This window comes from Klebsiella grimontii, from assembly GCF_900200035.1.
GTDB classification, from domain to species: domain Bacteria; phylum Pseudomonadota; class Gammaproteobacteria; order Enterobacterales; family Enterobacteriaceae; genus Klebsiella; species Klebsiella grimontii.
This window is the reverse complement of record NZ_FZTC01000015.1, coordinates 626908-742250: the sequence shown is the minus strand read 5'-3', so window position 1 is coordinate 742250 and position 115343 is coordinate 626908. Positions and strand designations below refer to the sequence as shown.

Here is a 115343-nt window from a genome sequence, read left to right as displayed (position 1 = left end):
CCGCTTCAATCCACGACAGGTCATATCCCCCGGCGCCAATTGGTATATGCACTAATATGTTCTGCGTACTAAAAAAATCCATCTTATCCCCAGAGCGTTCTGTAACGCAGTAATGATCTATCCCCGAAGTGTAGCCGCAAAATCGAGCATTCTGTTTAGCGGAACCAGCGCCCCGGTCCGCAGCTGCTCATCAACATGAATTTCATGTTCAGCGCCCCCCTTCTCCAGCGCTTCAGCAATCGCCTGCAGGCCGTTCATCGCCATCCATGGACAGTGCGCGCAGCTCCGGCAGGTTGCCCCTTCGCCTGCCGTGGGCGCTTCCAGCAGCTCTTTTTCCGGTACCGCCTGCTGCATTTTGTAGAAAATACCGCGATCGGTGGCGACGATGAGCTGCGTGTGCGGCAGCGTTTTAGCGGCATTGATCAACTGGCTGGTTGACCCCACCGCGTCAGCCATATCAACAATCGCCTGCGGTGATTCCGGGTGAACCAGCACCGCGGCCTGGGGATAAAGCGCCTTCATTCTTGCCAGCGCTTGAGTTTTGAATTCATCATGAACTATACAGGCGCCCTGCCAGCACAGCACGTCGGCGCCGGTCTGTTTTTGCACATAGCTGCCTAAATGGCGGTCCGGCGCCCAGATGATTTTTTCACCCAAGCTATCAAGATGCTCAATGAGTTCCACGGCGATGCTCGACGTCACAACCCAATCGGCGCGCGCCTTGACCGCCGCTGAAGTATTGGCGTAGACCACGACCGTACGATCCGGATGAGCGTCGCAGAAAGTGCTAAACGCCTCGATCGGACAGCCCAGATCGAGCGAACACTCCGCATGCAGCGTGGGCATCAGGATGGTTTTTTCCGGACTGAGGATTTTTGCCGTTTCTCCCATAAAGCGCACGCCGGCAACCAGCAGCGTTGAGGCGGAATGTCGGGCGCCGAAGCGCGCCATCTCCAGGGAATCTGAGATACAGCCGCCGGTCTCTTCGGCCAGTTGCTGGATTTCGGGGTCGGTGTAGTAATGAGCCACCATCACCGCATCGCGCTCGCGCAGCAGGCGTTTAATTTTTTCACGATAAAAGTGCTTCTCATCGCGGTTTAACGGCATTGGCTTCGGAGGAAAAGGGTAAATCGCCGCTTCCGGGTCAAACATTACGCTCATCTTGCAGTCTCGTTTCGCTGGCTTAACTTTCAGACCGTGATAATGCCTGCAGAGAGGTATTAGTCGGCCATAGTGTTTTATATGCTAAACAAGATAGCCGATTGTGCGGAAAATGTCGTGAGGAATTTTGCCCCTCAGGGAGCAGGAGCATTTCCCGGAGGCGATGCTGCGCATCTGTCCGGGCTACCGGCCCGTGCACGGGTGCGCACAACGATAAGATGGAATAGCGCAGTATGGGATAGTTGTAATATTTAAGCGAAGGCTGGATAGCAAAAAAGCGCCGCCAGCGCCATTTTTACATTGGTGGGTCGTGCAGGATGACTCGCTTCGCTCGCCCTTCGGGCCGTCGCCGCAGGCGGCTCCGTTGTCTCTCTTCGTTCGACTCAAACCTGCGGCAGGTTCGAATCTTGGATATCGCAGATAGCAAAAAAGCGCCTTTAGGGCGCTTTTTTACATTGGTGGGTCGTGCAGGATTCGAACCTGCGACCAATTGATTAAAAGTCAACTGCTCTACCAACTGAGCTAACGACCCCTTGCGGGTTTACTGCTAACTGGAACGATTCAGGATGGTGGGTCGTGCAGGATTCGAACCTGCGACCAATTGATTAAAAGTCAACTGCTCTACCAACTGAGCTAACGACCCGCTCGGGTACTTCCTGAATATTCTTCACTCGTCACCAATTTATAATTGGTGGGTCGTGCAGGATGACTCGCTTTCGCTCGCCCTACGGGCCGTTGCTGGCGCAACGTTATCCTTCACGCTTAACATCTGAGTTCGATGTTAAATTGGTGGGTCGTGCAGGATTCGAACCTGCGACCAATTGATTAAAAGTCAACTGCTCTACCAACTGAGCTAACGACCCGAGTGGTGGGTGATGACGGGATCGAACCGCCGACCCCCTCCTTGTAAGGGAGGTGCTCTCCCAGCTGAGCTAATCACCCGATACAGCGCTGGATACATCTTTTAGTGGTGGGTCGTGCAGGATTCGAACCTGCGACCAATTGATTAAAAGTCAACTGCTCTACCAACTGAGCTAACGACCCACTATTTTTGCCGCTTTGGGCTTATTCGATATCCCTTGGCAACGGCGGCATATATTACTGATTTAAGAATTCAGCGCAACAACAATTTAGATAAAGATTGCTTAACTGCTTAGGATTCATGCGACAAGACCAGAAATGATGCGATTTCTGGTCATGCCATAATCATCCGAGTGCGTTAAGGCGTTTTTGCGCTTGTTTGGCCCCATCGGTGCCAGGAAATTTACTGACCACCTGCTGGTAAACCGCCTTCGCTTTTGCGGTATCGCCTTTGTCCTGCATGATAACGCCGACTTTAAACATCGCATCGGGCGCCTTCGGGGATTTAGGGTAGTTTTTCACCACGGAAGCGAAATAGTACGCCGCATCGTCTTTTTTACCCTTGTTGTAATTCAGCTGACCGAGCCAGTAGTTGGCGTTCGGCTGGTAGGTTGAATCAGGATACTTTTTGACGAAGTTCTGGAAAGCCGCCATGGCGTCGTCCTGGCGGGAAGGATCCTTCACCAGCGCAATAGCCGCGTTGTAATCGGTGTTGGCATCGCCGGTTGACGCCGGAGCGCCTGACGAAGCCGCCGGCGCGCTAGCCGCAGCCCCCTGATCGCCCGCTGAGGTCTGGGTTTGCGCACCCGTTGCGCCGCCGCCGCTGCTCAGACCATCGATCTGCAGCAGGATCTGCTTCTGGCGCTCAACAACCTGATTCAGCTGATACTGGCTTTCCTGAATTTGACCGCGCAGGGAATCAATATCGGACTGATTATCGGAGAGTTGCTGCTGGAGTTGGGTTAAAAGCTGGCTGTGCGCATTGGAAATACGCTCGAGTTGAGTGACGCGGTCTTCGACCGAGCCTGAGCCGACACTACTGATTGGCGCCTGAGCAAAAGCGGCCCAGGGGGCCGCTATGCCAACCAGTAACGACAGACTCAACAGATGATGTCTGAAGTTACTGCTCATGCAATTCTCTTAGTAAACCAGTACGGCGCGACGGTTTTTGGCGTAAGCCGCTTCGTCGTGGCCCAGTACTGCAGGTTTTTCTTTACCGTAAGAAACGATGGAGATCTGGTCAGCAGAAACACCTTTGCCCTGCAGATACATCTTAACGGCGTTAGCACGACGCTCACCCAGAGCGATGTTGTATTCCGGCGTACCACGCTCATCCGCATGACCTTCTACGGTCACTTTGTAAGACGGGTTGCTACGCAGGAAGTTTGCGTGCGCGTCCAGCATTGCAGCGAAGTCAGAACGGATATCGTATTTGTCCAGATCGAAGTAAACGATATTGTTCTGCTGCAGCTGTTGCATCTGCAGACGAGCCTGCTCTTCGGAAGACATGTTGCCGCCGTTAGCGTTACCGTCCATACCAGTGCCGGCACCCAGCATGCCTTCACCGCTCTGGTCGTTGCTGGCGTTCTTGTTAGAAGAACATGCCGCGATTGCCATAACCGGCAGAGCGATCAACAGCCCTTTCAGCACTTTGTTCAGTTGCATTTCTTTGATTCCTTTAATAATCAATTATTTATTATCACAGATACGGCGACCAGGCAGGTGATTTTACCTGTCCATCAGTTGCCGGAAGACGCGCTTTGAAACGCCCATCTGTAGAAACCAGATTCAGCACGGATCCCATCCCCTGAGAAGAGCTGTAGATTACCATAGTGCCGTTAGGTGCCAGACTTGGCGTTTCATCTAAAAACGTTGATGACAGAACCTGTACACCACCCGCTTCCAGATCTTGTTTGGCAATGTGCTGCTGACCGCCGGCCGAGCTTACCATTACCATAGTTTTACCATCAGCGCTCACGTCAGCGTCCTGGTTTTGTGAACCTTCCCAGGTAATACGCTGCGGCGTACCGCCGTTAATATTGACTTTATACACCTGCGGACGACCCGCCTGGTCGGAGGTAAAGGCCAGGTTCTGGCTATCCGGGAACCAGCTTGGTTCGGTGTTGTTGCTACGACCGTTGGTCACCTGACGAATCTGACCAGAGCCCAGATCCATCACGTACAGGTTCAGGCTACCGGTTTTCGACAGGGCGAAGGCCAGTTTGCTGCCGTCCGGCGAGAATGCCGGCGCGCCGTTGTGCTGCGGGAACGAAGCAATCTGACGAACGGAGCCGTTAGCCAGCGTCTGCACAACCAGCGCAGAACGACCGCTTTCGAAGGTTACATAGGCCAGCTTCGCGCCGTCCGGAGACCAGGCCGGAGACATCAGCGGCTGGGTGGAGCGGTGAACGAGGAACTGGTTGTAGCCATCGTAGTCGGATACGCGCAGTTCGTACGGGAACTGGCCGCCGTTGGTCTGCACCACATAGGCGATACGGGTACGGAAGGCGCCCTTGATGCCGGTCAGCTTCTCAAATACAGCGTCGCTGGCAGCATGCGCGGCATAGCGCAGATACTGTTTTGTGACTTTAAATGAGTTCTGCGCCAGCACGGTACCCGGCGCGCCGCCGGTATCAACCAACTGGTAGGCCACGTTGTAGGAGCCGTCAGGGTTTTGCGTAACCTGACCCACTACGACGGCGTCAACGCCCAGCGCAGACCATGCCGCTGGCTGCACTTCCTGAGCGCTGCCCGGCTGCTGAGGCAGACGCGAGCGATCGAGCGGATTAAACTTGCCGCTGTTGCGCAGGTCAGCCGCCACGATACCGCCCACATCTTCCGGCGCAGCACCCTGCCCCGCCCACTGGAACGGCACAACGCCGATTGGGCGTGCCGAGTCGACCCCTTGGGTAATCTCGATGCGTACTTCTGCGTGCAGCACTGCCGCCCACAGCATTAAAAAACCAAATGCTACTCGTAATGCCTGCTTCATCATATCTCCCTTATCCAGGCGGAAAGCCCACGATAATTTAGCAGAATGTTAACAAACTCAAATACACAAAACTACCAAAACCCTGGGACTACCGAAGTTTGTTTTCCCCGCATAAACGGGGAAAACGATTACTGAGGTTTGAAGTCCAGTGGCGCATTTTTGAATGTTTCATAAACAGCCTGCGACGGCGGTTTAGGGAACTTCGTCATCCGGCTCGTTGCCGCCAGCATTTGCTGACAGAACGCCGGATCGCCGCCTTCCGATTTCACACTTAACAGCGTTCCATCCTGAGCCAGATTCACACGTAAAGTACAGGTTTTACCCTTATAGGTATCCCAGTCATAGAGATGACCTTTAATCGCAGCCTGAACCTGTGAAATATAGCTGTTAATCTCAGCCTGGGATGCCCCACCCTGCCCCTGCTTACTTCCTTTAGCAGGAGATGAGCCCCCAGCGCTACCGCTGGTATTACCTTTCGGCGCATTCTTACCGGAGCTCAGGTCGCCGAGAAGATCGTCAACGCCGTTGGCCTCTTTGGCCGCAGCGGCTTTCTTCGCGGCGGCGGCCTTAGCGGCGGCGGCTTTCGCCGCTTTGTCCGCGGCGGCCTTCTCTGCTGCTGCGGCTTTAGCTGCCGCGGCTTTCTCGGCGGCGGCTTTTTCCGCAGCGGCGGCTTTGTCGGCTGCCGCTTTCTCGGCAGCGGCTTTCTGCGCGGCGGCTTTTTCTGCCGCTTTTTCGGCGGCCGCTTTTTCTGCAGCGGCCTGTTTCGCCGCTTCCTGCTGCGCTTTTTTCTCTGCCTGCTGCTGCGCTTTCTTCTCAGCTTCCTGCTGAGCTTTCTTCGCCGCATCGGCTTCGGCTTTCTTCTGCGCGTCCGCAGCCGCTTTCGCGGCTTCCGCTTCTGCCTGTTTCTTCGCATCCGCCGCCGCTTTCGCCGCGGCCGCTTCGGCGGCTTTCGCCTGAGCATCGGCCTTCGCTTTCGCGTCAGCGGCGGCTTTGGCGGCAGCTTCCTGCGCCTCTTTCGCCTGTGCGTCCGCTTTGGCTTTGGCCGCTGCGGCGGCTTTCGCCGCGGCTTCTTCCGCCTGTTTCTGCTGCTCTTTCGCCTCTTTAGCCGCTTCCTGCGCCTGCAGACGATCCTGTTCCAGCTGTTTCAGCCGTTCCTGCTCGGCGGCCTGTTTTTCACGTAGCTCTTCCGCCTGCTGCTGAGCCTGCTTTTCACGCTGCTCGGCAGCGCGACGGGCGCTGGCCTGCTGCTGCTGTTGGCGGTCATAATTCTTCACAACCGCCCCCGGATCGACCATTACCGCATCGATAGAGGACCCCCCGCCGCCGCCGGCAGAAGCATCCAGATGCTCGTCAAACGAACTCCAGATCAGCAGCGCTATCAATACGATGTGCAGCGCGACTGATACTATGATCGCTCGTTTAAGCTTGTCGTTTTGTTCGGTTGCCTTTGACACTATCGGTTCCCAAAAACTGTTCGCCTGTTCCCGTTATACGACGTCCGCCGCGGGACGCTGTTGTCCCAAAGCCGACATGCTGACGGGCGTGCATATTGCGAGCGATTAGATCGGCTTGGTCATCAAGCCAACCGATTTAACCCCTGCGCTATGCAACAGGTTAAGCGCTTTAATAATCTCATCGTATGGCACCTCTTTAGCGCCGCCGATCAGGAACACCGTTTTCTCATTCGCCTCAAGTCGACGCCTGGCTTCCGCAATAACCTGTTCCGGCGGCAGCTGCGATAGCGTTTCCGGGCCAACTTTCACGCTGTACTGCCCGACGCCGGAAACTTCAACGATCACCGGCGGCTCATCATTGCTTTTCACCGCCTGCGATTCCGTTGCGTCCGGTAGGTCGACCTCTACGCTCTGCGTAATGATCGGCGCTGTCGCCATAAAGATCAGCAGCAGCACCAACAGGACATCCAGCAGCGGAACGATGTTGATCTCGGACTTCAGTTCGCGACGCCCGCGTCCACGTGCTCTGGCCATGGCTTACCCCTTATTGCTTTCGCTGCTGGTAAACGCCTGACGGTGCAGAATAGCGGTGAACTCTTCCATAAAGTTGTCGTAGTTCAGCTCAAGTTTGTTCACGCGCTGGTTCAGACGGTTATAGGCCATAACCGCTGGGATAGCGGCAAATAGGCCGATAGCCGTCGCGATGAGCGCTTCTGCGATACCCGGCGCCACCATTTGCAGCGTCGCTTGTTTTACCGCGCCCAGCGCGATAAAGGCGTGCATGATCCCCCAAACGGTGCCGAACAGACCGATATACGGACTGATAGAGCCGACCGTACCGAGGAACGGGATGTGGGTCTCCAGGGATTCCAGCTCGCGGTTCATCGAAATACGCATCGCGCGCGATGCCCCTTCGACAATCGCTTCCGGCGCGTGGCTGTTCGCACGATGCAGACGGGCAAACTCTTTGAAACCGCTGTAGAAAATTTGTTCCGAACCGGTCAGATTATCGCGACGGCCCTGGCTTTCCTGATACAGGCGAGAAAGCTCGATACCGGACCAGAATTTATCTTCAAACGCTTCGGCTTCACGTGACGCCGAGTTGAGGATACGCGTTCTCTGAATAATGATGGCCCAGGAGGCGATAGAAAAACAAACTAAAATCAACATGATAAGTTTAACCAGAAGGCTCGCCTTCAGGAACAAATCAAGGATATTCATCTCAGTCACTGCTTAAACTCCGCGACAATAGACTTGGGAAGCGCACGAGGCTTCATTAAGAGTGGATCAACGCACACGATAAGAACCTCAGCTTCATTCAAAACGACGTTCTCGGCGTTGACGATTCGCTGCGTGAAAACCAGAGTAGCACCGCGCATTGCGGTTATCTCCGTCTGGATTTCGAGCATGTCGTCGAGTCTGGCGGGCGCAAAATACTCGAGAGTCATTTTGCGAACCACAAAGGCAACTCGTTCAGCCAGCAAAACCTGTTGGCTGAAGTGATGATGGCGCAGCATCTCTGTGCGTGCTCTTTCATAGAAAGCGACGTAGCTGGCGTGGTAAACCACACCACCGGCGTCGGTGTCTTCGTAATAGACCCGAACCGGCCATCGAAACAGCGTTGTATTCACTTTACATCCCGGTAATGCAACAAAAGGTTAGTGCTTTCAAACTTCGCTACTATACGCGCGGGAATCGTGGTTTGGAATGGGGGAAAGTAAACGAGGAGTAAATTTTTATGGGCTTATGCAAGCCCATATGGTTAACAGAGATTTCTTATTCAAAAGAAGAAAAAGAACAGGCCTAAAACGAGCACAATATCAGCGATAAGCGGACAAAAAATTCCCTGCCAGTGAATGGCGCGCGGACGGAAGCCCACGCCGTGGATAACGCCGGTACAAACCGCCCACATCAGCAGGAAACCGTGCCAGATTTCCAGCTCGCTGGTTTTGGCCGCAAAGCGCGACGGATCCCAGAAGATGCAGCCCGCCAAAGCCAGCGCCATCAATAAGGAAAGCGCCCTTAACGGGCGCTTGTCCATTATCGCATACAGAGTAGCGATAATACTCATCAGTGTTCTTCTTTACCTGCTTTGGTCGCTTCCACGTGCTCGAGCGCCAGCGCGGTAATCACCCCAAAGGCACAAGCAAGAAGCGTTCCCAAAATCCATGCGAAATACCACATATATAGCTCCTTACCTTAGTACAGCGAATGGGTGTTCTTTTCGATGTCTTCGCGCGTAATGCGACCGAACATTTTCCAGTAACACCAGGTGGTGTAGGCCAGAATAATCGGTACGAAGACAATCGCTACGTAAGTCATCACGTTCAGCGTCAGCTGGCTGGAGGTCGCGTCCCACATGGTCAGGCTCGCGTTCATCGCCGTGCTTGACGGCATAATGAATGGGAACATGGCGATACCGGCAGTCAGAATGATGCACGCCAGCGTCAACGAGGAGAACAGAAACGCCCACGCGCCTTTGTCCGCTTTGGTCGAGATGACGGTCAGCAGCGGCAGCGCCACGCCCAGGGCAGGAATCGCCCACAGCGCCGGCATGTTATTAAAGTTCACCATCCACGCACCGGCCTCACGAGCCACTTCTTTGGTCAGCGGGTTAGACGGACCGGTATGATCCATCACCGATTTCACCACATAACCGTCGATGCCGTAGTAGACCCAAACGCCCGCCAGTGCGAAGCCGATCAGCGTCACCAGCGCCGCCACCGTAGAAACGGAGCGGGTGCGCAGGTGCAGTTCACCCACGGTACGCATCTGCAGGTAGGTCGCGCCCTGCGTCAGGATCATCGCCACACTGACAATACCGGTCAGCAGGCCAAACGGATTCAGCAGCTGGAAGAAGTTGCCGGTGTAGTACAGGCGCAGATATTCATCAACGTGGAACGGAACGCCCTGCAGCAGGTTACCGAACGCCACGCCAATCACCAGCGGCGGCACGAAGCTGCCGACGAAGATGCCCCAGTCCCACATGTTGCGCCAGCGGTTGTCCTCAATCTTCGAGCGGTAGTCGAAACCTACCGGGCGGAAGAATAACGACGCCAGCACCAGGATCATTGCCACATAGAAGCCGGAAAACGCGGCGGCATAGACCATCGGCCAGGCGGCAAACAGCGCGCCGCCGGCGGTGATCAGCCACACCTGGTTTCCATCCCAGTGCGGGGCGATGGCGTTGATCATAATTCGACGCTCGGTGTCGTTACGACCGAGGAAACGGGTGAGCATCCCCACCCCCATGTCGAAGCCATCGGCGACAGCAAAACCAATGAGCAGAATGCCAATCAGCAGCCACCAGATAAAACGCAATACTTCATAATCGATCATTTGACGACTCCTGTCTTAGCGTGCCGACTGAATAGCCGCAGAGGACTGTTCAAAGTGATAGCGACCGGTTTTCAGGCTGCTTGGTCCTTTACGGGCAAACTTGAACATGAGGAACAGTTCAGCCACCAGGAACAGCGTGTACAGGCCACAGATCAGCACCATTGAGAAGATCAGGTCGCCTGCGGTCAGCGACGAGTTCGCGACAGCCGTTGGCAGCACCTCACCGATAGCCCACGGCTGGCGACCATATTCGGCGACAAACCAGCCGGATTCAACGGCAATCCACGGCAGCGGCAGACCATAAAACGCAGCGCGCAGCAGCCATTTTTTCTCACCAATGCGGTTGCGAATCACGCTCCAGAAGGAAGCGCCGATAATCAACAGCATCAGCACGCCGCACGCCACCATGATACGGAAGGCGAAGTACAGCGGCGCAACGGCAGGAATAGAGTCCTTGGTCGCCAGCGCAATCTGCTCTTCCGTCGCGTCAGAAACGTTGTCGGTATAGCGTTTTAGCAGCAGACCGTAGCCAAGATCCTTCTTCACGTCGTTAAACCGATCGCGAACGGCCTGGTCGGTTGAACCGGCACGCAATTGCTCCAGCAGCGCGTACGCTTTCATCCCGTTACGAATACGCTCTTCGTGCTGAACCATCAGGTCTTTCAGGCCGGTAACCTGTTTATCCACGGAGCGAGTCGCAATAATGCCCAACGCGAAAGGGATTTGAATCGCGAAGCGGTTCTCCTGCGCCTTCTGGTCAGGAATACCAAACAGGGTAAAGGCCGCCGGAGCAGGCTGAGTTTCCCATTCCGCTTCGATAGCCGCCAATTTGGTTTTCTGCACGTCGCCCATTTCGTAGCCGGATTCATCACCGAGAACAATAACGGAGAGAATCGCCGCCATACCGAAGCTGGCTGCGATAGCGAAGGAGCGCTTGGCGAAAGCAAAGTCGCGGCCTTTGAGCATATACCAGGAGCTGATGGCAAGAATGAACATCGCGCCGGTCACGTAGCCTGACGCCACGGTGTGAACGAACTTAACCTGAGCGACCGGGTTCAGAACCAGCTCGGAGAAGCTGACCATCTCCATACGCATGGTTTCAAAGTTGAAGTCCGACGCAATCGGGTTCTGCATCCAGCCGTTAGCGACAAGGATCCATAGAGCCGACAGGTTGGAGCCCAGCGCCACCAGCCAGGTAACGGCCATGTGCTGAACTTTGCCCAGACGATCCCAACCGAAGAAGAACAGACCTACAAAGGTAGATTCGAGGAAGAAGGCCATCAAACCTTCAATGGCCAGCGGCGCACCGAAGATATCGCCCACGTAGTGAGAGTAGTAAGACCAGTTAGTCCCGAACTGGAACTCCATGGTCAGACCGGTTGCCACACCCAGCGCAAAGTTGATACCAAACAACTTGCCCCAGAACTTGGTCATATCTTTATAAATCTGTTTGCCGGAAAGGACGTAGACCGTTTCCATGATGGCCAGCAGGAACGCCATACCTAGCGTCAGTGGCACAAACAGGAAGTGGTACATCGCGGTCAAGGCAAACTGTAAGCGCGACAGTTCGACTATATCTAACATCATGACTCCTTGCTCATCGCATGAAGACTCCGAGAGTGAACCCCGTTAGAAAGGGTCACACGCATGCCCCAATACAAATTTATTTGCTTCTTCTCACTACGCCCGTTTTCTCTTTCAAGAATGCGGAGGTACTGAAAAGTTACAAACATGTTAACAAAACACCCAAATTGATCCCGTGATTATATTACGCTGCAAAACCCTTACAATAAATAGGTTTTTATTGTGATAAATTTGCAGTTTTCGACAGCGATCAATTTTTAGCGAAAATACCAGATTTCGGTCAATTTGATCCGCGACAATTTAACTCCATTTCGCGGTCTTTTCCAAGTTTTAAACATTGATTTAAATCAATTTTCATTTTAAATGTTAATTATGTATATCGTGTACCTCACAGGTAAACACCAAGTTAACAATATGTTTTTCAAGAGTATCATCAGTTACTGAAAATGATAGTCCATTTATTTCGTCGCTGAGGGGAATTTAATGAGCTGAACGCTGATCGCGTAAATGTGGTTATCAGTCGATAATGCCGCGTAGCTCACAGATTTTTTTTATCAAGTTAACGCCATAAATTTTTTTCTTATTAGATTTATCATTGCATTTACTTAAAATTAACACAATTGCGTAACTATCTCATTATCAAGTAAACGCAGCGCCTTTTTTTTCTTTTGGTGATGCAAAGCGTCCTTCTCTTTCGCGGTATCATCTACATCGCGCTTTTATCCTCGCCACGTGACGCTTGCCGGCCCTCCCCCTTTCATCAACAAAAATGAAATATAAATTGCACAAATCACCATTTTATATCTTTAATCTAACAAATTGCCCGCGCCACATATAAAAATCAGCACATAAATTCCGTTACTACGCTCACAGAAAAATTTAAAGAAGTGTATTCATCGCTTATTAGCGAAGGCAAAATCAAGACGAAATATAAAATAAGACCTTGCTCACAAACATCGCATTATATTTATTACCAGGATTCAAGCAGAAATAAATCCAGACAATAAATAAAAATATAACATCATGATATAAAAGAAGTTTTTCACGCAAAATCAAAAACGAGAGTTTTTTGAAAGATATTCTGAAAATAGATCAATTGCTTCCCCTCTGCGAACCACAGACACTCCAGCCCTATTAACAGGCGGCCATCATCAACGCTGCAAATATTAGAAAGTCGTTTTTATTTTTTACCATTAGCCTTACAGAGGATTACCCATGAAGAAATCAACACTTGTTATTGGCGTCATTGGTGCTGACTGCCATGCAGTAGGCAACAAAGTCCTGGACCGCGTTTTTACTGCCCATGATTTTCGCGTAATCAATCTGGGCGTGATGGTCAGTCAGGATGAATATATTGATGCCGCCATCGAAACCGGCGCGGATGCCATCGTCGTGTCGTCTATTTACGGCCACGGCGACATCGACTGCCTGGGGCTGCGCGAACGCTGCATCGAGCGCGGTATTGGCGACATCCTCCTTTACGTTGGCGGCAACCTGGTGGTTGGTAAACATGATTTTGCCGACGTCGAGGCCAAATTCAAAGAGATGGGTTTCAATCGCGTCTTTGCCCCAAGCCACGATCTGGAAGACGTCTGCCAGCTGATGGCGAACGATATCAACCAGCGCCACGGCGTTGAACAGCAGTGTCTGGAAGAGGCTATCTGATGCAAACCGTCTCTGTCGATATCGGCTCGACGTGGACCAAAGCGGCCCTCTTCGCACAGGAGGGGGATGAGCTGACGCTGGTAAACCACGTTCTGACCCCGACCACTACCCATCACCTGGCGGAAGGCTTTTTTGCCAGCCTGAACCAGGTGCTCAACGTTGCCGATGCGCGCCCGCTGCTGAACCGCGGTGACGTGACGCTGAAATACTCTTCATCGGCAAAAGGCGGCCTTGCCGTCGCGGCGATGGGGCTGGTGCCGTCTATTACCCTGGAATCAGCGAAAGTCACTGCCCACTCGGCGGGGGCCAAAATCGCCCAATACTACGCCTACAAGCTCAACCGTCACGATATCCAGGAACTGGAAGCCACGCCGCCGGATATCCTGCTGTTTACCGGCGGCACCGACGGCGGCGAGGAGAGCTACGGCCTGGCCAACGCCCACGCGCTGGCGGAGTCAAAGCTTGACTGCGCCATTATCTATGCCGGAAACCGCGATATTCAGGACGAGGTTCAGGCCATCCTCGGCCACAAAGAGTTGACCACGGTAGACAATATTCTGCCCGACCTCGATCACCCGAACCCGTACGCTGCCCGCAAGGCGATTTGCGATGTCTTCTTATCCCGTATCGTCAAAGGCAAAGGGCTGGACGTTATCGTCGCTGAAACCGGCGAAGAACCGATGCCGACGCCGTGGACCGTCTACGAGCTGGTGAAAACCATCAGCCATTACGACAGCGCATGGAAAGAGTTCATGCTGATTGACATGGGCGGGGCCACCACCGACGTCTACTCCGCCTGCGCCAACACGCTCTCCCCGGATACCGTTCTGCACGGGGTGCCGGAACCGTTTGTGAAACGGACGGTGGAAGGCGATCTCGGCATGCGCGTTTCGGCGGTCGTGGTCGGTGAAAGTACCCGGGAGCTGGTGAATGCGGTGTTTGCCCACCAGCCGCAGCGTCAGGAGGCCTTTTACCGCTACCTGCGCCATCTGGTCGCGCAGCCGGATTATCTGCCGGTTAACGAGGAAGAAAAATATTTCGACACCGTGCTGGCCGGGCTGTGCGTTGGCTACGCCAGCGAACGCCACGCGGGCACCAAAAAACAGGTGTGCACCTGCGTGGGCAACGTCGATTTACAGATGGGCCGCGATCTGACCACGGTGCGCAAAGTCGTGGGTTCCGGCGGATGGCTCTCCCGCGCCAGCCGCTTCGACATCCAGAGCTGGCTGAAATACCGCGAACTGGATGACGACGGCCGACGCATTCTCTTACCGACCCGGTTTGACTATTACCGCGATGCAAAAGGCCTGCTTCCGCTGCTGGCAAACGTTGCCAGGCTCTACCCCGAGCTCGCCGCTCGCACCAGCATTCACTGTTTAACCCTATAAATGAAGGCAGCTACGAATGGAACTTCGAAATAAAAAATTAACCCATGACGAATTCATGACCGAGCGGCATCAGGTATTGCAGACCTGGCATACCGGCAAGGACGTTGAGCACTTCGAAGATGGCGTGAAGTACCAGCAAACCATTCCTGAGAAAAAACGCTTTTCTCACGCTCTGCTGAAGGCCGACCAGGAAGGTAAAACCCTGAGCCAGCCGCGCGCGGGCGTGGCGCTGATGGATGAACACATCGCGCTGCTCAAAACCCTGCAGGAAGAGTGCGATCTGCTGCCGAGCACCATCGATGCCTATACCCGCCTCAACCGCTACGAAGAAGCGGCGGTCGGGATCCAGAAATCCATCGAGGCGGGGACCTCCAAACTGAACGGCCTGCCGGTGGTTAACCACGGCGTCGCCGAATGCCGGCGGATGACCGAAGCGCTGGAAAAACCGGTCCAGGTACGCCACGGTACGCCGGACGCGCGCCTGCTGGCGGAAATCTCCATGGCCAGCGGCTTTACCAGCTACGAAGGCGGCGGTATCTCCTACAACATTCCCTACGCCAAGCGCGTCACTCTGGAGAAGTCGATTCGCGACTGGCAGTACTGCGACCGCCTGATGGGCCTGTATGAAGAGCACGGTATCCGTATTAACCGCGAACCGTTCGGCCCGCTGACCGGAACCCTGATCCCGCCGTTTATGTCCCACGCGGTGGCGATTATCGAAGGCCTGCTGGCGCTGGAACAGGGCGTCAAGTCGATCACCGTCGGCTACGGCCAGGTCGGCAGCCTGACCCAGGACATCGCAGCCATTCGATCTCTTCGCGAGCTCTCCCACGAGTACTTCGGCAATTACGGTTTCGACGATTATGAGCTGAGTACCGTCTTCCACCAGTGGATGGGCGGCTTTCCGGAAGATGAATCGAAAGCGTTCGCCATTATCTCCTGGGGCGCGGCGGTAGCCGGGATGTCCGGCGCCACTAAAGTAATCACCAAGAGCCCGCACGAAGCGTTCGGTATTCCCACCGCGGCAGCCAACGCGCAGGGGCTGAAGGCCTCCCGCCAGATGCTCAATATGGTCAGCGATCAGAAGTTCCCGCCGTGCGCCGCCGTTGATCAAGAAGTGGAACTGATTAAAAGCGAAGTCCGCGCAGTACTGAAGAAAGTGTTCGAGCTGGGCAACGGCGATATCGCCCGCGGTACGGTGCTGGCCTTCGAGGCGGGCGTTCTGGACGTGCCTTTCGCTCCGGCTTCCTGCAACGCCGGCAAAATTCTGCCGGTTCGCGACAATTCCGGCGCTATCCGCGTGCTTGAAGCCGGCGCGGTACCGCTGCCGAAAGACATCCTCGCCCTGCACCACGATTACGTCGCCGAACGCGCGCAATTTGAAGGACGCAAACCCTCATTCCAGATGGTTGTTGATGACATTAACGCGGTATCCCACAGTAAATTAATAGGAAGACCATAATGAAAATTAAACAGGCCCTTTTCACCGCTGGCTACTCTTCATTCTATTTTGACGATCAGCAGGCGATTAAAAACGGCGCGGGTCATGATGGATTCATTTATACCGGTGCTCCGGTAACGCCAGGCTTCACCTCGGTACGCCAGGCGGGTGAATGCGTGTCCGTCCAGCTGATTCTGGAAAACGGCGCGGTGGCGGTCGGCGACTGTGCCGCCGTACAGTACTCGGGCGCGGGCGGCCGCGACCCGCTGTTCCTCGCGGAAAATTTTATCCCGTTCCTCAACGATCATATTAAACCGCTGCTGGAAGGCCGCGATGTCGATACCTTCCTGCCGAACGCCCGCTTCTTCGACAAGCTGCGCATCGACGGCCATCTGCTGCATACTGCCGTCCGCTATGGTCTTTCCCAGGCGCTGCTCGATGCGACCGCGCTGGCCAGCGGTCGCCTGAAGGCGGAGGTGGTTTGCGACGAATGGCAGCTGCCCTGCATCCCGGAAGCGATTCCGTTATTTGGTCAGAGCGGCGACGATCGCTACATCGCCGTGGACAAAATGATCCTCAAGGGCGTTGACGTCCTGCCGCATGCGCTGATCAACAACGTCGAAGAGAAGCTGGGCCTGAAAGGCGAAAAGCTGCGTGAGTACGTGCGCTGGCTGTCCGATCGCATCCTGAGCCTGCGCGCCAGCCCCCGCTATCGCCCGACGCTGCATATCGACGTATACGGCACCATCGGCCTGATTTTCGATATGGACCCGGTTCGCTGCGCCGACTATATCGCCAGCCTGGAGAAAGAGGCGCAGGGTCTACCGCTGTATATAGAAGGCCCGGTGGATGCGGGTAACAAACCGGACCAGATCCGCATGCTGACCGCCATTACCAAAGAGCTGACCCGCCTCGGTTCCGGCGTAAAAATTGTCGCCGACGAGTGGTGCAACACCTACCAGGACATCGTTGACTTTACCGATGCCGGCAGCTGCCACATGGTGCAGATCAAAACCCCGGATCTCGGCGGCATTCATAACATCGTGGACGCGGTGCTGTACTGCAACAAACACGCGATGGAAGCCTATCAGGGCGGTACCTGTAACGAAACCGAGATCAGCGCCCGCACCTGCGTTCACGTCGCGCTGGCCGCGCGTCCGATGCGCATGCTGATCAAGCCAGGTATGGGCTTCGACGAAGGTCTCAACATCGTGTTTAACGAAATGAACCGCACCATCGCGCTGTTGCAGGCTAAGGATTAAGAGATGGCTCGTACCTTTAAGATCTTATCGCCCACGGCTATCCTCGGCTATGGCTTCCCGGAAGAGAGCTTTCGTAAAGCCATGGAAGAGTCGCCGGATCTGATTGCCGTTGACGCCGGTTCATCCGATCCTGGCCCCCACTACCTGGGGGCGGGCAAACCCTTTACCGACCGGGCCGGGGTGAAACGCGATCTGCGCTATATGATCGTGGCCGGCGTGAAAAACAATATCCCGGTGGTGATCGGCACCGCCGGAGGATCCGGCGCCGCGCCGCATCTGGAGTGGTGTCGGCAGATAATCCATGAGATTGCGCAGGAAGAACATCTGTCATTCTCCCTGGCGTTGATTCCGTCTGATGTCGATAAAGCGATCGTTCATCAGGCGCTGGATAACGGCAAAATCACTGCCCTGGATTTTGTGCCGGAGCTGACTCATGAGGCCATTGAAGAGAGCACCTATATCGTCGCCCAGATGGGGATCGAACCCTTCCAGCGGGCGCTGAAGGCCGGCGCCCAGGTAGTGCTGGGCGGGCGGGCGTACGATCCGGCCTGCTTCGCGGCGCTGCCGATCATGCAGGGCTTTGATGAAGGTCTGGCCCTGCACTGCGGCAAAATTCTCGAGTGCGCGGCCATAGCCGCCACGCCGGGCTCCGGATCCGATTGCGCTATGGGGATTATCGACGACAACGGCTTTACGCTGAAAGCGTTCAATCCAAAGCGTAAGTTTACCGAAACGTCTGCGGCGGCGCATACGCTGTACGAGAAGTCCGATCCGTATTTCCTGCCCGGTCCGGGCGGCGTGCTGAACCTGAAAGGATGCACCTTCACAGCCGTCAACGAGGGCGAAGTGTACGTCAGCGGTTCTCGTCATGAAACGACGCCGTACGCGCTGAAGCTGGAAGGCGCACGCCAGGTCGGCTTCCGCTGCCTGACCATTGCCGGAACGCGCGATCCGATCATGATTGCCGGGATCGACACGATTCTCGAAGAGGTACAGGCCAGCGTTAAGCGCAACCTCTCGCTCGCTGACGACAGCATCCGCATGACCTTCCATCTGTATGGAAAAAACGGCGTGATGGGCAATCACGAGCCGATGAAAACCGCCGGGCATGAACTGGGCATTTTGCTCGATGTCGTTGCGCCGACCCAGGATATCGCCAATAGCGTCTGCTCGTTGGTGCGCTCTACCCTGCTGCACTACGGCTATGAAAACCGCATTGCGACCGCGGGTAACCTCGCCTTCCCGTTCTCGCCTTCCGATATTCAGAGCGGCCCGGTATACGAGTTCTCAATTTATCACCTGATTGAAGCCAGCGACGCGCTGCGCTTTGACTTCCATATCGAACAGGTGACGCCAGAAGGAGTTCAGGCATGAAACAATCCCTATGCTCACTGGCGCAGGTGATCCGTTCCAAAAACGCCGGACCGTACGAACTGGTTTTAGATATTTTATTTAAAACCCGGGAGGATTATCAGCGGGTAAAACGTTCTGAACTATTAACTCCGCAGCTCATTGCCGGTTTATATAACGTGAAGCCTGATTTTATTCATCGTATTGTCTGGTTCGATCCGGCCAACGCGGTAAAAATCGTCATGCCACGGACTATTATTTCCGGCAACGTCGGAGACAATGATGTTTATGGCGCTCAGCAGCATGCGCCGTTATTAAGTATTGAGTTCGACCTGTAATTTCTAAAATACAACAACATCCATTGGGGTACAGGATTTCGCTGTATCACTGTATTCCAGACAATTTATGCGGTTGGTCACCACAGGCGTACGTCTGCGCTGCTACCTGGCGCGGGCGTACGCCGCCCTACACCACTTCACCGACTAACCCTGTTCCGATGGAGTAAATATGAAAAAAATAAGTTTAACCAAAATGATCATATTAGGCCTGATACTCGGCATGATTGCCGGGGTGATCATTAATAATATGGCATCAGCAGATACAGCAAAATCCTATGCGCAGGATATCTCCATCTTTACCACTATATTTTTACGCATGGTAAAAATGATTATCGCCCCGCTGGTAATATCAACGCTGGTGGTCGGTATCGCCAAAATGGGCGATGCGAAAACGCTCGGGCGCATATTCTCTAAAACCTTTTTCCTGTTTATTTGCGCCTCGCTGCTGTCGATTGCGCTGGGTCTGGTGATCGTCAATCTGTTCCAGCCAGGCGCGGGCATCAACTTCGTCCCCCACGATGCCGGAGCCGTGGCCGCCGTTCAGTCCGAACCCTTCACCCTGAAAGTGTTTATCTCGCACGCGGTGCCAACCAGCATCGTTGATGCGATGGCGCGCAACGAAATTCTGCAAATCGTGGTGTTCTCCATTTTCCTCGGCTGCAGCCTGGCGGCGATCGGCGAAAAAGCCGAGCCCATCGTGAAGGTGCTTGATTCACTGGTGCACGTGATGCTGAAGCTAACGGGATACGTCATGCTGTTCGCGCCGTTGACCGTTTTCGCCGCCATCTCCGGGCTGATTGCCGAACGCGGTCTGGGTGTGATGGTCAGCGCCGGGATCTTTATGGGCGAGTTCTACCTGACGCTGGGCATGCTGTGGGCGATCCTGATTGGCCTGTCGACGGTGATTGTCGGCCCGTGCATCAGCCGTCTGACCAAAGCGATCTTCGAGCCCGCGCTGCTGGCTTTCACCACATCCAGCTCAGAAGCCGCCTTCCCAGGCACCCTCGATAAGCTGGAAAAATTTGGCGTCTCTTCCAAAATCGCCAGCTTCGTCCTCCCCATCGGTTACTCCTTTAACCTGGTGGGCTCCATGGCCTACTGCTCGTTCGCCACGGTGTTTATCGCCCAGGCCTGCAACGTCCATCTTAGCATGGGCGAGCAGATCACCATGCTGCTGATCCTGATGCTGACCTCGAAAGGAATGGCGGGCGTGCCGCGCGCGTCAATGGTGGTTATCGCCGCGACGCTGAACCAGTTCAACATTCCGGAAGCGGGCCTGATTTTGCTGATGGGCGTCGATCCGTTCCTCGATATGGGACGCTCCGCCACCAACGTGATGAGTAACGCCATGGGCGCCGCCATCGTTGGCCGCTGGGAAGGCGAGCATTACGGTGAAGGCTGCCGCGGCACCGCCCCGGTCAAAAAACCGGAGCAGGATCGCCCTGCCAGCGAAACGTCCGAAGTGGCGATGTCCTGACAGCAACATGGCTATGAGCCCCAGGCCGGATACGTCCGGCCCGGTTCCCTCCAATCATCCCAACAGGACACACCATGAACGTAAAATTTCTCGGCGCCTGCATCTTAACCGCCAGCTTACTGTTTGGCGCCGCCGCGCAGGCGCAAAGCGAGCCGGACTACGCCGGCATTATCGAGCAGGCGCATCAGAAATATAAGAGCAACCACGATGGTAAAGTCGCCGACTATATCCCTGCTCTGGCGAGCTATAGCCCGAATAATTTCGCCATTACGCTCGCCACGGTCGAAGGCAAAATTTACCAGACCGGCGACGTGAAAAAAGCCTTTCCGATGGAATCCCTGAGCAAAGTCTTCACCCTGGCGCTGGCGATGGAACAGCGCGGGCCGCAGGAGGTGCTGGATAAACTTGGCGCCAATGCCACCGGCCTGCCCTTTAACTCCGGCTTAGCCGTGGAGCTCACGCAAGGCGCGCCGGAGAACCCGTTGGTTAACGCCGGCGCCATGAGTACCGTGAGCCTGATTGCGGCGAAAGACAAAACCGAACGCTGGAACAACATTCTCAACAACCTTAACGCCTGGGCCGATAGCTCGCTGCGCGTTAATGAGCCGGTATTTCAATCCGAAATGGAGACCAACCAGCATAACCAGGCGCTGGCGATGCTGATGAAGTCATACCACAGCTTTTATGGCGACCCTCAGGAAGCCGTCGAAATCTATACCCGCCAGTGTTCGGTGGATGTCACCGTCGAGCAGCTCGCCAAAATGGGGGCCGTACTCGCCAATAAGGGCAAATCGCCGTTCAACGGCAAGCAGTTGCTTAATGAACGCTACGTCCCGCAGGTGCTGGCGGAAATGGCGATTGCCGGACTGTACGACGGCAGCGGCAAATGGCTCTACACCGTCGGTATCCCGGCGAAATCGGGGGTCGCCGGCGGAATGGTCGCCGTCGTTCCCGGGCAATACGCTATCGCCGTCTACTCTCCTCCGCTGGATGCAGCTGGTAACAGCGTCCGCGCCCAGCAGACCATCGAGTATGTCGCGCATGCGACGCAGGCCAATCTCTTTATAGCGAAATAGTGAGAAGTAAAATGTCGAAACCCTTTGTCTGGCAGGAACTTTTTGTTCAGAGTAACGATAATACCGAATATGAATTACTAACAAATCAACATGTTAAAGTGACAGAGTTAGATGGGGAAGAGGTTATCAAGGTTGCGCCGGAAGCGTTAACATTGCTGGCTCAGCAGGCATTTTATGAGGCTTCATTTTTCCTGCGCGCCGGGCATTTAAAGCAGATCGCCAGCATCCTGCACGACCCGCAGGCCAGCAGCAACGATAAATACGTTGCGCTACAGCTGCTGCGCAACGCCGAAGTCTCAGCAAAAGGCGTGCTGCCAAACTGCCAGGATACCGGGACCGCCACCATCGTCGCGAGCAAAGGCCAGAACGTCTGGACCGGCGGCAACGACGCTGAGGCCCTGAGCCAGGGCATCTACACCACCTTTCAGGAAAACAATTTACGCTATTCGCAAAATGCCCCCCTTGATATGTACACTGAGGTCAACACGCAGACTAACCTGCCCGCGCAGATCGACATCAGCGCCGCGCCGGGGAGCGAATACCGCTTCCTTTTCGTCAATAAAGGCGGCGGTTCGGCGAACAAAGCCGCGCTATTTCAGGAAACAAAATCTATCCTGCAGCCGGAAAAACTCACCGCCTTTCTGACTGAAAAGATGAAAGCGCTGGGCACCGCCGCCTGTCCGCCGTACCACATCGCCTTCGTTGTGGGCGGTCTCTCGGCCGATCAGGCGTTGAAGGTTGCCAAACTGGCTTCGACAAAATATTACGACAACCTGCCGACCAGCGGAAACGAACTGGGGCAGGCGTTTCGCGATACGTCGCTGGAAGCGGCGCTGCTCAAAGCCAGCCGCGAGTTCGGCATTGGCGCGCAGTTTGGCGGCAAATACTTCGCCCATGATATTCGCGTGATTCGCCTGCCGCGGCACGGTGGCTCCTGCCCGATCGCAATGGCCCTTTCCTGCTCCGCCGACCGGAACATCAAAGCCAAAATCAACAAACACGGCATCTGGCTGGAGAAGCTGGAGCATAATCCGGGCAAGTTTATCCCTGATTCTCAGCGTATCGAAAACGGGGCTCAAAGCGTTCAGCTCGATCTGAACCGGCCGCTGCGCGAAATTCTCCGCGAGATGTCAACGCTGCCCGTGGGCACCCGACTGTCGCTGAGCGGTCCGATCGTCGTCGCCCGCGACATCGCCCATGCCAAACTCAAAGAGCGCCTCGATAACGGCGAACCGATGCCGGAGTACATGCGCAATCATATCGTTTACTACGCAGGCCCGGCGAAAACGCCGAATAATCTGGCCTGCGGCTCACTCGGCCCTACCACTGGCGGACGCATGGATGGGTACGTCGATGCTTTCCAGGCGGCAGGCGGTAGTCTCATCATGCTTTCCAAAGGCAACCGCAGCCAGCAGGTAACCGACGCCTGCCATAAACACGGCGGCTTTAATCTCGGCAGTATTGGCGGCGCGGCGGCCCTGCTGGCGCAGCAGTATGTGAAAAGTTTACGCTGCCTTGAGTATCCGGAGCTGGGGATGGAAGCGGTGTGGATGATGGAAGTCGATAACCTGCCGGCGTTTGTGCTGGTCGACGATAAAGGCAATAACTTCTTCAGCCAGTTCGAGCATCAGCATCGCTGCGCAACCTGCCCGGCGGGGCATTAAGGAGGGTTTATGCACGCGCGTGGAAATCCCGACCGCCACCGTCAGCGCCAGCAAAAGCTGAAAACGCAGGTTGATACCCGCGTGGCGGCGGCTACAGAGCAAAGAGGTATTCTGATCGTCTTTACCGGCAACGGTAAAGGCAAATCCACTGCCGCCTTTGGCACCGCAACGCGCGCCGTCGGGCATGGTAAAACCGTCGGCGTCGCGCAGTACATCAAAGGCCAGTGGGATAACGGTGAATACAATACTCTGCAACCGCTCGGCGTTGAGTTTCACATCATGGGTACCGGTTTTACCTGGGAAACGCAAAACCGGGAGGCGGATATTGAGGCGGCGTCGGCCGTATGGCATGAGAGCAAGCGGATGCTGGCCGACCCGGGCTACGATCTGGTGGTGCTGGATGAACTCACCTATATGCTGGCGTATCGCTATCTGGATACTCAGGAAGTGATTGCCGCTATTGTCAATCGTCCGCCCGGGCAGAACGTGATTGTCACCGGCCGCGGCTGCCACGCCCGATTGCTTGAGCTTGCCGATACGGTCAGTGAGCTGCGCCCGGTGAAGCATGCCTTTGACAAGGGCATTCAGGCGCAGGTAGGAATTGACTGGTAGCTTTATCCGGCTCGCGCTGCGCTTAGCCGGGCTACGGGTTCACAGCGTTCTGCGGGACAGTAGCCCGGACAGGCGCGCCAGCGCCGCCTCCGGGGAAAGTGCCCGGCCTGATACCTCGGCGCGGTTTCTTCCCGGTGGCGCTGCGCTGACCGGGCTACGGGTTCACTGCGTTCTGCGAAACGCCATCAGGCAGCCGACACCACCGATTTTTGCAGCAGCCACTCGCGGAATACCTGTAGATGCCGGGATTCCGCTTTATCCTCCTGCCACGTCATAATAAAGCGGTTTCCGGTACGAATCGGCACATCGCAGGGGATCACCATCTCGCCGCTATCCAGGTCATGTTGAATAGCAAAACGCGGCAGCAACGCAACGCCCAGGTTCGAACGCACCGCCGCAATCAGCATCGAGAGCAGGTCAAAACGCGGACCAATGTTGATCTGCGGGCTGGTGATATTCGACAGCGCAAACCACTCCTGCCAGCCGTGAATTCGCGTGCTTTGATGCAGCAGCGGAAACTCGCTCAGCAGCTCCTCCACCGCCAGCTTCTGCCCGGGTTCGGGCAGCAGCCCGCAGCCGCACACCGGCAGAATTTCCTCTTCGAACAGATACTCAACCTCCGCCCACGGCGAGCAAAAATCCTCGCGCATAATGGCGGCATCGTACTCGCGGCTAAGAAAATCGCCAATATTCGCCAGCGAATGAATATTAACGATAATGCCCGCATGTAATTTATTAAACTCGCGCAGATTGGGGATCAGCCAGTGGGTGCTAAAGGTAGGGTTGACGGCCAGCTCAAGAACCTGCACCGTCGGTTGCCATGTCATAATCGAATTGGTATCACGCTCCAGTTTGTTAAGCGTTTCCTTAACGATAGTCAAATAATGCTTGCCAGCCTCATTTAAAAAAATCCTTTTTTTAGCATGGTTAAATAATGACGTATGGAGGAAATCCTCCAGCGCCGTGACTTGTCGGAACACGGCGCTTTGTGTTAAAGCCAACTCTTCCGCAGCTCGCGTATAACTTTCGTGGCGAGCCACAACCTCAAAGGTCACCAGTAATTCAGTTTTGGGTATTTTTCCTCTCATAACGTCTTCCATTTACGCCGTGCAAAAATTGTTTAATAGATAAAAAAAGCGCGCAAGGACATCCGGTTAGCCCCGTGTGTTATATTTTATTTTACCCTCAGATGTCATTGATCTATTCCATGATTAACGCATACTATAATCGATCAAATAATAACCAATGATACCCAGGCGCTACAATAAACACAATTTAAACAATGTGATTGCCATGCAAATAACGGCAAGAAGTTGTCAATATTTTTTCATATTAACTTGTTTATTTGCGAAGTCAGTCGATGGGCGGTGAAATTTAATTATACGCTGATGAACATAAATGGAAAATTTTCCGCGATCGGTCACACATAATGGACGCTCCAGGAAAAATCTGTATTAAGGTTAAACGGCGGCTAATCGGCCTGCGGAGAAGCCGCCGAGAGACGCCGATCGCGGAACAGTTGCGGGCTGGTGCGGTGAGCCGCGCGAAACACCCGGCAAAAATAGCTGGTTTGCGCGAACTGAAGCTTACGCGCTACGCTATCTATCGAATACCTCGGATCGGCGAGCAGTTCCCCGGCCCGCTGCATTTTTCGCTGATTAACCCAAACTTTAAAATTCACTCCCTGGCGTTTTTTAAAAAACCGGCTAAAATAATTCGCACTCAGACAGACGTGGGCGGCAACAGACTCCAGAGACAACTCGCCATATAAATTCTCATCAATATAGCGTAGCGCCGATATTAATTTTATTTCATGCGGAGATTTTTGCGAATAATAAAACCCCCTTTTCTCCAGCGATGTTTTCGAGCCCTCTTCTTTTTCCTCTGCAGCCGCAGAAATATTATTAATGATAAAATTAAGTAATCTTATTGCCGCCGCCCGATGATGATTATCGGTCGATTTATGATGGTCGCATATAATATAGCCGAATAACTTATCGCCCTGAATCAGCGGTAAGACCAGGAAATTGCCGCTACCATAGCAATCAGGCAATCGATTGTCTTTCACATCAATCACCGTTGCCACCAGCCCTGTTGCCCGAGAAAAAACCTCTGCCAGCGCCCTGAAATAATCCAATACTGCATCTTTGCTCTTTTGCGCCACGTTATTCTCCACAACTTTTGCAAACGCTTAATATGCAAAATAGTGCGGATAAAAAGGATGATGCCGGACGCAAAAAATAATCTCATTTGCGCAGGTGAAAATGATTAAATTGCATGAACGTGCGGCCGGAAGCCGAGTGATACCGGATAGCTCATCGCCAGGCAAAAAAAAAGGCCATCATCAGATGGCCAACCATGTCGAAATTGGACCAGCCCTTAACCATGCAGAAAGTCAGGGCTGTTTTTTTACTTATTACTTAATCACGGTTTTCAGCGCTTCGCCGATATCGGCCAGGCTGCGAACGGTTTTCACGCCTGCTGCTTCCAGCGCCGCGAATTTCTCGTCCGCAGTGCCTTTGCCGCCCGCGATGATGGCGCCCGCGTGACCCATACGTTTGCCTTTCGGCGCGGTCACGCCGGCAATGTAGCCGACAACCGGTTTGGTCACGTGATCTTTGATGTAAGCAGCCGCTTCTTCTTCCGCGCTACCGCCGATCTCGCCGATCATGACGATCGCTTCGGTCTGCGGGTCTTCCTGGAACAGCTTCAGGATATCGATGAAGTTAGATCCCGGGATCGGGTCGCCGCCGATGCCCACGCAGGTGGACTGGCCGAAGCCGTAGTCGGTGGTCTGCTTAACCGCTTCATAGGTCAGGGTACCGGAGCGGGAAACGATGCCCACTTTGCCCGGCTGGTGAATGTGGCCCGGCATGATGCCGATTTTGCATTCGCCTGGGGTGATCACGCCCGGGCAGTTCGGCCCGATCATACGCACGCCCGCTTCGTCCAGCTTCACCTTCACGGTCAGCATATCCAGCGTCGGGATACCTTCGGTGATGGTGATAATCAGTTTAATGCCCGCATCGATAGCTTCCAGGATGGAGTCTTTGCAGAACGGCGCCGGAACGTAGATAACGGATGCGGTTGCACCGGTCGCTTCTACCGCTTCGCGCACGGTGTTGAACACCGGCAGGCCCAGATGGGTGGTGCCGCCTTTGCCCGGCGTTACGCCGCCAACCATTTGCGTACCGTAAGCAATGGCTTGTTCAGAGTGGAATGTACCCTGGCTACCGGTGAAGCCCTGGCAGATAACCTTGGTATCTTTATTAATTAAAACGGACATTATTTCCCCTCCACTGCGGCAACAACCTGCTGAGCTGCATCCGTCAGACTTTTCGCTGCAATAATATTCAGGCCGCTGTCAGCCAGTTTCTTCGCGCCCAGTTCGGCGTTGTTACCTTCCAGACGAACCACTACCGGGACGTTAACGCCCACTTCGGCTACCGCGCCGATGATGCCGTCGGCAATCAGGTCGCAGCGTACGATACCGCCGAAGATGTTAACCAGAACCGCTTTAACGTTGTCATCAGAGAGGATAATTTTGAACGCTTCGGTGACGCGCTCTTTGGTTGCGCCGCCGCCAACGTCAAGGAAGTTAGCCGGTTCGCCGCCGTGCAGCTTAACGATGTCCATGGTACCCATCGCCAGGCCCGCGCCGTTCACCATGCAACCGATGTTGCCGTCCAGCGCGACGTAGTTCAGTTCCCACTGCGCCGCCTGAGCTTCACGCGGATCTTCCTGAGACTGGTCGCGCATTTCGCGCAGATCCGGCTGGCGGAACAGCGCGTTGCCGTCAGCGCCCAGTTTACCGTCGAGGCAGATCAGGTCGCCCTGCCTGGTGATCACCAGCGGGTTGATTTCGATCAGCGCCAGGTCGCGCTCAAGGAAAATGGTCGCCAGACCCATAAAGATTTTGGTGAACTGCTGAACCTGTTTTCCTTCCAGACCCAGTTTGAACGCCAGCTCACGGCCCTGGTAAGGCATCGGACCCGCCAGCGGATCGATGGCGATTTTGTGGATCAGGTGCGGGGTCTCTTCCGCCACTTTTTCGATTTCCACGCCGCCTTCGGTAGAGGCCATGAAGACCACACGACGGGAGCTACGGTCAACGACCGCGCCGAGGTACAGCTCTTTATCGATATCGGTCGCCGCTTCCACCAGGATCTGGTTAACCGGCTGGCCGTTTGCATCTGTCTGGTAGGTCACCAGGCGTTTGCCCAGCCAGTGTTCAGCAAATGCGCGAATGTCTTCTTTGCTCTTAACTACTTTCACACCGCCCGCTTTGCCGCGGCCACCAGCGTGAACCTGACATTTCACTACCCACGGACCCGCGCCGATTTTTGAAGCGGCTTCTTCTGCTTCACGCGGAGTAGTACAGGCATAACCCACCGGCGCCGGTAAGCCATAGCGGGCAAAGAGTTGTTTTGCCTGATATTCATGTAAGTTCATGTGTTCAGTCCATCCTTCAGGGAATAATTATAAACCTGTAGGCCTGATAACGGCGCTAGCGCATGTTAGCCGGCCTACGGTAGGTAATACTCTTGCTGACTACACGTCCAGCAGCAGACGAGTCGGGTCTTCCAGCAGCTCTTTAATCGCAACCAGGTAGCCTACCGATTCACGTCCGTCTATCAGACGATGGTCGTAGGAGAGCGCCAGGTACATCATCGGCAGAATTTCGACCTTACCATTCACTGCCATCGGACGATCTTTAATGGCATGCATACCCAGAATCGCGCTCTGCGGCGGGTTGATGATCGGCGTGGACATCAGAGAACCGAATACGCCGCCGTTGGTAATGGTGAAGTTACCGCCGGTCAGGTCGTCTACGGTGAGCTTGCCGTCGCGGCCTTTTACTGCCAGCTCTTTAATTTTCTTCTCGATATCCGCCATGCCCAGCAGGTCGACATCGCGCAGAACCGGGGTAACCAGGCCGCGCGGCGTGGAGACCGCCATGCTGACGTCGAAATAGTTGTGGTATACCACGTCATCGCCATCGATAGAGGCGTTAACTTCCGGATAGCGTTTCAGCGCTTCAACCACCGCCTTCACGTAGAAGGACATGAAGCCCAGACGGATACCGTGACGTTTTTCAAACGCGTCACCATACTGCTTACGCAGATCCATAATCGGCTTCATGTTGACTTCGTTGAAGGTGGTCAGCATGGCGGTAGAGTTTTTCGCTTCCAGCAGACGCTCGGCAACGCGTTTGCGCAGACGAGTCATCGGCACGCGTTTTTCAGAGCGGTGGCCCAGCTGCGGAGCCGGAGCAGCTGCAGCGGGCGCAGCCGCCGGGGCTGGAGCTTTAGCCGGAGCGTTCGCCAGATGTTTCTCTACGTCTTCGCGGGTCAGGCGGCCGCCAACGCCGGTGCCTTTAATGGCCGCCGCGTCGAGGCTATGTTCCGCGAGCAGACGGCGAATCGCCGGGCTCAGCGCATCGTTGTTTTGTTCTTCCAGAGAAGCCTGCTGGCGCTGGGCCGGCGTCGACTCTTTGGCATCGGCTTTCGCGCCGGACTCTTTGCCCGCGCTGTTGCCTTCACGCAGGCGGCCGAGGATCTGACGAGAGAGCACGGTAGCGCCCTCGTCTTCAATGACCGCGTCCAGAATGCCATCCGCTGAAGCCGGTACTTCCAGTACCACTTTGTCAGTTTCGATTTCTACCAGCACTTCGTCACGAACAACCGCATCGCCCGGTTTTTTATGCCAGGTGGCAACCGTTGCGTCAGCTACGGACTCAGGCAGGTCGGGAACCAGAATATCTACGCTACTCATTATGTATCCTTTAATTAATCGACGTTCAGCGCGTCATTGACCAGATCTTGTTGCTGTTTCTGGTGAACGGACAGGTATCCTACCGCCGGAGAGGCGGAGGCCGGGCGGCCTGCATAACGCAGAGAGGCCCCAAACGGAATCACTTCACGGAAGTGATGCTGGCTGCAGTACCACGCGCCCTGGTTGAGCGGTTCTTCCTGGCACCAGACAAAATCATGCACGTGCGCATAGGGTTTCAGCGCTTCCTGTACCGCCTGGTGCGGGAACGGGTAGAGCTGCTCTATGCGAACGATAGCGACATCTTTTTGCTCTTTCTTGCGGCGCTGTTCCAGCAGGTCGTAGTAAACCTTACCAGAGCACAGCACAACACGCTTCACGGCTTTCGGGTCGAGATCGTCAATTTCACCGATTGCCGGCTGGAAGGTGCCGTTCGCCAGTTCGTCCATGCTCGACACCGCCAGCGGGTGACGCAGCAGCGATTTCGGCGACATCACGATCAGCGGGCGACGCATACCGCGCAGCGCCTGACGACGCAGCATATGGTAAACCTGCGCCGGCGTGGACGGTACGCAAACCTGCATGTTCTGCTCGGCGCAGAGCTGCAGATAGCGTTCCAGACGCGCGGAGGAGTGCTCCGGTCCCTGGCCTTCGTAGCCGTGCGGCAGCAGCATCACCAGACCGCACATACGGCCCCACTTCTGCTCGCCGGAGCTGATGAACTGGTCGATAACCACCTGCGCGCCGTTAGCGAAGTCGCCGAACTGCGCTTCCCAGATGGTCAGGGTGCGCGGCTCCGCGGTAGCGTAGCCATATTCAAACGCCAGTACCGCTTCTTCCGACAGTACGGAGTCCCAGACTTTGAAATGGCCCTGGCCGTTGTGGACGTGCTGCAGCGGCGTATAGGTTGAACCATTTTTCTGGTTGTGGATCACCGCGTGGCGGTGGAAGAAGGTCCCGCGCCCGGAGTCTTCGCCGGACAGACGCACCGAAATGCCTTCATCGACCAGCGTAGCGTAGGCGAGGTTTTCCGCGCCGCCCCAGTCGAACAGCTTCTCACCGGCGGCCATTGCCTGACGGTCGCCGTAGATTTTTGCGACGCGCGACTGCATCTCAACGGCTTCCGGCACCGTACTGATGCGTTTCGCCAGCTCCTGCAGACGCTTAGGTTCAACTTTATCCGGGTAGCTCTCATCCCACTCGTGGTTGAGGTACGGGGACCAGGTAAAGGAGTGCATGTTCATCGGACGCCACTCCTGCACCACGCATTCGCCGGCATCCAGCGCGTCGCGGTAGAGGTTCACCTGCTCGGTAGCGTCTTCCAGCGTCGCGACCTTATCGGCTTCCAGCTTGTCAGCGTAGATTTTGCGCGGGGTCGGATGCTTTTTGATTTTCTGGTACATCAGCGGCTGGGTCGCGCTCGGCTCGTCGGCTTCGTTGTGGCCATGACGGCGGTAGCACACCAGGTCGATGAAGACATCGCGTTTGAAGGTATTACGGAAATCCAGCGCCAGGCGGGTCACGAAAGCCACGGCTTCCGGGTCATCGGCATTAACGTGGAAAATCGGCGACTGCACCATCTTACCGATGTCGGTGCAGTACGGGGTAGAACGCGCATCCAGCGGGTTGGAGGTGGTGAAGCCAACCTGGTTGTTGATAACGATGCGTACGGTACCGCCCACTTCGTAACCGCGCGCTTTGGACATGTTCAGGGTTTCCTGAACCACGCCCTGGCCGGTAACCGCGGCGTCGCCGTGAATAGTGATCGGCAGAACTTTGTTGCTGCTCGGTTCGTCGAGACGATCGAGACGCGCGCGTACGGAGCCGATAACCACCGGGCTGACGATTTCCAGGTGCGACGGGTTAAACGCCAGCGCCAGGTGCACCAGACCGCCTTCGGTTTCCATATCGGACGAGAAGCCCATGTGGTACTTCACGTCACCGGTACCAAGGTGCTCTTTATGTTTACCGGCGAATTCGTCGAACAGGTCCTGCGGTTTTTTACCCAGCACGTTGACCAGTACGTTCAGACGACCGCGGTGCGCCATGCCCAGCACCACTTCGCGGGTGCCGCTCTTACCCGCGTGGCGGATAATCTCTTTGAGCATCGGGATCAGCGCATCGCCGCCTTCCAGCGAGAAGCGTTTAGCGCCCGGGAATTTTGCGCCGAGGTAGCGCTCCAGGCCTTCCGCCGCGGTCAGCTCGCTGAGGAAGCGCTTTTTCTCTTCGGCGCTAAAGCTCGCTTTGCCCGCTACCGACTCAATACGCTGCTGGATCCAGCGTTTTTCTTCGGTAGAGGTAATGTGCATATATTCCGCGCCGATGGAGCCGCAATAGGTCTGCTTCAGGGCGGAGATCAGATCGCCCAGCTTCATCGTGTCTTTACCGATGGCAAAAGAGCCTACGTTATAGATCTCCTGGAAATCGGCCTCGGTCAGATCGTGGTAAGCCGGATCGAGATCCGCCACTCTCTCTTGCTGCCACAGGCCCAGCGGATCGAGATTCGCATGCTGGTGACCACGGAAGCGGTATGCGTTGATGAGCTGCAGGACTTTAACCTGCTTCACATTGGTGTCAGGGTCGGAAATCGAAGAAGTGTAACGCGAGGCATCCTTCGCCAGGCGGCGGAAATAATCACGCGTTTTGGAATGAAATTGATCCGGTTTGACTCCGGTGCCAGGTAACTGCTGGAACATAGAACGCCAGTTGGCGTCAACAGAGTCAGGATCGGTTAAGAAGTCTTCATAGAGCTGTTCTATCCAGCTCTGGTTCGAACCAGAGAGGTAAGAAGAGTCCAGCCAGGCTTTCATTGCGCCGTTCTGCATCGTGATCCCTTAAGCATTTATATGCTTATTTCGCCGTAGAAACTACCACGCACAGAAGTTGTACGTGCCGGGGTTCACTTTTTGCGGAGGAGTTGTGGTTTCGTCCGCTAAGGAACCTTTAAAAACTGTCTAATAATCTTCTTTGTTCAGGCTGCGACTGTGTTGCGACCCTCACTCACTCCGGTCACATCGTTCACTATGCTCCCGGAGATTCGTTCTGCTCGCGCCTTGTCTCGCGCTGAACATCTCGATTATTACTATTAATGTGGCAGTTTTTAGAGGTTTCCTGCTATATCCCCCGGCGGCGCGAACGCTTGCCGGGGCAACTGCTTCGGGTAGCCCGGATAAGCGATAGCGCCATCCGGGACAGACCGGGTTGCTTACGCACTGCGCTGCAGCAGCATCGACTTAATATGGCCGATGGCGCGCGTCGGGTTCAGCCCCTTAGGACACACACTGACGCAGTTCATAATGCTATGACAGCGGAATACGCTGAAAGCATCGCTCAGCCCTTCGAGGCGCTCGCTGGTTTCGGTATCGCGGCTGTCGATCAGGAAGCGATACGCGGCCAGCAGGCCAGCCGGGCCGATAAACTTGTCCGGGTTCCACCAGAACGACGGGCAAGAGGTTGAACAACATGCGCAGAGAATACACTCGTACAGACCATCGAGTTTCTCACGCTGCTCTGGCGACTGCAGATGCTCGCGAGCAGGAGGATTTTGCCCATTATTCAACAAGTAAGGCTTAATCTTCTCATATTGTGCATAGAATTGCCCCATGTCTACCACCAAATCACGGATAACCGGTAATCCTGGCAGCGGACGGATAACAATTTTCTTGCCCGGCTGATTCAGCGCCGAGATCGGCGTGATGCACGCCAGACCATTTTTCCCGTTCATGTTCAGACCGTCGGAGCCACATACCCCTTCACGGCAGGAGCGGCGGAACGACAGCGACGGATCTTTCTCTTTCAGCTGGATTAACGCATCCAGCAGCATCATGTCACGACCTTCTTCCGCTTCGAGGGTGTAGTCCTGCATGCGCGGAGCATCGTCTACGTCCGGGTTATAACGATAAACTGAAAACTCGAGTTTCATATTCCTGTCTCCGCATTAATAAGTACGAATCTTCGGCGGGAATGCCGGACGCAGCTTCGGTTCCATATTGACGCTACGACGCGTCATGGATTCCGACTCTGGCAGATACAGGGAATGGCACAGCCAGTTTTCATCATCACGATCCGGGAAGTCGAAGCGGCTATGTGCACCGCGGCTTTCGGTACGGTAGTTCGCAGACATTGCGGTGGCGTAAGCGGTTTCCATCAGGTTATCCAGCTCCAGACACTCAACGCGCTGAGTGTTGAACTCGCTGGAAGTATCATCCAGGCGGGCGTTTTTCAGACGCTCGCGGATCGCTTTCAGCTGCTCAAGGCCCTTCGCCATTGCGTCCCCTTCGCGGAATACCGAGAAGTTATGCTGCATACACTCTTGCAGCGCTTTGCGGATTTCGACCGGGTCTTCACCATTGCGGTTGCCGTTCCAGCGGTTCAGACGTTCCAGCGAAGCATCGATCTCGTCATCCGTCGCATCGCGCAGTACGCCCTGTTCGGCGATAGACTCCTGCAGATGCAGGCCCACCGCGCGGCCAAAGACCACCAGGTCAAGCAGCGAGTTGCCGCCCAGACGGTTCGCGCCGTGTACCGATACGCAGGCGATTTCGCCTACCGCGAACAGCCCCGGAATCACCACGTCTTCGCCCTGCTCGTTAACGGTCAGCGCCTGGCCGCTCACTTTGGTCGGAATACCGCCCATCATATAGTGGCAGGTTGGGATAACCGGAATCGGCTCTTTCACCGGGTCGACGTGAGCAAAGGTACGAGAGAGTTCCAGAATACCCGGCAGACGGGATTCGAGAACCTCTTTACCGAGATGGTCAAGCTTCAGCTTGGCGTGCGGGCCCCAAGGACCGTCACAGCCGCGACCTTCACGGATTTCGATCATGATGGAACGCGCCACCACGTCACGACCCGCCAGGTCTTTCGCGTTCGGCGCATAACGCTCCATAAAGCGCTCGCCGTGTTTATTCAGCAGATAGCCGCCTTCACCGCGGCAGCCTTCGGTCACCAGAACGCCCGCACCGGCGATACCGGTCGGGTGGAACTGCCACATTTCCATATCCTGCACCGGAACGCCGGCGCGGATCGCCATACCCACGCCGTCGCCGGTATTGATATGAGCGTTGGTGGTGGACTGGTAAATACGGCCTGCGCCGCCGGTCGCCAGCACGGTGGCGCGAGCTTTAAAGTAAACCACTTCACCCGTTTCGATGCACAGGGCGGTACAGCCGACCACCGCGCCATCGGCGTTTTTCACCAGATCCAGCGCGTACCACTCGGAGAAAATAGTGGTGTGGTTTTTCAGGTTCTGCTGATAGAGGGTGTGCAGCAGGGCGTGACCGGTACGGTCAGCCGCCGCAGCGGTACGTGCCGCCTGCTCGCCGCCGAAGTTTTTCGACTGGCCGCCGAACGGACGCTGATAAATAGTGCCATTTTCGAGACGCGAGAACGGCAGACCCATATGGTCCAGCTCCAGAATCGCTTCCGGGCCGGTTTTACACATATATTCGATGGCGTCCTGATCGCCAATGTAGTCCGACCCCTTGACGGTGTCGTACATATGCCATTCCCAGTTATCTTCATGGGTATTACCGAGCGCGACGGTGATGCCGCCCTGCGCGGAAACGGTATGGGAACGGGTCGGGAAGACTTTGGAGAGCAGCGCACAGGTCTGGCCGCTTTGGGAAATCTGCAGCGCCGCGCGCATACCTGCGCCGCCGGCACCGATCACAACTGCATCAAATTCTCTGACTGGCAATTTCATTACACACCCCACACCACAACAAATCCATAAAGAACGTAAGCCACCAGCGCAACAACGATCAGCAGTTGCAGAATTAAGCGCACGGCCAGTGGTTTAACGTAGTCCGTTAACACCTGCCACATCCCAATCCAGGCGTGGATCAGAATGGAAACGAGAGCCAGCAGGGTGAAGACTTTAGTGAACGCGGAGGAGAAAAAGCCCGTCCAGACTTCCCATGAAATTTCACCGGTGGTGGCAAAAAAGCCCACCATATAGATGATGTAGAGGGTCAGAACGATAGCGGTAGCACGGACCAGAATAAAGTCATGTACGCCGTTGCGTCCTAGTGCTGAGGCGTTGCTTACCATACGAGGACTCCTGCGAGAAGTGAAAGCACGACAGTAATAACAAAAGAAATTTTGGCGGAGCGTGTCCCTACTTCGAGGGTTTCTTCAAGGTAGCCAAAATCCATCAGCAGGTGGCGAATACCGACCACCGCGTGATACGCCAGCGCGGTCAGGATGCCCCACATGATGAACTTCACAAAGAAGCTATCCATAATGGATGCCGCAGTGAGAAAACCTTCGGGAGAGGAAAGGCTGGTGCCCAGCAGCCAAAGCAGAATCCCGACCGCCACGAAGGTGATCACTCCGGATACGCGATGGAGAATGGACGCTATCGCCGTGATTGGGAACCGGATCGTTTGCAGATCCAGATTGACAGGTCTTTGTTTTTTCACATTTCTTACCATGAATAACGCCCACATGCTGTTCTTATTGTTTCCTTCCTCCGGTCTGCTTGCGGGTCAGACAGCGTCCTTATCTATAACTAAAAGTCATGTTAAAACGCCTTTTCAGGAGTTAAAGCGTGACAAAATAACGCTGGGTGGCTCGGGATTGCAGGGTGTTCCGGAGACCTGGCGGCAGTATAGGCCGTTCACAAAATCATTACAATTAACCTACATATAGTTTGTCGGGTTTTCTCCCGAACAGTGATCAATGTCACGATAACAACATATTTTTAATTTTTAATCATCTGATTTGACAAATATTAAACATTATTGTTACAACCATTACCAGATAAATGCAATAATACGCAAAAGTTATGGGGTCACTCTTTTACCTGAGAATAAGTTATGCAACAGTGAGAGAGTATTGACCGATGTAATCAGGACAGTTATTAGTGGTATATAGTTTTAAAATATTCGGGCTGCTAAAACGCTGATTTGCTGTTGTTTCATCGTAGGCTGAAGTCGTACCATCAAGCGCCCTTGCTCTGTACCCTGCCCCTTTCGCGACGCAGAGCGATGTGCAACATAACAAACTGGTAACGTCATCTGCTACGGGCCGAATGCAAATCCACCACCCGGCAGTCTTAAGCAATAAAGGCGCTAAGGAGACCATAAATGTCTGATGCTAAAGCAAAAATCACCCTGGGTGGTGATACTGCTATCGAACTGGATGTGCTAAAGGGCACTCTCGGTCAGGATGTTATTGATATTCGTAGTCTTGGTTCAAAAGGCGTATTTACTTTTGACCCTGGTTTCACCTCAACCGCATCCTGCGAATCTAAAATCACCTTTATAGACGGTGATGAAGGTATCCTGCTGCACCGCGGTTTTCCGATCGATCAGTTAGCAACCGACTCCAACTATCTGGAAGTATGCTACATCCTGCTGAACGGTGAGAAGCCGACCCAGGCCCAGTACGACGAATTCAAAACTATCGTTACTCGCCACACTATGATTCACGAACAGATTACCCGTCTGTTCCACGCGTTCCGCCGCGATTCACATCCGATGGCCGTTATGTGCGGTATCACCGGTGCGCTGGCCGCCTTCTATCACGATTCGCTGGATGTGAATAACCCACGCCACCGCGATATCGCCGCATTCCGCCTGCTCTCCAAGATGCCGACTATGGCGGCAATGTGTTACAAATATTCTATCGGCCAGCCTTTCGTTTATCCGCGCAACGACCTCTCCTACGCGGGTAACTTCCTGAATATGATGTTCTCCACGCCGTGTGAAAAATATGAAGTGAACCCGATTCTGGAACGCGCCATGGACCGTATCCTGATCCTGCACGCCGACCATGAACAAAACGCTTCGACTTCCACCGTGCGTACCGCCGGCTCTTCCGGCGCCAACCCGTTTGCCTGCATCGCTGCGGGTATTGCCTCCCTGTGGGGACCGGCGCACGGCGGCGCCAACGAAGCGGCGCTGAAGATGCTCGAAGAGATCAGCTCCGTTGAGCACATTCCGGAATTCGTCCGTCGCGCGAAAGACAAAAACGACTCTTTCCGCCTGATGGGCTTTGGCCACCGGGTGTACAAAAACTACGACCCGCGCGCCACCGTTATGCGTGAAACCTGCCATGAAGTGCTGAAAGAGCTGGGCACCAAAGACGATCTGCTGGAAGTGGCCATGGAGCTTGAGCACATCGCGCTCAACGACCCGTACTTCATCGAGAAGAAACTTTACCCGAACGTCGATTTCTACTCCGGTATCATCCTCAAAGCGATGGGCATCCCATCCTCCATGTTTACCGTTATCTTTGCGATGGCGCGTACCGTGGGCTGGATTGCGCACTGGAACGAAATGCACAGCGACGGCATGAAAATCGCCCGTCCACGTCAGCTGTATACCGGCTATGAAAAGCGCGATTTCAAAAACGATATCGCCCGCTAAGTCGGCTATCGCTACGACAAAAAACGCGCCTTCTGGCGCGTTTTTTTATTGCTGGCATCCCGGGCACCAGTAAAACGGCCGCGACGACAGCATGGTCCTCTCGATAATCCCGCCGCAGCGCTCGCAGGCCTCCCCTTCGCGATGAAAAACCTTAAAGCGAAACAGCGCGCCGTGGTGCTTATTCTCATCGGCCAGACCGCGGGTGTTGTAGGACAATCGCGGGATCTCCAGCAGCGCATGCGCCAGCGCATCGAGCTGTTTTTCATCCAGTTCTGAGGCTTTATGCCGCCCGGTCAGCCCCACCTGCCAGAGGATCTCCACGCGCAGATAGTTGCCTAATCCGGCAAGAAACGCCTGATCCAGCAGCAGACCGGAGAACTGGCGGTTGCGAAATTTCGCCGACAGCAGCCGCGCTTTAACCTGTTCAACGCTAAGGCGCATATCGAGCACATCCGGCCCGACCCGCAGCAAAAACGGATGGCGGGCGAGCTGCTCGGGCGTCAGCATTTCAATATCGGAGGCGCTGTAGAGCAAAATCGCCCTGCGCGCGGTCTGCAGCCGGACGCGCAGAACGCGCGTCGTTTCAGGCTGCTCTCCCGCGTCCACCACTCGCCAGACGCCGTACAGCTGATTGTGGCTATACAGCGTTAGCCCGCCGGAGAAGTGGGTCAGCAGCGCCTTGCCGCGAGTTTCAATGTGCGTCACTCGCTGGCCGACCAGCTGAGATTGGTATTGTTGTAACTGCGGGAAGGCGAACCACGCCCCGGTCAGGGGTTCGCCTTTAATCGCCGCTTCCAGGCTATCCGCCGCGCGGCGAATTTCCGGACCTTCCGGCATAATCTTATCCTTGTGTTAATGCGTTGCGCCGCCGCCGACTTTCACGTCCCCGTCCTGCTGCAGGGCAACGGCGATAGCCGTTTCCAGCGCCGCACGCACCGTGTCTACCGCCATACTCGCTTCGCCGGGGTGAGCCGCGGCCTGCTCCGGCAAATACGGTATATGGATAAACCCGCCCTTCGCGCCGCTGCGATGACGCAGGCTATGCAGCAGGCCATACATCACGTGATTACAGACAAACGTCCCCGCCGTCTGCGACACCGACGCCGGAATGCCTTTGCTCCGCAGGGCGGTCACGATCGCTTTGATCGGCAGCGTGCTGAAGTACGCCGCCGGGCCTCCGGCTACGATCGGCACGTCGATCGGCTGCAGGCCTTTATTGTCCGGGATCCGCGCATCATCGACGTTGATCGCCACCCGTTCAACGGTGATGTCGACGCGACCGCCCGCCTGGCCAATCGCCAGCGTTAAGACAGGTTTCAGCTCATCCAGCGCGGCGTTCAGCGCCGTCAGGGCGTCGCCAAAGACGCACGGCAGCTGCCGCGCCACCACCGGCTGCCCGGCGATGATAGCGCCGTCCAGCCGCTTTACCACTTCCCACGAAGGGTTAACCGCTTCGCCGCCAAACGGTTCAAAACCGGTAATCAGTACGCCAGCCATGATCCCTCCTTACAGGAACATCAGGAAATAGAGCAAAAATACGTTCACGATAAGCAGCATAACGCCGGTCGGCACCTGGGCTTTGATCACCGCGTTTTTATCCGGCAACTCCAGCAGCGCGGCCGGGACGATATTGAAGTTCGCCGCCATTGGGGTCATCAGGGTCCCGCAGTAGCCGGAGAACATGCCAATTGCCGCCATCACCGCCGGGTTACCGCCGTGCTGCAGCACCAGAATCGGGATCCCGACGCCCGCCGTCACGATGGGAAACGCGGCGAAAGCGTTGCCCATCACCATCGTCAGCAGCGCCATACCCAAGGTATAGACGGCCACGGCGATAAACCGGCTGTCTACCGCCAGATAGTGCTGCGTCAGCCAGGAGATGCTATTGCCGACGCCCGCGGCGGTAAACAGCAGCCCGAGCACCGCGAGGATCTGCGGCAAAATAAACGCCCAGCCCACGGAATCCAGCAGGCGACGAGCTTCCTGCAACGGCTGCGCCGCCGTTTCATGGGTCATGCGGATAGCCATCACCAGGCCGAGCAGCGTACCTGCGGTCATTGAAAACAGCGTGATCAGCGTGGCGTGATTGCCCGGACCAAAGATAGCGATCTGCAGCGAGGGGAGATTATTAAACAGCAGCACGCCGATCACCGTCACCACCGGTATCGCCAGCGCCGGGAAAAACAGCCGGTTGCCAAGACGCGCGGCGCTGGCGGTACGTTCTTCCTGCGAGCGCTGATGATAGCGACCGAGGCGCACGCCGCCAAAACCGGCGATCAGCGCCAGTACCACCACCACCACGCCAACGCCGATATTGACGGTGCGCTTGTCGCCGACCAGCTCATAGGTCCAGTCGCCAAACAGAAACACCAGGCCGTACAGCCCCCAGAACAGGCCGGTTGTCAGCCTGCGCGGGTTGGCCTTATCGCGCCATGACATCACCGCTACCACCAGCAGAACGACGCCCGCCAGCCAGTAAAGCCAGGTTTGCTGAAAATTCATGCGGCACCGCCTTTCGCCTGGCCGGCGTTAACCTTGTCCAGCTCGCGCTGGAGATGGCGGTCGAGGCGCCACAGGCGGGCAGAGTGGATCAGGAAAGCGCAGACCGCCGTGGGGATCCCCCACAGGGCGATGTGCAGCGGCTCGGTCTGAATGCCGCCCGACTCCAGCATAAAGTTATGCATAAAGATAATCGCGCCGAAGGCGACGAAAATATCTTCCCCGAAGAACAGGCCGACGTTATCGGTCGCCGCCGACATCGCGCGCAGGCGATAGCGGACCTCGCCAGGCAAGGCGCCAAAGTTTTTCTCCGCCGCCCCTTCCGCCATCGGCGCCAGCAGCGGGCGCACCATCTGCGGATGTCCGCCCAGGCTGGTGAGGCCCATCGCCGCGGTCACTTCACGCACGAACAGATAGACGATAAGCAGACGACCGGCGGTGGCGCTGCGGATCTTCGCGATCCACATCTGCGCGCGCTCTTTCAGCCCGTGCCGCTCCAGCAGGCCAATCACCGCCAGCGGCAGCAGCAGAATAAACGGCAGGTTGCGAGTATTGAGAAACCCTTCACCCAGCTTTTCCAGAATGGTCGCGATCGGCATATGCGCCGTCAGACCGGTGATGATCCCGGAGACAATAACCACCAGCACCGGGTTAAAACGCAGAACAAATCCGACCACGATCGCCGCAATGCCGATCAGTGGCCAGAGAGATAATGACTCTCCCATAGTAACATCCTGTATGTTGTTGTGAGTTGTTGTCTAATTTTAAGAAATTGATTTTATTGTTTTTATTCTTGCACTTCCGCACTGACCTGTATATTGCGCCCGGCAAATGCCGCGCGCAAGCGGCGCGCAAAATCCAGCGCGTGCTCGCCGTCACCGTGCAGGCAGACGGTTTCCGCCACCACGTGCGCCCATTCGCCGGTGATACTGCGCACCCGGCTGTGCTGCACCATTTCCAGGGTTTGCGCCAGCGACTGTTCTTCGCTTTCGATCAGCGCGCCGGGCTGGGTACGCGGCACCAGGCTGCCGTCCGCCAGATAGCCGCGGTCGGCGAAGACCTCCTGGCGAGTGGTCAGCTGATAACGCTGCCCGGCGCGAATCAGCTCGCTGCCCGCCAGGCCCACCAGCACCAGACCCGCGTCAACGTCATATACCGCTTTGGCGATAGCGTCAGCTAGCTGCGGATCTTTTGCCGCCTGGTTATAGAGCATACCGTGCGGCTTGACGTGCCGCAGCTCGCCGCCCTGAGCGCGCACCAGCGCCGCCAGCGCGCCAACCTGATACAGCGTTTGCGCATAAACCGTTTCCGGCGGCAGCTGCATCGCCGTACGGCCAAAACTTTCCCGGTCGGGAAAGCTGGGATGCGCGCCCACAGCGACGTCATATTTCAGCGCTTCGCGGACGCACTGCAGCATCATTAGCGCATCGCCCGCATGGAAACCGCAGGCGATATTGGCGGAAGAGACCAGCTGCAGCAGCGCGCTATCGTTGGCGCAGCCTTCGCCGAGATCGGCGTTTAAATCAATCTTCATCGTTAAGTCTCCATGCCAGTTGTTCAAAGTAACGTTGCCTGTCGGCGCGCGCTTTCAGCGCTTCCTCCAGGGAGCAGGGAACAAAGTGGATCGGTTGTCCCAGCGGGATCTGCGCCAGCTGGTACATGTCGGCTTCGATAATGGTCGCAATCCGCGGATAGCCGCCGGTGGTCTGCGCGTCGTTCATCAGTACGATGGGCTGGCCGTTATGCGGAACCTGCACCACCCCAGGCAGCAGGCCGTGGGACAGCATCTCGCGATCGGTCATTCGCTTCAGCGGTTGCCCCTGCAGGCGGTAGCCCATGCGATTGCTCTGCGGGCTAAGCCGCCACGGCGAACGCCAGAAGGCGTCCTGCGACACGCTATCGAACTCCTGGTACTCCGGCCCGGGCAGCGCGCGGATGCGGTTGCCGATGGGCAGCTGCTTCACGCCGCGCGGTCCGCGGAACTGCTTATCCGATTTCCCCAGCTTCAGCCGGTCGCCGTCCTGCAAGCGTCGCCCTTCAAGGCCGCCAATTCCCACTTTCAGGTCAGTGCTGCGCGAACCCAGCACCTTCGGCACCGCAATTCCCCCCGCCACCGCCAGATAGCTGCGCACGCCGTGCTGGGGATTCTTGAGCACCAGATGCTGCCCGGCCTTGACCGCCGTTCGCCAGCCCACCCATACCGGCTCGCCATCGAGCTTCGCCTCGCAGGCGGCGCCGGTCAGCGCAAACCAGCCGCTACGCTCAAACTGAATATCCACCTGGCCCAGGGTTATCTCCAGCGCCGCGGCGTTGGCGCCGTTACCCACCAGCAGATTGGCGGTGACCAGCGCCGGCTTATCCATCGCGCCGCAGCGGCTGATGCCCAGCTGACGCAGCCCTTCACGCCCGCCGTCCTGCACCGAGGTATACATTCCGGCGCGGATAATTTTTAACATACGCCCTCCTTTTGCGGCACGAAACGCACTCTGTCGCCGGAACGCAGCAGCACCGGTTCCTTGCGCTTCGGATCAAATAGCGCCAGCGGCGTACGCCCCAGCAGCTGCCACCCCCCCGGCGTCGCCAGCGGATAGATCCCGGTTTGCGCGCCGCCAATACCGACGGACCCGGCGGGCACCAGCAGGCGCGGCTCCGCCCGTCGCGGCATCGCCAGCTTTTCTGGCAGGCCGCCGAAATACGGGAAACCCGGCTGAAAGCCGAGGAACCACACCACGTACTCCACCGACGAATGCAGCTCAACCACCTGCTTCTCGCTCAGGCCGCTGTGGCGGGCAATTTCCCCCAGATCCGGTCCGTATTCGCCGCCGTAAACCACCGGAACCGACACCTGCCGCGATTCCGGTTCGAGCGTATCGCACTCCTCCCACCAGAGCTGCAGGCGCTCAATCGCATCCCACGCCGTCTGCTGCGGATTACGCAATATCACGGTAATGTTGTTCATACCCGGGATGGCTTCCACCACCTCGGTATGGCCAACCAGCCGCTGGGCTAACCGCCAGATCCGCTTCTGGCTTTCGAGCGTTACCGGCGGCTCAAGCTCCAGTACCACTGCCGTTTCACCTAACAAATAACAACGCGCTCGCTGCACTTTTGCCTCCGTTCATCAAGCCGGGTTGGGGATATCAATAAACGTGACGTCCAGTTCGGTATTTTCCGTTAGCCATTCGCTTAACGCGCGAATTCCGCCGCGCTCGGTGGCATGGTGCCCGGCGGCGTAAAAATGCAGCCCCTGCTCGCGCGCCGAGTGGATGGTTTGCTCTGAAACCTCACCGGTAATAAACGCGTCGACGCCAAAGCGGGCGGCGCTGTCGATAAAGCTCTGGCCGCCGCCGGTGCACCACGCCACGCGAGCGACTTTGTCCGGCCCGGTGTCGCCGCACCACAGCGGTTTGCGTCCCAGCCGCGCTTCAATCCACGAAGCCAGTTCCAGACCCGATACCGCCATCGACAGTTCGCCCCACGGCACCAGCGGCTCGATTTCGCCCATCACGTTGATGCCGAGCAGCGACGCCAGCTGGGCGTTATTGCCCAGTTCCGGGTGGGCATCAAGCGGCAGGTGCCAGCCGTAGAGGTTAATGTCGTTAGCCAACAGCGTTTTGAGGCGGTTGCGCTTCATGCCGCGAATCACCGGCGATTCACCTTTCCAGAAGTAGCCGTGATGGACGATCACCGCATCGGCCTCCAGGCGCACGGCTTCATCCAGCAGCGCCTGGCTGGCGGTTACGCCGGTGACGATTTTTTGTATCGTCTCGCGCCCTTCCACCTGAAGCCCATTGGGGGCGTAATCACTGATGGCCGCGCTATTCAGCTTTTCATTAATCAGTTGTTCCAGTTCACTATTTTTCATTGCCGCTCCACCAGGTCATCATTCTATGCAGAGGGATAACATAACGGTATCCGCCCGGTCAGTCGATAGTTCTGCCGCTTCGCCGTCCATTTTGACTTTTCGCGAAATCCCGCAATTTGTCTACTCCCTCCTGCGCGCATTCGTGTATATTTATGCACTATTACAGCATATTAAATAACCAGAAAGCCTATAACGCCATGAATATCGCTAGTTAATAGCTATTCATGCAGAAAGATCGACTTTCTTTTTTATGGCAGGACGAAGCATTACATGAACACACAATCCTCACAGCCGCGGGCGATTTATTACGTCGTCGCGCTGCAAATCTGGGAATACTTCAGCTTTTACGGCATGCGCGCGCTGCTGATTCTTTATCTCACCAATCAGCTCAAGTATGACGATAATCACGCTTATGCGCTGTTCAGCGCCTACTGTTCTTTAGTTTACGTCACGCCGATTCTCGGCGGCTTCCTGGCCGATAAGCTGCTGGGCAACCGCATGGCGGTGATGCTCGGCGCGCTGTTGATGGCCATCGGCCATCTGGTGCTCGGCGCCAGCGAAATCGCCCCCACCTTCCTCTATCTGTCGCTGGCGATTATTGTCTGCGGCTACGGGCTGTTTAAATCCAACGTCAGCTGCCTGCTCGGCGAACTGTATGAACCCACCGACCCGCGCCGCGACGGCGGTTTTTCGCTGATGTACGCGGCGGGCAACGTCGGGTCTATCATTGCGCCAATCGCCTGCGGCTACGTGCAGGAGGAGTACAGCTGGGCGATGGGCTTTGCGCTGGCGGCGGTAGGCATGATCGCCGGGCTGGTCATTTTCCTCAGCGGCAACCGCCATTTCCGCCATACCCGGGGCGTCAATCGCGAAGCGCTGCGGGCGCGGAGCTTTGTTTTACCAAACTGGGGCTGGCTGCTGGTGCTGCTGATCGCCGCTCCGCTGCTAATCACCGTGCTGTTTTGGCAGGAGTGGTCGGTCTATGCGCTGATTGTGGCGACGGTTATCGGCCTGGCGGTACTGACGCGGATCTACCTGCGCGCGGAGACCGCCGGGCAGCGTAAAGATCTGCGGCTGATTATGGTGCTCACCTGCTTCAGCCTGCTGTTCTGGGCCTTTGCGCAGCAGGGCGGCAGTTCCATCAGCCTGTATATCGACCGTTTCGTTAACCGCCATTTTATGGGCTATGAAATACCGACCGCGATGTTCCAGTCGGTCAACGCCTTTGCGGTGATGCTCTGCGGAGTGGTGCTGGCGTGGCTGGTGAAAGAGAATATCAACGGCAACCGTACCGTGCGCATCTGGGGCAAGTTTGCGTTGGGCCTCGGCCTGATGAGCGCCGGGTTCTGCATCCTGACCCTCAGCGCCCGCTGGTCAGCCGCCTATGGCCACTCCTCGATGCCGCTAATGGTATTGGGTCTGGCGGTGATGGGCTTTGCCGAGCTGTTTATCGACCCGGTTGCGATGTCGCAAATCACCCGTATTCAGATCCCCGGCGTGACCGGCGTGCTGACCGGCATTTATATGCTGCTCTCCGGCGCAATCGCCAACTATCTGGCGGGGGTGATTGCCGACCAGACCTCGCAGGGGTCGTTCGACGCCGCCGGGGCCATCAACTACTCGATTAACGCCTACATTGAGGTGTTCAGCCAGATAACCTGGGGCGCGCTGGCCTGCGTCGGCCTGGTGCTGGCGATCTGGCTGTATCACTCCGTTAAGATCAGGGCTCGTCGCCTGGCGATGGAGTCTTAAGTTCTCTGGCGGCTTCCCAGGCCGCCAGCGTCTCCAGCCGCGCCTGCTTGTGGTCAACAATCGGGCGCGGATAATCCAGCTTTACGCCCTGCTTTTCCGCCCACAGCCACGGTTGATGCACCGCTTTCTCTGGCACTCCGGCCAGCTCCGGCAGCCAGTGACGAATAAACCGCCCCGCTTTATCGAAGCGTTCTCCCTGGGTCGTCGGGTTAAAAATACGAAAATAGGGCGCGGCATCGGTACCCGTGGAGGCCGCCCACTGCCAGCCGCCATTATTCGCCGCCAGATCGCCATCAATAAGCTGTTCGATAAAGTAGCGTTCGCCCAGCCGCCAGTCGATGCGCAGATCTTTAACCAGAAAGCTGGCGACAATCATCCGCAGGCGGTTATGCATCCAGCCGGTCGCATTGAGCTGACGCATGGCGGCATCGACAATCGGGAAACCGGTTTGCCCGCGCTGCCAGGCCTGCAGCGCGGATTTATCATCCAGCCACGCCACGTTATCGGTCCAGCCGATAAAAGGGCGACCTTTACACAAGTTTGGGTAGTAAACCATCAGATGACGGTAAAACTCGCGCCAGATAAGCTCGTTGAGCCATACTGCCCCGGCTTCGCCATCCAGCGCCCGCGGCTGCTCAACCAGCAAACGGTGCAGGCACTGGCGCGGCGAGAGCGCGCCCACCGCCAGGCACGGCGACAGCCGGCTGGTTCCTTCGACGGCGGGAAGATCGCGCTGCTGTTCATAATCGGCGGCTTTTTGCTGGCAGAAACCGCGGAGCCGGGCGATAGCGCTTTTTTCATCCGCGGCGAACAGCTCGCTATCAAAGGGCGTCTGCGGATAGTCTATTTCCACATTAGAGGCGGCAGCGATGGGGCCACTCGCGCGGACTTTCGGCGCGGCGACGCACTCGGGCAGCGCTTCCTGTAAACGGCGAAGAAAGGCATTTTTAAACGGCGTAAACACCTTATACATTTCGCGATTGCCGGTCAGCACGCTGCCCGGCGGCAGCAGGACGCTGTCATCAAAACCCTGACAAGTCACTCCGGCCAGGGTATTTTCCACCGCGGCATCGCGCTGGCGTTCGTTAATTTCGTACTGATAGTTGTAAAACAGATGTGTGACCTGCTGCTGCCCGCAGAAGCTGGCGAGCCGTTTTACGCTGGCGGCAAAATCTTCCGCCTGTTCAACGTGCAGCGGGATCCCCTTTTCCGCCAGCGCCGCTTGCAGGCTGTGAAGATGGCTAACGATAAATGCCGCCTGGCGCGCCGCCATCCCGTGCTGGCGCCATTGCCCTGGCGTGGCGATAAACACCCCCAGCACCCTGGCATGGGGGTCGCGGCAGGCGGCAGCGAGCGCCAGATTATCGTGCATGCGCAAATCCGCGCGAAACCAGACCAGATGGGTGGCCATAACATTCCTTTCATCATTAAAATGGATACATACGACGTCTAAAACAGCTATCCCCCGGGCTTAGCCTGCGGGAAGTTAATAAGTGTAAGCCACTCCAGGCAAAAAAAAACCGCCGGATAAACCGGCGGCGTGATTGATAACAAAATTCTTAGGCGCAGCGCCTGCGCTTCAGCAGGCTTAGCCGTTCGGCCATCTGCAAAGGTTAATAAAAATCTGCGGAGGCCTTTTCCGCCTGCGCCATCCATACCGGCTGTTCGCTGGTTTTTGCCCACACGCGGTGCAGCCAGCTGTAAAAACGCGCGCGGTCTTTCCAGAACAGCATTACCGGCAGCGCCAGCACGCCAGCCGTCACGGCGAAAGCGCGACGCGCAAAGATGATATGAGCAGGATAAGTTTTGTACAACGCCATAATTTCTCTCCCCTTTGTCAGGCCGGCAAGCAAGGCCGGAAAAGTTACAATGTTTCTCTGCTTAAAATAGTACCGCTTTGGCTGTAATTTTACTACTCATCCGACCACTAAAAAGCGCCTATTTAGCTTTTATTTACATTCATCCGGTAACTTAGTTACAAAAAAGTTAAATTAATACTAATCATTAGTTAAATTGTGGGCTTGGTGATTTTTATATTTTTTTTACACCCCCGTCGCTGATTTTTGCGAAATCTTTGCGCCCGACTGCCTATTCTCCTCGTAAATCGAAAAGACACCCGGAGGTGGATTGTGACTGCAGGCGTAATCGCTGGCGTAGCGCTGGTGTTCCTGTTGCTGGTTTATCTGGTTTATGCCCTGATACACGCGGAGGCATTCTGATGGCCGCTCAAGGATTTTTGCTCATTGCGAGCTTTATTCTGCTACTGATGATCCTGGCGCGTCCGCTGGGCGCGGCGCTGGCGACCATGATCAATGATGCCCCGCTACCGGGCCTGGCCGGTATCGAACGCGGTTTATGGCGGGCGGCGGGCATTCGTTCGCAGGAGATGAACTGGTATCAATATTTATTCGCTATCCTGCTGTTTAACGCGCTGGGTCTGGTGGCGCTGTTCGCGCTGCTGACGTTCCAGGGCTCGCTGCCGCTTAACCCGCAGCATCAGCCCGGCCTGTCGTGGGACCTGGCGCTGAATACGGCGGTGAGCTTTGTCAGCAACACCAACTGGCAGGCCTATGCCGGTGAAACCACCATGAGTAGTCTTAGCCAGATGGCCGGGCTGGCGGTGCAAAACTTCCTCTCCGCCGCCACCGGCATCGCGGTGATCTTTGCCCTCACCCGCGCCTATGCCCGACAGAAAGTCAGCACCCTGGGCAACGCCTGGGTCGACCTGACCCGCATCACCCTCTGGCTGCTGCTGCCGATTTCTCTGCTCATCGCGCTGTTCTTTATTCAGCAGGGCGTACCGCAGAGCTTTTCCCCCAATCAGGGATTTACCTCGCTTGAAGGGGTACGCCAGATGCTGCCGATGGGGCCGGTGGCCTCGCAGGAAGCGATAAAAATGCTGGGGACCAACGGCGGCGGCTTCTTTAACGCCAACTCGGCGCATCCGTTTGAAAACCCCACCGCGCTGACCAACCTGGTGCAGATGCTGGCTATCTTTCTCATCCCGGCGGCGCTGTGCTTCGCCTTCGGCGAGGTGGTGGGCGACCGCCGTCAGGGACGCGCGATTCTGTGGGCGATGACGCTGATCTTCATCGTCTGCGTGGCGGTAGTGATGTGGGCGGAGACCCGCGGCAACCCGCATCTGCTGAGCCTTGGCGCCGATAGTAGCCTGAATATGGAAGGCAAAGAGAGCCGGTTCGGCATTCTCGCCAGCAGCCTGTTCGCCGTGGTCACCACCGCCGCGTCATGCGGCGCGGTCAACGCCATGCATGACTCCTTTACCGCGCTGGGCGGGATGGTGCCGATGTGGCTGATGCAGATAGGCGAAGTGGTCTTCGGCGGCGTGGGCTCTGGCCTGTACGGCATGCTGCTGTTCGTCATGCTGGCGGTCTTCATTGCCGGGCTGATGATTGGCCGCACACCGGAATACCTCGGCAAAAAGATCGACGTGCGCGAAATGAAAATGATCGCGCTGGCGATCCTCGTGACCCCAACGCTGGTGCTGCTCGGTACGGCGCTGGCAATGATGACCGAGGCCGGGCGCGCGGGCATGTTCAACCCCGGACCGCACGGCTTCAGCGAAGTGCTGTACGCCGTCACCTCCGCGGCCAACAACAACGGCAGCGCCTTTGGCGGCCTGAGCGCGGCGACGCCGTTCTGGAACCTGCTGCTGGCGTTCTGCATGCTGGTTGGCCGCTTCGCGGTGATTATCCCGGTGCTGGCCATTGCCGGTTCGCTGGTGACCAAGAAAATTCAGCCCGCCGGCAGCGGCACGCTCGCCACCCACGACGCGCTGTTTATCGGCCTGCTGATCGGCACCGTACTGCTGGTGGGCGCCCTGACCTTTATTCCCGCGCTGGCGCTCGGCCCGCTGGCGGAACACTTTTCCTTACTTTAAGCGATTGCGGAGCAACCTGTTATGAGTCGCAAATCATTAGCCCTGCTGGAGCCGACGCTGGTGCGCCAGGCGCTGCTGGACGCCGTGAAAAAACTGAGCCCTGCCGTACAGTGGCGTAACCCAGTGATGTTTATCGTCTGGATCGGCAGCCTGCTGACCACCCTGCTCGCTATCGCCATGGCCAGCGGGCATATCGCCGGCAGCGCCGGTTTTACCGCCGCCATTAGTCTCTGGCTGTGGTTCACCGTCCTGTTCGCCAATTTCGCCGAAGCGATGGCCGAAGGCCGCAGTAAAGCGCAGGCCAACAGCTTGAAGGGGGTCAAAAAGACCGCCTTTGCCCGTAAGCTGCGCGCGCCGCAGCACGATGCGCAAATTGACCACGTACCCGCTGAAGATCTGCGTAAAGGCGACGTGGTGCTGGTCGAAGCGGGGGATATTATTCCCTGCGACGGCGAGGTTATCGAAGGCGGCGCATCCGTGGATGAAAGCGCCATTACCGGCGAATCCGCGCCGGTTATCCGCGAATCCGGGGGCGACTTCGCCTCGGTGACCGGCGGGACGCGTATTCTCTCCGACTGGCTGGTGATCCGCTGCAGCGTCAACCCGGGCGAAACCTTCCTTGACCGGATGATCGCCATGGTTGAAGGCGCCCAGCGCCGCAAGACGCCGAACGAAATCGCCCTGACGATCCTGCTTATCGCCCTGACCCTGGTGTTCCTGCTGGCCACCGCCACCATCTGGCCCTTCTCCGCCTGGAGCGGTAACGCGGTCAGCGTGACGGTGCTGGTGGCGCTGCTGGTGTGCCTGATCCCGACCACTATCGGCGGCCTGCTGTCGGCTATCGGCGTCGCCGGGATGAGCCGCATGCTCGGCGCGAACGTGATTGCCACCAGCGGACGCGCGGTTGAAGCGGCGGGCGATGTCGACGTTCTACTGCTGGATAAAACCGGCACCATTACCCTCGGCAACCGCCAGGCTTCAGCGTTCCTGCCCGCGCAGGGCGTGGAAGAGAAAACCCTTGCCGATGCCGCCCAGCTCTCTTCGCTGGCCGACGAAACGCCGGAAGGCCGCAGCATCGTGGTGCTGGCAAAGCAGCGCTTTAATCTGCGCGAGCGCGATCTGCAATCGCTGCACGCCACCTTCGTGCCCTTTACCGCCCAGACCCGGATGAGCGGGATTAACATCGACCAGCGGATGATCCGTAAAGGTTCCGTGGATGCCATTCGCCGCCACGTTGAGGCTAACGGCGGCCACTTCCCGGCCGATGTCGATAAACAGGTTGAAGACGTGGCGCGTCTTGGCGCCACGCCGCTGGTGGTCGCCGAAGGCGAGCGGGTGCTGGGGATTATTTCGCTGAAAGATATCGTCAAAGGCGGCATCAAAGAGCGTTTTGCCCAGCTGCGTAAAATGGGGATTAAAACGGTGATGATCACCGGCGATAACCGCCTGACCGCCGCCGCTATCGCCGCGGAAGCGGGCGTGGACGACTTTCTCGCCGAAGCGACGCCGGAAGCCAAGCTGGCGTTAATCCGCCAGTATCAGTCGGAAGGACGGCTGGTGGCGATGACCGGCGACGGTACCAACGACGCCCCGGCGCTGGCGCAGGCCGACGTCGCGGTGGCGATGAACTCCGGTACCCAGGCGGCGAAAGAGGCGGGTAACATGGTGGACCTCGACTCCAACCCCACCAAACTGATCGAGGTCGTGCACATCGGTAAACAGATGCTGATGACCCGCGGTTCATTAACCACCTTCAGTATCGCCAATGACGTGGCGAAGTACTTTGCCATCATTCCGGCCGCCTTTGCCGCGGTCTATCCGCCGCTGGCGATGCTTAACGTGATGCATCTGCACTCGCCCTCTTCGGCGATCCTGAGCGCGGTGATTTTTAATGCGCTGATTATCATCTTCCTGATCCCGCTGGCGCTGAAGGGGGTGAGCTATAAGCCGCTGACGGCCTCGGCGATGCTGCGCCGCAACCTGTGGGTCTATGGCCTGGGCGGACTGCTGGTGCCGTTTATCGGTATCAAAGCGATCGACCTGTTACTGACCCTGACCGGGCTGATGTGAGGAAAAAACCATGTCATTGATTCGTCCTGCTGTTGTGCTGTTTATTCTGTTAACGCTGCTCACCGGCGGCGTCTATCCGCTATTAACCACCGCGCTAGGACAGTGGTGGTTCCCGCAGCAGGCCAACGGCTCGCTGCTGAGGATTGACGGCGAAGTGCGCGGTTCCAGCCTTATCGGGCAGAACTTTACCGCGCCGGGCTATTTCCAGGGTCGCCCATCCGCCACGGCGGAGATGCCGGATAATCCGCTGGCATCCGGCGGCAGCAACCTCGCGGCCAGCAATCCGGCGCTGGATAAAGCCATCAGCGAACGAGTGCAGACCCTGCGCGTCGCCAACCCGGACGCCACGTCCAGGGTTCCGGTGGAGCTGGTCACCGCTTCGGCGAGCGGACTGGATTACAGCCTGACCCCGGCCGCCGCCCTGTGGCAGGCGCCGCGCGTCGCCAAAGCCCGGCAGCTGAGCGTGGAGCAGGTCACGCAACTGGTCAACGAGGCAACGCAAAAACCGTTGCTCAGCTTTCTCGGCCAACCTGTGGTAAATATACTGCAGCTGAATATGTCGCTGGATGCCCTGAAGGATAAGTGAAATGAGTGACGAGCCGCTGCGTCCGGACCCCGATCGCCTGCTGCAACACACCGCCGCCCCGCATCGCGGTAAGTTAAAGGTTTTTTTCGGCGCCTGCGCGGGGGTGGGGAAAACCTGGGCGATGCTGGCGGAAGCGCAGCGGCTGCGCGCCCAGGGGCTGGATATTCTGATTGGCGTGGCGGAAACCCACGGGCGTAAAGAGACGGCGGCGATGCTTGAGGGGCTCTGCACCCTGCCCCAGCGCCGCCTCTCCCACCGCGGGCGCTACGTTAAAGAGTTTGACCTTGACGGCGCCCTGGCCCGCCGCCCGGCGCTGATCCTCGTCGATGAGCTGGCGCACAGCAACGCGCCCGGCTCCCGTCATCCTAAACGCTGGCAGGACGTCGAAGAGCTGTTGGAAGCCGGTATCGACGTGTTTACCACCGTTAACGTCCAGCACCTCGAGAGCCTGAACGACGTCGTCAGCGGCATCACCGGCGTGCAGGTCCGTGAAACCGTCCCCGATCCGTTCTTCGACGCCGCCGACGATGTGGTACTGGTCGACCTGCCTCCCGACGATCTCCGCCAGCGGCTCAATGAAGGGAAAGTCTATATCGGCGGCCAGGCCGAGCGGGCTATTGAGAACTTCTTTCGCAAGGGCAACCTGATCGCCCTGCGCGAGCTGGCGCTGCGCCGTACCGCCGATCGGGTCGATGAGCAAATGCGCGCCTGGCGCGATCGTCAGGGACAGGAAAAAGTCTGGCACACCCGCGACGCCATTTTGCTCTGCATCGGCCACAACACCGGCAGCGAAAAGCTGGTTCGCGCCGCCGCCCGCCTCGCGGCCAGGCTGGGGAGCGTCTGGCATGCGGTGTATGTGGAAACCCCCTCTCTGCATCGCCTGCCGGAAGCGAAACGGCGGGCGATCCTCGCCGCGCTCAGGCTGGCTCAGGAACTGGGGGCGGAAACCGCGACCCTCGCCGATCCTTCTGAAGAGCGGGCCGTTCTGCACTACGCCCGCGAGCATAACCTCGGCAAGATAGTGATTGGCCGCCAGCAAAAAAGGCGCTGGTGGGACCGCAGCGGCTTCGCCGATCGGCTGGCCCGCCACGCGCCGGACCTCGATCTGGTCGTGATCGCGCTGGATGAAAAAGCCGCCCCCCTGCCCGCTCGCGCCAGCGATGGCCGGACCGCAATGGAAAAATGGCGTTTGCAGCTCCAGGGATGCGTCGTCGCCATCGCCCTGTGCGCGGTGATAACCGTCGTCGCCATGCAGTGGCTGATGGCTTTTGAAGCCGCCAACCTGGTGATGCTGTATCTGCTGGGCGTGGTAATTATCGCCCTGTTGTATGGACGCTGGCCGTCGGTGCTGGCGACGGTGATTAACGTGGTCAGCTTTGACCTGTTTTTTGTCGCGCCGCGCGGTACGCTGGCGGTTTCCGATGTGCAGTATCTGCTGACCTTTAGCGTGATGCTCACCGTCGGGCTGCTTATCGGCAACCTCACCGCCGGCGTACGCTATCAGGCGCGGGTGGCGCGCTATCGCGAACAGCGCACCCGGCATCTGTACGAAATGTCAAAAGCGCTGGCGGTGGGCCGCAGCCGTGAGGACGTCGCCGCCACCAGCGAGCGCTTTATCGCCTCGACGTTTCAGGCGCGCAGCCAGCTGCTGCTGCCCGATGAAACGAACCGGCTCTCTCCGCTGACTCCGCAAACGGCGGCCATCACCTGGGATGACGCCATTGCCCGCTGGAGCTTCGATAAAGGGCAGCCCGCCGGGGCGGGTACCGATACGCTACCCGGCGTGCCGTACCAAATCCTGCCGCTGAAAAGCGCCGCCCGCACCTGGGGGCTGCTGGTCGTGGAACCCGCCAACCTCCGCCAGCTGATGATCCCCGAACAGCAGCGCCTGCTGGAAACCTTCACCCTGCTGGTCGCCAGCGCGCTGGAGAGACTGACGCTTACCGCCAGCGAAGAGCAGGCGCGGCTGAACAGCGAACGGGAAAGCCTGCGTAACTCGCTGCTGGCAGCGCTGTCCCACGATCTGCGGACGCCGTTAACGGTGCTGTTCGGCCAGGCTGAAATCCTGACGCTCGATCTCGCCAGCGAAGGGTCGAAACACGCGCCGCAGGCCAATGAGATTCGTCAGCACGTGTTGAACACCACCCGGCTGGTAAATAATCTCCTCGATATGGCGCGGATCCAGTCCGGCGGCTTTAATTTGCATAAAGAGTGGCTAACTCTGGAAGAGGTGGTCGGTAGCGCGCTGCGTATGCTGGAGCCGGGGCTCGGCGGCCGGCATATTCAGCTCGCGCTGCCGGACCCGCTGCTGCTGGTTCACGTCGACGGGCCGCTATTTGAACGGGTACTGATTAATCTGCTGGAAAATGCGGTGAAGTACGCGGGAACAGAGGCGCACATCGGCATTACCGCGCACGTCGACCCGCACAATTTACTGCTTGAGGTTTGGGATAACGGACCGGGTATTCCTGCCGGCCAGGAACAGGCTATCTTTGATAAATTCGCCCGCGGGAATAAAGAGTCGGCGATCCCCGGCGTCGGTCTGGGCCTGGCGATTTGCCAGGCGATCGTTGAGGTGCACGGCGGAACGATTAGCGCCGCGACGCGCCCGCAAGGCGGCGCCTGTTTCCGTGTTACACTGCCGAGAGAAGCGCCCCCTGAACTGGAAGATTTAGCCGAGGAAATGTGATTAACGTTTTGATCATCGAAGATGAGCATGCTATCCGCCGCTTTCTGCGCACCGCGCTGGAAGCCGACGGCATGCGCGTATTTGAAGCGGAAACGCTGCAGCGCGGGCTGATCGAAGCCGCGACCCGCAAGCCGGATTTAACCATTCTCGATCTTGGCCTGCCCGATGGTGACGGCAACGCGTTTATCCGTGAGGTTCGCCAGTGGAGCCAGATGCCGATTATCGTCCTCTCTGCGCGCACCGAGGAGCAGGACAAAATCGCCGCGCTTGACGCCGGCGCCGATGATTATCTCAGCAAACCCTTTGGTATCGGTGAACTGCAGGCGCGGCTGAGGGTGGCAATGCGCCGCCATGCCGGCGCCCAGGCCGATGAGCCGCTGGTGCGTTTTGCCGATGTCGAAGTCGATATCCCCGCCCGCCGCATCGTGCGCGGCGACGAAGAGATCCACCTGACGCCCATTGAATTTCGCCTGCTGGTGGTACTGCTGAATAATCCCGGCAAAGTGCTGACCCAGCGGCAGTTGCTCAACCAGGTCTGGGGGCCGAACGCGGTGGAACACAGCCACTATCTGCGGATCTATATGGGACATCTGCGACAGAAGCTGGAGGCCGACCCGGCGCGCCCGCAGCATCTGCTGACCGAAACCGGGATCGGCTATCGGTTTATGCCCTAGCTGATCCCCGGCTCGCGCTTTGCTTAGCCGGGCTACAGGCCCGCCGTCGTCTGCCAGGCGGTAGCCCGGACAAGCGCGTCAAGCGCCGCCTCCAGGAAATGTGCCGGGCCTCATAAATCAACGCTGTTTCATCCCGGTGGCGCTGCGCTGACCGGGCTAAGGGTTCACCGCCAACTGCGGGCCGGTAGCCCGGATAAGGCGTTTACGCCGCAATCCGGGGAATGCAGGCGATTATTGCCCGTAGTAGGCCCCTGCCCCGTGTTTACGCAAATAGTGTTTATCCAGCAGCGTCGCAGAGACCGGCTGTTCATCAATGCTCAGCTGACGGGTCCACATATTCATATAGGCAATCTCCTCCAGCACCACCGCATTATGCACCGCGTTCGCCGGATCTTTTCCCCATGCAAATGGGCCGTGCCCGTGGACCAGCGCGGCGGGCACGCTGAGCGGATCGGTATGCTGCGCCCCCAGCGTTTCGATAATCACGTGACCGGTATTGGTTTCATAATCACCGCGGATTTCATCATCGCTGAGCGGGCGGGTACAGGGGATCGGCCCATAAAAATAGTCGGCGTGGGTAGTGCCCATCGCCAGCAGCGGCCTGCCCGACTGCGCCCAAATCGTCGCGTGGCGCGAATGGGTGTGCACAATTCCGCCCACGCCGCTAAACGCCTTATACAGCTCCAGATGGGTCGGCGTATCCGACGAGGGCTTATAGCGCCCCTCTACCACCCTGCCGGTCGCCAGCTCCACCACCACCATATCCTCGGCCGTCATCACGGCGTATTCCACGCCGGAGGGTTTGATCACCACCAGCCCGGCCTCGCGATCGATACCGCTGACGTTGCCCCAGGTAAAGGTCACAAGATGAAATTTCGGCAGCGCCAGATTGGCGTCAAGAACCGTCTGCTTGAGTTTATCCAGCATACTTCACTCCTGAATTCACATTAACTTCATGCTGCGGGGCAAGAAAACCCTGCTGGTATTTATCCGTTAACCACGCTTTGGCCTCGGCAATTCTCTCGCTATCCAGCCCGTCATTTTTGGCCCACATCTCAATCAACCATGCGCCGCGATAGTTCAGCGCGGCAAGCGAACGGAAGATCTCGCTGAAATCCACGCAGCCGGTGCCGAACGGCACATCGCGGAACTGCCCCAGCGAGGCGTGTGAAACGGGCTGGGTGTCTTTCAAATGGATGGCGCTGATTTTATGAATGCCCTTACTCAACTCTTCAGGAACATCGTTTTGCCACGCGCTTAAGTTGCCAACGTCCGGATAGACGCAAAACCACGGACTGCAAACCTTCCGTTCGAGATCCAACCAGCGCGAGATATTGCTCATAAAGGCGGTATCCATAATCTCCATCGACAGCATCACCTGTGCTTTCGCCGCTTCGGCCACCGCCCAGTTGATGCCCTCAATAAAGTATTCCCGGGTCTGTGCCGAAGAGGATTCGTAATAGACGTCATAGCCTGCCAGCTGGATGTTGCGGATCCCGACGTGGCTGGCAAAATCCAGCGCATCAAGCATCAGTTCCCGCGCCTTGAGCCGGGTATCGCGATTGACGCTACCAAAGGGATGGCTGCGGTGCGCGGAGAGGCACATGCTCGGCACATCAATGCCGCTGTTGATTTTGTCCGCCACGAACGCCAGCCGCTGCCCCCGATTCCAGCGCAGCCTGGCCTGGCGTTCGGGGCTTTCATCAACGGAGATTTCGATAAAATCAAACGCCAGGCCGGCCGCCATTTCGAAGCGTTTCGGCCAGTCCAGCGCTGCGGGGAGCGCTTTTTCGTAGATGCCAAGTCTGGGTTTCATTGCGCCGCTCCCGTCGCCCTGGAGAGGCTTTGCGCGACAGCTAAGTAACGGGCGTAGCCTTCGCGCAGCTGCTGATGCCGATTGCTATCGGGTTGATAGCAGACCACCTCGGGCTGCGTGGCCGCAATCGCCTCGCTGAAGTTAGCATAGGCGCCACTGCCGGCCGCGGCGCACAGCGCGGCGGCTCGACAGCCGGCCTGTTCGATATCCACTACTTCCAGCGGAAGATTGGCCGCATCGGCGTACATCTGCGTCCAGCCTCTCGACTGGCTCGGCCCGCCGGTAAAGCGAATTTTTTGAATATCCCGATTGAGTTCAATAATGCGGTCCTGATGCACCAGGTGAGAAAAAACGATCCCGCGATAGATGGCCGCAATAATATCCTTTTTCGTATGATGCCCCGCGAGGCCCACCAGCGCGCCGGGCAGATCCATCGCCAGATTGGAACCGAACAAATAGGGTAAAAAAATGAGGTTGCTGTCGGTATCTTGCGCGATCCAGCTTTCGAAATGGTCGTAGCAGCGGTCATCGTCAGGGAAAAACTGCTTCACAAACCAGGAGAGATTGCTCGCCGAAGTGGGGCTGCCCTCGTGAACGAAGTATTTGCCCGGAATGCAGTATTTCCCCCAGATGTAGGGAAAGTCGCTGGCAATAATGCTATCCGTCACCGAGGTGGCGATACTCCAGGTTCCGGCCACCGCGCTCAGGGTATCCGCCCGATCAATGCCCGAGGAGACGGCGGAGGCGACCACGTCGAAAAAGCCGCCGAAAACCGGCGTCCCCGGGCATAAACCGCAGTCCAGCGAGGCCTGCAAGGTAATGTGGCCCACGCAATCCGTTGAGTTCACCACCGGCGCGGTTTTATCCACCACTTCCTCAATGCCAAATAGCGCCATCATGTCGCTGTCGTAGCGAGAGGTGAACTGGTTATAAAAATTACTGCCGGAGATATTGGTGATTTCTGCCGTCGCTTCGCCGGTCAGGCGGAAACGGATGTAGTCGTGGACCATCAAAACGGCATCGATTCTGTCGTAATTGGCCGGCTCATACTCTTTAAGCCACGCCAGCAGCGACACCGGATGTCCGGTCCACAACTGCTGCAATCCTTTTGGATAGGCCAGTTTGTCGATACCTTCACGGTACCATTTTTTGACAAACTCAAGCGCCCGGGTATCAGATGAAATAATCCCATTGCGCACCGGCTCGCCTTTTTTGTCAATCGCGTAGAGCCCTTTGCCGTGCGAGGAGAAACCGATCCCGCCGATGCTTAGCGGCGGCACCTGGCTTTCATACAGCGCTTTTTTTATCACGCTGCAAACGGTATCCCATAGCTCATGCATGTTCCGCTCGGTAAAGCCCGGCTGTTCGGATAATACCTGCGCATATTGCGACGCCACATGAATCTCTTGCCCTAACTCATTATATATACCGGCTTTGGTGACCGTACCACCGATATCAACCCCGATAAAATTCATTTCCCTTCGCCTCATATTTAAAATAAATTAACGTCTGGCTGAGCTAATAAAGGTGGCGCCCCAAATAATAAGCCCTTTCACCACATACTGAACGTAAGGTGAGATCCCAAGGAGGTTTAAACCATTATTCAGTACGCCGAGCATCATGGCGCCAATCAGCGTGCCGATAATCATTCCGCGGCCGCCGGCAATTGATGCCCCGCCGAGCACCACGGCGGCAATTGCATCCAGTTCAAATCCGACGCCGGCATTCGGCTGGCCGCTCATCACGCGCGAGGTGAAAATAAGACCGGCAAAACTGGCGGTAAAGCCGCTGATCACGTAAACCAGCAATTTATAATATTTCACCCGCAGCCCGCTCAGGCGCGCCGCTTCTTCATTACCGCCGAGGGAATAAACATAGCGACCAAACGGCATATGATTCAGGACGATATAAAAGATGAGATATAAAACCACCATCAGAATAATAGGCACCTGAATACCGAACAGATATTCGCGGCCCCAAAAAGCGAATGAATCCGGTAAACCGGAGATGGGGTAGCCGCCGGTATAGATCAGCGCCAGTCCCTTCGCAATAATCATTGCCCCGAGGGTCACGATAATCGGCGGCATTTTACCGTAGGCGGTTAAAAAGCCGTTCAGCGCGCCAAAGGCGACGCCGGAAAACAGGCCGATAAGAATGGCTAACCACGGATCTAAACCATAGTACTTCATTAATCCCGCCATCAGGGTACCGGCCAGGGCCATGACCGCGCCGACGGAGAGGTCGATCCCGCCGGTCAGGATGGCAAAGGTCATCCCGATAGCAATGATGGCATTAATCGAGACCTGGCGGGCGACGGTCGATAAGTTATCGACCGTTAAAAAGTAGTCATTAAAAATAGCCATACAGGAGAACAGGAGTACCAGACCAACAAACGGCAGGAACGCGGGCATTTTTAATAAACCATGGAGCATCTTTTTATTTTTATCAGGAGATGCGGCGGGCGCTAATGACACGTTTTCATTACTCATTTAATACTCCCTAAATAATATTACCGGCAGCGTGCAGCATAATCACAGTGGAATTTATTTGGTCGCTCTCGAGTTCGGCAACGATATTACCGTCGCGAAAAACCATCACCCTGTCGCTAACGCCAATCACCTCTGGTAGCTCAGATGAAATCATAATTATTGAAATACCCTGGGCGGTGAGGTCACGCATGATTTGATAGATTTCTGATTTCGCTCCGACATCAATACCGCGAGTCGGTTCGTCAAAAATAAGAATATTGACATCATGATTTAACCAACGAGAAATAACGACTTTCTGCTGGTTACCGCCGCTCAACGTCCCTACCGCGGTTCCAGCATCCGGCGTTTTCACGCCAACGTGATTAATTAAACGCTCGGCGGTCAGGCGCTCTTCGTTATCGCGGATAAGCGAGAACTGGCAGGCGTGTTTGTTAAGCCAGATATTATCTTTGACCGAAAAAGGAAGCACCAGCCCCTGCGTTTTTCGGCTTTCCGGCAACAGACCAATGCCCAGACGCAGAGCCCGGTCGGTGGATTTTATCGTCACCTCTTTTCCGGCCAGGCGGACGCGCTTTTTGAAGCATTTATCCGCGCCGGTCAGGGCCAGGATCGCTTCGGAACGCCCCGATCCCACCAGCCCGGCGAGGCCTAAGATCTCCCCTTTGCGCAGCGTCAGTCGATTGACCTGGCTAGTTTCGGTAAGCTGAATTTCCGCCTCCAGTACTATGTCGTCATGCGCCAGCGTCCGCCGTGCGGGATAGATATTCTCCACTTCACGGCCAACCATCATCTGGATCATCTCGGCGATATCGATATTGTCGACCTTTGCCGACCCGATATATTTGCCGTCGCGGAGAATGCTCAGGCTGTCACAGATCTCATATATCTCCTCAAGATGGTGAGAGATAAAGAACATCCCGACGCCTTTGGCCTTTAAATCGCGCATCACGCGGAAAAGATGCTCCGCCTCACTCGGGGTTAAGGTCGCGGTGGGTTCATCCAGAATGAGAATTCGCGCATCTAGCGACAGCGCTTTGGCAATTTCCACGAACTGCTGCTCGGCGACGCTGAGATGGCAAATTTGCTCATCGGGATCGAGGGTCACGCCAAGATCTTTAAAAATCCGCAACGCCTCGCGGCGCATCGCTTTACGATCTAACAGACCAAAACTATTTACCTTTTCGCGATTAAGGAAAATATTCTCATAAGCGTTCAGATAGGGAATAAGAGAAAATTCCTGAAAGATAATCCCTACGCCGCAGGCAATCGCGTCACGATAGTTATGAAAATGCTGTTGCTTACCGTCAATAAAAATATTACCGGCGTCAGGTTGATATATCCCGCAAAGGATTTTCATTAACGTCGATTTACCCGCGCCGTTTTCACCTAATAAAGCATGCACCTCCCCTCGGCCAAGGGTGATATTAACATTATCCAGCGCCTTGACCCCGGGGAAGCTTTTACTGACGTTTTTAACTTCCAGTAAGCTGGGCATAAACATCGCTCCATAATGGCTCGATAAAATAGCGAGCCATACTTTAATAAGAATCCGGCACGGCTCACCTGAATTAGCGAGAGCCGCTATGGCGTAATAACGCGATTACCAGTGGAAATCTTTGGCGTTGGTTTTATCGATAAGCTTCACATCAACAGGGATCTCCTTAGGAATATTCGCACCCCAATGTTTCGCCAGGGCAATGCCTAAGCCAATACGCAGCTGATCGCGTGGGAACTGAGCGGCGGTAGCAATAAACGGCGTATTACCTTTAGCAATTTCAGCGACTGCTTCCGGGGAACCATCAACGCTCACCAGCTTCACATCGCGTCCTGATGCCTGAATCGCCGCCAGAGCGCCGAGTGAGCCAACATCATTCACGCTAAAAATACCGTTGAGCGTCGGGTTGGATTGCAGCATATTTTCCGTCACGCTCATGGAGGTATCGCGCTCTTGTTTACCATTCAGTTTGGTAATCACTTTAATATTGGGATGCTTTTTCATCGCATCTTCAAAGCCGCGCACGCGCTCCAGAATAGGCACTACCGGAATCCCGTCGAGAATCGCTACGTTGCCTTTATCACCCAGCGCTTTGGCTAAGTGTTCACCGGCAATAAAGCCTGCATCATAGTTTTTTGAGCCGACAAAAGAATCTATCGGGCCATTAGCCTGAGCATCTATCGCCACCACCACCACGCCAGCTTTTTTAGCGGCCAGCACGGCGGTTTCCGCACCGACGCTATCAGCCGGGTTAATCAGCAAAATATCTATTTTCTTTTGCAGCATATCCTCAACATCGCTAATCTGCTTGGAGACATCATGCGCCGCATCCGCTGTATAGACGGTGGCGTTAATATCTTTTGCCGACTGCTCAAGCGACTCTTTCATGGTGACGAAATATTCGTTATTCAATTCCTGGAACGACATGCCGATAGTTAGCGGCTTAGCATTAACGCAGGCGACCATACTCATCGCCAGAAGTCCTGAGAGTAATGCTTTCGTATTCAATTTTACAGGCATTCAATATCTCCTTTTTGAGTTATGCGCTAAAGGATAAAGATTATCCTTTAGCGTTTTCATGGTACGAATGTTGCCTGATAGCCTGAGCAATAAATTAATGACCGGTAGACTTCACCAGACCACCGATATTTACCCCAGTTATCACCATGATACAAATCCAGTATTTATTTAGCCGCCATTCATTTCAAAGCGGATGATAATTAAAATAAATGGCGCTATTTAAGAATTACGTTTTTATGGCTTAATAACGACCTTGATAGAATCGAGCGATTTTGCCATTTCAAACGCCGCTTTCCACTCATCGATAGAATAGAAATGAGTGACGACGCCTTTTGCAGTCAGCAGGCCGCGCTCAAAGAGATCGATGGCGATTTCATAGCTGTACGGGCCAAGATGCGCACCGCGAATATCCAGCTCTTTGCGGTCGCCAATGATCGACCAGTCGGCGGTGGTTTCTTTACCAAACACGCTGAACTCGACAAAACGACCTAGCTTACGAATCATCTCCAGTCCCTGAGTAACGCCAATCGGCGCGCCGGTAGCTTCAATGTAGACGTCGCAACCGTAGCCTTCAGTCATGGCTTTAACAATGGCAATGGCGTCTTCTTTGGCCGCATTGATAACCACATCCGCCCCAAACTCTTTCGCCAGCGCCAGACGGTCTTCCATGGTGTCGATCACCACCAGCTTTTTCGGCGTTTTCAGATGAGCGACCTGCACCATACACAGCCCCAGCGGCCCGGCGCCGGCGATAACAACCACATCATCCAGTTCGATATCTCCGCGGCGTACCGTGTGGATTGCGCAGGCCATAGGTTCGATCAGCGCAGCATCTTCTTCACTCAATGATTCAGGAATTTTATGAATAATCGCGCGTTCGGAGAAACGCATATATTCAGCCATACCACCATCGGCGACATCTTTCTGGAAGCCGTAAATATCATGGGTTTCGCACATCCAGTATTTGCCGGTTTTACAGAAACGACATTCATGACAAGGTACAATCTGCTCCGCCAGAATACGGTCGCCAATTTTTAATTTATATTTTTCTGCCGAGCCGGGGCCTAATTCAGCAACCCGGCCATAGAATTCATGTCCTGGCACCACTGGCGTTTTCACCCACGGATTATCGCCCCAAAACATCGGTGCGCCGTCCTGGGCTTTGCAATCACCAGCACATATTCCACAGCCATCAACTTTTATAACCACTTCTTTTTCTTGTGCTACCGGGCGCGTAATCTTTTCAAAGCGATAATCCTGGGGACCATGGCACACAACAGCTTTCATATCTTCAGGTAATTGTTCCATCGTAAACCTCATTTTCGGATAAGTAATGAAGATGGATAGTATTGCTGACGCAATTATCCTCCACCTGGCACAAGAGTCGTGAGATGATGATGCAAATATATTATTACGTAGAGAGTTTAACTGGTCTCTACGATTTCAAGGCATTCCTGACGATAGATATCTTTTGGTAGCTTATTAGTAATAAGAACATCAATATCTGCCAGGTCGCATATTTTATATAATGAATAGCGCTCAAACTTACTGCTATCGACCATCAGGATTTTTTGGTCGGCCACTTTCAGCATTTCTTGTTTCAGACGCACGTTGACTTCATTGCTATCTTTGATTTCCAGGCCTGAATCAAGGCCCTGGCAAGAAAAGAACAGTTTATTGACCTTAAAGTTATTAATAATAAATTCAGCTACTGGCCCATGAAAATCGCCGTGTCTTTCAGAATACTCGCCACCCACGCTGACAATTCTTATTTTCTTTCGGCAGGCCAATGTCTGAATAATATTTAATGAATTGGTAATTACCGTCAGTTCGATATCGGGCAACTGCCGTGCTAAAAACCAGCATGAACTACTATTATCCATAATAATGCATTCATGCTCATGAATGTACTGTAATGCGCTTTTGGCAATGCGCATTTTTCGCTCTGGTTGCTCTTTTGTTCGCTTAATAAATGCTTCAGCTTTATCGACAAAATTCCCATTATTTGTGGGATTATCCACATCTAAAAATGATGCATTATTTTCTGAAATCATCGCACCGCCAAAGCTGCGAACTATTTTTTTATTTTTCGCCAGCGAGGTTAAATCTCGGCGAATGGTTTCTGGAGATACGCCAAATATCTGTGAGAGCTCATTAACTCTGGCACATCCTTTTTCTACGACATATTCCAAGATTAATGAATGACGTTTCACTTGTAACATAGACGTTCTCAAGAAAGCATTCAGGATTTAATGACATAAATATAACAAAATTGTCCATATCAGTAAGTGATATAAATCATACAAAATCAAAACAAGTTTTTAGCTTTTTTTAGTTTGAAGCTGATCATATATATCAAGTAACTTTCATTTTGAATGAGATAAATTTGTGATTAAAATCGCAGAATTAGCCGTCATTGTTCGTTTGCTTTAGCAGCATATTCACTAAAACGGGCAAACCCGGTCAAAGCAATAATACCCGTTTATGCCCGATTCAGTCAGCGTAATGCCCGGCAAGGCTGTGCCGTCTTGATAACACGTAACGTCAAACTTTGCGACATCGCCAAAGGGTGACGACTTTTGCCGCCTCTGAAACCAGCAGGAACCCAATATAAAACGCGCTCCCCTTAAACTCCATCTCGCGCAGCATCCAGAACACCAGCGAAAGCGAAGGTAGCATGAAGATCAGACGCAACGGCGTCTGCGCATACGCCAGCCACAGCGCATAGCGACTGTGTCGCCAGAAGAGAATCATCGAGACGGGAATAGTGACAATCAATATGGCATTAAGCGGATATAGCCAGGCTGCCGCGGAACCGTAGCTTTGCACAAGCTGTAGATAAGCGAGGATATCGCTGTAGAAAGGCACTCGCTGATGGTAGACATTCCAGACAATAAACTGGAGGAGATAGAACAGATCCATCCCACCCCAGAACCAAAAAACGTTTTTTCGTTCCAGTTTCATCGCTATCCCTGCGAAAAAATCAGGCCCTGAAAAGGGCCTGATTATCATGATGTCAATTACGCATTTTTCAGCACTTCGCTGACAATCTCCACCGCTTCTTTCTCAATCTGCTGACGATGTTCAGCGCCGAGGAAGCTTTCGCAGTAGATTTTATAGGCGTCTTCGGTTCCTGACGGACGCGCGGCGAACCAGCCGTTGTCGGTCATCACCTTCAGGCCGCCAATCGCCGCCCCGTTACCCGGCGCCGCGGTCAGACGCGCGGTAATCGGGTCGCCCGCCAGGGTGCTGGCGCTGACCATTTCCGGAGAGAGCTTAGACAGCGCCGCTTTCTGGGCAGAAGTCGCGGAGGCCTGCAGACGGTTGTAGCTCGGCGCGCCAAAGCGCTCTGCCAGCTCGTCGTAGTGCTGCTGCGGGTTTTTCCCGGTGACCGCGGTGATTTCCGCCGCCAGCAGGCACATGATGATGCCGTCTTTGTCGGTAGACCACGGGGTGCCGTCAAAGCGCAGGAACGAAGCCCCCGCGCTCTCTTCACCGCCGAAGCCGAAGCTGCCGTCAAACAGACCATCAACAAACCACTTAAAGCCGACCGGCACTTCCACCAGCTTACGGCCGAGGTCGTTAACCACACGGTCAATCATCGCCGAGGAGACCAGGGTTTTACCCACAGCGACATCTTTGCCCCACTGCGGGCGATGCTGGAACAGGTAGTTAATCGCCACCGCCAGATAGTGGTTCGGGTTCATCAACCCGGCCGGCGTGACGATACCGTGACGGTCGTAATCCGGGTCATTCGCGAAGGCCAGGTCAAATTTGTCGCGCAGCGCCAGCAGGCCCGCCATCGCGCACTCGGAGGAACAGTCCATACGGATTGCGCCGTCTTTATCGAGATGCATAAAGCGGAAGGTCTGATCGACGTGGTCGTTGACGATGGTCAGATTGAGGTTGTAATGCTCAGCGATACGCTTCCAGTATTCGATACCGGAGCCGCCCAGCGGGTCGACGCCGAGGGTCAATCCGGCTTTCTGGATCGCCGCCATATCGACGATATCCGCCAGCCCTTCAATAAACGGCTGCACCAGATCCTGTTCTTTAACGTGGCCGGAGGCCAGCGCCGCGTCAAGAGAAATACGCTTGACGCCCTGCAGACCGGCAGCCAGCAGTTCATTGGCGCGATTTTCGACAACCTTGGTCACGTTGGTATCAGCCGGGCCGCCGTTTGGCGGATTGTACTTGATACCACCGTCTTCCGGCGGGTTGTGGGACGGCGTGATCACAATACCGTCAGCCAGCGGACCGCCCTTTTTGTTATGCACCAGAATCGCATTAGAAATCGCCGGCGTCGGGGTGAAACCGTTGTTTTCCTGAACGATGACGTCAACGCCGTTCGCCGCCAGCACTTCCAGTACGGAAATGAAGGCCGGTTCGGAGAGTGCATGAGTGTCCTTCCCGACGTAGCATGGGCCGGTGATCCCGTTCTTCGCGCGGTCTTCCGCAATTGCCTGAGCAATCGCCAGAATATGCTGCTCGTTGAAGTTGTGGCGCGCCGCGCTGCCGCGGTGACCGGAGGTGCCAAACTTCACCGCATGTTCCGCGTTGCCGACTTCCGGCTTCAGCACATAGTACTGGGCAGTCAGCTGGGCGACGTTAATCAAATCACTCTGTTGCGCAGGTTGACCCGCGCGCTTATCGATTGCCATTGCCTGATCCTTCTGGTGCAAAAGTTAATTAACTAGATCGTACCGCAAACCTTTTCGATCAATTCCGCAGGGAACTGCATAGACTGCATGATATGTTCGATCATGCTGCATTTGCGACCGGTATTGGTATTTGTAATGACCCACCACGGCGTGCCCGGAACCTGCTTAGGTTTCGTCTGATTACCGTTTTTCTGCAGCGTGCGCTCATCCTCAGCGAAATAAACGCGAGTGCGGCCGTGGAGGGACTCGGTCGCCTCCGCGAACGCTTTGCTGTCTAAGGAGTAGAGGGTAGTCAGAACCAGCATGAAACGGTTTACCGCGCGCTTTTGATCAGCGTACTCATCAGATAACAGCAGCTCACGCATCGCGCGGACTTTATCCTTCAGAGGATTAGCGGGCTTCACTTCAGCGACAGGCGTTGGCGCAGGGGCCGGAGCGGCTTTCGCTACCGGTGCGACAGGCTGGGAAACGGCGGAAAACTTCAACATACGCCGTAAAATGTCGGATGCGCTCTCGCCAATATGCTTGGTGTGGCTGGCAATATAGCTATAGAGTTCATCATCAACTTCAATTGTTTTCATCTTAATCCAGTGCGATATCTTTTTCTGAATACAAGTTGTCGGGATTATAGGGTCAAATCCCAACCGCGGATAGCGTCAAACCAGGATGGCGGTAAAACTCGGAAATCTTCCGGGTCTTGCAGCCGGATGGCAGAATGTCCAACATAATACCCTAACCCGACGGAGCGAAAAAAAGAACTTTGCCATGAAATTAAATAGCCGAGCGCAATCTGCACAGAATCCGCACAATAATCCCCCTATCGTCCTGGTCCACGGCCTTTTTGGCAGCCTGGATAACCTTGGGATCCTCGCCCGCGATCTGGTTCACGATCGCGATATTTTACAGGTCGACATGCGAAACCACGGTCTTTCGCCGCGCTCGCCGGAAATGACCTATTCCGCGATGGCCCAGGATCTGCTTGATACTCTCAATGAATCACAGATTGAAAAAGCTACCTTTATTGGTCACTCAATGGGCGGAAAGGCGGTGATGGCGCTGAGCGCGCTGGCGCCGGAGCGCATCGCGGGCCTGGTCGCCATTGATATCGCCCCGGTGGATTATCACGTTCGCCGTCATGATGAAATCTTCGCCGCCATCAACGCCGTCACCGACGCGGGCGCCGCAACGCGTCAACAGGCGGCGGCAGTCATGCGCCAGCACCTTAACGAAGAGGGCGTGATTCAGTTTCTGCTGAAGTCTTTCGTGGACGGCCAGTGGCGGTTTAACGTACCGGTGCTGTGGGAGCAGTACGATAATATCGTCGGCTGGCAAGCCGTCCCGGCCTGGCCGCATCCGGCGCTGTTTATCCCCGGCGGTAACTCCCCCTACGTCACCGACGCATACCGTGATGCACTATTGGCTCAGTTTCCCCAGGCGCGCGCGCACGTTATCGCCGGCGCCGGTCACTGGGTGCATGCCGAAAAACCGGAGGCCGTGATCCGCGCAATTCGCCGTTATTTAACCTCGATCGCCGCCTGACTGGCTAAAATCTGCCCGACCGCGCGGCTTAATGCCCGCGGTCGTTGGCGCAGCCCGTCGCCTGATGTATTATGGCGCGCTGTCTGCATCGGCTATGCCCGATAGCTTGTTTCCCCCGAAGTCACTCTGAATCATGGCAAAAGAACAAACGGACCGTACGACATTAGATTTGTTCGCAACCGAGCGTCGGCCGGGTAGACCGAAAACCAATCCGCTTTCGCGCGATGAACAGCTGCGCATCAACAAACGCAATCAGCTTAAACGCGATAAGAGTCGCGGTCTTAAGCGCGTGGAGCTAAAGCTGAATGCCGATGCGGTCGATGCGCTTAATGAGCTGGCGGAAGCCCGTAATATGAACCGCAGCGATCTTATCGAAGAGATGCTGATGAGCCAGCTGGCGGCCCTGCGCGGCCAGGATAAAGCCTAAAACCCGCAAAAAATAAGCTTTCATGTAGCAGAGTGTGCAGTTGGGCGTGATTGCTGTTTCCGCGCCCTTCTCTGTTCTGCTATCATTGCCCCTATCTGCGGGCATTACGCCACTACCACATCATTAAGTTTCAAGAGGTTATTTTACTCATGGCAATCATCGGCATCTTTTTTGGCAGCGACACCGGCAACACCGAAAATATTGCAAAAATGATCCAAAAGCAGCTTGGTAAAGATGTTGCTGATGTTCACGACATTGCCAAAAGCAGCAAAGAGGATCTGGAAGGTCACGATATCCTGCTGCTCGGCATTCCGACCTGGTACTACGGCGAAGCCCAGTGCGACTGGGACGATTTCTTCCCGACGCTGGAAGAGATCGATTTCAACGGCAAACTGGTCGCGCTGTTTGGCTGTGGCGATCAGGAAGACTATGCTGAATACTTCTGCGATGCGCTGGGTACCATCCGCGACATCATCGAACCGCGCGGCGCAACTATCGTTGGCCACTGGCCGACCGCGGGCTACCATTTTGAAGCGTCTAAAGGCCTGGCCGATGACGATCACTTTGTTGGCCTGGCCATTGACGAAGACCGTCAGCCAGAATTGACTAACGAACGCGTGGAAAAATGGGTAAAACAGATTTCTGAAGAGCTGCACCTTGAAGAAATCAAGAATGCCTGAGTCTAAACGGCGAAATCATCAGATTTCGCCGAATTGATAGATAAAAGCAATCAAAGTTATAGCTACAAGTTTTTAACTTTTAATCACATATCTGTACAATGTCCTCTGATTTAACGGGGTCGCGTGAAGCACTTTGTAGCGAGTGCCTCGTTTTTGACAGCATACAAGGCCCGATGCTTGCAGTTTTCATTTCACCATGGCAGTTCTATAATGAGACGCATTACATCGGGTGATTCTCTGTATTACTTCCGCTGATGGAAGTAGATCGTTTAGCAACAGGACAGATTCCGCATGACTGACAACAATACCGCATTAAAGAAAGCTGGCCTGAAAGTGACGCTTCCGAGATTAAAAATCCTGGAAGTGCTGCAAGGACCGGATAACCATCATGTCAGTGCGGAAGACTTATACAAACGCCTGATTGATATGGGTGAAGAGATTGGCCTGGCCACCGTCTACCGCGTACTGAACCAGTTCGACGACGCCGGTATCGTCACCCGTCATAATTTTGAAGGCGGTAAATCCGTTTTTGAACTGACGCAGCAGCATCATCACGATCACCTGATTTGCCTCGACTGCGGCAAAGTGATCGAATTTAGCGATGATTCCATCGAAGCGCGCCAGCGTGAAATTGCCGCAAGGCACGGTATTCGTCTGACCAACCACAGCCTGTACCTGTACGGACACTGTGCGGAAGGCGACTGCCGCGAAGATGAACATGCCCACGACGCGGCAGAGAAATAATCACTGCATCGTATACCGCCAAAAGCCAACCTGAAGGTTGGCTTTTTTTTGCCCGGAATTTGCCGCCTCTTTCTCTCGCGCTGCAATACGTTTACTGTCAGTGCATCCTGAGGTGTACGGAGAGTCGACATGGAGCTTCGCCAGCTACGCTATTATGTGCGCATTATTGAAACCGGCAGTATGGGCCGCGCCGCGCTTGACCTGAATATCGGCGTCTCCGCGCTGAGCCAACAGATGGCGCGCCTGGAGAACGAACTCGCCATCCGTCTGCTGCAGCGGACATCGCGCGGCGTAATGCCGACCAGCGCTGGTCTCGCCTTCTACTCCCAGGCGCAGCTGGCGCTGCGCCACGCCGACGATGCGGTTCTCGCCGCGCGCGAGGCGCGCCTTTCCGGCCACGTCAGCGTCGGTATGGCCCCCAGCACCGCCTCTGTACTGGGGGTACCTTTTATTCACGCGATGCGCGAAAGCTATGCCGACGTCCGCCTGCATTTGGTCGAGAGCCTCTCCGGTAATCTGGAACGCATGATCAACACCCGCCAGCTTGATTTAGCTATCGTGTTCCAGAAGGAGAAGCTTGCGCGCTGGAGCGCCAGGCCGATTCTCGAAGAGCGTCTGTTTCTGATTGGCACCCATGACGTGCTGGCCCCCCTTCCCGAAGCGAGCATCTCGCCTGGCCAACTGGCCGCTATCCCGCTGATAATGCCAAGCCTGGGGCATGGCCTGCGCGGCAGGCTGGAGGCGATCTGCCAGGAGCACGCCCTGAGCGTCGATGTGGTGGCTGAAATCGACGGTCTGGCCCTGCTGATGCGCGCCGTCCGCGACGGACTGGGCGCCACGCTGCAGCCGGGGGCGGCGATTTCCCATCTCGACGGCGAGTCCCTGAGAGTGATCGGCGTCGAGAATCCGATACTCAGTCGGCCAAACTTTCTCGTCAGCCTTTCCGATGATGAACTGACCCCAGCGGGCCTTGCCGCGCGGGTGATACTGGCGAAAGTCATGCGTCAGCTCGTGGAGTCAGGCCGCTGGCCCGGCGCCAGCCTTTACGCGCACTAAACCCCCCTTTAGCAATACGCCATAGCGTCCTTACGGCCAAAACGAATACATTTCCATTACAAATTTAACAATCAAGCAAAGCGTAATGGAGCCAAAAATGGTGGATGTACTGGTGATTGGCGGCGGCAATGCCGCGCTATGCGCCGCATTAACCGCCCGGGAAGCCGGCGCGTCCGTGCTGCTGCTGGAGGCTGCGCCGCGGGAATGGCGAGGCGGAAACTCTCAGCACACGCGGAATCTTCGCTGTATGCACGATGCTCCGCAGGATGTTTTAATCGACAGCTATCCGGAAGAAGAGTACTGGCAGGACCTGCTGCGCGTCACCGAGGGCAACACCAACGAAGCGCTGGCGCGGCTGGTGATCCGCACTTCAGCGCAATGCCGGGACTGGATGCGCCAGCACGGGGTTAACTTTCAGCCGCCGCTCTCCGGCGCCCTGCACGTTGCCCGCACCAACGCCTTTTTTATGGGCGGCGGTAAAGCCCTGGTCAACGCCTATTACCGCAGCGCGGAGCAGATGGGCGTTAAGATCCGCTACAACACGCCGGTACAGGCGCTCGAATTAGATAACGGCGAATTCGTCGCCGCGCTGGCGGGCGAAGAAAGGATCGTCGCCAAAACCTGCGTCCTCGCCGCCGGCGGGTTTGAATCTAACCGCGAGTGGCTGCGTGAAGCATGGGGACAGAACGATCGTGGTGAATGGCCAGCCGATAACTTTCTCATCCGCGGCACCCGCTTCAACCAGGGCGTGCTGCTCAAGTTTATGATTGACGCCGGGGCTGACATCATCGGCGATCCTTCACAATCCCACTGCGTCGCCATTGACGCCAGGGCGCCGCTCTACGATGGCGGGATCTGTACGCGCGTGGACTGCGTGTCGCTGGGGGTGGTCGTCAACCGTGACGCCAGGCGCTTTTATGACGAAGGGGAAGATTTCTGGCCCAAACGTTATGCCATCTGGGGCAGACTGGTCGCCCACCAGCCGGGGCAAATCGGCTACTCAATTATCGACAGCAAAGCGATCGGCCACTTTATGCCGCCCGTTTTCCCCGGCGCCCAGGCCAATACCATCGAAGAATTAGCTCGCCAGCTGGGGCTGGACGCGGAACGCCTGGCGCAAACCATCGCCCGCTACAACGCCGCCTGCGCGCCCGGCCAGTTCGATCATACCCGCCTTGATAACTGCGCGACATCCGGCCTGACGCCGCCGAAAACCCACTGGGCGCGGCCCATCGATACGCCGCCCTACTACGGCTATGCCCTACGACCGGGGATCACCTTCACCTACCTCGGGCTGTACGTCAATGAACACGCCGCCGTCCATTTTGCGGGCAAGCCCAGCCGAAGCCTGTTCGTTGCCGGTGAAATGATGGCCGGCAACGTGCTGGGCAAAGGCTATACCGCCGGCGTGGGCATGTCGATCGGGACGACATTCGGCCGCATTGCCGGCCAACAAGCCGCCAGGGCGGCACTGCAGGAGAGACACCATGAAGTCGCTTGAAAAGCTAATCATTGACGCGCAAATCATCACCCAGCCGGAAGCGGAGGTCGAACGGGTGATGCAGGTCTGTAACGCCTGCCGCTATTGCGAAGGGTTTTGCGCCGTGTTTCCGGCCATGACCCAACGCCTGGCTTTTGGTAAAGCGGATATAAACTACCTGGCCAACCTGTGCCATAACTGCGGTGCCTGCCTGCATGCCTGCCAGTACGCGCCGCCGCATGAGTTTGCCATTAATGTCCCGAAGGCGATGGCGGAAGTGCGGCTGGAAACCTATCAACATTATGCCCAGCCCGCGGCTTTCGGCAGCCTGTATCGTCGGGCCGGCGTGACCACGGCGCTGGCGCTGGTCGGTGGGTTGATCCTCTTTCTGCTGCTGGCGATGGGGCTCAAAGGCTCCCTGCTACATCCGCCGCTGGCCGGCGATTTCTACCAGATTTTTCCCCATAACCTGCTGGCGTGGATGTTTGGTTCGGTCTTCGTACTGGCCATGGGCTTACTGATGGCCGGCGTGATCCGTTTCTGGCGCGAGATCTCCCCGGGGCATCCCCACGCCGTTGATATCGCCGAAGCCTCGCATAACGCGCTGACCTTAAAATATCTCGACGGCGGCCACGGTAAGGGCTGCAACGAGGCTGATGACGCGTTTACCCTGATGCGCCGTCGTTTCCATCATCTTACCTTTTATGGTTTTCTGCTCTGTTTCGCTGCCACCCTGGTGGCCACGGGCTATCACTATTTTGCCGGATGGGAAGCTCCCTACCCGTTCTTCAGCGCACCGGTTCTGCTGGGCACGCTTGGCGGAATCGGCCTGCTGGTGGGCCCGGCAGGCCTGCTATGGCTGAACCTTCGTCGTTCGCCGCTGCACGGAGACCCGCGGCAAAAACCGATGGATCGCGCCTTTATCCTGCTGCTGCTGCTGACCAGCTTCACCGGCCTCGCCCTGCTGGCGGGACGGGACACCTCGTGGATGGGCATTCTGCTTGCCATTCATCTCGGCGTGGTGATGGCGCTGTTTTTAACCCTTCCTTACGGAAAATTCGCCCACGGATTTTATCGCTGTGCGGCGTTACTCAAGTGGGCGATTGAGAAACGGCGCGGAAAACAGGCGGCAGTCGCAGGCGACTAGCCCCCCTCTTACCTCTATAAAAACAAGATAAAGACAATGGAGAGCAAACCCTATGACGCAACCCTCATCGCGCGCCGGTACCATTGGCGCCATCCTCCGCGTGACCAGCGGTAATTTTCTCGAACAGTTCGACTTTTTTCTGTTTGGTTTTTACGCCACCTACATCGCCAGAACGTTCTTTCCGGCGGAAAGCGAGTTTGCGGCGTTAATGCTCACCTTCGCCGTCTTTGGTTCGGGCTTCCTGATGCGCCCTATCGGCGCGATAGTGTTGGGGGCCTATATCGACAGAATCGGCCGCCGTAAAGGGCTGATGGTGACGCTGGCGATTATGGGCTGCGGGACGCTTCTGATAGCGCTGGTGCCCGGCTATCAGACTATCGGCATTCTCGCCCCCATCCTGGTGGTTGTCGGGCGGCTGTTGCAGGGTTTCTCGGCGGGCGTCGAGCTCGGCGGCGTGTCGGTCTATTTATCGGAAATCGCCACGCCGGGGAACAAGGGATTCTATACCAGCTGGCAATCCGCCAGCCAGCAGGTGGCTATCGTTGTGGCGGCGCTGATTGGCTACGCGCTGAATGAAACGCTCGGCCACGATCAGATCGCCGAATGGGGCTGGCGCATTCCCTTCTTTATTGGCTGTATGATTATTCCGCTGATTTTTGTGCTGCGGCGTTCGTTACAGGAAACCGAAGCCTTCCTGCAGCGTAAACATCGTCCTGATACCCGGGAGATCCTGAGCACAATTGTCAAAAACTGGCGCATCATCTCGGCGGGCACCTTGCTGGTGGCAATGACCACGACAACTTTTTACTTCATTACCGTCTATACCCCGACCTACGGCAGAGCCGTGCTGCACCTGAGCGCCCGCGACAGTCTGCTGGTGACCATGCTGGTCGGCATCTCCAACTTTATCTGGTTACCGATCGGCGGGGCAATTTCTGACAAAATAGGCCGTCGACCGGTGCTGATGGGCATTACCCTGCTGGCGCTGCTCACTACCTGGCCGGTAATGCACTGGCTCACCGCCGCGCCGGATTTCACCCGCATGACGCTGGTCCTGCTCTGGTTCTCGTTCTTCTTTGGTATGTATAACGGCGCGATGGTGGCCGCGCTGACGGAAGTGATGCCGGTCTACGTCCGCACCGTCGGCTTTTCACTGGCCTTTAGCCTCGCCACCGCGATCTTCGGCGGCCTGACGCCAGCAATTTCCACCGCGCTGGTAGAGATAACGGGCGATAAAAGCTCGCCGGGCTGGTGGCTGATGTGCGCCGCGCTATGCGGCCTGGCCGCTACCGCAATGCTCTTCGTACGCCTGAGCCGCGGCTACCGGCCGGCAGAAATACCCCGCTAAAATAGCAACGGGCGGAGTTTTCGCTCCGCCCGTTTGCTTGCCGCCGTCTGGCTTAACGCGGTGTATTATTGCTGCGGATCTCTTTCCAGATCTGGTCGCAGCGCGCCTCTACAGCCTGATCGTTCCCGGTTTTGCGCGCCTGGATGCACTGCTGATAATCCAGAACCCGCACGCTTTCCTGGGTCGCGAACTGCTGATGCTGTTTCTCCTGTTTCAGCACGTTCAGTACGCTCTGACAGGCTTCCACTTTATCCGGATTGCCCTCAGCGCTATTGATGCAGGCGCTGTAGGCATCTTTTAACTTTGAGTCTTCCTTAGGCGCTGGCGACTGGGTACAGGCAACCAGACCTGCTGCCATAATGGCGACAAGCATTAACTTTTTCATCATGAACCTCGGGAAATTGCGGCGGGTTTTCCCCGCCGCAGTGGCATCAGAAAATGGTGAACGGAGCGATAACCATGAACTTCACGTCGCGCTCATCCTGGAAGATGTTGCCGTAACCGCCGCTCCAGCTTGGGATATCGGAGTGGTTGTCGTATTGCGTAAAGTGGAGTTTGAACAGCGTGCCCTTCGCGCGTCCTTCCTGAACGGTGTACATGGCATCCAGGCTATAAGCGGACTCTTCCAGACGTTTATCCGGGTTGTAGTACGCATCAGGTGAGGACATTCTCCCCGGCTTCGCATCCCAGGCATAAACGTAGGATGCGCCGAAGGCCCAGCCCGGCATGTTCCAGTTCTTCATGTCATACATCGCGCCGAAGAACACCGCTTTTTCACCGTTGGCGTTGAAGTCCGAACGGTTATCCCACCAGATATCCAGTCGCCCGTTAGACGATGCATAGGTAGGCGTCATACGCTGCAGGAAGTAGCCCTGCTGGCCATCAGCTTTAACCCAGGTGCCTTCCAGACGCAGATCCAGAACGTCGGCAACCTTATAGCCAAAGGTCAAGGCCTGCAGCCACGCGGTGCCGTCATAGATATCGTTAGCCCCGCCGTTGCTGACTTTATCGCGGGTGCCGTAGAACTGATAGCTGGTGGTTAACGGCGTGCCGGCGACATCAAACTTATAGCTGGCCTTGGCAAAATACTGGTCGATGTAACCCTGTGCCTGGCCAAACGCCGCTTCCAGTACAAGGTCGTTTTTAAAATCATATTTGGCGCCGAGAGAGTGGAGATAATCCACCTTGGTTTTCTTGTCGTTCTGATAGAACTCATCCATCTCAATGTGCCACGGCGCTTTATATTCGTTTGTCCACATATAGGAGAAACTCAGCGCGCCCGCATCACCGTAGTCAAAGTTCGCGCCAGCTTCCGCGCCCTGGTAAGTACCGGGCATAAAGCTCCAGTGCGGCGCCAGCAGCGTTTGGCCGGTTGGCTGAATATAGCCCGCGCGCGCCCATGCCGGACCAAATTTAAATTTCGCGGCTGCTTTATACAGGCTGATCCCGCTCTTATCGCCGGAATAGTCTTCATCGTAGCCTTTATTACGCGAGGAGAAAGCGATTTCGTTCGGGTGACCGCTCTCGCTGCTTTCACCCATTTCGATGGCGGTAAAGGCAGCGACGTCAATACCGAACATGTCGGCGGCATAGCCGGACTGGAAGTCGAGGTTGGCGTTCCAGGTGGAGTGCGACAGGTTAGTTTTATATTTATCGCCGTCGGTCACATCTTTACGGTCGCGTTCACGCTGCCAGTAATAGATGCCGCCGGTTAACGTTGAATCATCAATGAACCCTTCTGCTTTTGCATCCGGCACCATTGCAAATCCTGACAGGGCTGTGACACCGGCAATAGCCAGCGCCAGCGTACTACGTTTGCCACTAAACGTACGCATATGCATATCCTCTTTGACGTTTTAAAGTGCGGTCACCAAAGGGCAACACGCAAAAAATAAAATAAAACTGCTAAAAAAGTGGTGCGCTAAAAATTCGCATAACCACTGGGTATAGACTATTTTTCGTGACGCGAATTATCAATCTCTTTCGCCGACCAAAGATGAAGATTATGACAAAGCGCACATAATTTATGTCTTTATGTTTCAGTCTTAGACATCACACATTTAGCGTGGAAGTGCTTGCAAAAACAGAGAAAATCAATAGAAATGAAAGTGATCACCTGATTTCAGGGGATATGCCGGAAGGATTAAAAATAACGCTTATTACAATCTGTAAACAAGATTAATTCGCATCGCGAAAATATGGTAATTTAATTCGCTGATTCTGAATAAAAAAAACGCCGCAGTTAGCGGCGTTCTTAATGATGGCGAATAGCTACGCGCCGACTTTCGTCCAGGTATCGCGCAGGCCGACGGTGCGGTTAAACACCAGATGGCTTGCGGTGGCATAGCGGCTATCCAGGCAGAAATAACCTTCACGCTCGAACTGGTAGGCTTTTTCCGCCTGCGCCTGCGCCAGGCTCGGCTCAGCGAATCCCTGTTTAATAACCAGCGATTCCGGGTTCATCACCGCGAGGAAATCTTCCGCCGCGCCCGGGTTCGGTACGCTGAACAGGCGATCGTAGAGGCGGATTTCTACCGGCAGCGCGTGCGCCGCGCTCACCCAGTGAATCACGCCCTTCACCTTGCGACCGTCGGCCGGGTCTTTGCTCAGGGTGTCGGCATCGTAGGTGCAGAAGATAGTCGTGATATTGCCTTCCGCATCTTTCTCCACGCGTTCCGCTTTAATCACGTAAGCGTTACGCAGACGAACTTCTTTACCCAGCACCAGACGCTTGTACTGCTTGTTCGCTTCCTCACGGAAGTCGGCGCGATCGATCCAGATTTCGCCGCTGAACGGCACCTCGCGGCTGCCCATCTCCGGCTTGTTCGGATGGTTCGGCATGGCCACCATTTCACTTTCGCCCTGCGGATAGTTTTCGATAACCAGCTTAACCGGGTCGATAACCGCCATCGCGCGCGGGGCGTTTTCGTTCAGATCTTCACGAATGCAGGATTCCAGCGACGCCATCTCGATAGTGTTGTCCTGCTTGGTCACGCCGATACGTTTGCAGAACTCGCGGATAGATTCAGCGGTATAGCCGCGGCGGCGCAGACCGGAGATGGTCGGCATACGCGGGTCATCCCAGCCTTCAACGTGCTTCTCGGTCACCAGTTGATTCAGCTTACGCTTGGACATCACGGTATATTCGAGATTCAGGCGCGAGAATTCGTACTGGCGCGGATGCACGGGAATGCTGATGTTATCCAGCACCCAATCGTACAGGCGGCGGTTATCCTGGAACTCAAGGGTACATAGAGAGTGGGTAATCCCTTCCAGCGCATCGCTGATGCAGTGGGTGAAGTCGTACATCGGGTAGATGCACCACTTGCTTCCGGTCTGGTGGTGATCGGCAAACTTAATGCGGTACAGCACCGGATCGCGCATGACGATAAACGGAGAGGCCATATCGATTTTTGCGCGCAGGCAGGCTTTACCTTCAGCAAATCCGCCGCTACGCATTTTTTCAAACAGCGCCAGATTCTCTTCCACGCTGCGATCGCGGTACGGGCTATTTTTACCCGGCTCTTTCAGCGTGCCGCGGTACTCACGGATCTCCTCCGCTGACAGTTCGTCAACGTAGGCCAGACCTTTATTGATCAGCTCAACCGCATACTGGTGCAGCTGATCGAAATAATCAGACGAGTAGCAAACATCCCCGGACCAGTGGAAACCTAACCACTGCACGTCGTTTTTAATCGACTCAACGTATTCGATATCTTCCTTCACCGGGTTGGTGTCATCGAAACGCAGGTTGCATTGGCCCTGGTAATCCTGGGCGATGCCAAAGTTCAGGCAAATAGACTTCGCGTGGCCAATGTGCAGATAGCCGTTCGGTTCCGGTGGGAAACGGGTATGAACGGTGGTGTGCTTACCAGTAGCCAGATCTTCATCAATGATCTGACGAATAAAGTTAGTCGGGCGGGCTTCTGCCTCACTCATCGTGGGTTCCTCAAAGCGTAAACAACGTATAACGGCACATGATCTTACAAGCAGGGCGTAGAGACAACTATTAGTTACGCAAAATAGCGATTAGAAGGAGATTATGGGGGTGTTTGCGGTAAAAAAAAGCGGCGCAGCTTTCGCTGCGCCGCTGAGGCATAAACGCCACTCAGGAGTCTTACTTGCCTTTAATTTCGTACAGCGGCGTCTGGCCCGCAACAACCTTACCGGTTGCCTGGATAACCAGCGCGCTGTAGTCGTCGCTGTTGCTGCAGACGACCGGGCTAATCATCGAACGCGCGTTAGCGTTGAGGAACTCAAGATCCAGTTCCAGAATCGGCTCACCCGCTTTCACTTCCGCGCCCTCTTCCACCAGGCGTTTAAAGCCCTGGCCGTTAAGCGCAACGGTATCGATGCCCATATGGACGACGATTTCCGCACCGTTTTCAGTTTCCAGACAGAAAGCATGGTTGGTGTTGAAAATCTTCACCACGGTGCCCGCCGCCGGCGCAACAACAATCTTATCGGTCGGTTTTACCGCCACGCCGTCGCCGACGGCTTTGCTGGCGAAGGCTTCATCCGGAACCTGCTCCAGCGCCACAATGTCGCCGGTAATCGGCGAAACCAGCGCTTCGACAGTCTTCGCGTTAGCAACAGCCTGTGGTTTAACTGCCTGAGCGGCTACGGGTGCGCTATGAGACGTTGCAGCCGCTGCGGCAACCGGGCCACGGGCAACCACTTTCTTCATTTCATCGCCCACGGATTCCGCTTTCGCGCCCACGATAACCTGGATGGTCTGCTTGTTCAGTTTAACCACACCGGAAGCGCCAAGGCGCTTACAGGCCGCGTCGTTAACCAGCGCAGAGTCCGCCACGGTCAGACGCAGACGGGTAATACAAGCATCAATCGCTTTCAGGTTATCCGTACCGCCGACCGCCGCGATGTAGTTGGTCGCCAGCTGGGTTAAACCTTCTTCGGTATTGCTATTGGCCTCTTCAGTGACCACGTCATCCACTTTATCTTCACGACCCGGCGTTTTCAGATTGAACATGCGGATAACCGCGCTGAACAGCAGGAAGTAGATAACGAAGAACACGACGCCCATCACGATCAGCATCCAGACGTTTTTACTGGCTGCCGGCAGGCTGTACATCAGAACATAGTCGATGGCGCCTGCGGAGAAGGAGAAGCCCGCGTGGATACCCAGCGCCGTCGCAACGAACAGGCTGATACCGGTCAGGATGGCGTGCAGGAGGTACAGCAGCGGCGCCAGGAACATGAACAGGAATTCCAGCGGTTCGGTCACACCGGTCAGGAACGCGGTGATGGCCACCGATAGCAGCATACCGCCGACCATCGGACGACGCTCTTTCGGGGCTGCGAAATACATCGCCAGCGCCGCACCCGGCAGACCGAACATCATGATCGGGAAGAAGCCGGACATGAACATCCCCGCGGTGCCGTCACCCGCATAGAAGCGGTTGATGTCGCCGTGGAACACCGCACCAGCAGCGTTGGTGAATTCACCAATCTGGAACCAGGCGATGGTGTTCAGCACCTGATGCAGACCCGTCGGGATCAGCAGGCGGTTGATGAAACCAAAGATACCGGAGCCGAGCGCGCCCGCGCCGACAATCCATTCACCGCCGGCATGAATGGCGTTCTGCACCGGCGGCCAGACGTAGCCGAAGATGGCTGCGAGCACCAGACAGAAGAAGCCGGTGGCGATGGGCACAAAACGTTTGCCGCCGAAGAAGCTCAGGAAGTCAGGCAGTTTGATACCTGACCAGCGGTTATACACGGCGCCGCCGACCAGACCGGTAATGATACCCGCCAGCACGCCCATGTTGATGGCCGGGTTGATGGTGACCATCGCTTTGGTCAAAACGAAGTAACCTACCGCCCCCGCCAGCGCCGCGGCGCCAGCGCTGTCTTTCGACCAGCTGGATGCGACGCCGATAGCGAAAATCAGCGCCAGGTTGTCAAAGATTGCCCCGCCCGCCTGGGCGATAAACGAAATGTTAAGCAGATCCGGTTGACCGAATCGCAGCAGCAGCGCCGCGACCGGCAGCACTGCGATAGGGAGCTGTAACGCCCTACCGAGACGCTGAAAAAAACCTAAAATATTCATCTTATTCCCCCTATGAGACCCCGATGAGGCTCACTAAAGCCACTTTATTATTGTGTAACCTGGTTAATTTTTTAACTTACCTGCAAAGTGTCTGAAAAATTAATTCGTCTCGCAAATTAAATGGGTATTTTTTGTGACAATAGTCACCAAATATCGTATTCACCCCCGCCTTTGACTGGCTAACAACGAAAACTTATTTTATCATTCAAAAAATCAACACGGATTGACCCCGGTCGGCGCAGTTACTGCGATACTCTTAATAGTATGCTGGGGCCAATCCGCCAGGTTCTAATTTAACTATAGAGGTGAACAATGAGACTGATCCCCCTGGTAACAGCTGAACAAGTCGGTAAATGGGCTGCTCGGCATATCGTTAACCGCATCAATGCGTTCAAACCGACAGCGGACCGCCCGTTTGTCCTCGGTCTGCCTACCGGCGGCACGCCTCTGACCGCTTATAAAGCCTTGGTTGAGATGCACAAAGCAGGCCAGGTTAGCTTTAAGCATGTCGTCACCTTCAACATGGATGAGTACGTAGGCCTGCCGAAAGAGCACCCGGAAAGCTATCATAGCTTTATGCATCGCAACTTCTTTGATCACGTTGATATCCCGGCGGAAAATATTAACCTGCTGAATGGTAACGCGCCGGATATTGATGCAGAATGCCGTCGCTATGAAGAAAAAATTCGTTCTTACGGTAAAATCCACCTGTTTATGGGCGGCGTGGGTAACGATGGCCACATCGCTTTTAACGAACCAGCCTCTTCTTTGGCTTCACGCACACGCATCAAAACCCTGACCCACGATACTCGCGTAGCGAATTCCCGTTTCTTCGACGGTGACGTTGACCAGGTGCCTAAATATGCGCTGACCGTTGGCGTGGGCACGCTGCTCGACGCGGAAGAAGTGATGATTCTGGTGCTGGGTCATCAGAAAGCGCTGGCGCTGCAGGCGGCGGTGGAAGGCAACGTAAACCATATGTGGACCATCACCTGTCTGCAGCTGCACCCGAAAGCGGTTGTCGTCTGCGATGAGCCGTCCACTATGGAACTGAAAGTTAAGACACTGAAATATTTCAACGAATTAGAAGCCGAAAATATCAAAGGTCTGTAATGTAGTTTCGTCCCGCAGCAGACCCTGCGGGACAACCATTTTTGACAACCGGGGGTCGTAATGTATGCATTAACCCAAGGCCGGATTTATACCGGTCATGAAATTCTGGATGACCATGCGATTGTTATCGCCAATGGCCTTATCGAACGTATCTGTCCGCAGACTGAGCTGCCCACCGGGATCGAACAGCGCTCGGTTAATGGTGCGATCCTTGCCCCCGGTTTTATCGACGTCCAGCTTAACGGCTGCGGCGGCGTGCAGTTCAACGACACGGCGGATGCGGTCACCGTTGAAACGCTGGAAATTATGCAGAAGGCGAATGAACGCTCCGGCTGCACCAGCTATCTGCCCACGCTCATTACCGCCAGCGATGACCTGATGAAACAGGGTGTCCGCGTGATGCGCGAGTATTTGCAAAAGCATCCCAACCAGGCGCTGGGCCTGCATCTTGAAGGCCCGTGGCTGAATATTGTCAAAAAAGGCACCCATAACCCGGATTACGTCCGTAAACCGGACGCCGCGCTGGTCGATTTCCTGTGCGAAAACGCGGATGTAATAACCAAAATCACCCTCGCGCCGGAACGCGTTGAACCAGATGTTATCCGCAAACTGGTGGCCGCAGGTATCATCGTCTCCGCCGGTCATTCCAACGCGACGCTAAAAGAAGCGAAAATCGGTTTTCGCGCCGGGATTACGTTTGCCACCCACCTGTTTAACGCTATGCCGTATATTACCGGCCGCGAACCGGGTCTGGCCGGGGCGATTTTCGACGAACCGGATGTCTACTGCGGTATCATCGTCGATGGCATGCACGTCGATTACGCTAACGTCCGCCTCGCTAAACGCTTGAAAGGCGACAAGCTGTGCCTCGTCACCGACGCAACGGCGCCGGCGGGTGCCAATATTGAGCAGTTCATTTTTGCTGGTAAAACAATATACTACCGGAACGGCCTGTGCGTAGATGAGAACGGTACCCTCAGCGGCTCTTCATTGACCATGATTGAAGGGGTGCGTAACCTCGTTGAGCATTGCGGCATTGCGCTGGATGAAGTGTTGCGTATGGCGACGCTCTACCCTTCCCGCGCCATTGGCGTAGACAAACAGTTAGGCAGCATTGCCCCGGGGATGGTCGCTAACCTGACCGCATTCACCCGCGATTATAAAATCACCAAGACCATCGTTAATGGTAACGAGGTCGTCACTGAGTAAGTAAAAGTATGACAGCAGGCGGACAGGCTCAAATTGGTAACGTCGATCTCGTAAAACAGCTGAACAGCGCGGCCGTCTATCGGCTCATCGATCAGCACGGCCCCATCTCGCGTATCCAGATTGCGGAACAAAGCCAGCTTGCCCCTGCCAGCGTAACCAAAATTACGCGTCAGCTTATTGAACGCGGACTGATCAAAGAAGTCGATCAGCAGGCCTCCACCGGGGGCCGCCGCGCTATCTCAATTATTGCCGAAACCCGCAGCTTTCACGCCATCGGCGTACGTCTTGGCCGCTATGACGCCACCCTGACGCTCTATGATTTAAGCAGTAAGACCCTCGAAGAAGAGCACTACCCGCTGCCGGAAAGAACCCAGGAAACGCTGGAACACGCCCTGCTCAACATCATCGCCTCCTTTATGGAGAGCTGTCAGCGCAAAATCCGCGAGCTAATCGCCATTTCGGTGATCCTGCCGGGGCTGGTCGATCCGGAAAGCGGCGTCATTCGCTATATGCCGCATATTCAGGTGGAGAACTGGGGGCTGGTTGAAGCGCTGGAAAAACGCTTTAAAGTCACTTGCTATGTCGGGCACGATATTCGTAGCCTGGCGCTGGCGGAGCACTACTTTGGTGCGAGCCACGACTGTGAAGACTCCATTCTGGTGCGCGTACACCGTGGGACCGGCGCAGGGATCATCTCCAACGGGCGGATTTTTATTGGCCGTAACGGTAACGTCGGGGAAATCGGCCATATCCAGGTCGACCCGCTGGGCGAGCGCTGCCACTGCGGCAACTTCGGCTGTCTGGAAACCGTCGCCGCCAACGCCGCCATTGAACATCGCGTTCGTCATCTGCTGGAGCAGGGTTATCAGAGCAAAATCTCCCTCGATGACTGCACGATAAAAACGATCTGCAAAGCCGCAAATAAAGGCGATGCGCTGGCCTGCGAGGTGATCGAGCACGTTGGCCGTCATCTGGGTAAAACCATCGCTATCGCCATTAACCTGTTTAATCCGCAAAAAGTGGTGATTGCCGGGGAGATCGTGGAAGCGGAGAAAGTTCTCCTGCCGGCGATTGAAGCCTGTATCAATACCCAGGCCCTGAAGGCATTTCGCAAAAATCTGCCGGTAGTGCGATCCACGCTCGATCATCGTTCAGCCATCGGCGCTTTTGCCCTGGTCAAGCGCGCGATGCTCAACGGGACTCTGCTCCAGCGTTTGCTGGAAAGCTAAAGCCGCTTTATAGTTTCGCCTTTCTCCAACGATGTCGGACAGTTCATGACCATTCAAAACATAATTTGTGATATTGACGGCGTGCTGATGCACGACAATGTGGCCGTGCCGGGCGCCGCTGAATTCATCAAGCGCATTCTCGAAAAAGAGATGCCGCTGGTGATGCTGACCAACTACCCTTCGCAAACCGGGCAGGACCTGGCAAACCGCTTTGCGACGGCGGGAATCGATGTCCCTGATACCGCCTTTTATACCTCGGCGATGGCCACTGCCGATTTTCTGCGCCGTCAGGAAGGCAAAAAAGCCTATGTGGTCGGTGAAGGCGCGCTGATTCACGAACTGTACAAAGCCGGCTTTACCATCACCGACGTCAATCCGGATTTTGTTATCGTCGGTGAGACGCGCTCCTTTAACTGGGAGATGATGCATAAGGCCGCTTTTTTTGTCGCTAACGGCGCGCGCTTTATCGCCACTAACCCCGATACCCACGGTCGCGGCTATTACCCGGCCTGCGGCGCGCTGTGCGCCGGTATTGAAAAAATCTCCGGCCGCAAGCCGTTCTACGTGGGTAAACCGAGCCCGTGGATTATCCGCTCCGCGCTCAACAAAATGCAGGCGCATTCAGAACAGACGGTCATCGTCGGCGATAACCTGCGCACGGATATTCTGGCGGGTTTCCAGGCCGGTCTGGAAACCATTCTGGTGCTTTCCGGGGTAGCCACGCTTGATGATATCGACAGCATGCCGTTCCGCCCATCCTGGATTTATCCATCGGTTGCGGAAATCGATATTTTCTAAATAAAACCACGTCCTGCGACGTGGTTTCTTATTTTCAAGCCTCTTCTGAACGCTTTCATCTAAAAGAAAAGCGTTATTACTGAATATTCATCAACAAAAGCGCTCAAAACATACTCTTTTTTCACTATTCGACAATCACAATTGCGTTATTTTCTTTTGCTGGCGTAAACCCCTTGCGCCCTTCGCCCCTTTGCGGCATTTTCTAAAGCATGCACTGAGGCTTCGCGATTAGACGAAGCCTGCACAACATCAAACAAGACAGGGTAACGGAGAAGGCTATGTGTTCGATTTTTGGCGTACTGGATATTAAAACTGACGCGGGTGAGCTGCGTAAAAAGGCACTGGAGCTTTCCCGCCTGATGCGCCACCGCGGTCCGGACTGGTCAGGCGTCTATGCCTGTGATAAAGCCATCCTGGCGCATGAACGCCTGTCAATCGTCGACGTGAACGCCGGCGCGCAGCCGCTGTACAACGCTGCAAAAACTCACGCCCTCGCCGTTAACGGTGAAATCTACAACCACCAGGCGCTGCGCGCGGAATACGGCGACCGCTATGCGTTCCAGACCGGTTCCGACTGCGAAGTTATCCTCGCGCTGTATCAGGAAAAAGGTCCGGACTTCCTCGACGATCTGCAGGGGATGTTTGCTTTCGCTCTCTACGACAGCGAAAAAGACGCGTATCTGATTGGTCGCGACCACATCGGCATCATCCCGCTGTATATGGGTCACGACGAACACGGCAACTTCTACGTTGCCTCAGAAATGAAAGCGCTGGTTCCGGTATGCCGCACGATTAAAGAGTTCCCGGCAGGCAGCTACCTGTGGAGCAAAGATGGCGAAATCCGCGAGTACTATCAGCGCGACTGGTTCGACTATGACGCGGTCAAAGACAACGTCACGGACAAAAACGAACTGCGTCAGGCGCTGGAAGAGTCGGTGAAAAGCCACCTGATGTCCGATGTCCCTTACGGCGTCCTGCTCTCCGGCGGCCTGGATTCATCGGTGATTTCCGCCATCACCAAAAAATATGCCGCGCGCCGCGTCGAAGATCAGGAAAAATCAGAAGCCTGGTGGCCGCAGCTGCACTCCTTCGCCGTCGGTCTGGAAGGCGCGCCCGATCTGAAAGCCGCGCAGGAAGTGGCTAACCATCTGGGCACCGTGCACCACGAAATCCACTTTACGGTGCAGGAAGGCCTGGACGCGATTCGCGATGTTATCTATCACATTGAAACCTATGACGTGACGACGATTCGCGCGTCAACGCCGATGTACCTGATGTCGCGTAAAATCAAAGCCATGGGCATCAAAATGGTGCTGTCTGGCGAAGGTTCTGACGAAGTATTTGGCGGCTACCTTTATTTCCATAAAGCGCCAAACGCCAAAGAGCTGCACGAAGAGACCGTACGCAAGCTGCAGGCGCTACATATGTTTGACTGCGCTCGCGCCAACAAAGCGATGTCCGCATGGGGCGTTGAAGCGCGCGTGCCGTTCCTGGATAAGAAATTCCTCGATGTGGCAATGCGTATCAACCCGCAGGACAAAATGTGCGGCAACGGTAAAATGGAAAAACATGTCCTGCGTGAATGTTTTGAATCTTACCTGCCGGCAAGCGTCGCCTGGCGCCAGAAAGAGCAGTTCTCTGATGGCGTCGGTTACAGCTGGATCGATACTTTAAAAGAAGTGGCCGCTGAACAAATTTCCGATCAGCAGCTGGAAACCGCCAGCTTCCGCTTCCCGTACAACACGCCATCATCGAAAGAAGCGTATCTGTACCGTGAGATCTTCGAAGAGCTGTTCCCGGTTCCAAGCGCGGCCGAATGCGTTCCTGGCGGCCCTTCCGTCGCATGCTCTTCAGCAAAAGCGATTGAGTGGGACGAATCTTTCAAAAAAATGAACGATCCGTCAGGACGCGCGGTTGGCGTACATCAGTCGGCCTACTAACCGGCGCGGTTTTCCAAACGGACTCTTCGGAGTCCGTTTTTGTTTTGTGCCTTATTTAAGCCGTTAAAAACGATAAATAACCAATAATTGCCGATTATTGCGCCACGCTGTTCGCAACCTAACCAAACAGTTACGTTCAGCCCATTTTCGATGAAAAAGGGGTTGACGCTTCAAGGCTCAATACGCATAATGCGCCCCGCAACGCCGATAAGGTAACGCGCAAAAAGATGGCTACGTAGCTCAGCTGGTTAGAGCACATCACTCATAATGATGGGGTCACAGGTTCAAATCCCGTCGTAGCCACCATCTTTTTTGCGGGAGTGGCGAAATTGGTAGACGCACCAGATTTAGGTTCTGGCGCCGCAAGGTGTGCGAGTTCAAGTCTCGCCTCCCGCACCATTTACTCTTTCGCGTTGGCAGTAAAAAATTTTTGTTGGGGTATCGCCAAGCGGTAAGGCACCGGTTTTTGATACCGGCATTCCCTGGTTCGAATCCAGGTACCCCAGCCATATTTTCGATGTTTGCGGTTCACCGCGACGGTATTGGGGTATCGCCAAGCGGTAAGGCACCGGTTTTTGATACCGGCATTCCCTGGTTCGAATCCAGGTACCCCAGCCATCGAAAATAGAGTAAGATTTTGGCTACGTAGCTCAGCTGGTTAGAGCACATCACTCATAATGATGGGGTCACAGGTTCGAATCCCGTCGTAGCCACCATACAAAGGAATTATTGATTCAGTTCGATAAATCCAAAAGAATTGTTGGGGTATCGCCAAGCGGTAAGGCTCTGGTTTCTGATACCAGCATTCCGAGGTTCGAATCCTCGTACCCCAGCCAATTTTAAAAGTCGCTCACGCTGTGCGCGCACTCGTTGGAGTATTTCCAGGCGCTAAGCCACCGGTTTGACCCTGGTACGAAATGGTCAACGTAAAATTGGGGTATCGCCAAGCGGTAAGGCACCGGATTCTGATTCCGGCATTCCGAGGTTCGAATCCTCGTACCCCAGCCAACAAAAGCAAAAAGCTCGCTTCGGCGAGCTTTTTGCTTTTTGGCGTTTACGCTATGCGCATCACCGTTCCGCACCCCGACCTCACCTTTGCAAGCCGGGGTCTTTCTCGTTACAAACCTAACGCATATTTCAACGCCTGACGCTTTAATCCGCCGGCGCGCTCGGCCGCCATCAGCCCTAAATTTCGCAGCATACGCACCGGCGGCAGGTCGTTGCTGAATCCGGCGTAAAACAGATCCATTCCCGACTGCATAATAAAGTTGTCCGCCTGACGCCGCGTCTGGTAGCGCTTAAGTACCGGCAGGCTGGCCCACTCCTCGCCGTGCGCTTTTGCTCTGCCAAGAATATCAAGCAGCGCATCGACATCGCGATAGCCGAGGTTCACCCCCTGCCCCGCCAGCGGATGAATGGTGTGCGCAGCATCGCCCACCAGCGCCAGCCCCGGCTTCACATACTGCAATGCGTGGCGGCGGGTGAGCGGGAAGGCGCCCGCGCTCAGCGGCGTAACCTCTCCCAGCCGCGACGGGAAGTGACGAGTAATTTCCTGCTGTAGCTGAGCCATGCTCATGCCCTGCAGCTGGCGGATCCGCGCCGGCGCGTCGTACCACACCAGCGAAGCCCAATGGTCAAACAGCGGTAAAAACGCGCGCGGCCCCGCTGGGGTGAACTGCTGCCAGGTACTGTCGCCGGGATCGCCCGCGCACTGTACGCTTATCAACATACAGGATTGCTGATACTGCCACGCGTGGATGCCGATTCCGGCCAGCTGCCGCACCTGCGAACTGGCGCCGTCCGCGCCCACCACCAGACGCGCATCGATCTGGCTGCCGTCAGTCAGCGTTAACGACGTGTACATTTCTTCGCGCCGCATCGCCTGGAGCGATGTCCCCACCCGCAGCGATATGCGCTCATGGGCTTCCAGCGCCTGCCACAGGGCAAGCTGCAGGACGTTGTTTTCCACCATATAGCCCAGTTCAGGTAGCTTCAGCTCCGCAGCGTTGAAGACAACGTGGGCGCTTTCCCACTCCCAGGTCTCGAGCTGGCGATAGGCATGAGCGCGCATTTTCCGCACGCTATCCCAGACGCCGAGTCCTCTCAGCAGCCCTACCGATGAGGCGCTGATTGCCGAAATACGCACGTCAGGCGGTGAAGATGCATCAAAAGCCGGTGGCGCGTTTTTTTCAATAACCGTCACCGTAAAGCCCTGCTGCGCCAGGCCAAGCGCCAGGGCGCCGCCAACCATTCCGCCGCCGACGATAACGACATCTGTTGCATGAATTGTCATGGCTATTATCCTTAAACCCGAATCCCCTCAGTTTACCGGATTTTTATTCGGCTTGTGGTGATTACGGTCGTACTGGTCAGGGCGCGGTCAAAGCATTACAATACGCGCCCTGCAATCCTGGCTTTATATCCGTCACCCTTCACATTGCAGAGCAACATCCGGTGAAGACGCTGACTTTGGGTATACCTAATTAAGCATGAGCAAGTCGATGACAAAAAAACTCCATATTAAAACCTGGGGCTGTCAGATGAACGAATACGATTCATCAAAGATGGCCGATCTGCTGGATGCCACCCACGGGTATCAACTCACTGAAGTGGCGGAAGAAGCGGATGTGCTGCTGCTCAATACCTGCTCAATCCGTGAGAAGGCTCAGGAAAAAGTATTCCATCAGCTAGGACGCTGGAAGCTGCTGAAAGAGAAGAATCCCAATCTGATCATCGGCGTTGGCGGCTGCGTGGCTTCTCAGGAAGGCGACCATATTCGCCAACGCGCCCATTATGTCGATATTATTTTTGGGCCGCAGACCCTGCACCGTCTGCCGGAAATGATTAACTCGGTACGAGGCAACCGCAGCCCGGTCGTCGATATCAGCTTCCCGGAAATCGAAAAATTCGACCGCCTGCCGGAACCGCGCGCCGAAGGCCCAAGCGCCTTTGTTTCCATCATGGAAGGTTGCAACAAGTACTGCACCTACTGCGTGGTGCCTTACACCCGCGGCGAGGAAGTGAGCCGCCCAAGCGACGATATCTTGTTTGAAATCGCCCAGCTGGCGGCACAGGGCGTGCGTGAAGTCAACCTGCTCGGGCAGAACGTGAACGCCTGGCGCGGGGAAAACTACGACGGCACCACCGGCAGCTTTGCCGATCTGCTGCGTCTGGTTGCGGCGATCGACGGTATCGATCGGATCCGCTTTACCACCAGCCATCCGATCGAGTTCACCGACGATATCATCGAGGTTTACCGCGATACGCCAGAGCTGGTCAGCTTCCTGCACCTGCCGGTGCAGAGCGGTTCTGACCGCGTGCTGAACCTGATGGGCCGAACCCACACGGCGCTGGAATATAAAGCGATTATCCGCAAACTGCGCGCGGCGCGCCCGGATATTCAGATCAGCTCCGACTTTATCGTCGGCTTCCCTGGCGAAACCACGCAGGATTTCGAGCAGACCATGAAACTGATCGCCGATGTGAATTTCGATATGAGCTACAGCTTCATCTTCTCTGCGCGTCCGGGAACGCCGGCGGCCGATATGGTCGACGACGTACCGGAAGAGGATAAGAAGCAGCGTCTGTATATTCTGCAGGAGCGTATCAATCAGCAGGCGACGGCCTGGAGTCGCCGTATGCTCGGCACCGTGCAGCGCATTCTGGTGGAAGGCACTTCACGCAAGAGCATCATGGAGTTGTCTGGCCGCACCGAGAATAACCGCGTGGTGAACTTCGAAGGCTCGCCTGAGATGATCGGCAAGTTTGTCGACGTCGAAATCACCGACGTCTGGACAAACTCCCTGCGCGGTAAAGTGGTGCGCACCGAGGACGAAATGGGTCTGCGCATCGCGGAAACCCCGGAGTCGGTGATTGCCCGCACCCGTAAAGAAAACGATTTGGGCGTCGGTATCTACCAGCCATAATCCGTTCAGGCCTGCCGCTCCGGCAGGCCTTGTATTTCCTCTCCTCAACCCAATATCTACAGGGATGCTTGCGCCATATTCCGATGACGTGAATAATTTCCTGACAGGCCATCTTCTGGCTACCTATGCATAAGAGGAACAGTTTGAACACAGACACTCGCGAAATCACCCTTGAGCCCGCAGACAACGCCCGTCTGCTGAGCCTATGCGGCCCGTTTGATGACAACATTAAACAGCTGGAACGCCGTCTCGGCATCGAGATTAACCGTCGTGACAACCACTTTAAACTGACCGGTCGACCGATTTGCGTCACCGCTGCGGCGGATATCCTGCGCAGTCTGTACGTCGACACCGCGCCAATGCGCGGCGAGATTCAGGATATTGAACCGGAACAAATTCATCTGGCGATTAAAGAAGCCCGCGTGCTTGAGCAAAGCGCCGAAAGCGTGCCGGACTACGGTAAGGCCATCAATATCAAAACCAAACGTGGCGTGATTAAGCCGCGTACGCCGAATCAGGCGCAGTACATCGCCAATATTCTCGACCACGACATTACCTTCGGCGTCGGCCCCGCCGGTACCGGGAAAACCTACCTGGCGGTCGCCGCCGCGGTGGACGCGCTGGAGCGTCAGGAGATCCGCCGTATTCTTCTGACCCGTCCGGCGGTTGAGGCCGGCGAAAAACTGGGCTTCCTGCCCGGCGATTTGAGCCAGAAAGTGGACCCGTACCTGCGACCGCTGTACGACGCGCTGTTTGAAATGCTCGGCTTCGAAAAAGTCGAAAAGTTGATTGAACGCAACGTGATTGAAGTCGCGCCGCTGGCCTATATGCGCGGCCGTACGCTGAACGACGCGTTTATCATTCTCGACGAAAGCCAGAACACCACCATTGAACAGATGAAAATGTTCCTGACCCGTATCGGCTTTAACTCTAAAGCGGTTATCACTGGCGACGTCACGCAGATTGACCTGCCGCGCAGCACCAAATCGGGCCTGCGCCACGCAATTGAAGTGCTGGCAGAAGTCGATGAGATTAGCTTCAACTTCTTCCACAGCGAAGATGTCGTGCGCCATCCGGTGGTTGCCCGTATCGTTAACGCCTATGAAGCCTGGGAAGAAGCAGACCAGAAACGTAAAGCAGAGCTGGCCGCCGAGCGCAAACGCGAAGCCCAGGAACAGGAGCATAAATGAGTCAGGTCATTCTCGATTTACAGCTGGCTTGCGAAGATAACGGCGGAATGCCGGATGAAGCCCTGTTTCAGCGCTGGGTCGATAGCGTTATCCCGCAGTTTCAGGAGGAGTCGGAGCTGACGATTCGTCTGGTTGATGAAGCGGAAAGCCACGAGCTGAACCTGACCTATCGCGGGAAGGATAAACCGACTAACGTGCTCTCTTTCCCGTTCGAAGCCCCGCCGGGCATCGAAATGCCGCTCCTTGGCGACCTGGTTATCTGCCGTCAGGTGGTTGAACAGGAAGCGAAAGAGCAAGGCAAACCGCTGGAAGCGCACTGGGCGCATATGGTGGTCCACGGTAGCCTGCATCTTTTGGGCTATGACCACATCATCGACGAAGAAGCGGAAGAGATGGAATCCCTCGAAACAGAGATAATGCTTGCTCTGGGCTATGAGGATCCGTACATTGCCGAGAAGGAATAACCCGTTGCCGGCTTTGCCGGCGACTGGCCGCTATGCCGGGCGCTGAGTATACGCGTGACGAGCGACTATTTAATCAACATGAGAACCCATACGACGCCATGAGCGACGACAATTCACACAGTAGCGACACAGTAAACAGCAAAAAGGGATTCTTCTCCCTGTTACTCAGCCAGCTCTTTCACGGTGAACCCAAAAATCGTGACGAACTGCTGGCGCTGATCCGTGATTCCGGGCAAAACGACCTTATCGACGAAGATACGCGCGATATGCTCGAAGGGGTAATGGATATCGCCGACCAGCGCGTCCGCGACATCATGATCCCCCGCTCGCAGATGATTACCCTGAAACGCAACCAGACGCTGGACGAGTGCCTCGATGTGATCATCGAATCCGCCCACTCGCGTTTCCCGGTGATCAGCGAAGATAAAGATCACATTGAAGGGATTCTGATGGCCAAAGATCTGCTGCCGTTTATGCGCAGCGATGCCGAAGCCTTCAGCATGGAAAAAGTGTTGCGCCCGGCGGTTGTCGTGCCTGAAAGCAAGCGGGTTGACCGCATGCTGAAGGAGTTCCGCTCCCAGCGTTATCATATGGCTATCGTTATCGATGAGTTTGGCGGCGTCTCGGGTCTGGTGACCATTGAAGACATCCTTGAGCTGATCGTCGGTGAAATCGAAGACGAATACGACGAAGAAGAAGACATCGATTTCCGTCAGCTAAGCCGCCATACGTGGACGGTGCGCGCGCTGGCCTCAATCGAAGACTTCAACGAAGCGTACGGCACCCACTTCAGCGATGAAGAGGTCGACACCATCGGCGGCCTGGTGATGCAGGCGTTTGGTCATCTGCCTGCCCGCGGCGAGTCTATCGACATTGATGGTTACCAATTCAAGGTCGCAATGGCTGACAGCCGACGTATTATTCAGGTACATGTAAAGCTTCCTGATGATGCCCCGCAGCCGAAGCTGGAAGACTAATCCAACGGGACGATTAACCTAAATGGTATTTGCCTCTCTTATTGAACGCCAGCGCGTACGCCTGCTGCTGGCGCTGTTATTCGGAGCCAGCGGAACGCTGGCTTTTTCACCTTATGACTTCTGGCCGGCGGCGATTATTTCGCTAATTGGCCTGCAGGGTTTAACGCTCAACCGCCGTCCTTTACAAAGCGCCGCGATTGGCTATTTCTGGGGACTCGGGCTATTCGGCTCGGGTATTAACTGGGTTTACGTGAGTATCGCGCAGTTCGGCGGCATGCCCGGTCCGGTTAACGTTTTCCTGGTGATTCTGCTGGCCGCGTATCTCTCCCTCTATACCGGGTTATTCGCCGGTATTCTTTCGCGCCTGTGGCCGAAAACCAGCTGGATACGCGTGGCCATCGCCGCGCCGGTGGTCTGGCAAATCAGCGAATTTCTGCGCGGCTGGGTGCTCACCGGCTTCCCGTGGCTACAGTTCGGCTACAGTCAAATCGACGGCCCGCTTAAAGGCCTGGCGCCCGTGATGGGCGTTGAGGCGATTAACTTCCTGCTGATGCTCGTCAGCGGCCTGCTGGTACTCGCTATCGCGCAGCGTAGCTGGAAGCCGCTGATCGCCGCCGTCGTGTTGTTCGCCCTGCCCTTCCCGCTTCGCTATATTCAGTGGTATCAACCGCTGCCGGAACGCGCAACCACGGTTTCGCTGGTACAGGGCGATATCCCCCAGGCGATGAAATGGGACCAGAATCAGCTGCTCAACACCCTGAAAACCTATCTGGATCTCACCCAACCGCACATGGGTAAATCGCAGCTGATCGTCTGGCCGGAGTCCGCAATTCCCGATCTGGAAATCAATCAGCAGCGTTTCCTGAGCATGATGGACGATCTGATGCGGTCGAAAAACAGCGCGCTGATTACCGGTATCGTCGACGCGCGCCTGAACGCGCAGAATCGCTACGATACGTACAACACCATTATTACGCTGGGCAAAGATAACCCATACAGCTACGACTCAAAGAATCGCTACAACAAGAACCATCTGGTGCCGTTCGGTGAGTTTGTGCCGCTGGAATCAATTCTGCGTCCGCTGGCGCCGTTCTTCGATCTGCCGATGTCCTCTTTCAGCCGCGGGCCTTACGTGCAGCCGCAGCTGGTTGCGCATAATATGCGTCTGACGGCGGCTATCTGCTATGAGATCATTCTTGGCGAGCAGGTGCGGGATAACTTCCGCCCGGATACGGATTTCCTGTTAACCATCTCTAATGACGCGTGGTTCGGCAAATCTATCGGTCCGTGGCAGCACTTCCAGATGGCGCGGATGCGCGCGCTGGAGCTGGCCCGTCCGCTGCTGCGCAGTACCAATAACGGCATTACCGCGGTCATCGGCCCGCGCGGTGAAATACAGGAGATGATCCCGCAGTTCACCCGCGCCGTATTGACCACCAAAGTGACCCCGACTTCAGGGCTGACGCCGTACGCGCGTACGGGGAACTGGCCGCTGTGGGCGTTAACCGCGCTGTTTGGCTTTGCAGCGCTGCTGATGAGTCTGCGCCAGCGCCGTCGCTAATTGCTTCTCCCGCGGCGGCATTCGTCGCCGCGGTCACCTCTCCTTCTTGTCCATTTTGGCACGACCATTGCTTAATAAATTGATGTAGCAGCGCGATCCTTGAGGGTACAACCTGGTTGCACCACCACCGATCGCCATGCTGCGCTATTTTGGTGCAATGGGGGATTTTTGCCTTTAAATGGTGCGGTGCGCTTCGCAAAAATCAACAATATAAGAGCAAAATCTTTACATTAAGCCAAACTAAATGCTAACAAACACATACAAATGCTGCACGCAAAGACGGCAGCAATAAAAAGCACACACATTCACAATGGGTATCAATAGCGTCTGATGGCGCTGAGGATAAGGAGTCGGATATGCAATTACGTAAACTGGCCGCAGCAATGCTGGTCATGGGACTGACCGCCGGTGCGGCGCATGCAGAAGATGCGGCATCCACCGCTGGCCAGAGCACTCTGGATAAAATTGCCAAAAACGGCGTTATCGTCGTCGGTCACCGTGAATCATCCGTTCCGTTCTCTTACTATGACAACAAACAGCAGGTCGTCGGCTACTCTCAGGACTACTCGAACGCGATCGTTGATGCCATTAAGAAGAAGCTGAACAAACCGGATCTGCAGGTCAAACTGATCCCGGTCACCTCACAAAACCGTATTCCGCTGCTGCAAAACGGCACTTATGATTTCGAATGCGGTTCCACCACCAACAACCTTGAACGTCAAAAACAGGCAGCGTTCTCCGACACCATTTTCGTTGTCGGTACCCGTCTGCTGGTGAAAAAAGGCGGTGCGATTAAAGATTTCCCGGATCTGAAGGATAAAGCCGTCGTCGTCACCTCCGGCACCACCTCGGAAATTCTGCTGCACAAGCTGAACGACGAGAAAAAAATGAATATGCGCATTATCAGCGCAAAAGATCACGGTGACTCCTTCCGTACTCTGGAAAGCGGTCGCGCGGTGGCCTTTATGATGGATGACGCTCTGCTGGCGGGTGAACGTGCGAAAGCGAAGAAACCGGATAACTGGGAGATTGTCGGTACCGCTCAGTCTCAGGAAGCCTATGGCTGCATGCTGCGCAAAGACGATCCGCAGTTCAAAACGCTGGTGGACGACACGGTTGCCCATGTTCAGACTTCCGGTGAAGCCGAAAAATGGTTCGATAAGTGGTTTAAAAATCCTATTCCGCCAAAGAATCTGAATATGAACTTTGAACTCTCTGACGAAATGAAAGCGCTGTTCAAATCACCTAACGACAAAGCTCTTAACTAATTAAAAAAACAAAGGGCGGGGAATCCTGCCCTCCCGATTGTTGCCACGGCGCGGACAGACTATACGGCGGCTGGTCGTTCCCCAGCGGCCGCGAATACCGAAACAGGCTGAGCAACAATCTTCGAGGGTAGCGCTGCTACCCTTTTTTTTCCAGGAGTCATTTATGTCAATAGACTGGAACTGGGGGATATTCCTGCAACAGGCCCCGTTCGGCAACACCACCTATTTAGGCTGGCTGTGGAGTGGTTTTCAGGTCACCGTCACCCTGTCGGTAACGGCCTGGATTATCGCGTTCTTTGTGGGGTCGCTCTTCGGTATTCTCCGTACGGTCCCGAACCGTCTGCTATCAACTATCGGCACCTGTTACGTTGAGCTTTTTCGTAACGTTCCGCTTATCGTTCAATTTTTTACCTGGTATCTGGTGGTACCTGAACTGCTGCCGGAAAACATCGGTATGTGGTTTAAGTCCGAGCTGGATCCCAATATTCAGTTCTTCGTTTCCTCGATGCTGTGTCTGGGATTATTTACCGCCGCGCGCGTCTGCGAACAGGTTCGCTCCGGCATCCAGTCCCTGCCGCGCGGGCAGAAAAACGCCGGGCTGGCGATGGGACTAACGCTACCGCAAACCTACCGCTACGTTCTGCTGCCCAACGCCTATCGCGTTATCGTGCCGCCGATGACCTCTGAAATGATGAACCTGGTGAAAAACTCGGCCATCGCCTCCACCATCGGACTGGCCGATATGGCCGCGCAGGCGGGCAAGCTGCTGGATTACTCGGCCCATGCCTGGGAGTCGTTTACCGCTATCACCCTCGCCTACGTGTTTATCAACGCCGTTATTATGCTGATCATGTACGTGGTCGAACGTAAGATCCGCCTGCCGGGCAATATGGGGGGTAAATAATGTACGATTTTGACTGGAGTTCCATTATTCCTTCCATGCCGTATCTGCTGGCTGGACTGGTTATTACCTTAAAAATTACCGTGACCGCGATTGTTATCGGGATTGTCTGGGGGACGATTCTGGCCGTCATGCGCCTGTCGAGCTTCCTGCCGCTGGCGTGGTTTGCCAAAACCTACGTTAACGTCTTCCGCTCCATTCCGCTGGTGATGGTACTGCTGTGGTTTTATCTGATTGTTCCGGGGTTCCTGCAGAACGTGCTTGGCCTGTCGCCGAAAACCGATATCCGCCTGATCTCAGCGATGATCGCCTTCTCCATGTTTGAAGCGGCGTATTACTCGGAAATTATTCGCGCCGGTATTCAGAGTATCTCTCGCGGCCAGTCCAGCGCTGCGCTGGCGCTGGGCATGACCCACTGGCAATCCATGAAGCTGGTGATTCTGCCGCAGGCCTTCCGCGCCATGGTACCGCTGCTGCTCACCCAGGGCATCGTGCTGTTCCAGGATACCTCGCTGGTCTACGTCCTGAGCCTGGCCGATTTCTTCCGTACCGCCTCCACTATCGGCGAACGTGATGGAACCCAGGTAGAAATGATCCTGTTCGCAGGCGCCGTATATTTTGTATTTAGTCTCAGCGCATCGCTGTTGGTCAGCTGGTTGAAGAAAAGGACTGTGTAATGATTACCCTGAAAAATGTTTCAAAATGGTATGGTCACTTTCAGGTGCTGACCGATTGCTCCACGGAAGTGAAAAAAGGCGAAGTGGTGGTGGTCTGCGGGCCATCAGGCTCGGGTAAATCCACGCTAATTAAAACCGTCAACGGTCTGGAGCCAATCCAGCAGGGTCAAATCATCGTCGACGGCACCACGGTTAACGATAAAAAGACCAATCTGGCTAAGCTGCGCTCGCGCGTCGGAATGGTATTCCAGCACTTCGAACTGTTCCCGCATTTGTCGATTATCGATAACCTGACGCTGGCGCAGGTTAAGGTGCTCAATCGCGATAAAGCCGCTTCACGCGCAAAAGGGCTCAAGCTGCTGGAACGCGTGGGACTTTCCGCTCATGCAGAAAAGTTTCCCGCTCAGCTCTCTGGCGGCCAGCAGCAGCGCGTGGCCATCGCTCGCGCATTGTGTATGGACCCCATCGCCATGCTGTTTGATGAACCCACTTCCGCGCTTGATCCAGAGATGATTAATGAAGTACTGGACGTGATGGTTGAACTGGCGAATGAAGGGATGACGATGATGGTGGTCACCCACGAAATGGGCTTTGCCCGCAAAGTAGCGAATCGGGTTATCTTTATGGATGAGGGGAAAATTGTCGAAGACGCGGATAAAGAAGCGTTTTTCGCTAACCCGCAATCAGAACGGGCGAAAGACTTCCTCGCCAAAATACTGCACTAAGCCTCCGGCGCGCACGCAAAGTGCGCGTCGTCCTTTTATTCCCCTTATCATATTGAATTATAATCACTCGCCCACGCTTAAATAACTGCCACGCATATATTCACACCCCATCGCTGATAATTCACAAGTTGAAATGACCAATTCAAATAAAATTCAGGATTAACATCGTAGCCTCGATAATCCTGCATCGCTAACATAGCACGACTATTTACGAGGACACTGAGCACTTAAAAAATTCGCTTTGGTATTTTATAAAAAATAAAATTCTTAAAATTGAAAACCACGAGCTGCTGGCGAGCTCATAACACCAGTCAGAACAAAACTCAATTTCCTTTACAAGGGCATTATTATCGAATGAAACAAATGGATATTGCTTCATGAAATACAACAATAACAAACTGTTAAACGCGCTTTTTCTTTACTTTATTTTTACTGCCTCCACGTTTGCGGATGTTGCCAACAACACTCATCAAACTGAACAGGATAAAGCTCGCCAGAGCGCATTAAAGCCCGAGCAGCAAGATTATCAATCATCGCGCACTGGCTCGCATAAATATAAACTTATTTTTCCGGTGGAGGAGACCTGCCGATATATCAGCCACGTCAATATCATTTCCTCAAATGAAAAACTCACGCAACGTCTCCTGCGCAATATCGCCGTCCAGGCAGAAAAGAAATGTCTGGGTATTAAAGGCATTCGCCAACTCGCTACGGCATTACAAAATGAAATCATAGTCCAGGGGTATATTACTTCACTTATTGATATACCTTCACAGTCACTGGAAGATGGCGTTTTAGACATTACCCTCACCTACGGTAAGATAGGCAATATGATATGGTCTGCCGACAGCGGCGCCACGTCCAGCCTGTGGAATGCCATACCTACCGCCACGGGTGAGATCCTCAAACTAACCGACCTTGAGCAAGGGATGGCCAATCTGCAACGGCTACCCGGTTCGTCGGCGCAAATGAAAATCCAGCCCGGGAAAAACAACGCGGAAAGCGATATTCAGATAACGCGTAATCTGGCTAAAAAATGGCAGGTAAGCGCGTGGATGGATGATGCCGGCAGCCGGGAAAGCGGTCGCTATCAGTCCGGGGGCGCACTCTATCTCTATGATATGGCTACGCTTAACGATATTTTCTATGTCTCCGCCGGAGGCGACGTCGAATTTAATCAGCATAATGACGGCAACCACAATAGCAGCCTCTATTATTCGGTTCCTTTCGGGTACTGGTCGCTAAGCCTTTACGGCTCGCAGAGCGAATATCGTCAGCAATTTAAAGCCAACTATTCAACCACCGAATACAAAAGCGAAAACCGTTACGCCAGCGCGACGCTCTCGAGGCTGCTTTCCCATACGCGGCAGCAAAAAACCACCCTGGACGCCCGGGTTGCAAAAAGCACGTCTCGTTACTATTTTGGCGGCAGCGAACTCAAGGTTATGCGCAAGCAGAACCCGGTTTGGGAATTGACCCTTCGCCAGCAGCGCTACTTCAATAAAAAAATCATCGATGCCAGCCTGGGCATTCAGCGCAGCTTGCCCTGGCTTAGCTCCATGCCAACCCTTGAGGAAAAAGCGGGTCTCTACAGCCCACTTTCGCGGGTGATACATGCTGATATTCAGGCATTTATGAAATTTAATATTACCGGCGATCGTTTCAGCTACGCGCCGCATATTAATGCTCAGTTTAGTCCCGATATTTTATCCACGGATAATAAATTTAATATCGGCAGCCGCTGGACGGTACGGGGTTTTGATGGAGAAAATTCGCTGTCCGGCAACCAAGGCTGGTACTGGCGTAATGATTTTATCTGGGATATGCCAACCCCGGATCGGCAATTATATTTTGGTCTGGATATTGGCCGCATCACCGGCAGTGAACAATATAGACAGGGTAAAGTTATTTCCGGCGCCGTAAGCGGGCTGCGCGGCCAGCTATTTTCCACGCAGTATGATTTTTTTATCGGTACGCCGTTCATTAAACCCGATCGTTTTCATAGCGATCCGCTCAACCTTGGTTTCTCGCTCAACTGGAGGTATTAACGTCGTTAAGTAAACTAATAAACATTCACAACTTTTAGGCAATTTATTTAAAGGAATAAACGCAATGTTCAAATTTAAATTTACTTATGTCGCCCTGGCGGCAGCACTCAGTTCGTCTTACGTCTATGCCGATCCGACGGTCTGGACCCACTCATCCGGAGCTACCGTCGTTGATATTGAAACGCCTAACGCAGCGGGCGTTTCTCACAATATGTACCGTGACTTTAATGTCAGTAACAAGGGCATGATTCTCAACAATAGTTCCAGCGATCTTACTCACGACACCTTAGGCAATATCGCTAAAAACAATAATCTGGCTAATGGCGGCGCTTCGGTGATCCTCAATGAAGTGACCTCAAATAAATCCAGCTCGCTCAATGGATTTATCGAAGTCGCCGGCCAAAAAGCCGATGTTATCATCGCTAACCCAAACGGAATCTCCTGCTCAGGCTGTAGCTTTATTAACACCGATCGCGCGGTTTTAACCACCGGCCAGGTAAAGCTCAACAACAGTGGCGCGATTGACAGCTATACCATCTCCAAAGGTCAGATCACTATTGGGCAAAACGGGATGAATGCAACAAATAGCTATGCCACCCTGCTGGCAAATGCTATTGCCATTAACGGTACCGTCAGCACTCCCAACGCGACGGTAGCCGCAGGAAATTTCACGCTTGACAACAATACAGGGCAAATGACCTCTGCGGGTAAAACGCCTACGGTACTACAGATGCTGATTCCGGAATACAGCATTGATATTAGCAATCTTGGCGGAATTAAAGCTAACAGCATCAGCATGATTGGCAACGACTTAGGTCTCGGCGTACGCAATAAAGGCGCGATTGTCGCCAATAGCACACTGACAATGTCCAGTAACGGTTCACTGACCAACGAAGGATCGATCACCAGCAACGGTATGCTTACGCAGATCGCCGCCGCCGGGAATATCAAAAACACGGGTAACATCTCGACGACAAACATTACCATTATCAATGGATTACAAACACTTACCAACAACGGAACCATATCCAGCAGCAAACAGTTGATGGTCAGCGCCTCTGGAAATATCGAAAACAACGGCACCATCAAAAGCAGCACGGCATTAAGCGTAGCGACTAACGGCAACCTGAAAACGGCTTACGGCTCTAATCTTCTTTCTGATAATCAACTGCTAGTATCGGCTCTTGGCAATATCGATAACGGCGGTTCAACCCGGGCGAAAAATACCAGCATTGCTTTTAGCGGTAGCTCGCTCAAGGTAACCGGTAACATTCACGGAACGGACAATCTTGTGATTCAATCGGTTAAAGATAGAGCGCTCTCATCCGGTGAAATCAGCAACTCAGGAACCTTAAAAGGGGGTAACGTCACCATCCAGACGAACGGTACGCTGGCGTTAAACCGTGATAGCAAAATACTCGCCAGCAATATGCTGACAACCAACAGCAACTGGCTGAATAACGACGGGGGAACCGTTCGCGGCGATTCTGCGGTCTTAAACTTTAATAACAACGCGATGCAAAACAGCGGAGAAATTATTGGCGGGACCATCAACATTTCCACCCATTCAGATCTGGTAAATAAATGGCTTATGGAATCCTTTGGCGATTTCACCATTGATACCCACAATAAAGGCAACATTATCAACCGCGACAAAATCGTAGCTGGCGGAACGATGACCTTAAATGCAAAACAAGTGGTTAACGGCGGCTATAAATGCGGGTTCCTGAAACTGTTCACCTGCGATGCCGGCTTACTGAGCGGCAATAAACTGGTCCTGAATACTTCTCAGCGATATGCTTCTGAAGTGGGTGGCGAACAGTATTTCAAGTTAACGGAAGTTAACACCACCAAATAAATTATTAACCGCAAACCAGCCATCTTATTGAACTACACTCTGAAATGCCGGCGCTACCAGCGCCGGCATTTTATAAAATTGACATAAGCCGCTGAGTTTATCCGAGGCCCGGTATATTCAACTCCGGGCCTTATCATTTATGGCTCAAATGGCCGACGCTGGAACTGATCGTGCCCGCATTTGGGGCAACGCGGCAGCACATCCGGCGTATACACCGGCAGATGGTAATGGCACTTCTCACACACCAGATTGCCGAGCCCGACCACTTCGCCGCTATGATAAACGCCGTGGTGGCTGAGGTCCTGGAACACTTCGCGCCACTCAAGCTGGGTTTTGTCGGTAATATCCGCCAGTTCCTGCCACAGGCTCTCTTTGATCACCCGCATAAAGACGCTGTCCGTTAGCTCATCCTGGCTCTCTTCATAGCTGAGGGCGAACTCTTCCAGATCGCGTCTGACGGCGCGAATAACGTTGTCGATTTCACTCTGCGTTAACTCGCCGGACTGGCTAATCTTGACCCTGGCCTGCTCCACCAGCGCGTCAATATCGCGTTCTCCGTTGCGTAACCGCTCGCTGAGCGTCGACACCAGCTCTCGGTAGAATTGAGCAACCTTGTTCATCTTTTCGCCTCCGGTGTGGTTAACTTCTTATAATGGTAGACGTTATCTGCGGATTGCTCTGCAAGCCAAGCCACAGAGTCGCGAAATTTTCTCTACCGCTTTCATCTCGGTAAGTGTGTGAAAGGCTGTTTTGACGTTGGCGTTTGGGCTATGCTATGCCGATCTGAAATAACACATCCATTGGCTACATTTTGTAGCTGTATTGAAAACAGGACCACTGGCTGCCATGCAAGAGCAATACCGCCCGGAAGAGATAGAATCAAAAGTCCAGCAACACTGGGACGAGAAGCGTACCTTTGAAGTTACCGAAGACGAGAGCAAAGAGAAGTATTACTGCCTGTCGATGCTTCCCTATCCTTCTGGTCGACTACACATGGGCCACGTGCGCAACTATACCATCGGTGACGTGATTTCCCGTTACCAGCGTATGTTGGGCAAAAATGTCCTGCAGCCTATCGGCTGGGATGCGTTTGGCCTACCTGCGGAAGGCGCAGCGGTGAAAAACAACACCGCGCCGGCCCCGTGGACCTATGACAACATCGCCTACATGAAAAACCAGCTGAAGAAGCTGGGCTTCGGCTATGACTGGAGCCGTGAAGTGGCGACCTGCACCCCGGAATACTACCGCTGGGAGCAGAAGTTCTTTACCGAGCTGTATAAAAAAGGCCTGGTCTACAAAAAAACCTCCGCGGTGAACTGGTGCCCGAACGACCAGACCGTACTGGCGAACGAGCAGGTTATCGATGGCTGCTGCTGGCGCTGCGACACCAAAGTCGAGCGTAAAGAGATCCCGCAGTGGTTTATTAAAATCACCGCCTACGCTGACGAGCTGCTGAACGATCTGGATAACCTGGATCACTGGCCTGACACCGTTAAAACCATGCAGCGCAACTGGATCGGCCGCTCCGAAGGCGTCGAAATCTCCTTCGATGTGAACGACTACGCCGACAAGCTGACCGTCTACACCACCCGCCCGGACACCTTTATGGGCTGCACCTACCTTGCCGTCGCTGCGGGCCACCCGCTGGCGCAGCAGGCTGCCGCCAATAACCCCGCGCTGGCGACCTTTATCGACGAATGCCGCAATACCAAAGTTGCCGAAGCCGATATGGCGACCATGGAGAAAAAAGGCGTCGATACCGGCTACAAAGCCATTCACCCGCTGACCGGCGAAGCGATCCCGGTATGGGCGGCAAACTTTGTGCTGATGGAGTACGGCACCGGCGCGGTGATGGCCGTCCCGGGTCACGATCAGCGCGACTACGAATTTGCCAGCAAATACGGTCTGAACATCAAGCCGGTTATCCTGGCCGCCGATGGCTCAGAGCCCGACCTCTCTGAACAGGCGCTGACCGAAAAAGGCGTATTGTTTAACTCTGGCGAGTTCGACGGTCTGGATCACGAGGCGGGCTTTAATGCTATCGCCGATAAGCTCGCGTCTCTTGGCGTCGGCGAACGTAAAGTGAACTACCGCCTGCGCGACTGGGGCGTTTCCCGTCAGCGCTACTGGGGCGCGCCGATCCCAATGGTCACCCTTGAAGACGGCACCGTGATGCCGACGCCGGAAGATCAGCTGCCGGTTATTCTGCCGGAAGATGTCGTGATGGACGGGATCACCAGCCCAATTAAAGCCGATCCGGAGTGGGCGAAAACCACCGTTAACGGCCAGCCGGCGCTGCGCGAAACCGATACCTTTGACACCTTTATGGAGTCCTCCTGGTACTACGCGCGCTACACCTGCCCGCAGTACGACCAGGGTATGCTGGACCCGGAAGCGGCGAACTACTGGCTGCCTGTCGATATCTATATCGGCGGGATCGAACACGCCATTATGCACCTGCTCTATTTCCGCTTCTTCCACAAGTTGATGCGCGACGCGGGCATGGTGAACTCTGACGAACCGGCTAAACAGCTGCTTTGCCAGGGGATGGTGCTGGCGGATGCCTTCTACTACGTTGGCGAAAACGGCGAGCGTAACTGGGTGTCGCCGAAAGAAGCGACTACCGAGCGCGACGAGAAGGGCCGTATCGTTAAAGCCTTCGACCCACAGGGCCGCGAGCTGGTCTATACCGGCATGAGCAAGATGTCCAAGTCGAAAAACAACGGAATCGACCCGCAGGAAATGGTTGAACGCTACGGCGCGGACACCGTGCGTCTGTTTATGATGTTCGCTTCTCCGGCCGACATGACGCTTGAGTGGCAGGAATCCGGGGTGGAAGGTGCGAACCGCTTCCTGAAACGCGTCTGGAAACTGGTCTACGAACATACCTCCCAGGGCGAAGCCGCTGCGCTGGACGTTGCCAGCCTCAGCGAAGATCAAAAAGCGCTGCGTCGCGACGTGCACAAAACGATCGCGAAAGTGACCGATGATATCGGCCGTCGTCAGACCTTCAACACCGCGATTGCGGCGATTATGGAGCTGATGAACAAGCTGGCGAAAGCGCCGCAGGAAGGTGAACAGGATCGCGCGCTGATGCGTGAGGCCCTGCTGGCCGTGGTTCGTATGCTCAACCCGTTCACTCCGCATGCCAGCTTTACCTTGTGGCAGGAGCTGGGCGGCGAAGGCGATATTGACAACACGCCGTGGCCGGTCGCTGACGAAAGCGCGATGGTTGAAGACACCACTCTGGTCGTGGTCCAGGTAAATGGTAAAGTTCGTGGTAAAATTACCGTTGCGGTGGATGCAACCGAAGAGCAGGTTCGTGAGCGTGCGGGTCAGGAGCATCTGGTTGCGAAATATCTCGACGGTGTGACCGTACGTAAAGTGATCTACGTTCCGGGTAAACTGCTCAATCTGGTCGTTGGCTAAGCGCAGGAGGAAGCGTGCGATATCTGGCAACATTGTTGTTATCTCTGGCGGTGTTAATCACCGCCGGCTGTGGCTGGCACCTGCGTAGCACTACGCAGGTTCCGACCGCAATGAAAACCATGATCTTCCAGTCGGGCGATCCTAATGGTCCATTAAGTCGTGCCGTCCGTAATCAGCTGCGTCTGAACGGGGTTGAACTGGTCGACAGCAGTACGCTGCGCAAGGATATTCCTTCCCTGCGTCTGGAGACATCGTCCATTCAGAAAGATACGGCGTCTATTTTTCAGGACGGCCGTACTGCGGAATATCAGATGGTGATGACGGTAAACGCCAGCGTCCTGATCCCAGGTCATGATATCTATCCCATCACGACCAAAGTCTACCGCTCGTTCTTCGATAACCCGCAGGCGGCGTTAGCGAAAGATGCCGAGCAGGACATGATCGTTCAGGAAATGTACGACAAAGCGGCAGAGCAGCTGATCCGTAAGCTGCCGAGCGTACACGTTGCGGATGTCGAAGCCACCAAAGAGGATGAGAAGCCGGTCGCCACGACCCCAGCCGCTTCCACCTCCGGCAATCGCGTCTCCACCACGCTGGGTAACTGATGATTCGGTTGTACCCGGAACAGCTCCGCGCGCAGCTCACTGAAGGGCTGCGCGCGGCCTATCTGCTGCTTGGCAACGATCCGCTGCTGCTGCAGGAGAGCCAGGACGCCATCCGCGAAGCGGCCGCGACCCAGGGCTTTATCGAACACCACACCGCCACCGTTGATGCCAGTACCGACTGGCCCGCCCTCTTCTCGTTAAGTCAGGCCATGAGCCTGTTTTCCAGCCGCCAGACGCTGCTGCTGATCCTGCCCGATAATGGCCCTAATGCGGCAATTAACGAACAGCTTGCGACGCTCGTCGGCATGCTGCATGACGATTTACTGCTGATCGTTCGCGGTAATAAGCTAACGAAAGCGCAGGAGAACGCCGCGTGGATGACGGCGCTGACCAGCCGGGCGGTGCAGGTTAGCTGCCAGACGCCGGAATATGCCCAGCTGCCGCGCTGGCTCGCCGCGCGCGCAAAGCAGAATAATCTGCAGCTTGATGACGCGGCCAGCCAGCTGCTGTGCTACTGCTATGAGGGTAATCTGCTGGCGTTGGCCCAGGCTCTTGAGCGCCTTTCGCTGCTGTGGCCGGATGGTAAACTGACGCTGCCGCGGGTTGAGCAGGCCGTGAATGATGCTGCGCATTTCACACCTTATCACTGGGTGGATGCGCTGCTGGCCGGTAAAAGCAAGCGCGTTCTCCACGTTCTGCAACAGCTGCGTCTGGAAGGCAGCGAGCCGGCTATCCTGCTGCGCACCCTACAGCGCGAGCTGCTGCTGCTGGTCAACCTGAAGCGGCAATCGGCCCATACGCCGCTGCGTTCGCTGTTTGACAAGCATCGCGTATGGCAAAACCGCCGCCAGCTGGTCAGCGACGCGCTGGCACGCCTGAGCGCCGACCAGCTGCGTCAGGCCGTCACGTTGTTGACCCGCGCGGAGCTTACCTTCAAGCAGGATTACGGGCACTCCGTATGGCCCGAGCTGGAAAGTCTCTCTTTATTGCTCTGCCATAAAGCGCTGGCAGACGTTTTTATTGATGGTTGATATGACTCAGTTACAGGCGATGTACGGCGGCACCTTCGATCCGGTGCATTACGGTCACCTTAAACCGGTGGAAATTCTGGCCAACCTTATCGGCCTCAATAAAGTCACCATCGTGCCCAACAATGTGCCGCCGCACCGCCCGCAGCCCGAAGCCACCAGCGACCAACGCAGGCATATGCTGGCGCTGGCCATCGCGGATAAACCGCTGTTTATCCTCGACGATCGTGAGCTTAAGCGCGACACGCCGTCATATTCAGCGCAAACCCTACGCGAGTGGCGCCAGGAGCAAGGGCCACAGCGCCCCCTGGCGTTTATCATTGGCCAGGATTCGCTGCTCACCTTTACCACCTGGCACGAGTATGAAAGCATTCTTGATAACGTACATCTGATCGTTTGCCGACGCCCGGGTTATCCGCTGACCATGGCGTGCGAGCAGGATCAGCAGTGGCTGGACAAACATCTCACTCATGACGTCGAGCGGCTGCATAGCAGCCCGGCGGGCGTTATCTACCTGGCCGAAACGCCGTGGTTTGATATTTCTGCCACCCTGATTCGCCAGCGTCTTGAAGCTGGCGAGCCCTGCGCGGACATGCTGCCGGAAACCGTGCTCGACTATATCCATGAGCAGAAGCTCTACTGCTAGCCTTGCCACAAGGAGAGTCTTATAGACTCCTTTCGAGAGGGTCATCATGAAGTTATGGTTAGTTCGTCATGGCGAGACCGAGGCCAACGTCGCGGGCCTCTATAGCGGACATGCTCCCACAGCCTTAACCGAACGCGGAATCAGACAAGCGCAAACGCTGGGAAAGCGGCTGCAGGCCGTTCCTTTTCAGCGCGTGTTTTGCAGTGAACTTGAGCGCACCCAGCGTACGGCCAGCCTGCTGCTTGGCGACCGTGAGGTCCCTCGCCAGTCCTTCGCCGAGCTCAATGAAATGTTCTTCGGCGACTGGGAAATGCGCCACCATCGCGATTTACAGCATGAAGATGCGGAAAACTACGCCGCGTGGTGCGCCGACTGGCAGCATGCGGCGCCCACAAACGGTGAAGGCTTTCAGGCGTTCGCCGAACGCGTCTCCGGCTTCACCGCCGCCCTCCCTCAACACCGGGAACTTAGTCATCTGCTGATCGTCGGCCACCAGGGCGTGCTTAGCCTGTTAATCGCTCAACTTCTGAATATGCCGGATTCGGCGATGTGGCACTTCCCCATCGAGCACGGCGCGTGGAGCCTTGTCGATCTCCAGCCCGATTTCACTACCCTGCGCGTGCTGAATAGCCAGGCAGTTTGGCTGGCGGAAGAAGAATTGCGCGCAGACCATTGACAGGGCAAAGCAGGCTGTTATTCTCCGCAGCCAGGCTGCATTTACCATTTGAACTTTGCAGAAATTGTTTTACAAAAATGGCGATGCAATCATCGGCGATGGATGGGATGATAGCGGCCTTAACCGCCTATTTATCGACATTTATCCCGATTTTGCTACCAGTTCAGGTATACTGTCAGGCTGTTTATTATTATCACTCTTCACACACCCAGGGGGAACTCTTGCAGGGTAAAGCACTCCAGGATTTTGTTATCGACAAAATTGATGACCTGAAAGGTCAGGACATCGTTGCCATTGACGTTCATGGCAAATCCAGCATCACCGATTGCATGGTTATCTGCACAGGCACTTCTACGCGCCATGTTATGTCCATCGCCGACCACGTAGTGCAAGAGTCTCGCGCCGCCGGTATGCTGCCGCTGGGCGTTGAAGGCGAAGCCGCCGCGGACTGGATTGTCGTCGATCTCGGCGACGTTATGGTTCACGTCATGCAGGAAGAGAGCCGTCGTCTGTACGAGCTGGAAAAACTCTGGAGTTAACGCGTGAAGCTGCACCTGGTAGCCGTTGGCACCAAAATGCCGGACTGGGTTCAGACCGGCTTTAGCGAATATCTGCGCCGTTTTCCAAAAGATATGCCGTTCGAACTGGTGGAAATCCCCGCCGGAAAACGCGGCAAAAATGCCGACATCAAGCGAATTCTGGAAAAAGAAGGTGAAATGATGCTGGCGGCCGCAGGCAAAAACCGCATCGTCACCCTGGATATTCCGGGGAAACCATGGGATACGCCGCAGCTGGCGCGCGAACTGGAACGCTGGAAACAGGATGGCCGGGACGTCAGTCTGCTCATCGGCGGCCCGGAAGGCCTTTCACCCGCCTGCAAAGCGGCAGCGGAACAAAGTTGGTCGCTCTCAACGCTCACCTTACCTCACCCGCTGGTTCGCGTACTGGTGGCCGAGAGTCTGTATCGGGCGTGGAGCATTACCACCAACCACCCTTACCACCGTGAGTAATGATGACCAGGGTAGACTAAGCAGCGAATGAAATTACAGAATTCTTTCCGCGACTATACGGCTGAATCCTCGCTGTTCGTGCGCCGGGCGCTGGTCGCTTTTTTGGGGATTTTGCTGCTTACCGGCGTATTGATCGCCAATCTTTATAACGTGCAGATTGTGCGTTACACCGACTATCAAACGCGTTCAAACGAAAACCGCATCAAGCTGGTCCCTATTCCGCCAAGCCGCGGCATTATCTACGATCGCAACGGCACGCCGCTGGCGCTCAACCGCACGATTTACCAGCTGGAAATGATGCCGGAGAAGGTCGACAACGTTCAGCAAACGCTGGATGCGCTGCGCGACGTTATCGATCTCACCGATGACGATGTAGCGAACTTTAAAAAAGAGCGCGCCCGCTCCCACCGCTTTACCTCCATTCCGGTGAAAGTCAATCTCAGCGAAGTACAGGTCGCCCGTTTCGCGGTTAACCAGTACCGTTTTCCCGGCGTAGAAGTCAAAGGCTATAAGCGCCGCTACTATCCCTATAATTCAGCCCTGACCCACGTTATCGGCTACGTCTCCAAAATTAACGATAAAGACGTCGATCGCCTGGATAAAGAGGGAAAGCTGGCTAACTACGCCTCCACGCACGATATCGGCAAGCTGGGGATCGAACGCTATTACGAAGATGTCCTGCACGGGCAGACCGGCTATGAAGAAGTTGAAGTAAACAACCGCGGCCGGGTAATTCGCCAGCTGAAAGAGGTTCCGCCGCAGGCCGGACGCGATATCTATTTAACGCTCGACCTGAAGCTACAGCAGTATATTGAAACGCTGCTGGCCGGCAGCCGCGCGGCGGTCGTGGTCACAGACCCGCGTACCGGCGCCATCCTCGCGCTGGTCTCGACGCCAAGCTACGACCCCAACCTGTTCGTTGATGGTATTTCCAGCAAAGACTACTCCGGGCTGCTTAACGATCCTAATACGCCGTTGGTCAACCGCGCGACCCAGGGCGTTTATCCACCAGCATCAACGGTTAAGCCTTACGTGGCCGTCTCGGCGCTCAGCGCCGGGGTTATTACCCGCAACACCAGCCTGTTTGACCCCGGCTGGTGGCAGCTTCCCGGCTCGGATAAACGCTACCGCGACTGGAAAAAGTGGGGCCACGGCCATCTGAACGTCACTAAAGCGCTGGAAGAGTCGGCCGATACTTACTTCTATCAGGTTGCCTACGATATGGGTATCGATCGCCTGTCGGAGTGGATGGGCAAATTCGGCTATGGCCACTATACCGGCGTTGACCTGGCGGAAGAGCGCTCCGGCAACATGCCGACCCGCGAATGGAAGCTCAAGCGCTTCAAGAAACCCTGGTACCAGGGCGATACCATTCCGGTCGGGATCGGACAGGGCTACTGGACCGCAACGCCTATCCAGATGAACAAGGCGCTGATGATCCTGATTAACGACGGTGTGGTTAAAGTGCCGCACCTGCTGCAGAGCACGGTGGAGGACGGCAAACCGGTGCCGTGGGTTCAGCCCCATGAACCGCCGGTCGGCGATATTCACTCTGGTTTTTGGGAAATCGCCAAAGACGGGATGTTTGGCGTCGCCAACCGCGGCAACGGTACCGCGCATAAATACTTCGCCAGCGCGCCGTATAAAATTGCGGCCAAATCGGGTACCGCTCAGGTCTTCGGCCTGAAAGCCAACGAGACCTATAACGCGCACAGAATCGCTGAACGCCTGCGTGACCATAAACTGATGACGGCGTTTGCCCCTTACAACAACCCCCAGGTTGCCGTGGCCATTATTCTTGAGAACGGCGGCGCAGGTCCGGCAGTCGGTACCATTATGCGTCAGATTCTCGATCATATAATGCTGGGCGATAACAACACCAACCTGCCGAGTGAAAACCCGGCGGTAACGGCTGGGGAGGATCAATAATGACTGATAATCCGAATAAAAAATCGCTATGGGATAAAATCCACCTCGACCCCACCATGCTGCTTATCCTGCTGGCGCTGCTGACCTATAGCGCGCTGGTTATCTGGAGCGCCAGCGGTCAGGACATGGGCATGATGGAGCGTAAAATCGGCCAGATCGCCATGGGGATTGTTATTATGATCGTCATGGCGCAAATTCCGCCGCGGGTCTATGAGGGCTGGGCGCCCTATCTCTATATATTCTGTATTATCCTGCTGGTGGCGGTTGATGCCTTCGGCGCCATCTCTAAAGGGGCGCAGCGCTGGCTGGATCTCGGCATCGTCCGCTTCCAGCCGTCGGAAATCGCCAAAATAGCCGTACCGCTGATGGTGGCGCGCTTTATCAACCGCGACGTTTGCCCGCCATCGCTGAAAAATACCGCTATCGCGCTGGTGCTGATTTTCCTGCCCACGCTGCTGGTCGCCGCGCAGCCGGACCTCGGGACCTCGATTCTGGTCGCCCTGTCCGGTCTATTCGTGCTCTTTCTGTCTGGTCTGAGCTGGCGTCTGATCGGTATCGCCGTGGTGCTGGTCGCCGCCTTTATTCCGATCCTCTGGTTCTTCCTGATGCATGATTATCAGCGCCAGCGCGTAATGATGCTGCTCGACCCGGAAACCGATCCGCTCGGCGCGGGGTACCACATTATTCAGTCAAAAATTGCCATCGGCTCCGGCGGGCTGCGCGGGAAAGGCTGGCTGCATGGAACCCAGTCGCAGCTGGAGTTTCTGCCTGAACGCCATACCGACTTTATCTTTGCCGTACTGGCGGAAGAGCTGGGGCTGATTGGCGTGCTGATCCTGCTGGCGCTCTATATTCTGCTTATCATGCGCGGGTTGTGGATTGCCGCCCAGGCGCAAACCACCTTTGGCCGGGTCATGGCCGGCGGTTTAATGTTGATTTTATTCGTTTATGTCTTCGTAAATATTGGTATGGTAAGTGGTATTTTACCGGTGGTGGGGGTACCTTTGCCGCTGGTCAGCTACGGGGGCTCTGCCCTAATCGTATTGATGGCCGGGTTTGGTATCGTTATGTCGATCCATACTCACAGAAAAATGTTGTCGAAAAGCGTGTAAGGGGTTCGCGATGCGTAAGCAATGGCTGGGGATCTGCATAGCAGCAGGGCTGCTGGCGGCATGTTCGGGTGAAGACGTTCAACAAAAAACGGTCAGCACTCCACAGCCGGCCGTTTGCAATGGCCCGACGGTGGAAATTAGCGGCGCCGATCCGCAGTATGAAACGCCTAACGCAACGGCGAATCAGGATTACGAACGCGATGGCAAAAGCTATAAAATCGTTCAGGATCCCTCTAACTTCACCCAGGCGGGCTTCGCAGCTATCTACGACGCCGAGCCTAACAGCAATCTGACCGCATCGGGTGAAGCGTTTGATCCCACGCAGCTTACCGCAGCCCACCCCACGCTGCCGATCCCAAGCTACGCGCGGATCACCAACCTGGCGAACGGCCGCATGATCGTAGTGCGTATCAACGATCGCGGCCCCTACGGTAACGATCGCGTGATTTCACTGTCGCGCGCCTCAGCCGATCGCCTCAATACCTCGAATAACACCAAAGTGCGCATCGATCCGATCGTCGTCGCGCCGGACGGCTCGCTTTCCGGTCCGGGGATGGCATGTACGACAGTGGCCAAACAGACCTATGCCCTGCCTGCCCGCCCGAATCTTGACGGCGATAACAGCGCGGGGATGAGTCAACCCGCACAAACTGACGTGCACGCCATCAGTAACTCAACCCTGAAGCCGGAAGACACTACCGGCGCTCCGGTTAGCAGCGGCGGTTTCCTCGGCGCGCCGACGCCGCTGAATAACGGCGTGCTGGAAGGCAGCGAGCCTGTCGTGCAAACCGCGCCGGTTACCGCACCAGGCTCAGTACAAGGCAGCGTGGCGCCTGCCGTAGCCGCCACTGCCGCCGTGACGCCTGCCGCAGCGGCCAGCGCCGGCGGAGATTTCGTCGTGCAGGTCGGCGCCGTCAGCGATCAATCGCGCGCCCAGCAGTACCAGCAGCGTCTGAGCCAGCAATTTTCCGTCCCGGGCCGCGTCACGCAAAACGGCGCGGTATGGCGGATTCAGCTCGGCCCATTCAGCAGCAAAGCGCAGGCCAGCACGATCCAGCAGCGTCTGCAAAGCGAAGCTCAGCTGCAGTCATTTATTACTCGCGCCAACTAAAGGCATCGCACCCGCGTCCCCTGCTCGTTGCGCATGACAAAGTCATTAACAAAGTCGTGCGCAATGTCGGATGCTGGTTCGTAGTGCGTTTGTTATAGTA

Annotated in this window: 102 protein-coding genes, 12 tRNA genes, 1 other RNA gene and 1 pseudogene (1 of these 116 running past the window's edge); 60 read left to right on the top strand and 56 right to left on the bottom strand. The window is 55.5% G+C overall.

What is annotated here, in order from left to right; genetic code table 11:
- The 19 genes from pnuC to cydA form a co-directional block, all read right to left on the bottom strand.
- Positions 1–82, bottom strand: partial view of a nicotinamide riboside transporter PnuC gene (gene pnuC, locus KOSB73_RS11280; RefSeq protein WP_049086250.1) — the beginning only. The gene continues 638 nt to the left of window position 1, outside the view; 82 of the gene's 720 nt are visible here — the first part of the coding sequence; it begins with the start codon at positions 80–82; its stop codon lies beyond the left edge, outside the window.
- A 35-nt stretch (positions 83–117) separates the two neighbouring features.
- Positions 118–1161, bottom strand: coding sequence for a quinolinate synthase NadA (nadA, locus tag KOSB73_RS11275; protein ID WP_024358773.1), 1044 nt, complete (start codon positions 1159–1161; stop codon positions 118–120).
- A 301-nt stretch (positions 1162–1462) separates the two neighbouring features.
- A non-coding RNA gene (locus tag KOSB73_RS11270) (RtT sRNA) lies at positions 1463–1588 on the bottom strand.
- Positions 1589–1617: 29 nt separating this feature from the next.
- A tRNA-Lys gene (locus KOSB73_RS11265) sits at positions 1618–1693 on the bottom strand.
- A gap of 35 nt (positions 1694–1728) precedes the next feature.
- A tRNA-Lys gene (locus KOSB73_RS11260) sits at positions 1729–1804 on the bottom strand.
- A 144-nt stretch (positions 1805–1948) separates the two neighbouring features.
- Positions 1949–2024, bottom strand: a tRNA-Lys gene (locus KOSB73_RS11255).
- Between the two features lie 3 nt (positions 2025–2027).
- Positions 2028–2103 (bottom strand) — tRNA-Val (locus KOSB73_RS11250).
- Between the two features lie 26 nt (positions 2104–2129).
- Positions 2130–2205, bottom strand: a tRNA-Lys gene (locus KOSB73_RS11245).
- Between the two features lie 162 nt (positions 2206–2367).
- Entirely contained in the window at positions 2368–3153 is a 786-nt protein-coding gene (gene cpoB, locus KOSB73_RS11240; protein WP_004133399.1) for a cell division protein CpoB, read from the bottom strand.
- A gap of 9 nt (positions 3154–3162) precedes the next feature.
- Complete coding sequence (gene pal, locus KOSB73_RS11235) at positions 3163–3687, bottom strand: peptidoglycan-associated lipoprotein Pal (protein WP_004100337.1); 525 nt, start codon at positions 3685–3687, stop codon at positions 3163–3165.
- Positions 3688–3721: 34 nt separating this feature from the next.
- Positions 3722–5014 (bottom strand): Tol-Pal system beta propeller repeat protein TolB, encoded by a 1293-nt coding sequence (gene tolB / locus KOSB73_RS11230; protein WP_004133400.1) that lies wholly within the window; start codon positions 5012–5014, stop codon positions 3722–3724.
- Between the two features lie 128 nt (positions 5015–5142).
- The gene (gene tolA, locus KOSB73_RS11225; RefSeq protein WP_064410937.1) at positions 5143–6468 is read right to left on the bottom strand and encodes a cell envelope integrity protein TolA; all 1326 of its coding nucleotides are present in this window, start codon (positions 6466–6468) and stop codon (positions 5143–5145) included.
- Positions 6469–6573: 105 nt separating this feature from the next.
- A complete protein-coding gene (tolR, locus tag KOSB73_RS11220) occupies positions 6574–7002 on the bottom strand; it encodes a colicin uptake protein TolR (RefSeq protein ID WP_004130580.1) in 429 nt (142 codons plus the stop codon).
- 3 nt (positions 7003–7005) lie between these two features.
- Entirely contained in the window at positions 7006–7698 is a 693-nt protein-coding gene (gene tolQ, locus KOSB73_RS11215) for a Tol-Pal system protein TolQ (protein ID WP_004100332.1), read from the bottom strand.
- Positions 7695–8099, bottom strand: coding sequence for a tol-pal system-associated acyl-CoA thioesterase (ybgC, locus tag KOSB73_RS11210; RefSeq protein WP_004130578.1), 405 nt, complete (start codon positions 8097–8099; stop codon positions 7695–7697). Before ybgC ends, tolQ begins: the two co-directional genes overlap by 4 nt.
- A 149-nt stretch (positions 8100–8248) precedes the next feature.
- Positions 8249–8539 (bottom strand): cyd operon protein YbgE, encoded by a 291-nt coding sequence (gene ybgE, locus KOSB73_RS11205; RefSeq protein ID WP_004100327.1) that lies wholly within the window; start codon positions 8537–8539, stop codon positions 8249–8251.
- Positions 8539–8652, bottom strand: coding sequence for a cytochrome bd-I oxidase subunit CydX (gene cydX / locus KOSB73_RS11200; RefSeq protein ID WP_004100325.1), 114 nt, complete (start codon positions 8650–8652; stop codon positions 8539–8541). Before cydX ends, ybgE begins: the two co-directional genes overlap by 1 nt.
- Before the next feature lie 15 nt (positions 8653–8667).
- Positions 8668–9807 (bottom strand): cytochrome d ubiquinol oxidase subunit II, encoded by a 1140-nt coding sequence (gene cydB / locus KOSB73_RS11195; RefSeq protein WP_098140511.1) that lies wholly within the window; start codon positions 9805–9807, stop codon positions 8668–8670.
- Between the two features lie 15 nt (positions 9808–9822).
- A complete protein-coding gene (gene cydA, locus KOSB73_RS11190; protein WP_004133409.1) occupies positions 9823–11391 on the bottom strand; it encodes a cytochrome ubiquinol oxidase subunit I in 1569 nt (522 codons plus the stop codon).
- Positions 11392–12606: 1215 nt separating this feature from the next.
- On the opposite strand from cydA, the gene glmS reads away from it, so the two are divergent.
- The 10 genes and pseudogenes from glmS (at position 12607) to cobO (ending at position 23664) form a co-directional block, all read left to right on the top strand.
- Positions 12607–13056 (top strand): methylaspartate mutase subunit S, encoded by a 450-nt coding sequence (gene glmS, locus KOSB73_RS11185; RefSeq protein WP_049087170.1) that lies wholly within the window; start codon positions 12607–12609, stop codon positions 13054–13056.
- Positions 13056–14444 carry a methylaspartate mutase accessory protein GlmL gene (gene glmL, locus KOSB73_RS11180; protein ID WP_098140510.1) on the top strand — a complete coding sequence of 463 codons (1389 nt, stop codon included), beginning with the start codon at positions 13056–13058 and terminating at the stop codon, positions 14442–14444. The genes glmS and glmL overlap by 1 nt, the downstream gene beginning before the upstream one ends.
- A gap of 16 nt (positions 14445–14460) precedes the next feature.
- Positions 14461–15906, top strand: coding sequence for a methylaspartate mutase subunit E (locus tag KOSB73_RS11175; protein WP_024358777.1), 1446 nt, complete (start codon positions 14461–14463; stop codon positions 15904–15906).
- On the top strand, positions 15906–17147 hold the full coding sequence (locus KOSB73_RS11170) for a methylaspartate ammonia-lyase (protein WP_004130566.1): 1242 nt from the start codon (positions 15906–15908) through the stop codon (positions 17145–17147). Before KOSB73_RS11175 ends, KOSB73_RS11170 begins: the two co-directional genes overlap by 1 nt.
- 3 nt (positions 17148–17150) lie before the next feature.
- Positions 17151–18521, top strand: a complete 1371-nt coding sequence (locus KOSB73_RS11165) for an acyclic terpene utilization AtuA family protein (protein ID WP_024358779.1) — start codon at positions 17151–17153, stop codon at positions 18519–18521.
- Positions 18518–18835, top strand: coding sequence for a DUF4387 domain-containing protein (locus KOSB73_RS11160; RefSeq protein ID WP_004133422.1), 318 nt, complete (start codon positions 18518–18520; stop codon positions 18833–18835). The genes KOSB73_RS11165 and KOSB73_RS11160 overlap by 4 nt, the downstream gene beginning before the upstream one ends.
- Before the next feature lie 169 nt (positions 18836–19004).
- Positions 19005–20283: pseudogene (locus tag KOSB73_RS11155) on the top strand (dicarboxylate/amino acid:cation symporter); the annotation flags it as partial.
- A 103-nt stretch (positions 20284–20386) separates the two neighbouring features.
- A complete protein-coding gene (glsA, locus tag KOSB73_RS11150) occupies positions 20387–21388 on the top strand; it encodes a glutaminase A (protein WP_064342361.1) in 1002 nt (333 codons plus the stop codon).
- A gap of 11 nt (positions 21389–21399) precedes the next feature.
- Positions 21400–23052 (top strand): class I fumarate hydratase, encoded by a 1653-nt coding sequence (locus KOSB73_RS11145; RefSeq protein ID WP_004133427.1) that lies wholly within the window; start codon positions 21400–21402, stop codon positions 23050–23052.
- A gap of 9 nt (positions 23053–23061) precedes the next feature.
- Positions 23062–23664 (top strand): cob(I)yrinic acid a,c-diamide adenosyltransferase, encoded by a 603-nt coding sequence (cobO, locus tag KOSB73_RS11140; protein WP_004133429.1) that lies wholly within the window; start codon positions 23062–23064, stop codon positions 23662–23664.
- Positions 23665–23849: 185 nt separating this feature from the next.
- On the opposite strand, the gene KOSB73_RS11135 is transcribed toward cobO, so the two are convergent.
- The 10 genes from KOSB73_RS11135 to sdhC all read right to left on the bottom strand — a co-directional run bounded on the left by KOSB73_RS11135 (position 23850) and on the right by sdhC (position 35885).
- Positions 23850–24752 carry a LysR family transcriptional regulator gene (locus KOSB73_RS11135; RefSeq protein WP_004133431.1) on the bottom strand — a complete coding sequence of 301 codons (903 nt, stop codon included), beginning with the start codon at positions 24750–24752 and terminating at the stop codon, positions 23850–23852.
- A 383-nt stretch (positions 24753–25135) separates the two neighbouring features.
- A complete protein-coding gene (locus KOSB73_RS11130; protein ID WP_049130869.1) occupies positions 25136–25828 on the bottom strand; it encodes a helix-turn-helix transcriptional regulator in 693 nt (230 codons plus the stop codon).
- A gap of 252 nt (positions 25829–26080) precedes the next feature.
- Positions 26081–26950, bottom strand: coding sequence for a succinate--CoA ligase subunit alpha (gene sucD, locus KOSB73_RS11125; protein WP_004100288.1), 870 nt, complete (start codon positions 26948–26950; stop codon positions 26081–26083).
- A complete protein-coding gene (gene sucC, locus KOSB73_RS11120) occupies positions 26950–28116 on the bottom strand; it encodes an ADP-forming succinate--CoA ligase subunit beta (protein WP_004130532.1) in 1167 nt (388 codons plus the stop codon). Before sucC ends, sucD begins: the two co-directional genes overlap by 1 nt.
- Before the next feature lie 99 nt (positions 28117–28215).
- Positions 28216–29439 (bottom strand): 2-oxoglutarate dehydrogenase complex dihydrolipoyllysine-residue succinyltransferase, encoded by a 1224-nt coding sequence (gene odhB / locus KOSB73_RS11115; protein WP_004130530.1) that lies wholly within the window; start codon positions 29437–29439, stop codon positions 28216–28218.
- A gap of 14 nt (positions 29440–29453) precedes the next feature.
- Positions 29454–32261 (bottom strand): 2-oxoglutarate dehydrogenase E1 component, encoded by a 2808-nt coding sequence (sucA, locus tag KOSB73_RS11110; RefSeq protein WP_004130528.1) that lies wholly within the window; start codon positions 32259–32261, stop codon positions 29454–29456.
- A 380-nt stretch (positions 32262–32641) separates the two neighbouring features.
- Positions 32642–33358 (bottom strand): succinate dehydrogenase iron-sulfur subunit SdhB, encoded by a 717-nt coding sequence (gene sdhB, locus KOSB73_RS11105; protein WP_004130526.1) that lies wholly within the window; start codon positions 33356–33358, stop codon positions 32642–32644.
- 15 nt (positions 33359–33373) lie between these two features.
- On the bottom strand, positions 33374–35140 hold the full coding sequence (gene sdhA, locus KOSB73_RS11100) for a succinate dehydrogenase flavoprotein subunit (protein ID WP_009651647.1): 1767 nt from the start codon (positions 35138–35140) through the stop codon (positions 33374–33376).
- Positions 35140–35487, bottom strand: a complete 348-nt coding sequence (gene sdhD / locus KOSB73_RS11095) for a succinate dehydrogenase membrane anchor subunit (protein ID WP_004100278.1) — start codon at positions 35485–35487, stop codon at positions 35140–35142. The genes sdhA and sdhD overlap by 1 nt, the downstream gene beginning before the upstream one ends.
- Complete coding sequence (sdhC, locus tag KOSB73_RS11090; protein WP_004130523.1) at positions 35481–35885, bottom strand: succinate dehydrogenase cytochrome b556 subunit; 405 nt, start codon at positions 35883–35885, stop codon at positions 35481–35483. Before sdhC ends, sdhD begins: the two co-directional genes overlap by 7 nt.
- Before the next feature lie 274 nt (positions 35886–36159).
- Between sdhC and KOSB73_RS31490 the strand changes: the two genes are divergently transcribed.
- On the top strand, positions 36160–36312 hold the full coding sequence (locus KOSB73_RS31490) for a hypothetical protein (protein WP_418268728.1): 153 nt from the start codon (positions 36160–36162) through the stop codon (positions 36310–36312).
- A 212-nt stretch (positions 36313–36524) separates the two neighbouring features.
- The gene (gene gltA / locus KOSB73_RS11080; protein WP_004100276.1) at positions 36525–37808 is read left to right on the top strand and encodes a citrate synthase; all 1284 of its coding nucleotides are present in this window, start codon (positions 36525–36527) and stop codon (positions 37806–37808) included.
- Between the two features lie 45 nt (positions 37809–37853).
- On the opposite strand, the gene nei is transcribed toward gltA, so the two are convergent.
- From nei to ybgI, 8 genes are all read right to left on the bottom strand, one after another.
- Positions 37854–38645 (bottom strand): endonuclease VIII, encoded by a 792-nt coding sequence (gene nei / locus KOSB73_RS11075; RefSeq protein WP_004133438.1) that lies wholly within the window; start codon positions 38643–38645, stop codon positions 37854–37856.
- A 15-nt stretch (positions 38646–38660) separates the two neighbouring features.
- Positions 38661–39305: a pyroglutamyl-peptidase I gene (gene pcp, locus KOSB73_RS11070; RefSeq protein ID WP_024358784.1), complete on the bottom strand. Its 645-nt coding sequence runs from the start codon at positions 39303–39305 to the stop codon at positions 38661–38663.
- 9 nt (positions 39306–39314) lie between these two features.
- Entirely contained in the window at positions 39315–40310 is a 996-nt protein-coding gene (locus KOSB73_RS11065; RefSeq protein ID WP_049088759.1) for a DUF979 domain-containing protein, read from the bottom strand.
- Entirely contained in the window at positions 40307–41032 is a 726-nt protein-coding gene (locus tag KOSB73_RS11060; RefSeq protein ID WP_049086580.1) for a DUF969 domain-containing protein, read from the bottom strand. The genes KOSB73_RS11065 and KOSB73_RS11060 overlap by 4 nt, the downstream gene beginning before the upstream one ends.
- A 62-nt stretch (positions 41033–41094) precedes the next feature.
- The gene (gene pxpA / locus KOSB73_RS11055) at positions 41095–41841 is read right to left on the bottom strand and encodes a 5-oxoprolinase subunit PxpA (protein ID WP_098140509.1); all 747 of its coding nucleotides are present in this window, start codon (positions 41839–41841) and stop codon (positions 41095–41097) included.
- Positions 41831–42763, bottom strand: coding sequence for a 5-oxoprolinase subunit PxpC (gene pxpC, locus KOSB73_RS11050; protein WP_024358786.1), 933 nt, complete (start codon positions 42761–42763; stop codon positions 41831–41833). Before pxpC ends, pxpA begins: the two co-directional genes overlap by 11 nt.
- The gene (pxpB, locus tag KOSB73_RS11045) at positions 42757–43413 is read right to left on the bottom strand and encodes a 5-oxoprolinase subunit PxpB (RefSeq protein ID WP_004132173.1); all 657 of its coding nucleotides are present in this window, start codon (positions 43411–43413) and stop codon (positions 42757–42759) included. Before pxpB ends, pxpC begins: the two co-directional genes overlap by 7 nt.
- A 15-nt stretch (positions 43414–43428) precedes the next feature.
- Positions 43429–44172 carry a radiation resistance protein YbgI gene (gene ybgI, locus KOSB73_RS11040; protein ID WP_024358787.1) on the bottom strand — a complete coding sequence of 248 codons (744 nt, stop codon included), beginning with the start codon at positions 44170–44172 and terminating at the stop codon, positions 43429–43431.
- A 270-nt stretch (positions 44173–44442) separates the two neighbouring features.
- Here ybgI and dtpD point away from each other — a divergent pair, with 270 nt between their 5' ends.
- A complete protein-coding gene (gene dtpD / locus KOSB73_RS11035) occupies positions 44443–45924 on the top strand; it encodes a dipeptide permease DtpD (RefSeq protein WP_004132624.1) in 1482 nt (493 codons plus the stop codon).
- Here the strand turns inward: dtpD and phrB are convergent.
- Complete coding sequence (phrB, locus tag KOSB73_RS11030; protein WP_024358788.1) at positions 45893–47335, bottom strand: deoxyribodipyrimidine photo-lyase; 1443 nt, start codon at positions 47333–47335, stop codon at positions 45893–45895. The genes dtpD and phrB overlap by 32 nt on opposite strands.
- A 202-nt stretch (positions 47336–47537) precedes the next feature.
- Positions 47538–47747, bottom strand: a complete 210-nt coding sequence (locus KOSB73_RS11025; protein WP_162626030.1) for a YbfA family protein — start codon at positions 47745–47747, stop codon at positions 47538–47540.
- Between the two features lie 306 nt (positions 47748–48053).
- On the opposite strand from KOSB73_RS11025, the gene kdpF reads away from it, so the two are divergent.
- The 6 genes from kdpF to kdpE are packed head-to-tail and all read left to right on the top strand — an operon-like array spanning position 48054 to position 55841.
- Positions 48054–48143 (top strand): K(+)-transporting ATPase subunit F, encoded by a 90-nt coding sequence (gene kdpF, locus KOSB73_RS11020; RefSeq protein WP_049250631.1) that lies wholly within the window; start codon positions 48054–48056, stop codon positions 48141–48143.
- Entirely contained in the window at positions 48143–49822 is a 1680-nt protein-coding gene (kdpA, locus tag KOSB73_RS11015) for a potassium-transporting ATPase subunit KdpA (protein ID WP_049131919.1), read from the top strand. Before kdpF ends, kdpA begins: the two co-directional genes overlap by 1 nt.
- Before the next feature lie 21 nt (positions 49823–49843).
- On the top strand, positions 49844–51892 hold the full coding sequence (gene kdpB / locus KOSB73_RS11010) for a potassium-transporting ATPase subunit KdpB (protein ID WP_024358790.1): 2049 nt from the start codon (positions 49844–49846) through the stop codon (positions 51890–51892).
- Between the two features lie 10 nt (positions 51893–51902).
- On the top strand, positions 51903–52478 hold the full coding sequence (kdpC, locus tag KOSB73_RS11005; RefSeq protein WP_004132632.1) for a potassium-transporting ATPase subunit KdpC: 576 nt from the start codon (positions 51903–51905) through the stop codon (positions 52476–52478).
- 1 nt (position 52479) lies between these two features.
- A complete protein-coding gene (gene kdpD / locus KOSB73_RS11000) occupies positions 52480–55167 on the top strand; it encodes a two-component system sensor histidine kinase KdpD (protein WP_004132634.1) in 2688 nt (895 codons plus the stop codon).
- Complete coding sequence (gene kdpE / locus KOSB73_RS10995) at positions 55164–55841, top strand: two-component system response regulator KdpE (protein WP_004132635.1); 678 nt, start codon at positions 55164–55166, stop codon at positions 55839–55841. The genes kdpD and kdpE overlap by 4 nt, the downstream gene beginning before the upstream one ends.
- A 231-nt stretch (positions 55842–56072) precedes the next feature.
- On the opposite strand, the gene araD is transcribed toward kdpE, so the two are convergent.
- The 11 genes from araD to seqA form a co-directional block, all read right to left on the bottom strand.
- Positions 56073–56768 (bottom strand): L-ribulose-5-phosphate 4-epimerase, encoded by a 696-nt coding sequence (gene araD / locus KOSB73_RS10990; RefSeq protein ID WP_049088755.1) that lies wholly within the window; start codon positions 56766–56768, stop codon positions 56073–56075.
- Positions 56758–57657: an L-ribulose-5-phosphate 3-epimerase gene (locus KOSB73_RS10985; RefSeq protein ID WP_049086590.1), complete on the bottom strand. Its 900-nt coding sequence runs from the start codon at positions 57655–57657 to the stop codon at positions 56758–56760. The genes araD and KOSB73_RS10985 overlap by 11 nt, the downstream gene beginning before the upstream one ends.
- Complete coding sequence (locus tag KOSB73_RS10980) at positions 57654–59132, bottom strand: FGGY-family carbohydrate kinase (RefSeq protein WP_049086592.1); 1479 nt, start codon at positions 59130–59132, stop codon at positions 57654–57656. Before KOSB73_RS10980 ends, KOSB73_RS10985 begins: the two co-directional genes overlap by 4 nt.
- Positions 59133–59159: 27 nt before the next feature.
- Positions 59160–60089 (bottom strand): ABC transporter permease, encoded by a 930-nt coding sequence (locus tag KOSB73_RS10975; protein WP_049099949.1) that lies wholly within the window; start codon positions 60087–60089, stop codon positions 59160–59162.
- A 67-nt stretch (positions 60090–60156) separates the two neighbouring features.
- Positions 60157–61641 carry a sugar ABC transporter ATP-binding protein gene (locus KOSB73_RS10970; protein ID WP_049088762.1) on the bottom strand — a complete coding sequence of 495 codons (1485 nt, stop codon included), beginning with the start codon at positions 61639–61641 and terminating at the stop codon, positions 60157–60159.
- Positions 61642–61746: 105 nt separating this feature from the next.
- Positions 61747–62613 carry an ABC transporter substrate-binding protein gene (locus KOSB73_RS10965; protein WP_014228426.1) on the bottom strand — a complete coding sequence of 289 codons (867 nt, stop codon included), beginning with the start codon at positions 62611–62613 and terminating at the stop codon, positions 61747–61749.
- Between the two features lie 282 nt (positions 62614–62895).
- Positions 62896–63969 (bottom strand): zinc-binding dehydrogenase, encoded by a 1074-nt coding sequence (locus KOSB73_RS10960; RefSeq protein ID WP_049086594.1) that lies wholly within the window; start codon positions 63967–63969, stop codon positions 62896–62898.
- A gap of 116 nt (positions 63970–64085) precedes the next feature.
- Positions 64086–64883 (bottom strand): DeoR/GlpR family DNA-binding transcription regulator, encoded by a 798-nt coding sequence (locus tag KOSB73_RS10955; RefSeq protein ID WP_049086595.1) that lies wholly within the window; start codon positions 64881–64883, stop codon positions 64086–64088.
- 322 nt (positions 64884–65205) lie between these two features.
- On the bottom strand, positions 65206–65625 hold the full coding sequence (locus KOSB73_RS10950) for an arginine:ornithine antiporter (RefSeq protein WP_098140508.1): 420 nt from the start codon (positions 65623–65625) through the stop codon (positions 65206–65208).
- Between the two features lie 56 nt (positions 65626–65681).
- Positions 65682–67322, bottom strand: coding sequence for a phosphoglucomutase (alpha-D-glucose-1,6-bisphosphate-dependent) (gene pgm / locus KOSB73_RS10945; RefSeq protein WP_024358792.1), 1641 nt, complete (start codon positions 67320–67322; stop codon positions 65682–65684).
- Positions 67323–67354: 32 nt separating this feature from the next.
- The gene (gene seqA / locus KOSB73_RS10940; RefSeq protein ID WP_004132642.1) at positions 67355–67903 is read right to left on the bottom strand and encodes a replication initiation negative regulator SeqA; all 549 of its coding nucleotides are present in this window, start codon (positions 67901–67903) and stop codon (positions 67355–67357) included.
- Positions 67904–68087: 184 nt separating this feature from the next.
- On the opposite strand from seqA, the gene ybfF reads away from it, so the two are divergent.
- The 8 genes from ybfF (at position 68088) to tcuC (ending at position 75743) form a co-directional block, all read left to right on the top strand.
- Positions 68088–68861 carry an esterase gene (gene ybfF / locus KOSB73_RS10935; RefSeq protein WP_049086768.1) on the top strand — a complete coding sequence of 258 codons (774 nt, stop codon included), beginning with the start codon at positions 68088–68090 and terminating at the stop codon, positions 68859–68861.
- A gap of 133 nt (positions 68862–68994) precedes the next feature.
- Entirely contained in the window at positions 68995–69288 is a 294-nt protein-coding gene (ybfE, locus tag KOSB73_RS10930; protein ID WP_004130480.1) for a LexA regulated protein, read from the top strand.
- 149 nt (positions 69289–69437) lie between these two features.
- Positions 69438–69968 (top strand): flavodoxin FldA, encoded by a 531-nt coding sequence (gene fldA / locus KOSB73_RS10925; RefSeq protein ID WP_004130478.1) that lies wholly within the window; start codon positions 69438–69440, stop codon positions 69966–69968.
- Positions 69969–70259: 291 nt separating this feature from the next.
- Positions 70260–70712: a ferric iron uptake transcriptional regulator gene (fur, locus tag KOSB73_RS10920; RefSeq protein ID WP_004130476.1), complete on the top strand. Its 453-nt coding sequence runs from the start codon at positions 70260–70262 to the stop codon at positions 70710–70712.
- Positions 70713–70841: 129 nt separating this feature from the next.
- Positions 70842–71768 (top strand): tricarballylate utilization LysR family transcriptional regulator TcuR, encoded by a 927-nt coding sequence (gene tcuR, locus KOSB73_RS10915; RefSeq protein WP_004134132.1) that lies wholly within the window; start codon positions 70842–70844, stop codon positions 71766–71768.
- A gap of 97 nt (positions 71769–71865) precedes the next feature.
- Positions 71866–73269, top strand: coding sequence for an FAD-dependent tricarballylate dehydrogenase TcuA (gene tcuA, locus KOSB73_RS10910; protein ID WP_098140507.1), 1404 nt, complete (start codon positions 71866–71868; stop codon positions 73267–73269).
- Positions 73256–74395: a tricarballylate utilization 4Fe-4S protein TcuB gene (gene tcuB / locus KOSB73_RS10905; RefSeq protein WP_082237430.1), complete on the top strand. Its 1140-nt coding sequence runs from the start codon at positions 73256–73258 to the stop codon at positions 74393–74395. Before tcuA ends, tcuB begins: the two co-directional genes overlap by 14 nt.
- A gap of 52 nt (positions 74396–74447) precedes the next feature.
- Positions 74448–75743, top strand: a complete 1296-nt coding sequence (tcuC, locus tag KOSB73_RS10900) for an MFS transporter (protein ID WP_024358797.1) — start codon at positions 74448–74450, stop codon at positions 75741–75743.
- 52 nt (positions 75744–75795) lie between these two features.
- Here the strand turns inward: tcuC and KOSB73_RS10895 are convergent, their stop codons facing one another.
- The 4 genes from KOSB73_RS10895 to nagE all read right to left on the bottom strand — a co-directional run bounded on the left by KOSB73_RS10895 (position 75796) and on the right by nagE (position 81813).
- Positions 75796–76128 carry a ChiQ/YbfN family lipoprotein gene (locus KOSB73_RS10895; protein WP_004134140.1) on the bottom strand — a complete coding sequence of 111 codons (333 nt, stop codon included), beginning with the start codon at positions 76126–76128 and terminating at the stop codon, positions 75796–75798.
- Between the two features lie 46 nt (positions 76129–76174).
- Positions 76175–77578, bottom strand: a complete 1404-nt coding sequence (gene chiP, locus KOSB73_RS10890; RefSeq protein WP_024358798.1) for a chitoporin ChiP — start codon at positions 77576–77578, stop codon at positions 76175–76177.
- 436 nt (positions 77579–78014) lie between these two features.
- The gene (gene glnS / locus KOSB73_RS10880) at positions 78015–79682 is read right to left on the bottom strand and encodes a glutamine--tRNA ligase (RefSeq protein WP_004134144.1); all 1668 of its coding nucleotides are present in this window, start codon (positions 79680–79682) and stop codon (positions 78015–78017) included.
- A 178-nt stretch (positions 79683–79860) separates the two neighbouring features.
- On the bottom strand, positions 79861–81813 hold the full coding sequence (gene nagE / locus KOSB73_RS10875) for a PTS N-acetyl glucosamine transporter subunit IIABC (protein WP_098140506.1): 1953 nt from the start codon (positions 81811–81813) through the stop codon (positions 79861–79863).
- 312 nt (positions 81814–82125) lie between these two features.
- On the opposite strand from nagE, the gene nagB reads away from it, so the two are divergent.
- From nagB to KOSB73_RS10815, 12 genes are all read left to right on the top strand, one after another.
- Positions 82126–82926, top strand: a complete 801-nt coding sequence (gene nagB / locus KOSB73_RS10870; protein WP_004130458.1) for a glucosamine-6-phosphate deaminase — start codon at positions 82126–82128, stop codon at positions 82924–82926.
- Positions 82927–82986: 60 nt separating this feature from the next.
- Positions 82987–84135: an N-acetylglucosamine-6-phosphate deacetylase gene (gene nagA / locus KOSB73_RS10865; RefSeq protein ID WP_004134149.1), complete on the top strand. Its 1149-nt coding sequence runs from the start codon at positions 82987–82989 to the stop codon at positions 84133–84135.
- Positions 84136–84143: 8 nt separating this feature from the next.
- Positions 84144–85364 (top strand): DNA-binding transcriptional regulator NagC, encoded by a 1221-nt coding sequence (nagC, locus tag KOSB73_RS10860; RefSeq protein WP_024358801.1) that lies wholly within the window; start codon positions 84144–84146, stop codon positions 85362–85364.
- Between the two features lie 45 nt (positions 85365–85409).
- Positions 85410–86162, top strand: coding sequence for an HAD-IIA family hydrolase (locus KOSB73_RS10855; RefSeq protein ID WP_024358802.1), 753 nt, complete (start codon positions 85410–85412; stop codon positions 86160–86162).
- Between the two features lie 278 nt (positions 86163–86440).
- Positions 86441–88102, top strand: a complete 1662-nt coding sequence (gene asnB, locus KOSB73_RS10850) for an asparagine synthase B (protein ID WP_004130452.1) — start codon at positions 86441–86443, stop codon at positions 88100–88102.
- 229 nt (positions 88103–88331) lie between these two features.
- A tRNA-Met gene (locus KOSB73_RS10845) sits at positions 88332–88408 on the top strand.
- Between the two features lie 8 nt (positions 88409–88416).
- Positions 88417–88501: transfer RNA gene (locus KOSB73_RS10840), tRNA-Leu, on the top strand.
- A 35-nt stretch (positions 88502–88536) separates the two neighbouring features.
- A tRNA-Gln gene (locus KOSB73_RS10835) sits at positions 88537–88611 on the top strand.
- 34 nt (positions 88612–88645) lie between these two features.
- A tRNA-Gln gene (locus tag KOSB73_RS10830) sits at positions 88646–88720 on the top strand.
- A 21-nt stretch (positions 88721–88741) separates the two neighbouring features.
- Positions 88742–88818: transfer RNA gene (locus tag KOSB73_RS10825), tRNA-Met, on the top strand.
- A 45-nt stretch (positions 88819–88863) separates the two neighbouring features.
- A tRNA-Gln gene (locus KOSB73_RS10820) sits at positions 88864–88938 on the top strand.
- Positions 88939–89035: 97 nt separating this feature from the next.
- Positions 89036–89110 (top strand) — tRNA-Gln (locus tag KOSB73_RS10815).
- A 109-nt stretch (positions 89111–89219) separates the two neighbouring features.
- Here KOSB73_RS10815 and ubiF read toward each other — a convergent pair.
- Positions 89220–90395, bottom strand: a complete 1176-nt coding sequence (gene ubiF / locus KOSB73_RS10810; protein WP_049130966.1) for a 3-demethoxyubiquinol 3-hydroxylase — start codon at positions 90393–90395, stop codon at positions 89220–89222.
- Positions 90396–90603: 208 nt separating this feature from the next.
- Between ubiF and miaB the strand changes: the two genes are divergently transcribed.
- The 11 genes from miaB (at position 90604) to KOSB73_RS10755 (ending at position 103697) form a co-directional block, all read left to right on the top strand.
- On the top strand, positions 90604–92028 hold the full coding sequence (miaB, locus tag KOSB73_RS10805) for a tRNA (N6-isopentenyl adenosine(37)-C2)-methylthiotransferase MiaB (RefSeq protein ID WP_024358804.1): 1425 nt from the start codon (positions 90604–90606) through the stop codon (positions 92026–92028).
- A gap of 143 nt (positions 92029–92171) precedes the next feature.
- Positions 92172–93218 carry a PhoH family protein gene (locus KOSB73_RS10800; RefSeq protein WP_004134159.1) on the top strand — a complete coding sequence of 349 codons (1047 nt, stop codon included), beginning with the start codon at positions 92172–92174 and terminating at the stop codon, positions 93216–93218.
- Positions 93215–93682, top strand: coding sequence for an rRNA maturation RNase YbeY (ybeY, locus tag KOSB73_RS10795; RefSeq protein ID WP_024358805.1), 468 nt, complete (start codon positions 93215–93217; stop codon positions 93680–93682). The genes KOSB73_RS10800 and ybeY overlap by 4 nt, the downstream gene beginning before the upstream one ends.
- A 98-nt stretch (positions 93683–93780) precedes the next feature.
- Complete coding sequence (gene corC / locus KOSB73_RS10790; protein ID WP_004130445.1) at positions 93781–94659, top strand: CNNM family magnesium/cobalt transport protein CorC; 879 nt, start codon at positions 93781–93783, stop codon at positions 94657–94659.
- A gap of 22 nt (positions 94660–94681) precedes the next feature.
- Positions 94682–96220 carry an apolipoprotein N-acyltransferase gene (gene lnt / locus KOSB73_RS10785; RefSeq protein ID WP_024358806.1) on the top strand — a complete coding sequence of 513 codons (1539 nt, stop codon included), beginning with the start codon at positions 94682–94684 and terminating at the stop codon, positions 96218–96220.
- Between the two features lie 356 nt (positions 96221–96576).
- A complete protein-coding gene (locus KOSB73_RS10780) occupies positions 96577–97488 on the top strand; it encodes an amino acid ABC transporter substrate-binding protein (protein WP_004130441.1) in 912 nt (303 codons plus the stop codon).
- Positions 97489–97651: 163 nt separating this feature from the next.
- Positions 97652–98392 (top strand): amino acid ABC transporter permease, encoded by a 741-nt coding sequence (locus tag KOSB73_RS10775; protein ID WP_098140505.1) that lies wholly within the window; start codon positions 97652–97654, stop codon positions 98390–98392.
- A complete protein-coding gene (gltK, locus tag KOSB73_RS10770) occupies positions 98392–99066 on the top strand; it encodes a glutamate/aspartate ABC transporter permease GltK (RefSeq protein ID WP_004130439.1) in 675 nt (224 codons plus the stop codon). Before KOSB73_RS10775 ends, gltK begins: the two co-directional genes overlap by 1 nt.
- On the top strand, positions 99066–99791 hold the full coding sequence (locus tag KOSB73_RS10765) for an amino acid ABC transporter ATP-binding protein (RefSeq protein ID WP_004100186.1): 726 nt from the start codon (positions 99066–99068) through the stop codon (positions 99789–99791). The genes gltK and KOSB73_RS10765 overlap by 1 nt, the downstream gene beginning before the upstream one ends.
- A 377-nt stretch (positions 99792–100168) precedes the next feature.
- Positions 100169–101839, top strand: a complete 1671-nt coding sequence (locus tag KOSB73_RS10760) for a ShlB/FhaC/HecB family hemolysin secretion/activation protein (protein ID WP_064342351.1) — start codon at positions 100169–100171, stop codon at positions 101837–101839.
- A 64-nt stretch (positions 101840–101903) separates the two neighbouring features.
- Positions 101904–103697, top strand: a complete 1794-nt coding sequence (locus KOSB73_RS10755; RefSeq protein ID WP_064342350.1) for a filamentous hemagglutinin N-terminal domain-containing protein — start codon at positions 101904–101906, stop codon at positions 103695–103697.
- A gap of 137 nt (positions 103698–103834) precedes the next feature.
- On the opposite strand, the gene KOSB73_RS10750 is transcribed toward KOSB73_RS10755, so the two are convergent.
- Positions 103835–104317: a zinc ribbon-containing protein gene (locus tag KOSB73_RS10750; RefSeq protein ID WP_004134173.1), complete on the bottom strand. Its 483-nt coding sequence runs from the start codon at positions 104315–104317 to the stop codon at positions 103835–103837.
- A 226-nt stretch (positions 104318–104543) separates the two neighbouring features.
- Between KOSB73_RS10750 and leuS the strand changes: the two genes are divergently transcribed.
- The 10 genes from leuS to rlpA all read left to right on the top strand — a co-directional run bounded on the left by leuS (position 104544) and on the right by rlpA (position 115243).
- Positions 104544–107126 (top strand): leucine--tRNA ligase, encoded by a 2583-nt coding sequence (leuS, locus tag KOSB73_RS10745; protein ID WP_024358809.1) that lies wholly within the window; start codon positions 104544–104546, stop codon positions 107124–107126.
- A gap of 14 nt (positions 107127–107140) precedes the next feature.
- Positions 107141–107731 (top strand): LPS assembly lipoprotein LptE, encoded by a 591-nt coding sequence (lptE, locus tag KOSB73_RS10740; RefSeq protein WP_004134176.1) that lies wholly within the window; start codon positions 107141–107143, stop codon positions 107729–107731.
- Complete coding sequence (holA, locus tag KOSB73_RS10735; protein WP_004134178.1) at positions 107731–108762, top strand: DNA polymerase III subunit delta; 1032 nt, start codon at positions 107731–107733, stop codon at positions 108760–108762. The genes lptE and holA overlap by 1 nt, the downstream gene beginning before the upstream one ends.
- Positions 108755–109405, top strand: a complete 651-nt coding sequence (nadD, locus tag KOSB73_RS10730; protein WP_049085343.1) for a nicotinate-nucleotide adenylyltransferase — start codon at positions 108755–108757, stop codon at positions 109403–109405. Before holA ends, nadD begins: the two co-directional genes overlap by 8 nt.
- A gap of 46 nt (positions 109406–109451) precedes the next feature.
- The gene (locus tag KOSB73_RS10725; RefSeq protein WP_024358812.1) at positions 109452–110081 is read left to right on the top strand and encodes an adenosylcobalamin/alpha-ribazole phosphatase; all 630 of its coding nucleotides are present in this window, start codon (positions 109452–109454) and stop codon (positions 110079–110081) included.
- 221 nt (positions 110082–110302) lie between these two features.
- Positions 110303–110620 (top strand): ribosome silencing factor, encoded by a 318-nt coding sequence (gene rsfS / locus KOSB73_RS10715; RefSeq protein WP_004100162.1) that lies wholly within the window; start codon positions 110303–110305, stop codon positions 110618–110620.
- A 3-nt stretch (positions 110621–110623) separates the two neighbouring features.
- Entirely contained in the window at positions 110624–111091 is a 468-nt protein-coding gene (rlmH, locus tag KOSB73_RS10710; RefSeq protein ID WP_004100160.1) for a 23S rRNA (pseudouridine(1915)-N(3))-methyltransferase RlmH, read from the top strand.
- 27 nt (positions 111092–111118) lie between these two features.
- Positions 111119–113020, top strand: a complete 1902-nt coding sequence (gene mrdA, locus KOSB73_RS10705; protein ID WP_004130417.1) for a peptidoglycan DD-transpeptidase MrdA — start codon at positions 111119–111121, stop codon at positions 113018–113020.
- Positions 113020–114132, top strand: a complete 1113-nt coding sequence (mrdB, locus tag KOSB73_RS10700) for a peptidoglycan glycosyltransferase MrdB (protein WP_004100156.1) — start codon at positions 113020–113022, stop codon at positions 114130–114132. Before mrdA ends, mrdB begins: the two co-directional genes overlap by 1 nt.
- Before the next feature lie 10 nt (positions 114133–114142).
- Positions 114143–115243, top strand: a complete 1101-nt coding sequence (rlpA, locus tag KOSB73_RS10695) for an endolytic peptidoglycan transglycosylase RlpA (RefSeq protein ID WP_004134184.1) — start codon at positions 114143–114145, stop codon at positions 115241–115243.
- The last annotated feature ends 100 nt before the right edge of the window (positions 115244–115343 follow it).

What these genes read in the sequence shown, in the direction of transcription:
- KOSB73_RS10895 (WP_004134140.1), bottom strand. Translation starts at nt 76,128, where the DNA reads ATGAAAAAGTTAATGCTTGTCGCCATTATGGCAGCAGGTCTGGTTGCC.
- kdpA (WP_049131919.1), top strand. Translation starts at nt 48,143, where the DNA reads ATGGCCGCTCAAGGATTTTTGCTCATTGCGAGCTTTATTCTGCTACTG.
- KOSB73_RS10970 (WP_049088762.1), bottom strand. Translation starts at nt 61,641, where the DNA reads ATGCCCAGCTTACTGGAAGTTAAAAACGTCAGTAAAAGCTTCCCCGGG.
- fldA (WP_004130478.1), top strand. Translation starts at nt 69,438, where the DNA reads ATGGCAATCATCGGCATCTTTTTTGGCAGCGACACCGGCAACACCGAA.
- mrdA (WP_004130417.1), top strand. Translation starts at nt 111,119, where the DNA reads ATGAAATTACAGAATTCTTTCCGCGACTATACGGCTGAATCCTCGCTG.
- nagE (WP_098140506.1), bottom strand. Translation starts at nt 81,813, where the DNA reads ATGAATATTTTAGGTTTTTTTCAGCGTCTCGGTAGGGCGTTACAGCTC.
- rlpA (WP_004134184.1), top strand. Translation starts at nt 114,143, where the DNA reads ATGCGTAAGCAATGGCTGGGGATCTGCATAGCAGCAGGGCTGCTGGCG.
- KOSB73_RS11065 (WP_049088759.1), bottom strand. Translation starts at nt 40,310, where the DNA reads ATGAATTTTCAGCAAACCTGGCTTTACTGGCTGGCGGGCGTCGTTCTG.
- cydX (WP_004100325.1), bottom strand. Translation starts at nt 8,652, where the DNA reads ATGTGGTATTTCGCATGGATTTTGGGAACGCTTCTTGCTTGTGCCTTT.
- KOSB73_RS11170 (WP_004130566.1), top strand. Translation starts at nt 15,906, where the DNA reads ATGAAAATTAAACAGGCCCTTTTCACCGCTGGCTACTCTTCATTCTAT.
- KOSB73_RS10765 (WP_004100186.1), top strand. Translation starts at nt 99,066, where the DNA reads ATGATTACCCTGAAAAATGTTTCAAAATGGTATGGTCACTTTCAGGTG.
- tcuC (WP_024358797.1), top strand. Translation starts at nt 74,448, where the DNA reads ATGACGCAACCCTCATCGCGCGCCGGTACCATTGGCGCCATCCTCCGC.
- KOSB73_RS10780 (WP_004130441.1), top strand. Translation starts at nt 96,577, where the DNA reads ATGCAATTACGTAAACTGGCCGCAGCAATGCTGGTCATGGGACTGACC.
- KOSB73_RS10725 (WP_024358812.1), top strand. Translation starts at nt 109,452, where the DNA reads ATGAAGTTATGGTTAGTTCGTCATGGCGAGACCGAGGCCAACGTCGCG.
- asnB (WP_004130452.1), top strand. Translation starts at nt 86,441, where the DNA reads ATGTGTTCGATTTTTGGCGTACTGGATATTAAAACTGACGCGGGTGAG.
- KOSB73_RS10955 (WP_049086595.1), bottom strand. Translation starts at nt 64,883, where the DNA reads ATGTTACAAGTGAAACGTCATTCATTAATCTTGGAATATGTCGTAGAA.
- nagA (WP_004134149.1), top strand. Translation starts at nt 82,987, where the DNA reads ATGTATGCATTAACCCAAGGCCGGATTTATACCGGTCATGAAATTCTG.
- tolR (WP_004130580.1), bottom strand. Translation starts at nt 7,002, where the DNA reads ATGGCCAGAGCACGTGGACGCGGGCGTCGCGAACTGAAGTCCGAGATC.
- ybgI (WP_024358787.1), bottom strand. Translation starts at nt 44,172, where the DNA reads ATGAAAAATAGTGAACTGGAACAACTGATTAATGAAAAGCTGAATAGC.
- tcuB (WP_082237430.1), top strand. Translation starts at nt 73,256, where the DNA reads ATGAAGTCGCTTGAAAAGCTAATCATTGACGCGCAAATCATCACCCAG.
- sucD (WP_004100288.1), bottom strand. Translation starts at nt 26,950, where the DNA reads ATGTCCGTTTTAATTAATAAAGATACCAAGGTTATCTGCCAGGGCTTC.
- KOSB73_RS10855 (WP_024358802.1), top strand. Translation starts at nt 85,410, where the DNA reads ATGACCATTCAAAACATAATTTGTGATATTGACGGCGTGCTGATGCAC.
- sdhC (WP_004130523.1), bottom strand. Translation starts at nt 35,885, where the DNA reads ATGTGGGCGTTATTCATGGTAAGAAATGTGAAAAAACAAAGACCTGTC.
- KOSB73_RS10975 (WP_049099949.1), bottom strand. Translation starts at nt 60,089, where the DNA reads ATGCTCCATGGTTTATTAAAAATGCCCGCGTTCCTGCCGTTTGTTGGT.
- KOSB73_RS10985 (WP_049086590.1), bottom strand. Translation starts at nt 57,657, where the DNA reads ATGAAACCCAGACTTGGCATCTACGAAAAAGCGCTCCCCGCAGCGCTG.
- glmS (WP_049087170.1), top strand. Translation starts at nt 12,607, where the DNA reads ATGAAGAAATCAACACTTGTTATTGGCGTCATTGGTGCTGACTGCCAT.
- ybfE (WP_004130480.1), top strand. Translation starts at nt 68,995, where the DNA reads ATGGCAAAAGAACAAACGGACCGTACGACATTAGATTTGTTCGCAACC.
- phrB (WP_024358788.1), bottom strand. Translation starts at nt 47,335, where the DNA reads ATGGCCACCCATCTGGTCTGGTTTCGCGCGGATTTGCGCATGCACGAT.
- KOSB73_RS10980 (WP_049086592.1), bottom strand. Translation starts at nt 59,132, where the DNA reads ATGAATTTTATCGGGGTTGATATCGGTGGTACGGTCACCAAAGCCGGT.
- miaB (WP_024358804.1), top strand. Translation starts at nt 90,604, where the DNA reads ATGACAAAAAAACTCCATATTAAAACCTGGGGCTGTCAGATGAACGAA.
- kdpD (WP_004132634.1), top strand. Translation starts at nt 52,480, where the DNA reads ATGAGTGACGAGCCGCTGCGTCCGGACCCCGATCGCCTGCTGCAACAC.
- KOSB73_RS10760 (WP_064342351.1), top strand. Translation starts at nt 100,169, where the DNA reads ATGAAATACAACAATAACAAACTGTTAAACGCGCTTTTTCTTTACTTT.
- kdpC (WP_004132632.1), top strand. Translation starts at nt 51,903, where the DNA reads ATGTCATTGATTCGTCCTGCTGTTGTGCTGTTTATTCTGTTAACGCTG.
- KOSB73_RS11165 (WP_024358779.1), top strand. Translation starts at nt 17,151, where the DNA reads ATGGCTCGTACCTTTAAGATCTTATCGCCCACGGCTATCCTCGGCTAT.
- gltK (WP_004130439.1), top strand. Translation starts at nt 98,392, where the DNA reads ATGTACGATTTTGACTGGAGTTCCATTATTCCTTCCATGCCGTATCTG.
- glnS (WP_004134144.1), bottom strand. Translation starts at nt 79,682, where the DNA reads ATGAGTGAGGCAGAAGCCCGCCCGACTAACTTTATTCGTCAGATCATT.
- corC (WP_004130445.1), top strand. Translation starts at nt 93,781, where the DNA reads ATGAGCGACGACAATTCACACAGTAGCGACACAGTAAACAGCAAAAAG.
- KOSB73_RS11060 (WP_049086580.1), bottom strand. Translation starts at nt 41,032, where the DNA reads ATGGGAGAGTCATTATCTCTCTGGCCACTGATCGGCATTGCGGCGATC.
- KOSB73_RS11145 (WP_004133427.1), top strand. Translation starts at nt 21,400, where the DNA reads ATGTCGAAACCCTTTGTCTGGCAGGAACTTTTTGTTCAGAGTAACGAT.
- nagB (WP_004130458.1), top strand. Translation starts at nt 82,126, where the DNA reads ATGAGACTGATCCCCCTGGTAACAGCTGAACAAGTCGGTAAATGGGCT.
- cydA (WP_004133409.1), bottom strand. Translation starts at nt 11,391, where the DNA reads ATGTTAGATATAGTCGAACTGTCGCGCTTACAGTTTGCCTTGACCGCG.
- lnt (WP_024358806.1), top strand. Translation starts at nt 94,682, where the DNA reads ATGGTATTTGCCTCTCTTATTGAACGCCAGCGCGTACGCCTGCTGCTG.
- ybeY (WP_024358805.1), top strand. Translation starts at nt 93,215, where the DNA reads ATGAGTCAGGTCATTCTCGATTTACAGCTGGCTTGCGAAGATAACGGC.
- sdhB (WP_004130526.1), bottom strand. Translation starts at nt 33,358, where the DNA reads ATGAAACTCGAGTTTTCAGTTTATCGTTATAACCCGGACGTAGACGAT.
- cydB (WP_098140511.1), bottom strand. Translation starts at nt 9,807, where the DNA reads ATGATCGATTATGAAGTATTGCGTTTTATCTGGTGGCTGCTGATTGGC.
- seqA (WP_004132642.1), bottom strand. Translation starts at nt 67,903, where the DNA reads ATGAAAACAATTGAAGTTGATGATGAACTCTATAGCTATATTGCCAGC.
- araD (WP_049088755.1), bottom strand. Translation starts at nt 56,768, where the DNA reads ATGCTGGATAAACTCAAGCAGACGGTTCTTGACGCCAATCTGGCGCTG.
- pal (WP_004100337.1), bottom strand. Translation starts at nt 3,687, where the DNA reads ATGCAACTGAACAAAGTGCTGAAAGGGCTGTTGATCGCTCTGCCGGTT.
- pxpC (WP_024358786.1), bottom strand. Translation starts at nt 42,763, where the DNA reads ATGTTAAAAATTATCCGCGCCGGAATGTATACCTCGGTGCAGGACGGC.
- holA (WP_004134178.1), top strand. Translation starts at nt 107,731, where the DNA reads ATGATTCGGTTGTACCCGGAACAGCTCCGCGCGCAGCTCACTGAAGGG.
- sdhD (WP_004100278.1), bottom strand. Translation starts at nt 35,487, where the DNA reads ATGGTAAGCAACGCCTCAGCACTAGGACGCAACGGCGTACATGACTTT.
- KOSB73_RS11135 (WP_004133431.1), bottom strand. Translation starts at nt 24,752, where the DNA reads ATGAGAGGAAAAATACCCAAAACTGAATTACTGGTGACCTTTGAGGTT.
- leuS (WP_024358809.1), top strand. Translation starts at nt 104,544, where the DNA reads ATGCAAGAGCAATACCGCCCGGAAGAGATAGAATCAAAAGTCCAGCAA.
- sucA (WP_004130528.1), bottom strand. Translation starts at nt 32,261, where the DNA reads ATGCAGAACGGCGCAATGAAAGCCTGGCTGGACTCTTCTTACCTCTCT.
- nei (WP_004133438.1), bottom strand. Translation starts at nt 38,645, where the DNA reads ATGCCGGAAGGTCCGGAAATTCGCCGCGCGGCGGATAGCCTGGAAGCG.
- KOSB73_RS10950 (WP_098140508.1), bottom strand. Translation starts at nt 65,625, where the DNA reads ATGAAACTGGAACGAAAAAACGTTTTTTGGTTCTGGGGTGGGATGGAT.
- nagC (WP_024358801.1), top strand. Translation starts at nt 84,144, where the DNA reads ATGACAGCAGGCGGACAGGCTCAAATTGGTAACGTCGATCTCGTAAAA.
- glsA (WP_064342361.1), top strand. Translation starts at nt 20,387, where the DNA reads ATGAACGTAAAATTTCTCGGCGCCTGCATCTTAACCGCCAGCTTACTG.
- sucC (WP_004130532.1), bottom strand. Translation starts at nt 28,116, where the DNA reads ATGAACTTACATGAATATCAGGCAAAACAACTCTTTGCCCGCTATGGC.
- ybgE (WP_004100327.1), bottom strand. Translation starts at nt 8,539, where the DNA reads ATGAGTATTATCGCTACTCTGTATGCGATAATGGACAAGCGCCCGTTA.
- tolB (WP_004133400.1), bottom strand. Translation starts at nt 5,014, where the DNA reads ATGAAGCAGGCATTACGAGTAGCATTTGGTTTTTTAATGCTGTGGGCG.
- KOSB73_RS10750 (WP_004134173.1), bottom strand. Translation starts at nt 104,317, where the DNA reads ATGAACAAGGTTGCTCAATTCTACCGAGAGCTGGTGTCGACGCTCAGC.
- odhB (WP_004130530.1), bottom strand. Translation starts at nt 29,439, where the DNA reads ATGAGTAGCGTAGATATTCTGGTTCCCGACCTGCCTGAGTCCGTAGCT.
- KOSB73_RS11160 (WP_004133422.1), top strand. Translation starts at nt 18,518, where the DNA reads ATGAAACAATCCCTATGCTCACTGGCGCAGGTGATCCGTTCCAAAAAC.
- pgm (WP_024358792.1), bottom strand. Translation starts at nt 67,322, where the DNA reads ATGGCAATCGATAAGCGCGCGGGTCAACCTGCGCAACAGAGTGATTTG.
- KOSB73_RS10755 (WP_064342350.1), top strand. Translation starts at nt 101,904, where the DNA reads ATGTTCAAATTTAAATTTACTTATGTCGCCCTGGCGGCAGCACTCAGT.
- nadD (WP_049085343.1), top strand. Translation starts at nt 108,755, where the DNA reads ATGGTTGATATGACTCAGTTACAGGCGATGTACGGCGGCACCTTCGAT.
- cobO (WP_004133429.1), top strand. Translation starts at nt 23,062, where the DNA reads ATGCACGCGCGTGGAAATCCCGACCGCCACCGTCAGCGCCAGCAAAAG.
- kdpB (WP_024358790.1), top strand. Translation starts at nt 49,844, where the DNA reads ATGAGTCGCAAATCATTAGCCCTGCTGGAGCCGACGCTGGTGCGCCAG.
- nadA (WP_024358773.1), bottom strand. Translation starts at nt 1,161, where the DNA reads ATGAGCGTAATGTTTGACCCGGAAGCGGCGATTTACCCTTTTCCTCCG.
- ybfF (WP_049086768.1), top strand. Translation starts at nt 68,088, where the DNA reads ATGAAATTAAATAGCCGAGCGCAATCTGCACAGAATCCGCACAATAAT.
- KOSB73_RS10775 (WP_098140505.1), top strand. Translation starts at nt 97,652, where the DNA reads ATGTCAATAGACTGGAACTGGGGGATATTCCTGCAACAGGCCCCGTTC.
- mrdB (WP_004100156.1), top strand. Translation starts at nt 113,020, where the DNA reads ATGACTGATAATCCGAATAAAAAATCGCTATGGGATAAAATCCACCTC.
- sdhA (WP_009651647.1), bottom strand. Translation starts at nt 35,140, where the DNA reads ATGAAATTGCCAGTCAGAGAATTTGATGCAGTTGTGATCGGTGCCGGC.
- pcp (WP_024358784.1), bottom strand. Translation starts at nt 39,305, where the DNA reads ATGGCTGGCGTACTGATTACCGGTTTTGAACCGTTTGGCGGCGAAGCG.
- glmL (WP_098140510.1), top strand. Translation starts at nt 13,056, where the DNA reads ATGCAAACCGTCTCTGTCGATATCGGCTCGACGTGGACCAAAGCGGCC.
- cpoB (WP_004133399.1), bottom strand. Translation starts at nt 3,153, where the DNA reads ATGAGCAGTAACTTCAGACATCATCTGTTGAGTCTGTCGTTACTGGTT.
- chiP (WP_024358798.1), bottom strand. Translation starts at nt 77,578, where the DNA reads ATGCGTACGTTTAGTGGCAAACGTAGTACGCTGGCGCTGGCTATTGCC.
- ubiF (WP_049130966.1), bottom strand. Translation starts at nt 90,395, where the DNA reads ATGACAATTCATGCAACAGATGTCGTTATCGTCGGCGGCGGAATGGTT.
- tcuA (WP_098140507.1), top strand. Translation starts at nt 71,866, where the DNA reads ATGGTGGATGTACTGGTGATTGGCGGCGGCAATGCCGCGCTATGCGCC.
- gltA (WP_004100276.1), top strand. Translation starts at nt 36,525, where the DNA reads ATGTCTGATGCTAAAGCAAAAATCACCCTGGGTGGTGATACTGCTATC.
- KOSB73_RS10960 (WP_049086594.1), bottom strand. Translation starts at nt 63,969, where the DNA reads ATGGAACAATTACCTGAAGATATGAAAGCTGTTGTGTGCCATGGTCCC.
- pxpA (WP_098140509.1), bottom strand. Translation starts at nt 41,841, where the DNA reads ATGAAGATTGATTTAAACGCCGATCTCGGCGAAGGCTGCGCCAACGAT.
- fur (WP_004130476.1), top strand. Translation starts at nt 70,260, where the DNA reads ATGACTGACAACAATACCGCATTAAAGAAAGCTGGCCTGAAAGTGACG.
- KOSB73_RS11175 (WP_024358777.1), top strand. Translation starts at nt 14,461, where the DNA reads ATGGAACTTCGAAATAAAAAATTAACCCATGACGAATTCATGACCGAG.
- KOSB73_RS10965 (WP_014228426.1), bottom strand. Translation starts at nt 62,613, where the DNA reads ATGAGTATGGTCGCCTGCGTTAATGCTAAGCCGCTAACTATCGGCATG.
- tcuR (WP_004134132.1), top strand. Translation starts at nt 70,842, where the DNA reads ATGGAGCTTCGCCAGCTACGCTATTATGTGCGCATTATTGAAACCGGC.
- dtpD (WP_004132624.1), top strand. Translation starts at nt 44,443, where the DNA reads ATGAACACACAATCCTCACAGCCGCGGGCGATTTATTACGTCGTCGCG.